At 61.1% G+C, this 115,343-nt stretch carries 88 protein-coding genes, 2 tRNA genes, 2 pseudogenes and 1 riboswitch (2 of these 93 cut by a window edge); of the genes and pseudogenes, 57 read left to right on the forward strand and 35 right to left on the reverse strand.

Going from position 1 to position 115,343, the window contains the following annotated elements; all coding sequences use genetic code 11:
• Nucleotides 1–416, reverse strand: the beginning of a protein-coding gene (locus tag BLLJ_RS00230) for a hypothetical protein (RefSeq protein WP_007058012.1). Its footprint begins 571 nt before the window's first position; 416 of the gene's 987 nt are visible here — the first part of the coding sequence; the start codon lies at nt 414–416; its stop codon lies beyond the left edge, outside the window.
• Nucleotides 417–669: 253 nt separating this feature from the next.
• Between BLLJ_RS00230 and BLLJ_RS00235 the strand changes: the two genes are divergently transcribed.
• The gene (locus tag BLLJ_RS00235; RefSeq protein WP_013582302.1) at nt 670–2,289 is read left to right on the forward strand and encodes an amidohydrolase; all 1,620 of its coding nucleotides are present in this window, start codon (nt 670–672) and stop codon (nt 2,287–2,289) included.
• Between the two features lie 177 nt (nt 2,290–2,466).
• On the opposite strand, the gene trpS is transcribed toward BLLJ_RS00235, so the two are convergent.
• The gene (gene trpS / locus BLLJ_RS00240; protein ID WP_003827911.1) at nt 2,467–3,558 is read right to left on the reverse strand and encodes a tryptophan--tRNA ligase; all 1,092 of its coding nucleotides are present in this window, start codon (nt 3,556–3,558) and stop codon (nt 2,467–2,469) included.
• 133 nt (nt 3,559–3,691) lie between these two features.
• Here trpS and BLLJ_RS00245 point away from each other — a divergent pair, with 133 nt between their 5' ends.
• Nucleotides 3,692–4,081 carry a DUF3073 domain-containing protein gene (locus BLLJ_RS00245; RefSeq protein WP_007054547.1) on the forward strand — a complete coding sequence of 130 codons (390 nt, stop codon included), beginning with the start codon at nt 3,692–3,694 and terminating at the stop codon, nt 4,079–4,081.
• A gap of 105 nt (nt 4,082–4,186) precedes the next feature.
• Here the strand turns inward: BLLJ_RS00245 and BLLJ_RS00250 are convergent, their stop codons facing one another.
• Nucleotides 4,187–4,594 (reverse strand): sterol carrier family protein, encoded by a 408-nt coding sequence (locus tag BLLJ_RS00250; protein WP_022527180.1) that lies wholly within the window; start codon nt 4,592–4,594, stop codon nt 4,187–4,189.
• A 219-nt stretch (nt 4,595–4,813) separates the two neighbouring features.
• On the opposite strand from BLLJ_RS00250, the gene BLLJ_RS00255 reads away from it, so the two are divergent.
• Nucleotides 4,814–7,261: a glycogen/starch/alpha-glucan phosphorylase gene (locus tag BLLJ_RS00255; protein WP_007051721.1), complete on the forward strand. Its 2,448-nt coding sequence runs from the start codon at nt 4,814–4,816 to the stop codon at nt 7,259–7,261.
• A 213-nt stretch (nt 7,262–7,474) separates the two neighbouring features.
• Here the strand turns inward: BLLJ_RS00255 and BLLJ_RS00260 are convergent, their stop codons facing one another.
• Complete coding sequence (locus BLLJ_RS00260) at nt 7,475–7,693, reverse strand: hypothetical protein (protein ID WP_007054546.1); 219 nt, start codon at nt 7,691–7,693, stop codon at nt 7,475–7,477.
• Nucleotides 7,694–7,788: 95 nt separating this feature from the next.
• Between BLLJ_RS00260 and BLLJ_RS00265 the strand changes: the two genes are divergently transcribed.
• Complete coding sequence (locus BLLJ_RS00265; RefSeq protein WP_007058477.1) at nt 7,789–8,643, forward strand: rhomboid family intramembrane serine protease; 855 nt, start codon at nt 7,789–7,791, stop codon at nt 8,641–8,643.
• Between the two features lie 633 nt (nt 8,644–9,276).
• Here BLLJ_RS00265 and crgA read toward each other — a convergent pair.
• Nucleotides 9,277–9,753: a cell division protein CrgA gene (gene crgA / locus BLLJ_RS00270; protein ID WP_007051717.1), complete on the reverse strand. Its 477-nt coding sequence runs from the start codon at nt 9,751–9,753 to the stop codon at nt 9,277–9,279.
• 83 nt (nt 9,754–9,836) lie between these two features.
• On the opposite strand from crgA, the gene BLLJ_RS00275 reads away from it, so the two are divergent.
• The 3 genes from BLLJ_RS00275 to BLLJ_RS00285 are packed head-to-tail and all read left to right on the forward strand — an operon-like array spanning nt 9,837 to nt 12,567.
• Nucleotides 9,837–10,637 carry a DUF881 domain-containing protein gene (locus BLLJ_RS00275; RefSeq protein ID WP_007051716.1) on the forward strand — a complete coding sequence of 267 codons (801 nt, stop codon included), beginning with the start codon at nt 9,837–9,839 and terminating at the stop codon, nt 10,635–10,637.
• Nucleotides 10,634–11,872, forward strand: coding sequence for a class E sortase (locus BLLJ_RS00280; protein ID WP_012472056.1), 1,239 nt, complete (start codon nt 10,634–10,636; stop codon nt 11,870–11,872). Before BLLJ_RS00275 ends, BLLJ_RS00280 begins: the two co-directional genes overlap by 4 nt.
• Before the next feature lie 50 nt (nt 11,873–11,922).
• The gene (locus tag BLLJ_RS00285; RefSeq protein ID WP_007055904.1) at nt 11,923–12,567 is read left to right on the forward strand and encodes an anthranilate synthase component II; all 645 of its coding nucleotides are present in this window, start codon (nt 11,923–11,925) and stop codon (nt 12,565–12,567) included.
• 223 nt (nt 12,568–12,790) lie between these two features.
• On the opposite strand, the gene pknB is transcribed toward BLLJ_RS00285, so the two are convergent.
• The 8 genes from pknB to BLLJ_RS00325 form a co-directional block, all read right to left on the reverse strand.
• Nucleotides 12,791–14,863, reverse strand: a complete 2,073-nt coding sequence (gene pknB, locus BLLJ_RS00290; protein ID WP_008783610.1) for a Stk1 family PASTA domain-containing Ser/Thr kinase — start codon at nt 14,861–14,863, stop codon at nt 12,791–12,793.
• Nucleotides 14,860–15,810 (reverse strand): serine/threonine-protein kinase, encoded by a 951-nt coding sequence (locus BLLJ_RS00295; protein WP_007051712.1) that lies wholly within the window; start codon nt 15,808–15,810, stop codon nt 14,860–14,862. Before BLLJ_RS00295 ends, pknB begins: the two co-directional genes overlap by 4 nt.
• On the reverse strand, nt 15,807–17,273 hold the full coding sequence (locus tag BLLJ_RS00300) for a peptidoglycan D,D-transpeptidase FtsI family protein (RefSeq protein WP_013582303.1): 1,467 nt from the start codon (nt 17,271–17,273) through the stop codon (nt 15,807–15,809). The genes BLLJ_RS00295 and BLLJ_RS00300 overlap by 4 nt, the downstream gene beginning before the upstream one ends.
• Nucleotides 17,270–18,829, reverse strand: a complete 1,560-nt coding sequence (locus tag BLLJ_RS00305; protein ID WP_013582304.1) for an FtsW/RodA/SpoVE family cell cycle protein — start codon at nt 18,827–18,829, stop codon at nt 17,270–17,272. Before BLLJ_RS00305 ends, BLLJ_RS00300 begins: the two co-directional genes overlap by 4 nt.
• Nucleotides 18,826–20,520, reverse strand: a complete 1,695-nt coding sequence (locus tag BLLJ_RS00310; RefSeq protein WP_007051709.1) for a protein phosphatase 2C domain-containing protein — start codon at nt 20,518–20,520, stop codon at nt 18,826–18,828. Before BLLJ_RS00310 ends, BLLJ_RS00305 begins: the two co-directional genes overlap by 4 nt.
• Nucleotides 20,521–20,524: 4 nt before the next feature.
• A complete protein-coding gene (locus tag BLLJ_RS00315) occupies nt 20,525–21,055 on the reverse strand; it encodes an FHA domain-containing protein FhaB/FipA (RefSeq protein WP_007051708.1) in 531 nt (176 codons plus the stop codon).
• A gap of 29 nt (nt 21,056–21,084) precedes the next feature.
• A complete protein-coding gene (locus tag BLLJ_RS00320; protein ID WP_007051707.1) occupies nt 21,085–21,786 on the reverse strand; it encodes an FhaA domain-containing protein in 702 nt (233 codons plus the stop codon).
• A gap of 184 nt (nt 21,787–21,970) precedes the next feature.
• Complete coding sequence (locus BLLJ_RS00325) at nt 21,971–24,415, reverse strand: prolyl oligopeptidase family serine peptidase (protein ID WP_013582305.1); 2,445 nt, start codon at nt 24,413–24,415, stop codon at nt 21,971–21,973.
• Nucleotides 24,416–24,533: 118 nt separating this feature from the next.
• Here BLLJ_RS00325 and BLLJ_RS00330 point away from each other — a divergent pair, with 118 nt between their 5' ends.
• The 3 genes from BLLJ_RS00330 to BLLJ_RS00340 all read left to right on the forward strand — a co-directional run bounded on the left by BLLJ_RS00330 (nt 24,534) and on the right by BLLJ_RS00340 (nt 27,575).
• A complete protein-coding gene (locus BLLJ_RS00330) occupies nt 24,534–25,625 on the forward strand; it encodes an alpha/beta fold hydrolase (protein WP_011068564.1) in 1,092 nt (363 codons plus the stop codon).
• Nucleotides 25,626–25,767: 142 nt separating this feature from the next.
• Complete coding sequence (locus BLLJ_RS00335) at nt 25,768–26,856, forward strand: vWA domain-containing protein (RefSeq protein WP_015713203.1); 1,089 nt, start codon at nt 25,768–25,770, stop codon at nt 26,854–26,856.
• The gene (locus BLLJ_RS00340; protein WP_013582307.1) at nt 26,856–27,575 is read left to right on the forward strand and encodes a hypothetical protein; all 720 of its coding nucleotides are present in this window, start codon (nt 26,856–26,858) and stop codon (nt 27,573–27,575) included. Before BLLJ_RS00335 ends, BLLJ_RS00340 begins: the two co-directional genes overlap by 1 nt.
• Before the next feature lie 11 nt (nt 27,576–27,586).
• Here the strand turns inward: BLLJ_RS00340 and BLLJ_RS11225 are convergent, their stop codons facing one another.
• Nucleotides 27,587–27,772: a hypothetical protein gene (locus tag BLLJ_RS11225; protein ID WP_173361535.1), complete on the reverse strand. Its 186-nt coding sequence runs from the start codon at nt 27,770–27,772 to the stop codon at nt 27,587–27,589.
• Between the two features lie 314 nt (nt 27,773–28,086).
• On the reverse strand, nt 28,087–28,281 hold the full coding sequence (locus BLLJ_RS00350; protein WP_012472055.1) for a hypothetical protein: 195 nt from the start codon (nt 28,279–28,281) through the stop codon (nt 28,087–28,089).
• Nucleotides 28,282–28,481: 200 nt separating this feature from the next.
• Between BLLJ_RS00350 and BLLJ_RS00355 the strand changes: the two genes are divergently transcribed.
• The 3 genes from BLLJ_RS00355 (at nt 28,482) to yddG (ending at nt 31,518) form a co-directional block, all read left to right on the forward strand.
• Complete coding sequence (locus tag BLLJ_RS00355) at nt 28,482–29,351, forward strand: toxic anion resistance protein (RefSeq protein ID WP_230473292.1); 870 nt, start codon at nt 28,482–28,484, stop codon at nt 29,349–29,351.
• 380 nt (nt 29,352–29,731) lie between these two features.
• Nucleotides 29,732–30,235: an Hsp20/alpha crystallin family protein gene (locus BLLJ_RS00360; protein ID WP_007055906.1), complete on the forward strand. Its 504-nt coding sequence runs from the start codon at nt 29,732–29,734 to the stop codon at nt 30,233–30,235.
• 326 nt (nt 30,236–30,561) lie between these two features.
• Nucleotides 30,562–31,518, forward strand: coding sequence for an aromatic amino acid DMT transporter YddG (yddG, locus tag BLLJ_RS00365; protein WP_007055929.1), 957 nt, complete (start codon nt 30,562–30,564; stop codon nt 31,516–31,518).
• A gap of 167 nt (nt 31,519–31,685) precedes the next feature.
• On the opposite strand, the gene BLLJ_RS11355 is transcribed toward yddG, so the two are convergent.
• Complete coding sequence (locus BLLJ_RS11355) at nt 31,686–32,132, reverse strand: hypothetical protein (RefSeq protein WP_223616655.1); 447 nt, start codon at nt 32,130–32,132, stop codon at nt 31,686–31,688.
• 241 nt (nt 32,133–32,373) lie between these two features.
• Between BLLJ_RS11355 and BLLJ_RS11070 the strand changes: the two genes are divergently transcribed.
• The 4 genes and pseudogenes from BLLJ_RS11070 to BLLJ_RS10810 all read left to right on the forward strand — a co-directional run.
• A complete protein-coding gene (locus BLLJ_RS11070) occupies nt 32,374–33,756 on the forward strand; it encodes an alpha/beta hydrolase (RefSeq protein ID WP_032740565.1) in 1,383 nt (460 codons plus the stop codon).
• Complete coding sequence (locus tag BLLJ_RS00380; protein ID WP_013582310.1) at nt 33,753–36,326, forward strand: bifunctional lysylphosphatidylglycerol flippase/synthetase MprF; 2,574 nt, start codon at nt 33,753–33,755, stop codon at nt 36,324–36,326. The genes BLLJ_RS11070 and BLLJ_RS00380 overlap by 4 nt, the downstream gene beginning before the upstream one ends.
• 536 nt (nt 36,327–36,862) lie before the next feature.
• The gene (gene msrB / locus BLLJ_RS00385; protein ID WP_007055903.1) at nt 36,863–37,837 is read left to right on the forward strand and encodes a peptide-methionine (R)-S-oxide reductase MsrB; all 975 of its coding nucleotides are present in this window, start codon (nt 36,863–36,865) and stop codon (nt 37,835–37,837) included.
• Nucleotides 37,834–37,926: pseudogene (locus BLLJ_RS10810) on the forward strand (pyridoxamine 5'-phosphate oxidase family protein); the annotation flags it as partial. The gene msrB and the pseudogene BLLJ_RS10810, both read left to right, overlap by 4 nt.
• A gap of 198 nt (nt 37,927–38,124) precedes the next feature.
• On the opposite strand, the gene BLLJ_RS00390 reads toward BLLJ_RS10810, so the two are convergent.
• Together BLLJ_RS00390 and BLLJ_RS00395 are read right to left on the reverse strand one after the other, a co-directional pair.
• Complete coding sequence (locus tag BLLJ_RS00390; protein ID WP_007055924.1) at nt 38,125–41,331, reverse strand: DEAD/DEAH box helicase; 3,207 nt, start codon at nt 41,329–41,331, stop codon at nt 38,125–38,127.
• Nucleotides 41,332–41,403: 72 nt separating this feature from the next.
• Nucleotides 41,404–41,817 carry a (deoxy)nucleoside triphosphate pyrophosphohydrolase gene (locus BLLJ_RS00395; protein ID WP_007055916.1) on the reverse strand — a complete coding sequence of 138 codons (414 nt, stop codon included), beginning with the start codon at nt 41,815–41,817 and terminating at the stop codon, nt 41,404–41,406.
• Between the two features lie 1,062 nt (nt 41,818–42,879).
• Here BLLJ_RS00395 and BLLJ_RS00400 point away from each other — a divergent pair.
• Both BLLJ_RS00400 and BLLJ_RS00405 read left to right on the forward strand, forming a co-directional pair.
• Nucleotides 42,880–43,212, forward strand: coding sequence for a putative heavy metal-binding protein (locus BLLJ_RS00400; RefSeq protein ID WP_007051681.1), 333 nt, complete (start codon nt 42,880–42,882; stop codon nt 43,210–43,212).
• An 81-nt stretch (nt 43,213–43,293) separates the two neighbouring features.
• Nucleotides 43,294–43,758 (forward strand): GNAT family N-acetyltransferase, encoded by a 465-nt coding sequence (locus BLLJ_RS00405; RefSeq protein ID WP_010081395.1) that lies wholly within the window; start codon nt 43,294–43,296, stop codon nt 43,756–43,758.
• A gap of 80 nt (nt 43,759–43,838) precedes the next feature.
• Here BLLJ_RS00405 and trhA read toward each other — a convergent pair whose 3' ends face one another.
• The 4 genes from trhA to tgt form a co-directional block, all read right to left on the reverse strand.
• A complete protein-coding gene (gene trhA / locus BLLJ_RS00410; RefSeq protein ID WP_012472051.1) occupies nt 43,839–44,696 on the reverse strand; it encodes a PAQR family membrane homeostasis protein TrhA in 858 nt (285 codons plus the stop codon).
• A 103-nt stretch (nt 44,697–44,799) separates the two neighbouring features.
• Entirely contained in the window at nt 44,800–45,036 is a 237-nt protein-coding gene (locus BLLJ_RS00415; RefSeq protein ID WP_013582311.1) for a hypothetical protein, read from the reverse strand.
• 514 nt (nt 45,037–45,550) lie between these two features.
• Nucleotides 45,551–45,636, reverse strand: a tRNA-Leu gene (locus BLLJ_RS00425).
• A gap of 306 nt (nt 45,637–45,942) precedes the next feature.
• Nucleotides 45,943–47,256, reverse strand: a complete 1,314-nt coding sequence (tgt, locus tag BLLJ_RS00430; RefSeq protein WP_013582312.1) for a tRNA guanosine(34) transglycosylase Tgt — start codon at nt 47,254–47,256, stop codon at nt 45,943–45,945.
• A gap of 416 nt (nt 47,257–47,672) precedes the next feature.
• On the opposite strand from tgt, the gene BLLJ_RS00435 reads away from it, so the two are divergent.
• The 3 genes from BLLJ_RS00435 to BLLJ_RS00445 all read left to right on the forward strand — a co-directional run bounded on the left by BLLJ_RS00435 (nt 47,673) and on the right by BLLJ_RS00445 (nt 53,467).
• On the forward strand, nt 47,673–49,709 hold the full coding sequence (locus BLLJ_RS00435; protein WP_013582313.1) for a S1C family serine protease: 2,037 nt from the start codon (nt 47,673–47,675) through the stop codon (nt 49,707–49,709).
• Between the two features lie 411 nt (nt 49,710–50,120).
• Complete coding sequence (locus BLLJ_RS00440; RefSeq protein ID WP_013582314.1) at nt 50,121–52,241, forward strand: heavy metal translocating P-type ATPase; 2,121 nt, start codon at nt 50,121–50,123, stop codon at nt 52,239–52,241.
• A 176-nt stretch (nt 52,242–52,417) separates the two neighbouring features.
• The gene (locus BLLJ_RS00445) at nt 52,418–53,467 is read left to right on the forward strand and encodes a LacI family DNA-binding transcriptional regulator (RefSeq protein WP_007056828.1); all 1,050 of its coding nucleotides are present in this window, start codon (nt 52,418–52,420) and stop codon (nt 53,465–53,467) included.
• A 5-nt stretch (nt 53,468–53,472) separates the two neighbouring features.
• Here BLLJ_RS00445 and BLLJ_RS00450 read toward each other — a convergent pair whose 3' ends face one another.
• Genes BLLJ_RS00450 through BLLJ_RS00460 form a run of 3 tightly spaced genes read right to left on the reverse strand, consistent with a single transcriptional unit; the run spans nt 53,473 to nt 55,104 of the window.
• Nucleotides 53,473–53,733 (reverse strand): Sec-independent protein translocase subunit TatA/TatB, encoded by a 261-nt coding sequence (locus tag BLLJ_RS00450; protein ID WP_007056852.1) that lies wholly within the window; start codon nt 53,731–53,733, stop codon nt 53,473–53,475.
• 1 nt (nt 53,734) lies between these two features.
• A complete protein-coding gene (gene tatC, locus BLLJ_RS00455) occupies nt 53,735–54,817 on the reverse strand; it encodes a twin-arginine translocase subunit TatC (RefSeq protein WP_013582315.1) in 1,083 nt (360 codons plus the stop codon).
• Nucleotides 54,814–55,104 carry a twin-arginine translocase TatA/TatE family subunit gene (locus BLLJ_RS00460; protein ID WP_013410461.1) on the reverse strand — a complete coding sequence of 97 codons (291 nt, stop codon included), beginning with the start codon at nt 55,102–55,104 and terminating at the stop codon, nt 54,814–54,816. Before BLLJ_RS00460 ends, tatC begins: the two co-directional genes overlap by 4 nt.
• Before the next feature lie 679 nt (nt 55,105–55,783).
• Between BLLJ_RS00460 and BLLJ_RS00465 the strand changes: the two genes are divergently transcribed.
• Together BLLJ_RS00465 and BLLJ_RS00470 are read left to right on the forward strand one after the other, a co-directional pair.
• Nucleotides 55,784–58,186, forward strand: coding sequence for a beta-L-arabinofuranosidase (locus BLLJ_RS00465; protein WP_013410459.1), 2,403 nt, complete (start codon nt 55,784–55,786; stop codon nt 58,184–58,186).
• 89 nt (nt 58,187–58,275) lie between these two features.
• Nucleotides 58,276–60,756 carry an Ig-like domain-containing protein gene (locus tag BLLJ_RS00470; RefSeq protein ID WP_013582316.1) on the forward strand — a complete coding sequence of 827 codons (2,481 nt, stop codon included), beginning with the start codon at nt 58,276–58,278 and terminating at the stop codon, nt 60,754–60,756.
• 389 nt (nt 60,757–61,145) lie between these two features.
• On the opposite strand, the gene BLLJ_RS00475 is transcribed toward BLLJ_RS00470, so the two are convergent.
• Complete coding sequence (locus tag BLLJ_RS00475) at nt 61,146–61,946, reverse strand: ATP-binding protein (protein WP_013582317.1); 801 nt, start codon at nt 61,944–61,946, stop codon at nt 61,146–61,148.
• 130 nt (nt 61,947–62,076) lie between these two features.
• On the opposite strand from BLLJ_RS00475, the gene BLLJ_RS00480 reads away from it, so the two are divergent.
• The 3 genes from BLLJ_RS00480 to BLLJ_RS00490 all read left to right on the forward strand — a co-directional run bounded on the left by BLLJ_RS00480 (nt 62,077) and on the right by BLLJ_RS00490 (nt 64,789).
• A complete protein-coding gene (locus BLLJ_RS00480) occupies nt 62,077–63,528 on the forward strand; it encodes an FAD-dependent oxidoreductase (RefSeq protein ID WP_015713215.1) in 1,452 nt (483 codons plus the stop codon).
• Between the two features lie 174 nt (nt 63,529–63,702).
• Nucleotides 63,703–64,641, forward strand: a complete 939-nt coding sequence (gene htpX, locus BLLJ_RS00485; RefSeq protein ID WP_007055925.1) for a zinc metalloprotease HtpX — start codon at nt 63,703–63,705, stop codon at nt 64,639–64,641.
• A gap of 74 nt (nt 64,642–64,715) precedes the next feature.
• Nucleotides 64,716–64,789, forward strand: a tRNA-Gly gene (locus BLLJ_RS00490).
• A gap of 62 nt (nt 64,790–64,851) precedes the next feature.
• On the opposite strand, the gene fbaA is transcribed toward BLLJ_RS00490, so the two are convergent.
• Nucleotides 64,852–65,919 (reverse strand): class II fructose-bisphosphate aldolase, encoded by a 1,068-nt coding sequence (gene fbaA / locus BLLJ_RS00495; RefSeq protein ID WP_013582319.1) that lies wholly within the window; start codon nt 65,917–65,919, stop codon nt 64,852–64,854.
• Nucleotides 65,920–66,134: 215 nt separating this feature from the next.
• Between fbaA and BLLJ_RS00500 the strand changes: the two genes are divergently transcribed.
• The 8 genes and pseudogenes from BLLJ_RS00500 (at nt 66,135) to BLLJ_RS00535 (ending at nt 77,227) form a co-directional block, all read left to right on the forward strand.
• Nucleotides 66,135–67,421 carry an adenylosuccinate synthase gene (locus tag BLLJ_RS00500; protein ID WP_013582320.1) on the forward strand — a complete coding sequence of 429 codons (1,287 nt, stop codon included), beginning with the start codon at nt 66,135–66,137 and terminating at the stop codon, nt 67,419–67,421.
• A gap of 23 nt (nt 67,422–67,444) precedes the next feature.
• Nucleotides 67,445–69,028, forward strand: a complete 1,584-nt coding sequence (locus tag BLLJ_RS00505) for a ClC family H(+)/Cl(-) exchange transporter (protein WP_007051667.1) — start codon at nt 67,445–67,447, stop codon at nt 69,026–69,028.
• A gap of 186 nt (nt 69,029–69,214) precedes the next feature.
• A complete protein-coding gene (locus tag BLLJ_RS10825) occupies nt 69,215–70,309 on the forward strand; it encodes a fluoride efflux transporter FluC (RefSeq protein ID WP_032685028.1) in 1,095 nt (364 codons plus the stop codon).
• A complete protein-coding gene (locus BLLJ_RS11075) occupies nt 70,309–70,704 on the forward strand; it encodes a fluoride efflux transporter FluC (protein WP_007051665.1) in 396 nt (131 codons plus the stop codon). The genes BLLJ_RS10825 and BLLJ_RS11075 overlap by 1 nt, the downstream gene beginning before the upstream one ends.
• A 274-nt stretch (nt 70,705–70,978) precedes the next feature.
• Nucleotides 70,979–72,064 carry a LacI family DNA-binding transcriptional regulator gene (locus tag BLLJ_RS00520; RefSeq protein ID WP_007051663.1) on the forward strand — a complete coding sequence of 362 codons (1,086 nt, stop codon included), beginning with the start codon at nt 70,979–70,981 and terminating at the stop codon, nt 72,062–72,064.
• 232 nt (nt 72,065–72,296) lie between these two features.
• Nucleotides 72,297–74,057 (forward strand): annotated as a pseudogene (locus BLLJ_RS00525) (KUP/HAK/KT family potassium transporter); the annotation flags it as partial.
• Between the two features lie 416 nt (nt 74,058–74,473).
• A complete protein-coding gene (gene arfA / locus BLLJ_RS00530) occupies nt 74,474–76,021 on the forward strand; it encodes an arabinosylfuranosidase ArfA (protein WP_010081386.1) in 1,548 nt (515 codons plus the stop codon).
• Between the two features lie 171 nt (nt 76,022–76,192).
• A complete protein-coding gene (locus BLLJ_RS00535; RefSeq protein WP_007051660.1) occupies nt 76,193–77,227 on the forward strand; it encodes a LacI family DNA-binding transcriptional regulator in 1,035 nt (344 codons plus the stop codon).
• Between the two features lie 85 nt (nt 77,228–77,312).
• On the opposite strand, the gene BLLJ_RS00540 is transcribed toward BLLJ_RS00535, so the two are convergent.
• Together BLLJ_RS00540 and BLLJ_RS00545 are read right to left on the reverse strand one after the other, a co-directional pair.
• Nucleotides 77,313–78,269 (reverse strand): glycoside hydrolase family 31 protein, encoded by a 957-nt coding sequence (locus BLLJ_RS00540; protein WP_322972690.1) that lies wholly within the window; start codon nt 78,267–78,269, stop codon nt 77,313–77,315.
• 88 nt (nt 78,270–78,357) lie between these two features.
• A complete protein-coding gene (locus tag BLLJ_RS00545; RefSeq protein WP_013582323.1) occupies nt 78,358–79,695 on the reverse strand; it encodes an IS3 family transposase in 1,338 nt (445 codons plus the stop codon).
• A gap of 334 nt (nt 79,696–80,029) precedes the next feature.
• On the opposite strand from BLLJ_RS00545, the gene gtfA reads away from it, so the two are divergent.
• The 6 genes from gtfA to ilvC (BLLJ_RS00575) all read left to right on the forward strand — a co-directional run bounded on the left by gtfA (nt 80,030) and on the right by ilvC (BLLJ_RS00575) (nt 89,240).
• Nucleotides 80,030–81,556, forward strand: a complete 1,527-nt coding sequence (gene gtfA / locus BLLJ_RS00550) for a sucrose phosphorylase (RefSeq protein WP_013582324.1) — start codon at nt 80,030–80,032, stop codon at nt 81,554–81,556.
• 217 nt (nt 81,557–81,773) lie between these two features.
• Nucleotides 81,774–83,411: an MFS transporter gene (locus BLLJ_RS00555; protein WP_013582325.1), complete on the forward strand. Its 1,638-nt coding sequence runs from the start codon at nt 81,774–81,776 to the stop codon at nt 83,409–83,411.
• 63 nt (nt 83,412–83,474) lie between these two features.
• Entirely contained in the window at nt 83,475–84,518 is a 1,044-nt protein-coding gene (locus BLLJ_RS00560; RefSeq protein ID WP_013582326.1) for a LacI family DNA-binding transcriptional regulator, read from the forward strand.
• 627 nt (nt 84,519–85,145) lie between these two features.
• Complete coding sequence (locus BLLJ_RS00565) at nt 85,146–86,513, forward strand: MFS transporter (RefSeq protein WP_013582327.1); 1,368 nt, start codon at nt 85,146–85,148, stop codon at nt 86,511–86,513.
• Nucleotides 86,514–86,706: 193 nt separating this feature from the next.
• On the forward strand, nt 86,707–87,759 hold the full coding sequence (ilvC, locus tag BLLJ_RS00570) for a ketol-acid reductoisomerase (RefSeq protein ID WP_012576581.1): 1,053 nt from the start codon (nt 86,707–86,709) through the stop codon (nt 87,757–87,759).
• A 428-nt stretch (nt 87,760–88,187) separates the two neighbouring features.
• Nucleotides 88,188–89,240, forward strand: coding sequence for a ketol-acid reductoisomerase (gene ilvC / locus BLLJ_RS00575; protein WP_007051650.1), 1,053 nt, complete (start codon nt 88,188–88,190; stop codon nt 89,238–89,240).
• Between the two features lie 181 nt (nt 89,241–89,421).
• Here the strand turns inward: ilvC (BLLJ_RS00575) and BLLJ_RS00580 are convergent, their stop codons facing one another.
• The 4 genes from BLLJ_RS00580 to BLLJ_RS00595 form a co-directional block, all read right to left on the reverse strand.
• Entirely contained in the window at nt 89,422–91,236 is a 1,815-nt protein-coding gene (locus BLLJ_RS00580; RefSeq protein WP_013582328.1) for a glycoside hydrolase family 13 protein, read from the reverse strand.
• A 159-nt stretch (nt 91,237–91,395) separates the two neighbouring features.
• On the reverse strand, nt 91,396–92,430 hold the full coding sequence (locus BLLJ_RS00585; protein ID WP_013582329.1) for a LacI family DNA-binding transcriptional regulator: 1,035 nt from the start codon (nt 92,428–92,430) through the stop codon (nt 91,396–91,398).
• A 132-nt stretch (nt 92,431–92,562) separates the two neighbouring features.
• Entirely contained in the window at nt 92,563–94,800 is a 2,238-nt protein-coding gene (gene malQ, locus BLLJ_RS00590) for a 4-alpha-glucanotransferase (protein WP_013582330.1), read from the reverse strand.
• 260 nt (nt 94,801–95,060) lie between these two features.
• Nucleotides 95,061–95,342, reverse strand: coding sequence for a hypothetical protein (locus BLLJ_RS00595; protein WP_007055544.1), 282 nt, complete (start codon nt 95,340–95,342; stop codon nt 95,061–95,063).
• 44 nt (nt 95,343–95,386) lie between these two features.
• Here BLLJ_RS00595 and BLLJ_RS00600 point away from each other — a divergent pair, with 44 nt between their 5' ends.
• A complete protein-coding gene (locus BLLJ_RS00600) occupies nt 95,387–96,043 on the forward strand; it encodes an alpha-amylase family protein (RefSeq protein WP_008783499.1) in 657 nt (218 codons plus the stop codon).
• Nucleotides 96,044–96,054: 11 nt separating this feature from the next.
• On the opposite strand, the gene BLLJ_RS00605 is transcribed toward BLLJ_RS00600, so the two are convergent.
• Complete coding sequence (locus tag BLLJ_RS00605) at nt 96,055–97,065, reverse strand: LacI family DNA-binding transcriptional regulator (protein WP_007051644.1); 1,011 nt, start codon at nt 97,063–97,065, stop codon at nt 96,055–96,057.
• Between the two features lie 269 nt (nt 97,066–97,334).
• Here BLLJ_RS00605 and BLLJ_RS00610 point away from each other — a divergent pair, with 269 nt between their 5' ends.
• Together BLLJ_RS00610 and BLLJ_RS00615 are read left to right on the forward strand one after the other, a co-directional pair.
• Nucleotides 97,335–98,051 (forward strand): carbohydrate ABC transporter permease, encoded by a 717-nt coding sequence (locus tag BLLJ_RS00610; protein ID WP_007051643.1) that lies wholly within the window; start codon nt 97,335–97,337, stop codon nt 98,049–98,051.
• Between the two features lie 111 nt (nt 98,052–98,162).
• Complete coding sequence (locus BLLJ_RS00615) at nt 98,163–100,700, forward strand: glycoside hydrolase family 31 protein (protein WP_013582331.1); 2,538 nt, start codon at nt 98,163–98,165, stop codon at nt 100,698–100,700.
• Between the two features lie 334 nt (nt 100,701–101,034).
• On the opposite strand, the gene BLLJ_RS00620 is transcribed toward BLLJ_RS00615, so the two are convergent.
• Nucleotides 101,035–101,376, reverse strand: coding sequence for an ATP-binding protein (locus tag BLLJ_RS00620; RefSeq protein WP_230317347.1), 342 nt, complete (start codon nt 101,374–101,376; stop codon nt 101,035–101,037).
• A 305-nt stretch (nt 101,377–101,681) separates the two neighbouring features.
• Between BLLJ_RS00620 and dnaK the strand changes: the two genes are divergently transcribed.
• From dnaK to tadB, 13 genes are all read left to right on the forward strand, one after another.
• Nucleotides 101,682–103,562: a molecular chaperone DnaK gene (dnaK, locus tag BLLJ_RS00625; RefSeq protein ID WP_007051640.1), complete on the forward strand. Its 1,881-nt coding sequence runs from the start codon at nt 101,682–101,684 to the stop codon at nt 103,560–103,562.
• On the forward strand, nt 103,562–104,218 hold the full coding sequence (grpE, locus tag BLLJ_RS00630; protein WP_007055523.1) for a nucleotide exchange factor GrpE: 657 nt from the start codon (nt 103,562–103,564) through the stop codon (nt 104,216–104,218). The genes dnaK and grpE overlap by 1 nt, the downstream gene beginning before the upstream one ends.
• A gap of 91 nt (nt 104,219–104,309) precedes the next feature.
• The gene (locus BLLJ_RS00635; protein WP_007051638.1) at nt 104,310–105,329 is read left to right on the forward strand and encodes a DnaJ C-terminal domain-containing protein; all 1,020 of its coding nucleotides are present in this window, start codon (nt 104,310–104,312) and stop codon (nt 105,327–105,329) included.
• A 14-nt stretch (nt 105,330–105,343) separates the two neighbouring features.
• The gene (locus tag BLLJ_RS00640; protein WP_007054672.1) at nt 105,344–105,931 is read left to right on the forward strand and encodes a heat shock protein transcriptional repressor HspR; all 588 of its coding nucleotides are present in this window, start codon (nt 105,344–105,346) and stop codon (nt 105,929–105,931) included.
• Between the two features lie 128 nt (nt 105,932–106,059).
• Nucleotides 106,060–106,156: riboswitch (TPP riboswitch) on the forward strand.
• 47 nt (nt 106,157–106,203) lie between these two features.
• The gene (locus BLLJ_RS00645) at nt 106,204–107,556 is read left to right on the forward strand and encodes a solute carrier family 23 protein (RefSeq protein ID WP_007054673.1); all 1,353 of its coding nucleotides are present in this window, start codon (nt 106,204–106,206) and stop codon (nt 107,554–107,556) included.
• 36 nt (nt 107,557–107,592) lie between these two features.
• Entirely contained in the window at nt 107,593–108,714 is a 1,122-nt protein-coding gene (locus tag BLLJ_RS00650; protein WP_007051635.1) for a LuxE/PaaK family acyltransferase, read from the forward strand.
• Nucleotides 108,701–110,200, forward strand: a complete 1,500-nt coding sequence (locus tag BLLJ_RS00655) for an acyl-CoA reductase (RefSeq protein ID WP_007057589.1) — start codon at nt 108,701–108,703, stop codon at nt 110,198–110,200. The genes BLLJ_RS00650 and BLLJ_RS00655 overlap by 14 nt, the downstream gene beginning before the upstream one ends.
• A gap of 86 nt (nt 110,201–110,286) precedes the next feature.
• Nucleotides 110,287–111,057 (forward strand): SDR family oxidoreductase, encoded by a 771-nt coding sequence (locus BLLJ_RS00660; RefSeq protein ID WP_007051633.1) that lies wholly within the window; start codon nt 110,287–110,289, stop codon nt 111,055–111,057.
• A 112-nt stretch (nt 111,058–111,169) separates the two neighbouring features.
• Nucleotides 111,170–111,841: an HAD family hydrolase gene (locus BLLJ_RS00665; protein WP_007051632.1), complete on the forward strand. Its 672-nt coding sequence runs from the start codon at nt 111,170–111,172 to the stop codon at nt 111,839–111,841.
• Nucleotides 111,842–111,991: 150 nt separating this feature from the next.
• Nucleotides 111,992–112,717 carry a DedA family protein gene (locus BLLJ_RS00670; RefSeq protein WP_007051631.1) on the forward strand — a complete coding sequence of 242 codons (726 nt, stop codon included), beginning with the start codon at nt 111,992–111,994 and terminating at the stop codon, nt 112,715–112,717.
• Between the two features lie 354 nt (nt 112,718–113,071).
• Nucleotides 113,072–113,890, forward strand: coding sequence for a P-loop NTPase (locus tag BLLJ_RS00675; protein WP_256337104.1), 819 nt, complete (start codon nt 113,072–113,074; stop codon nt 113,888–113,890).
• A gap of 6 nt (nt 113,891–113,896) precedes the next feature.
• Nucleotides 113,897–114,964 (forward strand): CpaF family protein, encoded by a 1,068-nt coding sequence (locus tag BLLJ_RS00680; protein WP_007051629.1) that lies wholly within the window; start codon nt 113,897–113,899, stop codon nt 114,962–114,964.
• Nucleotides 114,964–115,343, forward strand: partial view of a Flp pilus assembly protein TadB gene (gene tadB / locus BLLJ_RS00685; RefSeq protein ID WP_007054679.1) — the 5' portion only. The gene runs 277 nt beyond the window's last position; 380 of the gene's 657 nt are visible here — the first part of the coding sequence; the start codon lies at nt 114,964–114,966; its stop codon lies off the right edge, out of view. Before BLLJ_RS00680 ends, tadB begins: the two co-directional genes overlap by 1 nt.

Genomic DNA, 115,343 nt, shown 5'->3' on the forward strand with positions numbered 1-115,343 from the left:
GAAAGGGCGTCGATGGTTGTTCTGCAGAGCCTTCGATCTCGTCGCATCATGGAATCAGCGAGAACGATGAGTTCTTCAAGTTCGAGATACGTGGAGAACATGGCCCATGTGCAAGCTGGTGAAGTGCATGTGAATTGTCCCTCGATTATGACCGTGTCTAGTGGAAAAGGCCATACAACCACTTTGACCCCCACAATGTGCCGTTTGTCATTGGCGTGTGGAACCGCAACAATGGTTGTAGTTGCAAGGCCTCTGTGTTTGCTTGATATGCGGGGTACTTCAATTGACAAAAGCTCCAACGCTGTTGTCAGGGCATAGGGTGGGCGCCATGCGCTTCGTCGTTGAACATCTGCGCACGTCTGCATTCGTTGGTACTTCTGCATTGTCAGCTCGGTCAATGCCGTTGAGCTACCCATGATGATCACCCCTTCGTGATGTTCGCTTTGTCCTCGCAGTGTAGAGTCCGGCTACCGGCCCTGTCTACCGCCCCAATTTTTCGGTGGATAAATGTGGATAAGTCGGTGGATAAACTATGGGTGTTCATCGCAGTTGCAGGCCATCCCGCAATTACATGGAACGTAGGGGTTTGCAGGCAGCCAGCGGGAATCGCCGTCGACGGCGCGATTCAACTTGGACGAATCTCCATGGCGTTCATGCAAAGGTGGCATGATGGCCGGTATGAGTAGCTTGGTGCGTATTGTCAATGCCGGTGTTCCGGGGTCTCAGGACCGCGTGGATGTGGTGCTTCGCGATGGGGTTGTTGCGTCTGTCGGCCCTGCTGGAACGGTCTCGGCTTCGGACAGCACGATGCAGACTAAGGCGCATACGACATCGTTGGAATACGCGACGAATGCCATTGCTTCTGGCAGCGTCTCAATCCCAACGTCGGCCGCCGCACCCGCCGACGAAACCACCATCGACGCCGACGGCCTGTGGGTTATTCCCGGCCTGTGGGACTGCCACACGCACTTCACGCAATGGGCTAAGACGCTGGGCCGACTGGACCTCATCAATGCCCGTTCCGCCGCCGAAGCGATGGACATGTTGCGCCGTCATCTGGATGAGCGCCGCGCCGCCGACACGCTTGACCCAGATGCCTTCGTGGTGGGCATGCGATTCCGTCACTCGCTGTGGGCCGACGACGAGCAGCCCACACTGGCCGCAATTGACGCCGTGACCGGCGAACAGCCGGTGGCCCTCTCCAGCGCGGACATGCACTGCGGATGGGTGAATTCCGCCGCGGCCCGCAGGCTTGGCGTACATGTGGACGAATCCGGTCTGGTCGGTGAACTCGAATGGTTCAACGCCTACACCGCCTTCGACAAGGCGCCGGGCGCTGCTGAAGAGACTGACCGTCTGCTGCGCGAGGCCGAACAGGACGCCGCAAGCAAGGGCGTGGTGGGCATCCGCGATTATGAAATGGCCGAAAACATCGATACATGGATCAATCGTTTCGCGGCCGGCATTAACGGTTTGCGCGTGGACGCCGGTGTATACCCCGAGCGGTTGCGAGCCGCCATTGACGCGGGTTGGCATACCGGCAAGGAATTGCCGGGCAGCGCCGGGCTTGGCCATGTGGGCGCCATGAAGCTCATCTCGGACGGATCGCTCAACACCCGCTCCGCCTACTGCTCCACGCCGTATTCGGGCATCGAGCCGCTGACGTATGGCACGCTGAGCTACACGCCGCAGCAAATCGAAGACTATATGCGCCTAGCCACCGAGCATGGCTTCGACATTGCCTGCCACGCCATTGGCGACGAAGCGAACACCATTGCGCTCAACGCAGTCGCCGCCACGCACGTACATGGATCGATCGAGCATGCGCAGATGCTCAAACCCGTCGATATCCCGCGTTTCGCCGAGCTGGGGCTCACGGCCAGCATCCAGCCGCAGCACGCCATGGATGACCGCGACGTCATCACCCGTTTCTGGGCCAACCCGGCCGGCATCCCTTATCCGTTCAGGGCCCTCCACGACGCCGGTACCACGCTGCGCATGGGCTCGGATGCGCCCGTGGCCCCGCTGGACCCGTGGCTGGCCATTTCCGCCGCCGTGCTCGGCACCGAAAGCTCTGACCGCGAGCCGTTCCAGCCCGAGCAGTGCCTCGATGTGCATACCTCGCTGGCAGCCTCGACCGCCACTGGCCGTGACCGCCTTGCATCCGGCGACCCGGCCGATGTGGTGTTGCTGGACGCCGACCCATACGCCGCCGATACTCCGGAAGCCATGCGCGCTATGCCGCAACACGTCGTAATGACATTGCTGTGCGGGGAGCGTACGTATTGATGCAAGCCATCGGCATGAAGTGAACAGAGGTCCGTCTTGATAGCCGCGTTGCACGGAAAAACAAGAAATCCGCCCCTCGAAGTGAAGATAGGACACAGCAGACGCCGCAATACAAAAACGCCGTGTCAGTTGCCCAGTTGGGGCTGACACGGCGTCTTGCTACGAGCGGCGGGAAAATCAGTACTTCATGCCCATGGCCTCGCGCACCTGGTCGAGGGTCTCCTCGGCGATGGCGTTGGCGCGCTTGTTGCCGTCGTGCAGGATGTCACGAATGGAATCCATGTCCTTGGCCAGCTCGGCGCGGCGCTCGCGGTGCGGGGCCAGGAACTCGTTGACTGATTCGATGACGTATGCCTTGAGCGCGCCGGCGCCGGAATCACCGATCTCCTCGGCGATGTCCTTCGGGTCGCGGCCGGTCACCAGGCCGGCGGTGGTCAGCAGGGCGGAGACCTGCGGGCGGGCAACCGGGTCGAAGGTGATGCGGCGCTCGGAATCGGTCGGGCTCTTCTTGATGAGCTTGGCGGTTTCCTCGGCGGTGGCGCCCAGCATGATGGAGTTGCCGTACGACTTGCTCATCTTGCGGCCGTCGAGACCCGGAATCTCCGGTGCCTCAGACAGAATGGCGGCCGGCTCCGGGAACACCGGGTTCTTCTTGGCGTAACGCTCGTTGAAACGGCGGGCGATGGTGCGCGTGATTTCCACGTGCGGCAGGTTGTCCTTGCCGATCGGCACGACATTGGCCTTGCAGAAGAGGATGTCGCACGCCTGATGCACCGGGTAGGTGAGCAGCAGACCGGTCAGCGCGTGGCCGGACGCCTCCATCTCGGACTTCACGGTCGGGTTGCGGTGCAGCTCGGCCTCGGTGACCAAGGACAGGAACGGCAGCAGTAGCTGGTTCTCGGCCGGCACGGCGGAGTGGGTGAACATCATGGTCTTGTTCGGATCGATGCCGGCGGCCATGTAGTCGAGCACCAGGTTCAGCACGTTGTCTTGGATGTGCTCGGTGGTGTCGCGGTCGGTGATCACCTGGTAGTCGGCGATGATGATGTTCGTGTTGACGCCGCGCTCCTGCATGGCGACACGCTCACGGATCGAGCCGAAGTAGTGGCCGAGGTGCAGCCGGCCGGTCGGGCGGTCGCCGGTCAACATGGTGAAGGACGACGGCTTGGCCTCCAGCTTGGCGAGCGTTTCGTCCGAACGCTTTTTGGCCGCGAGGAAGCTCGCGCTCATCTCATTGCCTGCCGCTGTCAGTTGCTGCTCGTCGGTCATGCGAAAATCCTTTGAATATGCCCTAAATAAACGCTTTTTATGGTAAAAGTGTGAGCCGACAACGAACAAGCCACTATTAGTGGTACTCTCTATTGTTGATGAATCGAACAGCACAGTAATCGCAGGGGGTCAGATGGGCCGCGGACGTCAAAAAGCAAAACAGCAGAAAATTGCCCGAAAGCTCAAGTACCTGACCACCGATACCGACTACGATGAGCTGGCAAAAGAGCTGAGCGAGCAGGAGCCGGGAATGGGCTCTCCTGACCCGTTCGCCGACATCGATGACCAGTATGCGGACAAGGATGTGGATTCCGCTGCTGATGACCACGCTTCCGGTGCCGCCGAGGCAGCTCCCGCTACGCAGGAGGATGACCTCGACGAGTACGCCAAGTGGGCTGCCGAAGCCGCCGCAAAGGCGACCAGCGGCGAGTTCCCGGCCTCCGCGCCTGCCGCACCGAAGCCGGCCCCGCGCAAGCCGATTCCGATGCCCATGCCTTCCGCGCTCAAGCCCAAGAAGAGCTGAACGCCGGTCTTCTCGTAATAATCCCCTTGTGCTTGGTTGAGCACAAGGGGATTTGTGGTTATGGCTGATGGTGCCGCCGCTGGTGGCTTACTTACGCTTCGCGCCTCACAGCGGCAGCAGGTCGCTCAGGTCGTCGCGCTCGCCGACCGCGCTGATGTGGCCGGCGTCCTTTTCCTCTGCCCATGTGGTGATGCCGCAGGCCAGCCGCAGCCAGACTTCCGGGTCCAGCTCGATGACGTCCGGCGGGGTCAGGTTATGCGGGTCCGATTCCGGGCCGTCCAAGATTTTGACCGCCCCCCACGGCGCGACACGCACCTCCACGCCAGGGCCGGGTGCGCGCCGCTCCAGCAGAAACAGCGAGTAGCGCACGGCCATCGCCCACACCGGGCGTGGCAAGACAGGGGAGACGGTCAGACGATGTGGTGTGTTGTCCGCCAGCTCCCGGGCCGCGGCACGCCATTGCACCAGCGCGTCATGCCCGCGTTTCAGGTCTTTTTCAAGAATTACTGCCATGTATCCCATCATGGCACCGGAGCCGGAAGATCTTCCATAATGCAAACGATGGCATACGGTGTGATGCGGAATATCGGGGCATGTGCTACGCTCTAAATGAGAACGTATGCAAGAACGCTCCGCCATCGTCGTTACGGAGAGTTCATGCTTACGTTTGTGCGACGATACCTATCGCGCGGCATAATAAACACGGGCACTTATCCCGGAAGGAAAGTCAGAATGACCGAAATCACCGCACCGAAGTCTCCTGTCACGGCGGAACAATTCGCCGACGAGATTCGTGAACAACTGAAATACACTCAGAACGTCACCACCGAGCAGGCTACCCCTGCTGACGTGTATGTCGCCGCATCCAAGGCCGTGCGCAACCACCTTGCCGACTCCTGGTTCAAGACCCAGGCCGACACCGTGAACGGCAACACCAAGGCCGTCGGCTACCTGTCCGCAGAATTCCTGATGGGTAAGCAGCTGCGCAACGCGCTGCTCAACGCCGGTCTGACCGAGCAGTTCGACAAGGCCGTGGAAGCCCTCGGCTTCAAGGTCCAGGACGTCGTCGACGCCGAATACGAGCCGGGCCTCGGCAACGGCGGCCTCGGCCGTCTGGCCGCCTGCTTCATCGACTCCCTCGCCTCGCTGGGCGTGCCGGCCTTCGGCTACGGCATCCAGTACAAGTACGGCATCTTCAAGCAGGAGTTCGACAAGGACGGCAAGCAGGTCGAAACCCCGGACTACTGGCTGGCCAACGAAGAGCCGTGGGGCCACATCGACTACAACCGCGACCAGAAGGTTTCCTTCGGCGGCAAGGTCGTCGAGAACGCCGACGGCACCAAGACCTGGCAGCCCGCATGGTCCGTGCGCGCCGTGCCGGTGGACTACCTGGTCCCCGGCTACAAGTCCGGCCGCGTGAACACCCTGCGCCTGTGGAGCGCCAAGAGCTACGACGAGTTCGATCTGCTCGCCTTCAACCGCTCCGAGTACATGGAAGCCGTGACCCCGCAGGTCAAGGCCGAGAACATCTCCAAGATTCTCTACCCGGAAGACTCCACCAAGGTCGGCAAGGAACTGCGCCTTGAGCAGCAGTACTTCTTCGTCTCCGCCTCCCTGCACGACGCCATCCGCGTCTTCTACCCGGGCCAGGACAAGCCGGATCTGACGACTTTCCCGAACAAGATCGTCTTCCAGCTCAACGACACCCACCCGGTGATCGGCATCCCCGAGCTCATGCGCATCCTCATCGATGAGTACGGCTACGACTGGGATACCGCGTGGTCCATCACCACCAAGACCTTCAACTACACCTGCCACACCCTGCTGCCGGAGGCCCTTGAGGTCTGGCCGGCCAGCCTGATCGGCGAGCTGCTGCCGCGTCACCTTGAGATCATCGAGAAGATCAACGCGCAGTTCGAGGACGAGCTCAAGTCCAAGGGCGTCGACAAGAACACCATCAAGGACATGGCCATCTACACTGGCGACGCCGTGCGCATGGCCTACTTGGCCACCTACGGCGGCTCCCACGTCAACGGCGTGGCCGAGCTGCACTCCCAGCTCCTGAAGGACGTCACTCTCAAGAACTTCTCCGACGTCTACCCGGACAAGTTCACCAACGTGACCAACGGCGTGACTCCGCGTCGCTTCGTCAAGCTCGCCAACCCGCGCCTGTCCGACCTCATCACCGAGGGCCTCGGCACCGACAAGTGGCTCTCCGACCTGGAGATGCTCAAGGGCCTCGAGCCGCTGGCCAAGGACGATGAATTCGTCAAGAAGTTCGCCGCCGTCAAGAAGGCCAACAAGGTCGACTTCGCCGCCTACGCCAAGCGCGAGTACGGCTTCGAGCTCGACCCGAACACCATGTTCAACACCATGGTTAAGCGCCTGCACGAGTACAAGCGCCAGTCCCTGAAGATCCTGTCCGTCATCTCCACCTACGCCGACATCAAGTCCGGCAAGGTCAAGGCCGAGGACGTCACCCCGCGCACCGTGTTCTTCGGTGCCAAGGCCGCCCCGGGCTACTACCTGGCCAAGATGACCATCCAGCTCATCAACAACGTCTCCCGCGTGGTCAACAACGATCCGGACGTCAAGGGCAAGCTGGCCGTGTACTTCCCGTGGAACTACAATGTGCGCCTCGCCCAGCACCTGATTCCCGCCACCGACCTCGACGAGCAGATCTCGCAGGCCGGCAAGGAGGCCTCGGGTACCGGCAACATGAAGTTCGCCCTCAACGGCGCGATGACCGTCGGTACGCTCGATGGCGCGAACGTCGAGATCCGTGAGCGCGTCGGCGCCGAGAACTTCTTCCTGTTCGGCATGACCGTCGACGAGGTCGAGAAGAAGTACGCCGAGGGCTACAATCCCGCCTCCTACTACGAGGCCGACCCGCGCCTGAAGCACGCCATCGATATGGTGGCCGACGGCACCTTCTCCAACGGCGACCGCAACGCCTACTCCCCGCTCGTGGCCGACTGGCTGACCAAGGACTGGTTCATGACCTTGGCCGACTTCTCCGCCTACATGGACATCCAGTCCGAGATCGAGGCCCTCTACGCTGATGAGCTCGAATGGAACCGCAAGGCCCTGCTCAACGTGGCCAACTCCGGCTACTTCAGCTCCGACCGCTCCATGGAAGACTATTTGGAACGTATCTGGCACACTGCTCCTCTGGCCTGACGGCCGCCGGAGCGGCGCGCCAGCTACGTGCTGGTTTCTACCTCGCGGCTGTCGCCGCTCGGCGTCGCCTACGGGAAGCCCACCGGGCTTCCCGCTTAACGGCTCCGCGTATCTGGCACACTGCTCCTCTGGCCTGACGGCCGCCGGAGCATAAGAAGCCCCGCAACCGACATCCATCGGTTGCGGGGCTTCTTGCGTTGAAAGACCGCCCTATCAGGCTTCGGCCGGGGCGGCTTTCGCCTCGTCATCGGCCTCATCCTCGGCCTTATTCAGACCTAGGTCGACCGGCGAGGAGCTGTTCTCCCACGGCTCCTCCCACGGATCGTAATCCGGGTTCTGCTGCTTGTAGATGTACAGGCCAACAAGCGCGGCGAGCAATCCGCCGAACAGCAGCGCGAAGAACTTCCAACCGTTAGAAGACTTGTTCTCCATGACGGCTCCTTTCCCTAGGGATCGTCTGGTCGGTATGCCCATTCAGACCGACTCTGCTCCCTATTCTAGGCCGCTGTTTGTGACGATTGGGTGGAATGACATTCGTGGGCGATTCATCCGCGCCCGTCTGCCCTTGGCCGGCTCGGCATCTTCGCGGCGCGTGGAACGCATCCGAGACCTTCGATACAGTGGGCTGCATGCATATTCCTACACAACGGGAGATTCGATACCAGTGGGAGCGCGGTGGTCCGGTGATGACCTGGGCGCTGATTGTTGCGTGCGTGGCAGTGTGGCTACTGGAGGTATTGTTGGGATTTATTGCCCCGGGCCTGAGGGCTTGGTTGATGTACCTCGGCATGGCGGCTCCGGTCAGACTGGTGGCTGAGCCGTGGACGCTCATCACCTCGATGTTCCTGCATGCGCCGAACTCGCTATTGCATATCCTGTTCAACATGATTGCTCTGTATTCCGTGGGCCCAGTGCTGGAACGAATGATCGGCCACTGGCGGTTCTTGGGACTGTATGTGATTTCCGGCCTTGGCGGCTCCCTGGGACTTATGGTGTGGGCTGCGGTGGCTCCGGGAGGCATCGGCTGGCAGATGGCAGCCTATGGGGCTTCTGGAGCCTTATTTGGCCTGTTTGCATCATTGCTGGTGGTATATCGCCGTATCGGCGCCGATATCCGCTCCATGTTGATCTGGATGGCGGTGAACTTCGCCTTGCCGTTCGTGGTCGGTGGCGTGGCGTGGCAGGCGCATGTCGGCGGCTTTGTAGTGGGTGGAATACTCACATGGCTGCTGGTGGGTGGTGTGCCGGCGTGGCGCGGTAAAAGCCTGAAATGGCGCATGCAGGTGTACGGCTGGGCCATGGTGGTGCTGGTCATTGCGTTGATTCTGTTGTGCAATATGGCCAATCCTTACGGGTGGATGAGTTTCGGCTCCCTGCACTGATATGGCTTGATATGGCTGTAAAAAAAAACGATTGATGCCGGGTATTGCGGAACATGCAGTGCCCGGCATCAGTGTATGTGCGGAAAGCGGCGATGTGGATATCGTCGTTCGGCGAGTGGGTGTGTGCCGTATGAAGATATCCACAGTAATGAGATGCGCGCAATGACGAGTTATCCACGATAATGAGTTATCCACAATGGTGACTTGTGCACAAGTGTGTAGAAAAGTGCATAAGACTGTGGATAACTTATGTGGATAAGTTAGGAATGCCGCGGTATTATTGGGTTTGTTGCAGTGGATAACTCGGGTGTATAACTGTTCCCTCGCTGTGGCGATGTATGCCAAGCCAAAGTTATGCACGAGATATACACCGAGAAACGCCGCTTATCCACCACTTATCCACATGGTTTTCCACATTCGGTGGAAAACTACATGGGTGTAATTCATCCACAGGCTGTGGATAACGTAGTGGATAAGTCGTGGATAAGTGGTGGATAGCTGTGGATGAACAGGCTAAGGCACGAAAAAGGCCGACCTCCGCATACGGGAGGTCGGCCTTTCTCATAAGAATTAAGGACAACCTAACGATAGAAAAAAACAATCTACCGATAGATAAGCGCAACGAGCCGGAACTCAGCGCCATCCCATCGTCATCAGGAATCCGATCATGATCAGGGCGAAGCCGATGCCGAGGTTCCACGCACCGATGTTCGGAATCGGCCAGGAACCGGACGGGGAGAGGTAGTACACCACGCACCAAATCAGGCCGATGATCATAAACGCGCAGAACAGCGGCACGAACCAACGCGGGTTCGACTTGGTGCCCTTAATGGTTTCTTCAACGCGCTTGGTGTTCTCCGCCTGGCGGTTCATCATACGCTGCATCTGCGGGGTCAGCGTGGCCTTATCGGCAGTGGCGTTGAGCACGGCCTGCACCTGCTCCATATTCACGCCGTAAGCCGCGCCTTCCTCGGCAGAAGCGTTCTCTGCGTTCTGCTCGGTGTCTTTGCTGGCGGTCTCGTCAGCAACGGTGCTGGATGAGGTCTCGCTCTGCCAGTCCTTCTGGTTGTTCGAGTCGGTTTCGTGCAGCTCTTCGTCAGCCATCAGCATAGTCTCCATTCAATAGGCTAAAAGTCATAATAGTGGCTACACTCGAAAGCGGCGACCAGAGTCGGCAAGAAGACAGGAAATTCATGGCCAGACATGTAGGTAAGCACGGTGCACGGCACTCCCTATGGGGTGGTGTCGCGGTATTCGTCGTCATTGCCTTGACCGGTTTTCTGCTGAGCACCAACGTGAGGGTCAATCGTACGGTTGCCGCCACCAACGATACGGCCGATCTGGTGGAGCAAGGCGTGGACGAGGCCAACCAGCTGCAGCAGGACGTCAGCGATCTGACCAAACAGGTCGCCAATCTTACGGACGCGCTCAAGGCCGATGGCACCGATGGCACCGACAGCACACAGAACCAAGGCAAGGACTCCAGCAATGTGGATTCCAGCCTGATGCTGCCCGCGCTCAGCGGCAGCGGCGTAACGGTAACGCTGGATGATTCTCCGTTGTGGGAGAACGCAGTCAACAACAACGGCACGACCGCCAATATCAACGATTACGTGATCCACCAGCAGGACGTCGAATCGGTGGTGAATGCCTTGTGGGCCGGCGGTGCCGATGCGCTGATGATTATGGATCAGCGGGTGCTGTTCAATTCGGCGGTCATCTGTTCCGGCAACGTGCTGTCGTTGCACGGTAAGAAATACTCGCCGCCGTTCACCATTTCCGCGATTGGTGACCCTCAAAGACTTCGCGCAGCGTTGAACGACTCCGAAGCCATTACCATTCTTAAGCAATATGTGACCGCGTTTGGCATTGGCTACAAGGTGGAGAATGCCGAGGACCTTCAGTTCCCCGCTACCGCCGCCTTGCTGCAGCAGTTGAAATATGCCACGGTCGATACGTCAAAGACCACAGATGAGGAGCAGACTCAGCAATGAGACACGGCAGGCACAACAGCGGCGTACCGGCGCCCATTGATCTCGCGTCCGTGTCGGACGTACAGCCCTTCCCCGAGGACGATGCCGCACGAATGGCGGCAGACCCGGCCAACGCCAGTAGGGCAAGGTCCCGTCGTGCCGCAGTACGCGGCGCGTCTTCGCCCCAGCGGAGCCCGGTCTGGCAGGCACTCGGCATCTGCGCCGAACTGCTGATTACCGCTGCCGTGATTTGCGCCCTGTACATCGTCTGGCAGATGTGGTGGACCGGTGTCGAGGCGGAGCGAGCCCAGAACGAAACCACCCAGTCCGTCGACTGGAGCGACCCCAGCAACAACGGGGGAACGGTCACCATCGCCAAAGCCCAGGAGGGCGATGCGCCGGTACAGCCGAAAGACGCGAAATATGGCGACTTGATTGCGCAGATCTACATTCCGCGCTTCGGCTCCCAATGGCACCGCAACATCGTGGAAGGCACCACGCTCGAGCAGCTCAATCGCCACGGTCTGGGCCATTACGACACCACCCAGATGCCGGGGCAGGTCGGCAACTTCGCCGTCGCCGGCCACCGCAACGGCTACGGGCAGCCGTTGGGCGATGTGGACAAGTTGCAGGAAGGCGATCCCATCATCGTTCGTACCAAGGATTACTGGTACGTCTACCACTACACCCGGTACGAGATTGTGCTGCCCACGGACGTGCATGTGATCGCCCCCAATCCGGAAGACTCCACTGCCAATCCCACCAAACGCATGATCACACTGACCACCTGTGAGCCGAAATACTCCACCCCCACCCATCGATGGATCAGCTATGGTGAGTTGGCGTACTGGGCCAAAGTGTCCGACGGTGTGCCCAAAGAGCTGGCTACTACTGATTCGTCCGGTGCAGTGATGTTCTCCACCACCGAAACCCCCTCGATCGCTTCCCGCATTGGCTCGCTGGACAAGGTGGTATTCGGCGCGCTGGTAGTGTGGCTGGTTCTGTTCATTGCCGCTGCGGTGGCATGGCGCTGGCCGGTGCTGCGCGAGATTCGCGCGGGTGAGCGTCGCCGTCCGGATGCCAGCATCTATGGCGGACTGTTGCGTCTGCAGCCCGGCGTGGCACCGATTCGATGGTTGCTGCTGGCTCTGCTGCTGTTCGCAGCCGCCGCGGCGCTGTTCCAGTGGGGATTCCCTTGGGCCGCCGCCAATATCCCATTCCTACAGCAGATGTCGAACTTCGTGGCAGCGAGCTGACGGCATCCTAGTACTATGGCTTGCAGTACACGTCCCTCAAGGAGAGCCCTATGACCGATTCCGCGCATATTTTGGTGGTGGATAACTACGATTCCTTCGTCTACACGATCGTAGGCTATCTGCAAACCCTTGGCGCCACTGTTGATGTGGTGCGTAACGACGCTATCGACCCAGCCGCGCCGGGTGTACTGGACGGTTACGATGGCGTGCTGATTTCTCCCGGCCCTGGTGCTCCGGCCGAATCCGGTGCCAGTGAGGATATGATTCGCCTGTGCGCGGCCAGCGGCGTGCCGATGTTTGGTGTGTGCCTGGGCTTGCAGGCGCTCGCTGAGGTGTACGGCTGCACTGTGGACCATGCGCCCACCATCATGCATGGCAAGACCAGCTTGGTGGAACATATCGATGACGAGATTTTCGAGGGCGTGGCCAACCCCATGACCGCCACCCGCTACCATTCGTTGGCCGTCGAGCCCGATTCGGTGCCGGATACGCTGGTGGTTACCGCGTGGACGCAAGGCGACCACATTATTCAGGGCGTGCGTGTCAAGGGCAAGCCGATGTACGCCGTGCAATTCCATCCCGAATCCGTGATGACCCAGGACGGCTACCGTCTGCTGGCCAACTGGCTCAAGGTCTGCGGCCAAGACAACGCCGTGGCCAAGTCCGCCGGCCTCCAGCCCAAAGTTACGAAGTAGCTTTTCCGCGCGGCGATACTCTCCCCGGAATGTGTCGCTAGAACGAGGCTTGCGTACTGGTTTTGCGACGCTTCCCGGGATTGTTGCGCTGGGATAGCTCTTTATACAGCAAAGGGGAGGGGCGCAGAAGCCCTTCCCCTTTGTGTTGCGTGTATGTGTTGCGCTATTTGCGTTGCATATGCGCAACACATACACGCCCGGCGCTTACTTGCTACTCACCGGTTCACTCACCGGTTCCGCCCCCGTTGCCAGTACCGTTGCCACCGTCTCCGGTACCGGTACCGCCGCCAGTGCTGCCGGCCTTCGTGGTAATGGTGACGGTCGATCCCGCATCTACCTGGCTGCCAGCGCCAGGATTGATGCTGACTACCACAGCGGTGCTGCCGGTTGGACCATTGGCCTGAGCCTTGAGGCCCACGGCCTTGAGCATGAGTTCGGCGGTGACGTAGTCAGTGCCAGCGGTGATATTCGGCACAGCGACCTTCTCCTTGCCCGTGGACACCCAAATGGTGATGAACCCGCCCTGTGCGATGGAAGAGCCCGAATCAGGGCTTACACGGGTAATCAGACCGGCCTCCACCGTATCGGAGCTCTCCTGCTCCACAGTGAAGCTGAACTTGCCCTCATACTGCTGTAGCACGCTGTCCTTCGACTGACCGACCAAATTGCTCGGTACGGTGGTCATGCCGGAAGAAACATATATGGTGATGGTGGTGCCCTTGGGAACCGACTGACCGGCGGCAGGATCGGTTTTCGTCACCATATCCTTGGCGATGTCGGCGCTGTCTTCGGTTTTGACGGCGGCGTTCACCTTGAACCCGGCGCTTTCCAGAATGCTGCGCGCCTCTTCCTGGCTGCGTTCCTTGACATCCGGAACCTGAGTGGACTGCGGGCCTGCGGAGAACCACACCTTCACGGCAGATCCCTTGGCCACCTTGGAGCCGGCGTCCGGGCTCATCTTGGTGCAGGTGCCTTCCGGCTCGGTGGAGTCGGTGTCTTGCTTTTCGGTCATCTTCAAACCCGATGCCTTGAGTTTGAGCTCGATGCTGTCCTTGGATGTGGAAGCGTTGCACACCTCAGGGATGGTGACGGTGTCTTCCGAGGACTTGTTGCCGGAGCCGTTCATGGCGAACACGATGCCCACAATGACAAGCACTGCAACAATCGCTGCGATCACCGAACCGATGATGATCTTCTTGCGCTTCTTGGCCTTGGCCGCCGCCGCACGCTGCTGCGCACGGGACTGCAACGCCGCTGAGTTGGCACCATTGGCCGGTGGAATCTGCTCGAACTGACCGGTCACCGGGTTGAATGCTTGGGTGGGTTGCTGATGCGGTTCCACCGGCGTGGTGGGCAAATCACGTTCGGCTTCCTTGCGGGCCTTCATATTCGACAGGTCCGTCAACGGGTTGAACGCGGCCGCCACCGGCACGCCGCCGTTCATGTAGGTCAGGATGTCGGTCTTGAATTCGGAGGCCGTGGCATAGCGATTCTGGCGGTCCTTGGCCATGGCCTTGGCGCAGATCGAATCCCACATCTTCGGCAGCCCCGGCACCACGGCGGATGGCGGCGTGGCGACTTCGGAAACATGCTGGTAGGCGATGGCCACGGCGGAATCGCCGGTAAACGGCGGGCGGCCGGTGAGCATCTCGTAGAGCACGCAGCCGGCGGAATACAGGTCGGAACGCATGTCGACGGTCTCGCCGCGCGCCTGCTCGGGAGAAAGGTACTGTGCGGTGCCCACCACGCCCTGCGACTGGGTCATGGTGGCTGCGGAATCGTCCAGAGCGCGGGCGATGCCGAAGTCCATGACCTTGACCACGCCCTGCTCGGAAATCATGATGTTGCCGGGCTTGATATCGCGGTGGATAATGCCCATGCGATGCGAATAGTCGAGCGCGTTAAGCACGCCCAACATCACCTGTTCGCAGTCGCGCTGGCTGAGTGCGCCGTTGACCTTGATGATGTCGCGCAGGGTCTGGCCCTTGACGTATTCCATGACGATGTATGGCAGACGCTCGGCATCGCCGCTTTCGGAAGAAACCAGTTCTTCTCCCGAATCGTAGATGTTCACGATGTTCGGGTTGTTCATCTGGGCCACGGCGTGTGCTTCGCGGCGGAAACGGGCCAGGAAGATGTCGTCGTTGGCCAGATCGGCGCGCATGATTTTCACGGCCACGGTACGGCCCAGACGGGTGTCAAGAGCCACGTGGACCTCGGCCATGCCGCCACGACCGATGAGCTGGCCAAGCTGGTAGCGTCCGCCGGCCAATGCGGTGGGCATACTGGTGCTCATTGCTTATTCCCTCCCAATCTTGAGGCCGGGGCCTCCAAAACAATGCGTGGCGTGCTGGTCACTCGGCGCGGCAGTCGATTGCCGGACGTGGCCATGGCGGTGTCGGCCATTTCGGTCTGCTGATCCAGCAGACGGCGTTCGATGCGTGCCAGCGTACGGGACACCACCAGCGCGTCTTTCGGGCGATCCAACGGGTCCTTGGCCAGCATTGACATGACAAATTCGCGTAACTGGACGTCCACCGAGTCCGGCAGCGGAGGCACGGGATTGTTCACGTGCGCTGCGGCGATATCGACCGGAGTGGTGCCGGTGAACGGACGATGCCCGGCAAGGCCCTCGTACGCCACTACGCCCAGTGAATAGATGTCCGATTGCGGCGTGGCCTGCTGGCCCTGCGCCTGCTCGGGGGAGATGTATTGTGCGGTGCCCACCACCATGCCGTCCTGGGTGATCTGGCCTTGGCCGGTGGAGTAGCTCACGCCGAAATCGGTGATCTTCACTTCGCCGGTGTCGGAAACCATGATGTTGGCCGGCTTGACGTCACGATGAATCACGCCGTGCGAGTGGGCCACGAACAGGCCTCGCGCGGTCTGAATCAGGATGGGCAGCAGTTCGATGGGATCCATCGCGCCCTTGCTATGGAACAGATCCGCCAACGATTTCGAGGGGACGTATTCCATAATCAGAAAGCCGATGCCGTCATGCTCGTAGTATTCGAACAACGCAGCGATGTTCGGGTGCGCCAGATTGGCGGAATTATGGGCTTCGGCACGCAGGCGGCGCAACTTGGCCTCGGCGTTGGTCACGTCCGAGCGCAGCGCCTTGATGGCCACTTCACGGCCGAGCTGAATATCGTAGCCTTTCCAGACCTCGCCCATACCGCCTTGCGCAAGACGCGAATCAAGACGATATCGGCGGTGAATAAGCTGTCCTTCGATAAGTTTCACTGCTGCAAAGCCTCCTGCATCATCGCGCGCATGATCGGGCCAGCGGCGAGCGAACCGTATACATCTGTGTTATGCACCAACACCGCGACGGCGATTTGCGGATCGTCCGCCGGCGCGAAACCGATCACCCAGCCGTCGATGGCAGAGTTGTCGGTACCGATTTGTGCGGTACCGGTTTTGGCCGCCACCTTGATGCCGTCGATGGCCAGCTGCGGATTGGCCTCGGACACCACGCTTTCCATCATCGTGGTGAGCTTGTCTGCGGAATCCTTGCTGAACGCATTGGCCATGGTCTGCGGCTTGGTCTGCGAAAGCACGGTGAGATCGGCGGCGCGCACACGATCGACCAGCGTGGGCTGCATCAGTTTGCCGTTGTTGGCGATTGCCTGCGCGACCATCGCCATCTGCAACGGCGTGGCCGTGGTGTCGCCTTGGCCGATGGACGCCAGCGCAAGCTTGTCGTCGGTCGGATCAGAGGGGAATGTGGACGCGGTGGCCGTCATCGGGGTGCCCGTGGATTCGGTGCCGTCAATGGTGATGGTGCTGCCGAAACCAAGCTTGGTGGCCATGTCCGAAACCTTGCTCGCGCCGAGTTTCACGCCAAGCTGGGCGAACGCGGTATTGGACGACCATGCGACGGCCTCTTGCAGGGAGATCTGCCCGTTGACGCCATCGGCCTGTGCCTCGGCGTTCGGCAACTGTGTGGCGGTTCCCGGCAAGGTATAGCTGGCGCCCGCAGGAATCTTCGTGTCCGTCTGATAATCGCCGGTTTCCAGCGCAGCCGAGGCGACGATGGTCTTGAACGTGGACCCTGGTGGGTACAGCTGCGAGGTGGCGCGGTTGATTAGAGGGCTATTTTGGCCCGCAGAAAGTTCGTTGTAGGCCTGAGACGCGGCTTTGGTGTCATGGGTCGCCAGTTTGTTCGGATCATAACTGGGCGTGCTCACCATGGCGAGGATACGACCGGTGCTGACTTCGATGGCCACCGCCGCACCATCGCGCGTACCGAGCTGATCGTAGGCAACCTGCTGCAGCTTGGGGTCGATGGAGGTTTCGATGGACGCGCCCTGATCCGTAGCGCCGGTGAGCATGGCCTTGGCCCGCTGCCAGATCAATGAATCGGCCTCACCGTTGAGCAGCATGCTGCGGGAGGCTTCCAGGCCGCGATCGGCGGTCTGGTTGATGGAGAAGAAGCCGGTGACCGGAGCATACAGCGGACCGTTGGAATAGGTGCGCAGGTATTTGAACGCGTCGTTGACCGGCTCGGATTTGGCCATGACCGTGCCGTCCGAGGCCAGAATGGCACCGCGGTAGGCGCCGAGCTGGTGGTACAGCGAACGGGCGTTGCGCGGATCGTTGTTCAGCGCGTTGGCCCGTACCGCCATGATGATGGTGGACGACAGGCCGAGAATCACGAACAGCGCGACCACGGCGGTGAAAAGCTGACGAAGATATTTGTTCATACGCGAGTGCCTCCGTTAACGGGAGGAAGCGGGGGAATCGTGCCGGTAGGCGTGTACGGTTCATCGGCTTCGGCATACGACGGAGTGGTGGTATCCACGATGGGGTCGTCAAACGATTTCGACTCGGACTGCGACGCCGTAGCCGACGCGCTGCGAGGCTGAACGATCGGCTCAGTGGCGCGGGCCCGGGCCTCAAGTTCCTTGTTGCGCAGCACGGCCAAAGCCTCGTACTGGAACGTATCCGAGGTCAGCTCCGGCTCGGGCGCATTGGCCGAATTCGAGATGATGATGAGCAGGGTCGCGAGAATATAGTTGGCGATCAGACTGGAGCCACCGGCCGCCATATAGGGCAGGGTCAGACCGGTCAGAGGAATCACCAGCGTGATGCCGCCGACCACGGTGAACACCTGGAAGGCCATGGTGAACACCAGTCCGGAAGCGAGCAGCTTGCCGAAGCCATCCTTGATTTTCATGGCGGTGATAAAGCCGGAGGCAATGATGAGCAGGTAGAGCATCAAAATGGCCAGGACGCCCATCAGACCGAGTTCCTCGCCCAGAGAGGCGTAGATGAAATCGGAGTTCGCAAACGTAACGAGCGAAGGATGGCCTTGGCCGAGACCGGTGCCGAGCATGCCGCCTGATGCCAGGCCGAAAATGCCGGTGACCAGCTGCCAGGAGCCGCCGGGGGTCTTGTTGTATTGCTCGTTGCTAAACGGGTGCAGCCAGGCATCGACTCGCTGACCCACGTGGCTGAACATGCCTGCGGCCAGCACGGCACCCGCGGCGAACGCGATCAGACCGATGATGATCCAGCTTTTACGGCCGGTGGCCGTGTACAGCATGGCCACGAACATGGCGAAGAACATAAGCGAGGTGCCCAGATCATGCTGCATGATGAGCACGCCCATCGAGGCGATCCACACCACGATGATCGGGCCGAGATCCTTGATACGCGGCAGCTGCAGACCGAGCATCTTCTTACCGCCCACGGCCAGCTGGTCGCGATGATCGAACAGGTAGGCGGCGAAGAAGAACGCAAGGAACAGCTTGGCGAACTCGCCCGGCTGGAACTGGCCCAGTCCCGGAATCCTGATCCAAATGCGCGCGCCGTTCACTTCCTGACCGACAAACGGCAGCATCGGGGCGAGCAGCAGCACCAAGCCCACCACCATCGACACGTAGGAGAAGCGCCGCAGCACGCGGTAGTCCTTCAGGAAGATGATGAGCAGCGCGGAAAGCACGATGGCGATGCACAGCCAGATCAGCTGACGTTGGGCAACCGCCCAACCTTCGCTCTGGTCGATGCGGGCGATCATGGTCACGCCAGTGGCGGTCAGCAGTAGCACGCAAGGCAGAATCGACTGGCTGGCGTACGGCTGGAAGCGCACAATCAGCCCCCACAGCACCAGAAACAGCACTACGACCAATGCCAGCATGCCGGCGTATTGCATAGGGAATTCGCCGGCGGTGCGCTGGAACATCTGGATGAACGCCAACGCACTGATTGCCATGGCAATCAGCAACAAAGAAATCTGACGTAGACGGGTAGCGATCATTGAGAATCTCCCGTGGCCGCGTTGTCGGCCGCTCCGATACCGGATTTATCCGAGGAATCGGATGAGCTTGACGAACCGGACTTGTCTGACGAGGAGCCGGACTGGCTGGACGAATCCTTGGTGCCGTCCTTGGAATCGCTCTGGGAACTGTCTTTGGAACTGTCCGGGGAATTGGACGCCTCGGCCTTCTTGGCGGCGTCGGCTTCCTGCTGCTTGGCCAGTTTGCGCATTTCGGTGCGGATAATACCCACATGCGACTGCGCTTCGTCCAACGAACCGACTGTGATGCCTTGGCTCAGCTGGTCACGCCATGTCTGAGGCAGGTCCGCGGTGGCGATATTGGTGGTCTGCACTTCGTGCGAAAGCTCAAGTCCAAAGAGATTGGTCGGCACGCCACGATAAATGGCTACGGTGCCGTTGCTATCTCCCACGTAGTAGTGCGTCTGGCTCCACGTGTACGCGCCCCAGCCGGCGCCGGCCAATGCCAGCACGGCAAGAATGCAGGTAATAATCACCGCAAGCTTATTGCGGCGCTTCTTGGTGCGCGTGGCCTTCTTCTGCTCGACCTGCTCATCGCGGATGGCTTTGGCCACATCCGGGTCGTTGGGGTCGGCGGACAGGCGCCCATCCGGCTTTTGCACCACCGGAATCTCACCGGTATCGGGATTGGCTCGTTCACCGGTCTCCTCGCGGACGGTGGACGGCTGCACCACGCGTGTGGACGACGGTTTGGCCGTGGTTTGCGTGGTCTCCGCCTCGTGCGCGCTGGCGGGCTGAATCAATGCTGCGGCGCGCTGGGCGGGGGAATCATCCTCACGCAGTGCGGGCGCGGTAGCCACCGGCTCGTTGACGATGTCGGCAATCGGCTCAAGATTACGGCTGGCGGCACCGCCGACCAACGGCGTTTGGTGCGGCAGGTCGAACGCATCGGCATCCAACGCCAACGTGGCATCCGCAATAACGGCCGTGACATTATCGGTGCTGCCCGCCCGCAGTGCCATCTGCACCAGACGCTGCGCGCATTCGCCCTGATCGGACAGCGTGGTCATCGTCTCTTCGATGGTGGAATCTTCCAGCACACCGCACAGGCCGTCCGAGCACAGTAGCCAACGGTCGGCGGGGTGGGCTCGGCGAACCGAAATATCCGGGCGCGGGTCAATGTCAAAGTCGCCAAGCACGCGCATCACGACGTTGCGCTGCGGGTGGTTCTTGGCTTCGGACGGGGTGATACGACCGGTGTTGATGAGGTGCTGCACGTAGCTGTGGTCGCACGTGATGCGGCTCAGGCGTCCGTCGCGCAGCAGGTAGGCGCGCGAATCGCCGATATGGGCGATGACCCAGTAGCCGGCCACCAATGCCACTGCGGTAACGGTGGTGCCCATGCCGGCAAGCTTGCGTTCGCGCTTGGCCTTGCCGACGATGGCGTCATGCGCGGCCATAACGGAGGTTTCCATCATGCGGGAGATCGTCTCGACGTTGCCACCGGTGTCATCCTGCTCGATGTGGGCCAGCGACCGGATGGCGATGGAGGATGCCGTATCGCCGCCGGCGTGACCGCCCATGCCGTCGCACATGGCGATGAGATGCTCGCCGGCGAAGGAGGAATCCTGATTGTTCGCGCGCACGGTGCCCACATCGGACACCGTGGTGGAATACAGGAACAGCGGTTGTGAAGCGGCGGATTTTGGCATGCGGCTACCTCAGTTCGAAGGTGGTGGCGCCGATGCGCACAGGAATACGAGCGGGCAGAATGGTGGGGCGGTTGATGCGCTGCTGGTTGACCACGGTGCCATTGGTGGAGTTCAGGTCTTCAATGGCCCACTGCCCGGAGCGCGTGTCACGGTAGACACGGGCATGGTGGGAAGACACGAATTCGTCATCGAGCACCACGGTGTTCGAGGCGGCGCGGCCAAGCGTGATGTCGGCTTCGGCCAGCGGCACGGAGCTGCCGGCAAGCGGACCATCGATGATGACCAACAGGGTAGGCTGCGCCGAGGCGGCGGACGACGCGGAAGCGCTGGGCTGGCGATGCGGGCGCGGCGCAGCTGCCTGCGGCGTTTCGGCCTTGGCCTTATGCACTTCACGCTCACGGCGACGACGCGCGCGCGAAGGTCGCGGACTGAACGTCTCGATGTCCTTGCGCAGCGAACGTACGGCCAGCCAGATGAATATCCACAGCAGGATCAGGAATCCATACTTGAGCAGGGCGAATGTCAGTTCGGTCATAAGTGGACGACTTTCGGGCGTGTGCTCGACTACTCCTGGGCTTGGGCGGAGGCCCAGTACAGGATGCGGGTACGGCCGATGGTGATGGTGTTGCCGTCGAGCAGCGTGGCGGCGGGCACTTGGTGGCCCTCCACGTACGTGCCGTTGGTCGAACCCAGGTCGCGGGCGATCACGCCGTTATCCGTGATGTCGATTTCCAGGTGCTTGCGGGAGATGCCCGGATCGTCGATGACGATATCGCAACCGGAACCGCGGCCGATTACCGTCTTGTCTTTGGTGAGCAGGTACTGGTTGCCGTTCACCTCGAGCACCGGGCTATCCTCGGTCTGCGCATCGGTGGTGACCGGCACGGCATTGCCCTGCACGGATTCGGAGGTGAGGTTGAAGTTGCCCTTGGACAGGTCAAGGTCTTCCTCGAAGATCACGATCACCGGTCCCACGAAGGCGTAATGCTGGCTCTTCGCGTACTCGGTGAGGTTATCGGCCAGTTCGTTGGCCAGGGTCTCGCTACCCCATGCCTCGATACGGTCGAAGTCAGGAGTACTGAGCTTGAAACGGTATTCATTCGGGGCCACCGTGCGGTCACGGCCCACGGGCATGGCCTCGGCGTCAATCTCGCGCTCCAAGGCGCTGGAAAGATCGACAGGCTGCAGGTCTTTGGAGCCAAACTTGGCGAATACTCCGTTGACTGCACCCTCCACGCTTTTTTCAAAACGGTCGAGAACGCTCATAGTCCTCCCTTTCTAATCTTCACCCATCCTACGCGGTGATGGGAATATGAGACAAAAAACCGGTCTTTCACGTGACGATGAGTGCAAAATATCCAAAAATTCAGGGCGGAAATGGGTGCGGCGCACCACCCGAGGTGCTTTACCGGTGGAGCACCTCGGGTGGGATGCGCGTGTTATCGATCTGTCAGGCCAGCGCGTCGCGCAGGAAATCGCGCTGGAGAGTGAGCAGGTTTTCGGCCACGGTCTCGTCATTGGTCATATGGGTGATGCCCGTCAACGGCAGGAAGGTGTGCGGGCGACCCGCCGCCATCAGGGCTTGCGAGAGGCGCAGGCTGTGGGCGATGGTGACGTTGTCGTCGGCGAAACCGTGGATCAGCATAAGCGGGCGCTCGAGTTTCGGTGCGTCCTGCACGATGCCGTTGCGGTAGTAGACATCCGGGTCGAGGCCCAGATAGCGCTCGGTGTAGTGCGTGTCGTACAGCGTCCAATCGGTGGGCGGGGCGCCGGCGCATGCGGCCTTGAACACGTTCGGCGCGTCCAGCACGGCCAGTGCGGACAGGAAGCCGCCGTACGACCAGCCGATCATGCACACCTTGTCGAGGTCCGGCATGGGAATCGCCTCCCGCTGGCGGGAGGTGGCGCGAAGCGCCGGTGGGTGGTTCTCGGCGTCTGCCTGATCGCCCGCAGCCGGCTGTGCCGCACGTGATTCCACATCGGCGTTGAGCCGGGCGACGGCCTCGGGCAGGGCGTTGACGGCCTCGACCTGATCGGCCAGCGTTACGTCCTTCATATCCTCGAAGATCTCGCGGTCCCATGCCGGGCCGCGGCCGGTGGTGCCACGGCCGTCTGCCGTGACCACCAGGAAGCCTTGGTCGGCCCACCACTGGCCCTCCCAGTAGAAGGACTGCGAGGCGATGACCTGCTGGAAGCCGGGCCCGCCGTACGGCTTCATCAGCACCGGCAGCTTCTCGGCGTGCGCGTACGGGCTTTCCGGGCTCGGCGCGATGATCGCCGTGTACAGCTGGTGCTCGCCCAGTCGCGTAAACGTGACGTTCGGTGTAAAGCCGGGTTTGGCCGCCGTGGACGCGATAGTGGCGCTCTGTTCTCCCAGAATATGCCGCATCTGGGCGCGGGCGGAACGCATATCGCGGCCGGAGACCACGATGCCGCGCTCGCCGCGCGAGGCGGTCCACTGGCCGGGATCGGTCGTGACCGGCGTGATCGTGCCGTTGTAATCGATACTCACCACGTCGAAACTGCGGGCGTCGTGGTCGCCGAATACGGACTCGGTGGCGGCCGCATCGGCCCAAGCGTCCGGCACCTCAGGCGCGATTTCGGGCGCGCGCTGCACCACGGCCAGCACATCCTCGTCGGTCACGGCGAGCACCGTGCGCACGTTCCAGCCAGCCGGCGTGAACGGGCGGCCGTCCATTGTCAGACGGTTGGTGTCCGTGGCCATATCGTTGAGCGAGCACACCAGACGACCATCCGGCGTGTAGGCGGGCGTGCCGTGAACCAGGTCGATCCACTGCTCGTTCGCGTGCTCCTCAAGCACACGCGTGGCACCCAGCGCGGCCCCATCCGCCGCGACTGCCACCTCAAGCACCTGATCGCGGGTCTGACGGCGGTTCTGCACCAGCACCAGCGGATCGTGGCCGCGACGCCAGTTCACGGCGGCCACATACTCGTACGCCTCGCGATCCCAATCCACATCGGCGTTGCCGGTGATGCCCGCGTACCGGTCGTTCTCATCGAACGCCAGCGTGATCACGGTCAGGTACACGTCGGCGTTGCGGGTCAGCGCGCGCGGGTAGCGGCGGCCGGCGTCCGGCTTCTCGGGGTCGGCCGGATCGCTGATGTACCAGGTCGGCTCGTCGGCGGTGTCGAAAGACTCGAACAGCACATGCTGCGAATCCGGGGCCCACCAGAAACCGTCGTACCGGTCCATTTCTTCGCCGGCCACGAACTCGGCCAGACCGATTTTCCACGTGTTTTCGGCCGGATTGCCGTCCTCATCCTCCACGCTCACGCCGTAGACCGCGGTGATGCGGTCACCTAGCTCGCCGCCGATATCGACCAGCATCAGGTAGCTGCCCGTGGTGTACAGCACATGTTCGCCATCCGGGGCGATGCGCGGGTTCAGCACCGGCGTGTACATCGCCGGGTCCTCATCGAGCCATTCGCCGGCCAGTTCACGGGTGTGCGGCTCGGGTGCGCCGGTCTCGTCATTCCAATCGATGTCGGTCAGGAACAGGCGGCCGTTGATGGTGAACACGATGCGATTGCCGTCGTCATCTGCGGAGTATCCGACGATGCCGGTGCCGCCTTCGCGCGCACGCTCGCGGCGGGCCTTCTCCTCGGCCGGCACGTCCTCGCTGTCGGCGGTTGCGCCCAGCAGTTCGCGCGGGTCGGCCAGCTTGGTCTCATGGTGTTCGCCGGACTCGTCGAACCAGCTCAGCCACATTGCGGTCACCAGATCCTCGGGGCCGTCGGAGCGCAGGAACAGGGCCCGCGAGCCGTCGCCCACGGTCTGTGCGGAGCGCGGTGCGCCGCAGCCGAAGCGCAGCGTGCGCGCCCGGAGGCGTGGGAAATGCTTGATTGCGTCATTGACATCATTGGTTTCGCTCATACCTCACAACCTACGCGCCTGTGCGGTCAGTGGCGCGCAGGCTTGCGACGCATTCCCGGGAATGTGTCGTGGTGTGGGTGCGAGGTGTGGGCGTGAGGCTTGTCCTAAGATGGGAGCCATGCAGGTGACGATGATCGACGAAAACAAGTACGCCGAAACGATGACCGACGTGGTGCTGCCCGCGCTCGAACAATGCTGCGAGGAGGGCTGGTTCGATCCGTCCGCCGCCGAACGTTCGGCCGGGATCGAGCCGCTGTCCGGCATTATGGACACCGGCGGCCGCTCGGGCCAGCTGCACTACCTGTGCTACGACTCCGCCAAATTCGACGCGATTCGCGAGCAAGGCGCCACCGCCACCTTCCGCGGGGCCATCGTCATCAGCCACGGCTTCACCGAGTTCGCCGAAAAGTACGACGAGCTCGTCTGGTACTTCCTGCTTGCCGGCTACTCGGTGTGTGTACTCGAGCATCGCGGCCACGGCAAGTCCGCGCGCGACGTGGACAACCGCTGCATGGTGTGGATTGATGACTGGCAGCGCTACGTGGCCGATCTGGCCGGCTTCGCCGAAACCATCGGCCAGCAGTACGCGGCCGGCATGCCGCTGAACCTGTTCTGCCATTCGATGGGCGGCGGCATCGGCGCGGCCGTGTTGGAGCGATACCCCACCCTGTTCGACAAAGCGGTGCTCTCTGCCCCGATGATCGCCCCCGCCACCGGCATGCCGCTGGGCGTGGCCCGTGTGCTGGTCGGCGCGCTGTGCGGACTCGGCTTCGGCAAGAAGCGCGTGTTCGGGCAGTCGGGCTTCACGCCGGAATTCTCGATGGAAGGCAACGAGGGCGCTTCCGAAGCGCGTGAACGCTGGTACTTCAAGCTGCGTTGCGAGAATAGCGAATACCAGACCTACTGCGCGGCGTTCGAATGGGTGCGCCAAGCGTTGAAGCTCAACCGGGCCATACTGAATCCGTCCGCCTGCGCCGAAGTGGAGACGCCGGTGCTGCTCTTCCAGTCCGGACGCGACATCTGGGTACTCAATAAGCCGCAGAATCACTTCGTCCAACTGGTCAAGGACGGCGGCGGCGAGGCGAACATCGTGCGCTTCCCCGAATCGCGCCACGAAATCTTCTCCATGCCCAACAGCACTTACAAGCCCTACCTCGAAAAGATCCTCGGCTTCTACGACGACCCCATGATTGCCTGCGCCGCGTACTGATGTAGCTCTTCACCCATTGTTCACCGTGCGGTCACCTTGTGGCCCGGCCCGCTTTAGATGGCGGGAGAGCCATGGAATTATGGGCATAATGTCTTCTCTCCGCCGCCGCGCCGCCGCGGTTGCGGCCGCGGCATGTGCCGGCGTGCTCGCGTTGACCGGTTGCACGGCGTTCAATAATTCCGATGACGGCACAGCGGACGGCAACGGCACGTCCGCCACCACGCAGACCTTCCAGCCGTCCGGCGGCAAACCGACTGCCACCCTGAGCATTGCCTCCGGCTCCGAAAACAAGGAAGTCGCCGTCGCCATCCAGAAAGCGGCCGACCAATCCAACGTAGCCGTGACGATGCACTACATGGGTTCGCTGGAGATTATGAACGCGCTCAAGGCCGGCGGCCAGGATCACGACGCCGTCTGGCCTGCCTCCTCGATGTGGATTTCGATGGGAGACACCAAGCACATCGTCAAAGACGCGGCCAGCACCTCCACCACGCCGATCGTGTTCGGCATCGCCAAATCCAAGGCCGTCAAACTCGGCTGGGCTGACGACACCGGTGCCGCCAAGCCCGTCTCCACCGCGGACATCCTCGCCGCGGTCAGCGACGGCAAACTCACGTTCTCCATGACCTCCGCCACGGTGATCGACAGCGCGCTCAACGTCTACCAGACCGCGCTCAGGAAGCCCAGCTGGACCATTTGGGTGGTCGATTACTCCGGTTCGATGTCTGGAGAGGGCAAGAACGGCGTGGTCAAAGGCCTGAACGCGGCGCTCGACCCGGACCAGGCCAAGAAGTCGTACATCGAGCCCGCCAGCGGCGACGTGAACATTCTCATCCCGTTTGAAACCGAGGCCCACCGCCCGGTCAAGGCCACTGGCACAAGCACCAGCGACCTGCTGCATGAGGCCGATGCCACCGATGCCAGCGGCGGCACCGATATCTATGAAGGCCTGCTGAGCGCGCTCGACGAGCTGCCCAGCGAGTCGGAAGCCTCGCAATACACCACCGCCATCGTGCTCATGACCGACGGCCGCTCCAACTCCGATCATCAGGATGAATTCGAAAGCGCCTATAAGTCGCGCGGCCGTGATCTGCCGATCTTCTCCATCATGTTCGGCGATGCCGATCCCAGCCAGCTGAAGTCTCTCGCCACCCTGAGCAACGCCAAGGTATTCGACGGCCGCTCCGGCGACCTCGCCGCCGTCTTCCGCCAAGTCAAGGGCTTCAACTGATGCTCCAGGTAATCTGTGGATTCGTTGTCGGACTGCTGCTCGCCGGGCTCGGTTTCGGACTGGTCGGCGGCGGAGTGCCCGGCCTGATCGTGGCCGTGGTACTGGCCGCACTTGGGTATATCGCCGCCTCCACGCTCACCGAGCCGGAGCGACGCATCGGCAAAATGCTGGTTTCCGCCTTGCCCAACGGTCAGAAGACCGCCGATACGATCGACGCGGCGAACGCTCAACTCAACTCGATCGCCATGCTCACCAAGCAAGTACGTGACCCAGCCGTCAAAGCCGAAGCCAACGACTTCATCGCCGCTACCAAAGATTTAGTGCAATACGTGACCCGAGACACCTCCGCCTACCCGACGTTGCGCCACTACATCACCGTGTACGGCGAGCAGACCGAGAAACTGTTGCGCTCCTACGTGGACGTGGAAAGTTCCGGCGCACGCGATCAGATAGCCACGGCACGAATCGAAACCATCGAGGCGCTGCAAGTGCTCGAACAGACCGCCGCCGGCGAACTCAGCCGGGCGGTAAGCGCCAAGACGTTGGGCATTACGGCCGACTCCGACGCCATCCAACGGTTGGCCCGCATGGATGGATACGACGACGTCGCACCTTCGCCTGTGCCTTCCTCGGCTGCTGATGAAGGACGGCATGCACCCAGTCAGACTCCATCTGGCGGCCCGGCTCACCAGTCGGACCAGAAAACGGACGCACAATGAAACTCTCCAAATCAAAAATCATCGGACTGATCGCCCTGCTTGCGGTAGTGGGCGTGGTCTGCGGCACGCTGGTGTGGCGGCAATCGCAACCAGCACCGGCCGAACCGACCGAACAGGTGAGCATCACCGGCTACCTGGGCGGCGAGAAAATCGGCCTGTTCGATGACGCCAAGTTCAAGGCGCTCGCCGCCAAGCAAGGCATTGCCATCGACTATCGCAAGGCCGGATCGCCGGCCATGATGGATACGGACCGGAAAGGCATGGGTTACCTGTTCCCCTCCTCGCGCGCGGCCGTCGAATACGGCAATGCGAAAGGCGTCAAGGCCCCCCAAAGCGACATCGTCTTCAACTCACCGATTGTGCTATACACGCACAAGGCCGTGGCGGACGGGCTCGTGAACGGCGGACTTGTGACCAAGGACGATTCTGGCGCGTACCACATGGATATGGCCAAAGCCGTGGACGCGATGGTCGCCAACACAACCTGGGCCGACGTCGGATACACGGCAGGCTACGGGCAGTTCCGCATCGACTCGACCGATCCGGTGAAGTCGAACTCAGGCAACGAATACGCGGCGCTTCTTGCCACGGTGCTCAACGGCGGGCAGCCGGCCATGGTCGATTCGGTGGCGCGCGACGGCAAGACCATCGCCTCCATCTTCGCCAAATCCGGCTGGATGGAGACCTCTTCCGAGGATTCGTTCAACCAGTTCCTGACCTTGGGCGTGGGCTCCAAGCCGATGATGGTGGGCTACGAATCGCAGCTGCTTGATTTGGCCGTGAACCAGCCGGATGCGTTCAAGCAGATCAAGGACGACGTGGTCATCGTCTACCCGACGCCGACCGTGTGGAGCACCCACACGCTGATGGCCTTGGACGAGAAAAGGCGGCACACTGCTGAACCTGTTGAAAACACCGGCGGTGCAGAAGCTGGCGTGGGAGCGCCATGGCTTCCGCGCGGCCAACTTCGCCGGCACCGATTCGATCAGCCGATTCGGCGTGGCCGGCACGCTCGACCAGATCCCGGCCGTATCCGAACTGCCCAACAACGATGCCATGCAACACCTCATCACCACCCTCCAATCCGCGCAAGCCAAACTCGTGGCCGACATCTCCATGTACGACACGATGTACACGCAGAACGCCCAGCAATACCGCGAGCTGAAAATGACCGTACTGGCCGGCAAGAAGGCGCTCGCCGACTTCAACGCCAACCAGCTGCCAGCGCTGGAGGCCGAGGCCGCCGCCAGTGGCGACGCCATGCAGGCGCAAGTGCTGAAGAACTTCAAGTCCAAGCTCGACCGTTTTGCCAAGCGACTCGACGACCTCGACCGCATCAGCGTGGTTACCTTGCAGACCGCGCCGCAGATCAAAATCATCCAGAACGCGGACCAGACCATCGTGGACAAGATCGACACCACCATCTCCACCACGATTCCGGTGTGGAAGAGTCAGATGGTGATCGCGCTGGGCCTGTCCAACCAGCGCAAGGTTCTCGACCTGCAGAACAAGGCCGACGATGTGACCAACAAGCTGCTGGCGCGTAACGCGGCCGCCCTGTACAAGGGTGCAGTGGACGCGGAAAAGGCCAACCAGTGTTCCGTGGTGGAAATCGACACGCTGGAGAAGATCAACGCCGAACTCATCGCCACCCTGAAGGAGACCGTGCAGATCCAGAAGGAAGGCGAGGCCAACCGCGAGGCCGCCCAGGTCAAGATGCGCCAAATCGAGTCCGACCTCAAAAACGCCTTGCTCGAAAACGCCCAGCAGATGTGAGCCGTTCGCGCGCCAGCATGCTCCCGTTGGCGGAGTTTGCGGGAACGTGCAACCATGCTCCCGTTGGCAGAGGTATATGAGTACGCCTACTGGTGTGCGTATATATGCTCCCGCTGGCGGGAGCTGGCAGCCGTAAGACTGGCTGAGGGTGGTCACGGCGCTCGGCTCGGCCGGCTTTACCGGCAGCCATTCCCGCCGCAATTTCTCTGTGGGCATAATCCCGGAATGATTGCCGCGCTCGGGAATTGGATGAAGTGAAGGTTAAAGGTTGAGAGCCCGGGAGGGTTCCGGAACCGGCCACGATAACCGCTGCTAGCCCCGCGATACGGGTTGGCGGCCGGCAGCCAAGCCGATTCTCTCCTAATCAAGGAGTACCGATTATGGCAATGTTTCCGGCTTTGATGAATGACACGATGTTCTCGGATCTGTTCGATGATCCGTTCTTTGAGGGTTGGCGCAACACGGACAACACGATGAGTGCCGTAATGCCCGCCAACATGATGACTACCGATGTGCGCGAGACCGACAAGGGTTACGACGTCGACATCGATATGCCTGGCTTTAAGAAGGAAGATATCAACCTTGAGCTCAACAACGGCTATCTGACCGTGTCCGCCTCGCGTTGCAGCGAGCATGAGGACAAGGCTCCGGCCGCTGAGGACGAGGCTTCCGACAGCAAGTGTGCTTGCGCGTCCGATTCGGGCAAGTGGCTGCGTCGCGAACGCTACATGGGCTCCTGCTCGCGTAGCTTCTACGTTGGCGAGGACGTGAAGGAGTCCGACATCCACGCCAGCTACCGGAACGGCACGCTGTGCATCCAGGTTCCGAAGATGCAGGCCCAGCCGCAAGTCGAGTCCAAGCACCAAATCGCGATTGAGGGCTGACGATACTTGATTCGTCCCGAAGTCCCGCTTCGAGTAGCTTTGCCCCCTCTGACGAGGGGGCTCCCGCGAAGCGGGTGGGGGAGAGATAAATCGTAACCAAACCATGCTTCCCACGCCGTCTGCCCTACGCTTTCAACGCCGACTAACCTGACAGACGGCGGGAAACATAGCCAATGCAAATGCCGGGTAGGGATTTACCCTACCCGGCATTTTGCTGTTTCAATCACCGAACCCCACCCTGTTCGCGCGCCGGTCGCGTGCCGTTCTGCCGCTGTACACATCCGATGGGTAGAGTGACTTCGAAACGATGCGAGAGAGGCGGACATATGGCGAACGGCGCACAGAACGCAAGCGGCACACCGGCACCGGCGGCAAGCCATTCCGGCGGCCACGTCGTATCCGCGCGCGCCACGACCATCGGCCTGATGGCAATCCTGCTGTGGAGCTTCATGGCCGGCACCGTGCGCATCGTCTCCGAAAACTTCGGCGCCACGCTTGGCTCGGCCCTGATCTACACGGTCGGCGGCATCCTGCTGCTGATGTTCCGGCGCCCGGCCCCGATTCGCGAGTTCCCCAAGAAATACCTGATTATCGGCGGCCTGTTGTTCGTATTTTACGAATCGTCGATATCCCTCTCGCTGGGTCTGGCCTCTACCGACGCATCCTCGGTGGAAGTGAGCCTGGTCAACTATCTGTGGCCCACGATGATGGTGCTGCTGTCGGCGGGCGTATCCCATCGCAAGCACGCGGTCGTCAAGGTGCTGCCGGGCGCGATCGTGGCCACTGCCGGCGTGGTGTTGGCGGTCGGCGGTAATTCCGGGCTCGACTGGCATGCGGCCGTGCAGCATATCGCCGCCAACCCTTTGCCCTATGCGCTGGCGTTCGTGGGCGCGCTCGCTTGGTCGGTGTACGCGGTGTTCACGCCAGCCATGAGTCATGGGGTGGACGGCACTTCATTGTTCTTCCCCTGCGTGGCCGTGGCGTTGTGGATTATCCACTTCGCGTCCGGGCAGGGGTGGCCGGCCGAGCCGCCGAGTCTGGTCGCATGGCTGTTTGTGTTGATTGCCGCGGCGGCGATTGGCGGTGGTTATGCCTGCTGGGGCTATGGCATTCTGCACGGGTCTATGGAGCGGCTGGCTATTGCGTCCTATGCCACGCCGGTGCTGTCCACCGGGGCCAGTGCGGTGTTGCTGGGTTTAGCGCTGTCGCTGCCGTTTTGGTGTGGCGCGCTGCTGGTGGCCGTCGGATCGGTGCTTAATTACTTGGTCAGTGCGCGCAAATAGCGGGGTGGCTTTGCTCATGGGGCGGTAATAATCCCATGGGGCGGTAAAACCCTCATGGGGCGGTATCCCAAAATGGCTTTATTCTGCCGTTTCACAATTTCTTCAAACCGCCCCATGGGCCTTTTACCGCCCCATGGATAAATTACCGCCCGATGGGCAGCAGCAACTTACTCGCCGCGACGCTCGGACGGGCGGCGAATCGGGTCAAGCAGCGTATTCGGATCGGAGATGCCGAACATGCTGCGCCCGCCGGTGGATTCAGGGTGCTTGGCGAGAACGGCCAGCGAAATCGCCCCCGGAATCATAATGATCACCAAAAGGGCCGCCAATCCCCAGTTCACGAAGAATCCGAGCCCCAGTACGATGGCCACCACAACCACCACCGTGACGATAATCGTCAACAGTGCTCGACGTGGGTTGGTTTCCCTGGCCCAAGAGGTGCTGGCTGCGGGCTTTGCTGTTGAACTGGCCGCGGCGTTTGTGGCTGTTGTGCCATCAGCCGTGACGGTCGTGGGCCTTGCCGCCGCGCTCGTCGCGGGGCCAGTAGGGGCGTCAGACACGTTATCGGCGGCATTGCCGGTCGCTGCTGGACGTTGTTCGTTTGCGTGAGTCATATCCACCAGCATATTCCCTGCTTCCGGCTGAAGCTGGGACAAGCCTGCGCGCCGCTAATCCAGCGCCGACACTGGCCTTGAACTGCGGGCGCCAGACCGGATGTGAACAGGCGCTGAACGGAGTCTGGGGAAACCATGAGAACTCGCGACAATTTTTGTGAAATTGGGTGACGCTCTATGAATCGCGCGCTAGTGTTGCGTGAGCTTACAAGGCGAGGAGCCTGGAGCGCGGGGGTGAAGGATGAAGAACTCCGTTTGGAAAACGTTCATGGAATTGTCTCTGGTCCGCGGAATCGTGCCGCGGACCGTGTTCGGACTGACCGCGATCGCGGCAATCATACTGATTATTGGGCTGGCATTGAGCAAGAGCAAGAAGCGCGGCCGCCTGCACCCGCTGATTGTCTCGCTGATTGCCGCCGTGCTCGCCGGCGCGGCTGGACTGCTGGTTGCATGGCTGGTGTCCGACGTGTTTATGGTGTTCGGCGTATCGCTGGGCTGGCCGGTGATCTTCACCATCGCGGGCGGCATCGCCGGCGTCGGCTTCGTGATCGCCGCAGCCGTGACCCTGCGCGGGGTCCGCCGTGCGCTGGCCGTCGTGCTGGTGCCGCTGGTGCTGCTGTCCACCGCGCTCGGCGTGGACTCGATTTACGGCGAATACCAGACCATCGGCACCCTCGTCGGCTACACGCCGTACGCCTCGCTCGGCTCAATCGAGGTACACAAGGCCGCGATGAGTGTCAGCGACTGGCATAGCAAGGCGCGGAAGGGCAGCCTGCCGTCCATGCCCAGCCAAGGCAAGGTGCTCACCGTCGACATTCCGAACGCCAAATCCAACTTCACGGCCCGCAAGGCGATGATCTACCTGCCGCCCGCCGCGCTGTCCGACCGTCCGCCGGCCTTGCCGGTGATGGAGCTGTTGGCCGGGCAGCCCGGTAGCCCCAGTCGCCTCATCGACGCCGGCAACATCGCCGCCACGATGAATGCGTACGCCGCCAAACATGACGGGCTCGCGCCGATCGTGCTCGTGCCCGACCAGAACGGCGAGGCCACGCACAACAGCCTGTGCGCCGACACCACGCAAGGCAACGCCGAAACCTACCTCACCACAGACGTGGTGAACTGGGCCAAGAAGATGCTGCCCGTGGCCAAGTCGGCCCGCATGTGGGCGATGGGTGGGTTCTCGCAAGGCGGCACCTGCACCACGCAGCTCGTCCCGCGTCATCCCGAAATCTACGGCGCGATGTTGCCGGTGGACGGCGAACTCAAGCCGACCAACGGCAGCGTCGGCAAGATGGTCCAAGAGTATTTCGCCGGCGACCGCAAGGCATACGACGAACAGGTGCCGGTCAACGCCATCGCCTCCAGCGGCACATCTGAGCAGGCGCTGTTCACCGGTGCTGGCGAACGGGACAAGGAATCGATTAGCAACATGCGCACGATTGCCGCCGCCGCGCGCAAAGCCGGCATGGAGGTCACCGAGCTGATCGTGCCCGGCGCCGGCCACGACTGGCACGCGGTGCAGGCGGTCTGGCGGCCCGGTCTCGACTGGTTTGGCGAACGGACCGGCTTGGGCGAGATGGCGAAATCGTTGAAGGAGTACCCACAAGTGGAGGTGTTGCAATGAGCGAAGAATCGCGTAAGCACAACAGTCATGCGGCGGAAAGCTGGCGCGAACTGGCCGGCGACGTGCGACAGTGGGCGGACGGTCATCGACTGGCCATCACTGCCACGGTGGCGCTGGTGGTGCTGAACTTGGTGGTGTGGCTGGTGGTCGCGATGGCCGGATTCGCGTTCCCGCTGCGGCTCGACACCAGCATGGCCGAATTCGATTTCGGCAAACTCTTCTGCACGCTGTTCTTGGCGCGCGGCGTCATCCAGCTCATTCTTGATGCCGTGCTGTGGCTCGTCATGCTGTCAATCGCCGAGCCGTGGCTTGGCCGCGCACGTACCGTCGGCACCGCGCTCGCCTGCGCGCTCGGCGGCGTGATCGTGGGCCTGATCTTGTGTGCGGCGGCCGGATGGCTGTTCCAGGACTCCCAATTCGTCTCCCGCATGCAGTTCGCCCTGAGCCCGCTGGTGTTGCCGGTCGGCGCGCTTATGGCGGCCAGCGCGTTCTGCAGCCATCTGTTGCGGCGGCGTATTCGGCTGATCGGCTACGTGGCGATTCTGGTCGCGCTGCTTTACAGCGGCAATCCTGGCGATTACTGCATTCTCGCCGCCGCGCTGATCGGACACGCGGTCGGCCGCGTGATGGCCGGGTCGCCCGCGCACGCCGAAACCGGATGGCACTGGCTGCGCAGCACCTCCTTCGAGGCGCGGCGCATGTTCGCGGCCATCGCCGTGGTGCTGGCGCTGGGGCCGGTCATCGCCATCACCTCGCATAATCACGCGGGGCCGCTCAGCACAGTCGGCCTGCTCATGAGTCCGGTCTCCGTCGACGACGGCACGCTCGCGCGCTGCCTGGCCGGCGCCACGCACAGCGGCTGCTTCCTGCAATTCGACCTGATGCGCGCCTCGATGCCCGGCGCGGTACTGCGCTCGCTGCTGCCCACCGCCGTGACTCTGGTGCTGGCGTGGGGCCTGTATCGCGGACGTCGGTTCGCGGCCACCTGCGCCGTGGCCATCAACCTGTTCACGGCGGGCGTTGCCATCGCCTATTACCTGGTCGTGCCGCTGAGCTTTGCGCCGGATGGCATGACCTCCCTGCTGCAGCACGGCGCGATCACCGCCTGCGTGACGAACACCTTGCCGCCGCTGATCTTCGCCATCGCCTTGGCTGCGGCAATGAAGCACTTCCCGATTCGCGTCGGCTGGCGCCGGCTGATCGGCGGCGTCGGTGCCATCGTGCTGGTTCTGCTGGCGTGCGCCGCCGTGTACCTGATGTACGGCATTGCCCAGCCGGACGCCTTCTCGCCGCGCGCCACGGCCTCGTCGCTGTTGGCCGAACTGCCGGGGCGCTTCCTGCCCATCGGCTTCCTGAGCCATATGAAGTTGTCGTTCGTGCCGCGTACCCCGATGGCCTCGATCGTGTATCAGGGCGTCGGCCTGGTGTTCTGGATCGTGGTGCTGGTCGTGGTGATCCGCTGGATGAGCGACGTGAGCGAATCGAACGAGCGGGCGCAGGCACGCGCCGAGCGGCTGGTCGAAACCGGCGGCGAATCGATGAGCTTCATGACTACGTGGGAAGGCAACAGCTACTGGCTCTCGCCCACGGGCAAATCGGCCGTGGCATATCGCGTGCTCAACGGCATCGCCTTGACCTGCACCGGGCCGTTCGGCGAGCCCTCCGAGTGGATGGACGACCTGACCGGCTTCACCCAGTATTGCGTGGAGCGGTCGCTTTCGCCGGTGTTCTACAGCGTGCATCGCGAACAGCGCGACGCGTTGCTGGAGGTCGGCTGGAGCTCCATCGAGGTCGGCAGCGAAATGGTCGTGGACCCGCGCGGCTGGAAGACGACCGGCAAGAAATGGCAGGATGTGCGCACCGCCATCAACAAGGCCAAGCGCGACGGCGTGACCGATGTGCAGTCCACGTTCCTGGAAGCGTCGCTCGATGTGCGCGAGCAGATCGAGGACATCTCCGAGGAGTGGGCGCAGCTCAAGGCGCTGCCGGAAATGAAGTTCACGCTCGGCGGTGTCGAGGAACTGCGCGACCCGCGCGTGCGGCTGCTTTACGCCATCGACGCGGACGGGCGCGTGCTGGGCGTCACCAGCTGGCTGCCCACCTGGCGCGACGGGCGCATCGTCGGCTGGACGCTGGACTTCATGCGCCATCGCACCGACAGTCCCAACGGCATTATGGAGTTCCTGATCGCGCGCATGGCCGAGCGCCTGCGCGACGAGGGGCTTGCGGATCCTGAGCATGCCGTGGAGTTCATGAGCCTGTCCGCGGCACCCTTGGCCGGCATGAACCCCGAGCGAGACAATGCCCGGGAAGGTGGGGTGGCGGCCGGCGAAGGCACGCAGGTGCTCCAACACGCGCTGCAGATCGTGGCCGACTGGATGGAACCCGCCTACGGCTTCCACTCGCTGTTCAACTTCAAGCGCAAGTTCCAGCCCGCCGAAGCGCCGGTCTACGTGTGCTACCCGGACCCGGCGGCGTTGCCGCAGATCGGGCTCGCGGTGGTGCGCGCCTACGTGCCCAGCGTGACGCCCGCCGAAGTGGCCGGCATGCTCAGTACGCTGCGGTCGTGAAGGTGTGCACACGGGTACGCAGGCTAGCCGATTCGAGCCTGAGACGGGGTATCTGCTTTCAGGAGGTACATTTGGCCTCTTGCGGACAGCTAACTGCCTTCAAAGAGATACCTAAACTCTGAAATCCCGAGTATGAGCGTTGCAATGACGGCGTTTGTACTCGGGGTTTCCCGTATTCAGTACCTCTTTGAACGGAGAAAGCATTCTGCAGAAGCCCGAATGTACCTCTTTGAGCGGCGAAAGCCCAGCGAGAAGGGCGCAGAAGGCGCTATCTCCGTTTCGAGGGGTTGATTTGGCCTCTCCGGGAGGTCTACTCCTGCTTCGAGGGGCTGATGGCCGAGTATTCACGCTCCAAAATCGGCGGAATGGCGTTGACGCGGATGGGCTTTTACATGCGGTCTAGCTGCCGACCAGCCCCCTTGAAACGGGAGTAGACCTCCTGCGAAGGCCGAATCAGCCCCTCGAAAGCGGTTTTGCCGGTGCAGAGGTGTCGTTGACTGCATCGCGAGCCGCCTCGACGTAGTAACGTGGGGCGCATGAGCGAACGTAACGAACACAATGACGGAAATACGCAAACCGCATACTTCGCCGGCGGCTGCTTCTGGGGACTGGAGCGCTACTTCCAGAACGTCGACGGCGTCACGGACACCACGGTCGGCTACGCGCAATCCACCGTCGAATCGCCGACCTACGAGCAGGTATGCGCGGGCGGCACGGATGCGGCCGAAACCGTGAAAGTCGAGTTTAACCCGGCACAGGTCAGCCTGCGGACGCTGACATTACTGTTCCTGGAGGTCATTGACCCGTTCTCCGTGGACCAGCAGGGCGAAGACCGCGGCCGGCAGTACCGCACTGGCATGTTCTACACGGACGAGACGCAGCGCGCCGTGTATGTGGCGGCCTTGGAGCAGCTGGTCGACCGCCAGCCGCAGCGCCCGGCCGTACTGGTCGAACCGCTGCGCAACTTCTACCCGGCCGAGGCACATCATCAGGACTATCTGGTGAACAATCCCGGCGGCTACTGCCATGTGCCGATCGCCGCAATCGCGAACGTAAAACGCCGTCAGAAGTACGTGGAACGCATCTGGGATCTGACGCTTGAGCAGTTCGCGGTCACACAGAACGCCGCTACCGAGCGCCCGTTCGTCAACGAGTATGACGAGGAGTTTGAGCCCGGCATTTACGTGGACATCGTCAGCGGCGAGCCGCTGTTCTCGTCGCGAGACAAGTTCGATTCCGGCTGCGGCTGGCCCGCGTTCTCTCGCCCGATTGCCGGTGACTTGCTGACCGAGCATGAGGACCACCGCATTCCGGGCCGCGACCGCATCGAAGTGCGCACGTCGGACACACAGATTCACTTGGGCCACGTGTTCACCGACGGCCCGGCCGACCGCGGCGGCCTGCGCTACTGCATGAATTCCGCCGCCCTGCGCTTCGTGCCGCGCTCGCGCATGGCCGAGGAAGGATACGGCGACTGGATTTCGGTTGTGGATGGGGATGAGCAGGCATGAGCATGGAGAATATTGCGGGCGCTCGCAAGCCCGCCAAGCGTGAGGATGAGCACACGGTCGCCGGCGAGCATCGCATGATGCGCCGCGCGTAACCGTGGCATCGCCGCCACGTTCGTGTCGCATAATTGCTGCCCGGCCACGTCATAATTCGCCGTGCCGCGTGGGAGCGCTGTGGCGGCTACGACGAGTCGATGCGCGGCGACGCCACCGCCAGTCAAGCCTTCATGGCCCACCCCACCTACGGCGACGGCGGAATGGCCGCCGCCGTACGGTTGAGGAGCTGATGGTCAGCCGGCTAAATGCCGATAGAGCTCTGGATCGATTGGCCGGGCCAAACGCAGGACCGACAGGGTGACCTTCACACTGCCCTGTCCGGTTGCGTCAGGCTTGGTGGTGAGCTGAGGATTCTCAAACGCAGCGACGTGGCCAACGTAGTAGTACTTGCCATCGGCCTCTTCCGCCTTGCGCATGACGAATAGCGGGACGAAATGTGTGTGGTCCCAATTCGGGCCAATGCCGCTAAGCGCCCATCGGAATTCCGGAGACTGCGGAGTGCGTCCGTTCTTGCTGAAGTATTTCATTTCCTGTGTGCTCAGGAATTCATCCTCGTATTGGCTGGCCGCGTATTTCACGAAGATGGGCATGGTGTTGGTTTCCTTGTCGAGCAGGTAACCACCCACGTTTTGCGGAGTGTTTTCCTTCTTCCATCCGCACAGGCGCATGACGTCAGCCATGGAATATTTGCGCTCGTACAAGAACATGTGGTCGAAGACCTGTTGCCTGGCGGCGGCCTCGCGGAACATATCTCGGCAATTGGCCATACCGGTGCGCAAAGTGTCCGCGAAGAAGATGCGGAACGTTCGGTTCGTGGCAAGTATGTCGGCGAATCTGCTGCTCAACCGATATGCGGTGTCGCTTCCTGTGCCGGTGCTGTTCAAGGTTTCGACCAATGGCTGGTTGCCAAAACGATTGCAGTTCGGGCCGGTGAAATATGAATAATCGAGCACGCTGATCGCAGAGTCGAATTGCGCGTCTGAACCATCGGCCAGCGGGAATTCAGTACGAATCGCATCGAGCAGTTCGCTGCGGCCGATTGACGAGCCCGCACTCCAATGCTGAGGTACGTCGTCGTCGAGCCGTTCGCTGACGAAATGGCATAGCTGAGCAAGAATGACCAATTCGTGCGGTCGCAATCCGGGCAGCAGCAGCTCCGCTGCCATCTTGAGTATCGCGTCTTCAACGTCGGTCACCGGCTCCAACTGATCCTCAAATGTCGCTTCATGATGTTTGCCTTTGCCCAGGCTTTTTTCACGGGAACGCACGAAATCAAGATAGTTGCTGCGCTTCGATGCGATGGTATACGGCAGTGAGGGGTCGTAGTTATAGATGTCCGTAAGCATGGGGATGCGGCCCAGCTCGTAACGGACTTGGCGATACTGTTCGGACAGCTTTTTCATGTCGGACCAGTCGGCGGTGTCCAAAGACTTAAGGATGCGCTCCTTGGCGATCGGGTCGAAACTGATGGACGACAGGCCGATTGACTTTCGCTGCAGGTTCTTGCGAGCCCTGTCGCGGTCGCCAGTGTTGCCGTATAACGCCACCGGAATCAGATAGTTGTTGTTGTAATTGCCGATGAAATCGATAACCACAACGCTTTCTTTGTGAGGGAATTTGCGCAGTCCGCGCCCGAGCTGCTGCGTGAAGATAATGCTGGATTCGGTGCTGCGCAACATGACGATTTGGTTGACGGCGGGAATATCGACTCCCTCATTGAACATATCGACAGTGAAGAGATAGTCGAGTTCGCCTTCAGTGAGCTTGCGGACGTATTCGTCTCGCTGCGCTTGGGACACGGGCCTGCCGTCATCGTCCGTGCTGGTAACGGCAGCGGTGCGATAGGGGCGTTCATCTTGTTGATTCCACTGCTGGTTAAACAGCTGGGACAGCTTATGGGCTTCCTCCTGTCGGCTGCAGAACACGAGTCCGGTGACCGGAATGTTGAACTGCCCATATTCCTGCAACTTGTCAATGATGTAGCGGACTCGCTTTTCGGTGGCAAGCTGCTCGATCTCGTACTTGAGCTGTTTCGAGTCCTTCGCATCAAGACCCTTGGAGACATCGAGACGATGGGCGATTCCATTCGGATCGTCGTCGGAGCCAAGGTATTCCGCAACGCCGTAGTAGTGGAATGGACAGAGCATGTTCTCGTCCAACGCCTTTTGCAAGCGAATTTCGTACGCGATGTTATGCCCGAATAGCTCGAAGATGTTGATGCCGTCGGTGCGCTCTGGCGTGGCGGTCATGCCGAGCATGAAGTCGGCATCTTTGAAATGATTGATGACGCGCTGATATCCTTCGGCTCCAGCGTGATGAACTTCGTCAACCAGAACGTAGTCGAATTCATCGGATTTGAATTGCGCCAAAACCTCCGGCTGCCGCATCGTCTGTACCGTGGCGAATACGTAGCGGCGGTCCTGTTGCTTGCTGGTGCCTGAATACAATCCCAATTCGGATTCATCACAGCCGAGCACCTTTTGGTAAGAGTTCATTGCGGTTTGAAGAATCATCTGCTGTTGGGCGATGTACAGCATGCGCTTCGGCTGGCATTCGCGTACGTCGAATGCGGAAAGGTACGTCTTTCCGGTGCCGGTGGCCGACACGATAATTGCGCGGTGCTCGCCTTGTTCACGAAGTTTCTTGAGATTCGCCAACGCCTCCTGTTGCATGGCGTTTGGCTGAATGTCATGCCCCTCAAACGACTGCAGAATCTCATGACGCGGTGGGGCGTATTTCTTGAAATCTTCCTCATACTGTTTGATCCACTCTTCGGTCAGCGGAACGGAATCGGCCACCTGTGAGTCGATTTCATCCTGGAACTGCCCGACCAGCTCTCCATCCGCCAGCGATGAGACTTTGAGATTCCATTCGCGTTGCGTGGTCAATGCGGCTCCAGTGAGATTGGAACTGCCAACGTACAGGTCGTAATAGGGCGTACCGTCTTTCATGCGGCGAGAAAAGATATATCCCTTTGGATGGAATGGCTGTCCTTGAGCCATTGCGGCCACTGAGGCATTGCGGGAGCCTTCCCACACGCGAACGTCAACACCAGTGGTGTTCTGAAGATGCAGCAGCTCCCAGAATGCCCTGGGATCGTTGAAATGATTTTTCGTTGAGGTAATCAGTGTGCCCGCTCGGGTCGCTGTTTCATGGTGACTTCTGAAGTCTTCAAATAAGCTGAGCACGGCCTCAGCCGAGACGAATGCGACAGAAATGTCGAAGGAATCGCTAGTAGCCAAGGAATTGCCGATTTCCTCGCGCATGGTCAATCCACCGGGGCGATTTGCGATGAGGGTCGGCTTATATTCGCCGGGAGCATCTGAGCGCGGCTCGATCAGACCTGAGATGACATCTTCGAGGATTGAGGGTGTCGGGCCAGGATCACTATGTTGCGTGTTGGCCGGAGAGCTTGAGGTGCTGGCCAGATTGATAGACATGTTGTCTTGTTCCCTTGCGATTCGAATTGTTTGTTGATGACTGCATGACTGCATGGCTGCGCTATGGCGCATTCATCGGAGCGTCAGCTGTTTGCTGGCGATAATCGCGACTGCTTCGCGATCTACCGGAGCCCAGTTCAATGTCGGCATATCGGCAGGATTCAGCCATCGGATATCAGTATGCTCGGTGAGATGCGGTGTGCCGGCGATGAGGTGACAGACGAATGTAGTGAGCCGTACGGTCCCAAAGTCGTAGGCGTATTCGCTGGTGCACACTTCTTCCGCGACTTCAACTTCGCATAACAGCTCTTCTTCGATTTCGCGGTGTAAAGCCTGCCGCGCTGTTTCATGAGGTTCGATTTTGCCGCCGGGGAATTCCCAGTATCCGGCCAACGACTTCCCCGGACCGCGTTGTGCACATAGTACGGTGCCGTTGGTGACGATTGCGGCTCCCACGACGTTAATGATTTTGCGTTCCGGATCCATGAACAACCAGGATACAACGCTTCAAGATCCACAAGCGATCCACGATCCTCGACAGTTTCGCAAGAACGATCCTGATTCAATCGGAACTACTGGAATCGCAGTGTTCTAGGGCATTTGTGGAACGAAAAGAAAGGCTGATCAATGGTGAATGAACGGCAGACCGATACGTGTGCGGACGTGATGTACAGGCGTGAACGGCAGAGAGGCTGTGGCGAAGCAGGGCTGGACTTCGCCCCTTTCATTCCCTCACAGGATGAAGTTGATCAGCAGATGAGCGCATTGGATGACAAGCTTGTGTCCAAGGCTCAGGAACAATACGCGAACCGAGAAATCTATCCTTTGGACGAGTGCTATCAGTTGGACGGGTCGACGTTTATCTCAGCCGAGGCGTTTGAAGAGATTCTTGGCGACGAGCAAACGCATTATATGGCTTGGAAAAACGGCTGTATTGATAAGCTGTCCATTGATTATTGGGAGATGCCGGATGTGATGGCCTATCTTGTGGAGCGCAGCATTGCGGAAGGTGACGGCGGTGAATGCTGTTATACGGATGCTCAGCCGATTGATTATGCGGAAGATTGTGCGTACTCGCCCAGCGAGATGTTGGAGTGCTTAGGCGCCAATTGGCAAGAGCAGGGTGTTGCCGATGATGGTTTGAGTTACGCGTTGTACGGGCACCCGAATATCAATGTCGAGAACGTGTCCGGTTCGATGATGGTCGTATCGACGGAGCAGCCTGGGCTTTCGGTGATGGTTGATTATCGCAGCGGAATTTGGGTGGTCCAGCCGTTTGCCCATGACGAGTCATTTGGGTCTGCGATTCAGTTTGGTGAGCGGCTTGCGCCCGTTGAGGCTGGCCTTTTGCGGCCCAATGTCTATCAGCATTTTTTGGAGGCGAAACATGCGTTTGATTACGCAATCGCGTGGATTGAAGATGTTGGGGAAGGCGCTCTCGACTATTGTGGTAGCCAAGAGAAGCGATCCGTTTCCGAGGTGAGATTCGGGAGCGATCCGACTCTCGGCAGTGATTCATCTACGCAGACAAGCCAAAGGAGCCTCGCCATGATTCTCGTCACCACCACCCCGTCCGTCGACGGATACACCATCACCAACTACCAGGGCATCGTCTTCGGCGAAGTGGTATCCGGTGTGAACATGTTCAAGGATCTTGGCGCGGGCCTGCGCAACATGTTCGGCGGCCGCAGCCAGGGCTATGAGGAGGAGCTGATGCGCGCCCGCAACGAGGCCATCGCCGAGATGCAGCAGCGCGCGGAGGCGATGGGGGCGCACGCCGTGGTCGGCGTGGACATCGACTACGAGGTGCTCGGCGCCGACAACGGCATGCTGATGGTCACCGCGTCCGGCACCGCCGTGCAGATCGCGCGTACGGCCTGAGTCCATCGAGCACAGCCTGGGCCCGGACTCGTCCATCGAGCCGGGCTTTGTCGGTTATCGTGACGCATTGCACTGACGCTCATGACCATACGAATCGAAGCATACGACCGGCTGCCCGACGCGGCCCGCGCCATACGCGAGCAGGTGTTCATCCGCGAACGCGACTGGCGGCCGGAATTCGATGAATGGGATGCCGCGTCCGCGCATCTGCTGGCGTTCGATTCGGTCGATTCGCCCGATCGCCCCGGCCCGTCCGCGCAATCGGCCTCGCCTATTCAGTCCGGCCAGCCCGACCAACCCGGGCGATACATCATCGCGCGACTGGCGGTGCTGCCCGAGGCGCAAGGCAGGCACATCGGCTCGCGGCTGCTGGCCGACGCCGAACGCCGCATCGCGCAAGCCGGCGGAGCCATGGCCGCCGTGCACTCGGAAAACGACCACTACAAGTTCTACGAACAGCGCGGCTACCGGCTCACTGACGAGGTCTATGAAGGCGGTCGTCACGGCTGGCTGGTCAAGGACTTGATTCTTGGCTCCGAGAATTAAGGGCCGCTGTCTGTCCCGCGCCGTGTTCAAATCGCTGCAATACAGCGAGTTCGAAGCATCCTGTATGAATTGCTGGACGACTACAGCGCGCAGACAATCAGATAAATCGCCACGACGTGGCAGGCGTACCCGATGACCGTGCCCAAGTGAAACACCTCGTGGAACTCGAACCAGCCGAGAACGGGGTTCGGCTTGCGCAGCGCGAAGCATACAGCGCCGGCGATATACGCGGCGCCTCCGCATGCGATGAGTATGGTCGCAGCCGGACCCACTGCGGGAGCCGTCCATAGCTGCGGAATAAGCGTCACCGGCGCCAATCCCAGCACAACATACACAGTGGTGAACACCCAGTTCGGGGTGCGCAGCCAGACGATATGCAGTATCGTGCCGATCGCCGCGGTCACCCAAATCACCGTGAGATATGGCCGGCGAATCGCCGGGCTGAGCGCGAACAGCACGGGTGTGTTGGTGCCGGCGATGATGAGGAAGATGTTCGAATAATCGATGCCGCACAGTACGCGAGTCACCTTCGCGCTGCGCCACGGCACGACGTGCAGCAGCGCGCTGTTGCCGAACAGCAGCATGGCCGAGGCACCGTACACTGCGCAGGCCGCTTTGACCGAGCCGGCCGGCGCGATGCAGATGAGTACGATGGACGCCGCGATGCACAGCGGCAGGGTGGCGAGGTGAAGCCATCCGCGCAGTCGCGGCTTGCGATTGCCGAATGCATCCACGGGGACGATCTGGCGCTTGATCGCCTTCAGTGCGGCCTTGGCTTGGCGGTAGCGCGATTGCGCGGCCCTGTATCGGGCCGATGCACGGTCCAGTGCGGTGGGGTTGGCGCTTGCGCTGGATTTTTGACTCGCGGTTGCGGAAGGCGCAACTGTTGCGGCGGAAGCCATGGTTCGTCCAGATGGCGTGCTGATGGAAACGCTCATACTGATCACCTCGCTATGGCCGGCGACGCTCTCCCGACCACTAACCTACGCTACCGTAACCTAGTATAGGCCCGCGCAATAATCAAGGTTGATTTCGTAATGCTTACAGTTCTTCCGTGGTGTGGTATTCGGTGGTGCGGTTGCGGAATACATCGCCGAGTCTGTGAACTCGTATTATGCGTGTCTGCTGGGTCCGACTTGTGTCGGTTCCTGATTTCGGATTGCTGCGAATGATGCGCCCGACGCCGCCCCGCCAGTTGCCGGATTCGTACGGCTCGGCCGTTCGGCCGAGCTGGTCGTCGGTGACTCCAGATACTTCGTTGGTTTCGTCTCGGTTCATGATGTTATGTAATGCTAGTTTATGGCGGATGGAAAGTTGAGGAAAGTTAAATCTGCTTCATGGGCTTCTCTCTGATCTGTATTTGTCCCGGTTCATATGTCAATCGTTTGACCTGTCGACCGGGGCAGAATCCGCTGTCCCGGTCGGCGATTTCGGCTTGTTTTCGTGAACCGGGACACTCCGGTTTCCTCAACTCATATCGTCTGGCAGACGGAATCGGCGGAATAAGGCCGATTCTGGAATTGGCACGTTGTCCCGGTTTTCGCATAAATCGATTGACATTTATACCGGGGCAACAAAAATTGTCCCGGTTTGCAAAGATCGCCCGAAATCGCGAACCGGGACAGCGGATTCTGGCCTGGCTTGAACGTCAAACGATTGATGCAGGTACCGGGACATTTTCCGCCACGAAAGTTGGGCCATAAGTCTCAAGTCCTAAGCCCCCCCTGAAAAACGGCGCTTGCCCGAACAAAGCAAAAGGGCTGGAACCTTCCGATTCCAGCCCTTTAGTTGCTGGTGCGAGTGGGGGGAGTTGAACCCCCACGAGCATACACTCACTGCCACCTGAAGACAGCGCGTCTACCATTCCGCCACACTCGCAGACAATCGACTAACTTACACCCGGCTGGGTAATCATGCAATCTTCGGCGTGTCGCATGGGAGGCAGGGATATATCGCTTGTGGGTCTCCTGCGGGCGCCGTGATCTTTGAGGGTGGCGGCACTCCCCTCAGTCACTTCGTGACAGCTCGTCCGCAATTAAGGACGGGCCTTGCCTGCAACCTGCTGGTTCGACTATCGTCTCACCTTCGACTACAAACAGCCCACTGGGCTGTTTGTTTAACGTCTCAGCCTCAGCGAGGGGAGCAGAGAGAAGTTCGGCACAAGCCGCAACGAAGGAGAAAAACTCACAACCCTGGCCGGCGCTCGCCGTTGCCGTAGAAGTGGGCCAACGCTTCGTCGCGGAACTCATCAAAGTATCCGCCGTCGATCGAGGCGCGGATGTCGTCCAGCAGCTTCACGAAGAAATGCTCGTTGTGAATCGTGGCCAACGTGAAGCCGTTGAATTCGCGTGCGCGAAGCAGGTGGTCGACGTATGCGCGCGAGTAGTGACGGCACGTGTAGCAGTCGCACCCTTCCTCCAGCGGCCCGAAATCGAACTTGTGCTGGGCGCGCTTGATGTTGTACCGGCCGGCGCGCGTGTAGATCGCGCCGTTGCGGGCGCAGCGCGCGGGGGCCACGCAGTCGAAGGTGTCGCCGCCGTTCTCCACGCACGCGAAGATATCGTCCACGGAGGCGATGCCCAGCACATGGCGCGGCCGGCTCTCCGGCATCGCGTCGCAGATCCAGGCGCAAGTGTCGCCGATGACGCGTTTCTCGATCGCGCCGCCGATTCCCACGCCGTCGAAGTCCAGAGAGGCGATTTGCGAGGCCGCACGTCGGCGCAGATCCTCGTAATTCGCGCCCTGCACCACGCCATACAAGGCCTGATAGGGCTTGCCCAGCCGCTCAGCCGTCAGCCGCTGGTGCTCGTCCACGCATCGGCGGGCCCAGCGGAAGGTGCGCTCCACCGAGTCCTCCTGGTAGGAGCGGGTGTTCATCAGCGTGGTGAGTTCGTCGAACGCGAACATGATGTCTGCGCCGATTTTGTGCTGGATGCCCATCGAAATCTCAGCGGAGAAACGATGTGCGTCACCATTCAAAGGCGACTTGAACGTCACGCCGTCCTCATCCACCCAGGCCATGCGCTCCTTGCCCTTGGCGATGATGTCGTCCGACTTCATGCCGGTCACGTCCATTGCCAGCGTCTTCTTGAAGCCGACGCCCAGCGACATCACTTGGAAACCGCCAGAATCGGTGAACGTGGGCCCATCCCAGTTCATGAAACGCGCCAAGCCGCCGGCCGCGTCCAGCACGTCCTCGCCCGGGCGCTCGAACAGGTGGAAGGCGTTGGCCAGCAGGCACTGTGCGCCTAGATCCTTCATCTGCTCGGGCAACACGGCCTTCATCGCGGCTTGCGTGCCCACCGGCACGAAGGCAGGCGTGCGAATATCGCCGTGGGGCGTGTGAATGATGCCGGTGCGGCCGTATCGGGCACCGTCTCGCCCAAGCCCGCTGGCCGTGGATGGCAGGCGGGTGATCGTTTCGAAATGGAAGGCGCTGCGGTCGCCGGGCTGTCCGGGCTGTGCGCCCAACGGATGTTCAAGAAGGCTGATCGTCATATGTTCACTTTAGGCAGAAGGGCCAGAAAAGGGCCGGAAATTGTGAAGAACTCGGTTTCGAGGGGCGGATTTCGCCGCTCCCGAACGTCTACTTCCGCTTCAAGGGGTTCCCGGTCAAGTAGGCCGGCTGCAAAAATGGCGGAATGGCGTTAAATGAGGGCCCTTGATACTCGGAATTGACCGCGCGAACAGCCCCTTGAAGTGCAAGTAGATGTTCCCGAAACAGGAAATCAGCCCCTCGAAGCCGAGATGCCCATAAGACTCTGCGATGATTACGCATAGACTTTCAATCAACGTTCAGAAAACCTCCAGATTGACTGCCTTTACTACTGAGGTAGCACACGAGAAGTGGCAATGGGCAAGTGCCCGAATAGCCGCCGAACAGACGTGATAGGAATTTAGGAAAAGGAGCAGCAATGGCTGACGAATTTAACCCGCAGGGCGTCGACCAGACCCCGCGGAATAACGAAAACCCCAATAGTACTGCCGATACCGGCAACGCCGAGCCGAAGAACCCGTTTGTGGGTGGCGACTCGGTTGATGCCGGCAACGCCAGCGATTCCAGCGAGCAGCAAGCCCCGGTTTCCTCGGCCGCCCTCGCTGCCGATCAGCAGCCTACGCAAGCCGCTACCGACACTGCCGCCACCGAGCCCATCCCGGACTACGCCTCCGCCAAGGGCGAGAGCACGGTGGTCTCCTCCTCGCCGGCTTCTCCGGCAGCGCCGGCCGCAGACCAGACCTCGGCCACAACTCCGCTGTACCGCCCGGCCCCGGAATACGGCGCTTATGGGCCGACCCCGACTCAGGCACAGGGCCAGCAGGGCGGCCAGGCCGGCAACAATGCCCAGCCCACGCAGCAATTCCCGTTCGGCCAGCCTGCACAGCAAACCCCACAGGGCCAGCAGGGCAACCGCAACCCCTACTACACCAATAACCCGCAGCCGCAGGGTAACGGCAATCCGTTCAATCCGCCCACGCAGCCGCAGCAGAACAACGGCAACCCGTTTGCCAGCCAGTCCGGTCAGAATGGCCAGAATGGCCAGCAGCCCCAGCAGGGCGGTCTGTTCGGTTTCGGCGTTCCCGGTACCGGTACGCCGAACGGTCAAGGTCCGACCCAGCCGGGACAGCCCGGTCAGCCCGGTCAGCCCGGCCCCGCCAAGCAGGGCATGTCCAAGACGGCGAGCAACATCCTCATCGCCGTGGTCGCCGCCGTTCTGGCTGCGGCCCTCTGCCTGGGCCTCGGCTACGGTGCCCTCACCAGCGGCCTGATCACCTTGCCGACCAGCAACTCGCTTACCAACGTCAGCTCGAATAAGTCCGGCTCCGGGTCCGCCACCGCCAAGAGCGGCGAAGCCCCCGACTGGCAGACTGTCGCCAGCGATGTCTCCGGCTCCGTGGTCTCCATCCAGACCGCGTTGAGCAACGGCACCGCCAAGGGCTCCGGTGCCATCATCGACACCGAAGGCCACATCATCACCAACAACCACGTGATCTCCGGTGCCCAGCAGATTCAGGTGACGCTTGCCAACGGCAACATGTATTCCGCCACGCTCGTCGGCACTGACGCCACCACCGATCTTGCGGTCATCAAGCTCGACAACCCGCCGAGCGACCTCAAGGCCGTGGAATTCGCCGATTCCGACAAGCTCGCCGTCGGCGAGAACGTGATGGCCATCGGCAACCCGCTCGGCTACGACGACACCGCCACCACCGGTATCGTCTCCGCCCTGAACCGCCCGGTGACCGTGACCGACGACAACAACAACGAGATCGTCACCAACGCCGTCCAGATCGACGCGGCCATCAACCCCGGCAACTCCGGCGGCCCGACCTTCAACGCGGCCGGCCAGGTGATCGGCATCAACTCCTCGATCGCCTCCACCGCCACCTCCTCCGACTCCGCCGGCTCCATCGGCATCGGCTTCGCCATCCCGTCCAACCTCGTCAAGCGTGTGGCCGACGAAATCATCAAGGACGGCAAGGTCAAGCACGTTGCCCTCGGCGTGGTCATCAAGTCCGACACGGTTGAAGCCGACGGCGTGACCCGCGGCGGCGCGACCATCACCAAGTCCAGCGCCACCGGCAGCGCGGTCGTCTCCGGCGGCCCGGCCGACAAGGCCGGCCTTAAGGAGGGCGACACCATCGTGGCCTTCAACGGCAACGCCGTGAACAACAACTACTCGCTGCTTGGTTACGTTCGTGCCGCGGCTTTGGGAGACAAGGTGACGCTGACCATCGTGCGCGACGGCAAGACCATGAATGTGGACGTGACGCTCGATCAGGAGGAGTCGTCGGTGAACGGTTCGTCCGGCTCCGATTCCAACGGCAACAGCCAGAATAACCAGAACAACCAGAACGGCAATGGCCAGAACGGTTACGGTAATGGCAATGGCAACAGCGATGGCGGCACCGGTGACGGCGGCGGCTTCTCCGACCCGTTCGGCCTGTGGTAAAGCCGACTCGACAACGTCACACGGTGTTGAGCGGTAACCGCTGAACACCGTGTCGGACAAGCAAAGGCCCGTGACAGTGAGCAAACTCCTGCCACGGGCCTTTCGTATGCGCGATTGTGCCCCGCGCCCATGCCGCCAACGCAGTTTCGATATCCGGCATGTCGCGCAACGCTCGTTGATAGGGTAGGCCAAGCACTGAGTTCGGGCGACGTCCTGAACACAGCGCATAATTCAATACAAAACTGAATACATTTCTTTACGCCGTGTATCGGAAGGTTGCGCGGGAGCCGAGCAAAGCGAAGCCCCAGGCAAAGCCGCCGGTGGGTTAACAAGGCGTGACCGTAGCGCCGATTGCGCGGGCCACGCTTGCCGTACCGCAATCGACTCCGTATACGAGCGTAAGGAGCAATGATGAGCAGACTCATCAGATTCTTCACCAAAATTCTCGACATCTGCAAGCTTGTGCCGATGCTTCCGGTCGTCGTCATCGCCGCAATTCCGTTGGCTTTACTGGGCGATTGGCGTCCGTGGGGCAATGCGATGGCGATTCCGGTACTCGGCAATCCGGGTTTCGGCCAGTGGCTGGTTATCGCACTGGTGCTGGTTATTGTGATTGACACTGTGCGCGGCATGATTGACGATTTGCGTCATGGGCAGGTTGGAGTCGATGTGCTGGCCGTGGTCGCGATCCTCTCCACCGTGGCCGTCGCCGAATACTGGGCAAGTTGGGCGGTGACGCTGATGATCACGTCCGGCGAGGCCATTGAGGAATACGCCCAAGCCAAGGCCGAGCGCAGTCTGACCGCGCTTATGGAAGCCGCGCCGCAAACCGCGCACGTCGTCAACCTGCCTGGCGTGGGGCGTGGGTTTGCTGCCGATAAGGGCGATTCGTCCGATGGCTTCCGGCGCGTGGGCTCGGCATCGGCTGCCGCCGCCGCGCACCGCTTCGACACGGTGCCGGTCGAGCAGGTGCAGCTGGGCGACGTACTCATGGTGTTGCCGGGCGAAACTGTGCCGGTTGACGGCGAACTGCTGTCCGGCACGGCCACGCTCGACCTGAGCAATATCAACGGTGAGCCGGTGCCGCGTGAAGTGTTCGCCGGCGCCCGCGTGATGTCCGGCGCGGTGAACGGCTCGACTGCATTGACCATGCGCGCCACCCAGGTGGCCGCCGATTCGCAGTACCAGCGCATCCTCGAGCTCGTGGCCTCCGCGCAGGAGTCGCGCCCGGCCGTGGTAAAAACCGCCGACCGCTTGGCTGTGCCCTTTACCGTGCTCTCGCTGGTGATTGCCGGCGTCGCATGGGCGGTGTCCGGGGTGCCGACGCGATTCGCCCAGGTGCTGGTGCTGGCCACGCCCTGCCCGCTGCTCATCGCCGCACCGGTGGCATACATCGCCGGAACCGGACGCCTCGCCGCAGCCGGCGTGCTTATCAAAGCGCAGGACGTGCTGGAAAATCTCGGCCGCGTCACGCAGGTGTTCTTCGACAAAACCGGTACGCTCACCGTCAAGCAGCCGCAGGTGGTGCGCGTCGAGATGTTGCCCGGCGCTGCAACCCGTCTCAACGAAGACCATGTGCTGATGATGGCCGGCGCGGTGGAAAGCTACTCGGTGCACATCCTGTCCAAAGGTATCGCCAAGGCCGGCGCGGAGGCGCTGGCCGGACTGCGCCAGCGGTTCGAGGATGGTCAGCGCCTATGCCCCGAGCCGGAGGCCAGCTGGCCCGGCCATGGACGGGAGTATCCGGTCGTCAAGAACATCAATGAAGACGCCGGCAAAGGCGTTTCCGGCGAGGTGAACGGCCACGCGGTGCGCGTTGGCCGGCTGTCTTTCGCGGCCGCCGGGGAGGATGGATTCTTGGCGGTCGGCGAGGCTGTTCCCAGTCGGTCTGAGGATGACCTGCGCACACGATTTGGGCTGCTTCAGCCGGACGAAATGGCGTCGTATGTGTCTGTTGATGGTCAGCTGATCGCGCGCATTGTGCTGCGCGACGTACCGCGTGCCAACGCCAAGGCAGTGCTCGCCAAACTGCATGAGTTGGGCGTCACCGAGCTCGCCATGCTTACCGGTGACAAGCGGGCTTCCGCCAATATCATTGCCAGCGAAGTCGGCATTGACGAGGTTCACGCCGAACTGTTCCCGGAGGATAAGGTAGCCGCAGTCAAGGCCGCTACAGGAGCCGGCAAAACCGTCACGATGATGGTTGGTGACGGTGTGAATGATGCCCCGGTGCTCGCTGTTGCCGATATCGGCGTGGCCATGACCGATGGCACGTCCACCGCCGCTTCCGAAAGCGCTCAGGTGGTCATTATGAATGACAATATCGCCGCCGTGCCGCGCGCCATCGCCATTGCACGCCGCACCAAGCGCGTGATGCTTCAAGCCGTAATCGCGGGCCTTGTGCTTGCCGCCATCGGTATGATCGCCGCCGCGTTCAACCTCATTCCAGTGGTCGTCGGAGCCTTCCTCCAGGAAGCCATCGACGTGGTGAGCATCCTCTGGGCTCTCACTGCTCTGATTGATCGGGATTGATTAAGATAAACCGGAATTGATTGGAGCCGCATCCGGATTATGTGCAATATAACAAGTTGATATCAATATTTTGTGTGTGCTTACCGGATGCGGGCGCCGTAGGTGGCAGTCTATTAGACTAAAGGCTGTTTGCAGCATCATTTAGGGGCATTGAGGCCCTTGCCAGAGGAGTCGATATGTCAGAGGGTGAGGAAGAGCTCAATGTGGGCGCAGTCCGTTTGGAGGAAGTGGCATCGGCGGCTAATGTATCGCTGTCCACTGCGTCCAAGGCCTTGCGTGGAAAGCCTCACGTCAGCGAGAAAACCCGTATTCGAGTGATTGATGCTGCGCAGAGGTTGGGCTATAGCGCTGCAGAAGCTATGGCATCGATGGCAAGGTTAAGCGTCAGGGATTCTCACGGCGTGCAGGATTTTCGCGTTGGCATCATTGGCGTTGATATGAAAGGCGTCTTTTCCCCGACCATTCTTATTGGAGCGGAGAATGCGTTTCAAGCGCGCTCAGCCGCAGCGCTGCTGTTCAATGCGTCAGGCAATGAGGCATTGTTCCACAGTGGTATTGAACGAATGTTGGTGCAAGGAGTGTCGGGACTGTTGATTATCAGCAGGCGTACGGATCCGGTGCCATACTACGTGGATTCTCCGGTACCTGTGGTCTACGCCTATGGCCCGTCCCGTGATCCCGATGATTGTTCCGTGGCACAAGACAATGTGGAATCAGGGTGTTTGGCCGTTCGCCACCTTCTTTCCTGCGGGCGCACTCGTATTGCGATTATTGCTGGCGACTCCGAGTACTCGGTTGCACATGAACGGATGCGGGGTGCGCTCAAGGCCTTGCATGATGCTGGATTACAGTTGGTTGGCGAAGCGCGGTTCGGTTCATGGGAAGCGGAATGGGGGCGCGCCGCTGCCCGTCTGCTGCTCAATGACGGTGCTGCATTCGACGCAGTGATATGCCAAAACGATGTGTTGGCTCGTGGCTGCATCGAGGAATTGGAACGTAGCGGATGTCGCGTGCCGCAAGACGTAGCGGTTATCGGGCACGACAACAGTCCGGATTATGTGTCGTACGCGCATCCGTTGCTTACTTCTATTGATGACAACAACGAAATGCTGGGGCGTCAAGCTGCCCTATGTCTACTGGATGCGATTGCGGGGCATCCTCACCATGGTGTGGAGCGTGTGCCGGTGAAGCTAATCCAACGCGAGTCAACGTTGCCGTTGGATTGATAACGTCACCGGATAGGCGGCAGCAGCCGGTTTACATCTTGCGTGGCATCATCCAGACCTTTGCGAATATCATTGATGCCGGAATCCCGTACAAGGCCGTGAACGTCGATGTTGCTTTGTTCGCTCAACGCTTGGCCGCGTACGCGCATGCTATGGATAAATCGTCCGGCCTTGCGTGCGTAGTCGGGCAGCTTGTCGGGGCCTACCAGCACTAAAGTGATGACAAGAATCACCATGAGTTCCGTGCCCGAAATGCCGAACAACATATTATTCTCCTTCTGCAGTTATTGTTGCAGGGGCTTCCTGTTTGCCGGTGCGCTTGGCTTTGCGCGCCGCGCGAAATGGTAACGCGGCGCGCATTTTATGTAAAAGTTTGAGAAGTTTGGGTTCTTCGCCCGCCGCGCGCATGACTTTCCATAGCTGGATGTGCTCGTATACTGCGCATACGGCTATGGCTGCGAAATAGATTGCGATGATGGGCAAGGCGAGTGCACATAATGTGCCTGGGTCGCCGGTTGGCGTGGCCACGGCCGCGAAGATAAACGCTATGACCGTTGCGAGACGCCACTGCTTCAACCATGTTCGTGTTTCGACCGCATTCATCATCGTCAATGCCACCATGACTGCGGGTAGCAGGAATGAGAGGCCGAAAGCGACTGTCATGCGCAGAATGAAATCAAAATAGACGTCGGCGCTGAGCAATGTGGCGGTGTTTGCGGGGGCAAAGCCGGTAAGGATCGCCACCGCTTGGGGCAGCAGATACCATGCCAGTCCGGCTCCGGTGAGGAACAGCGGCACTGAGGCTCCGATGAATGCAACCGCGGTCCGGCGCTCTTTGCGCTTCAACCCTGGATTAATGAATGCCCACACTTGGTATGACCACCACGGGCAGGAGGCCGTCAGACCAAGGAAGAACGCAATCTCCAGCTTTACGTTGAATGCGGAGACCACGCCATTGAATGTGATGCTCATCAGTCCCTGTTGCTGCCCGGCCGCCGTCAGGAACGGCTGTTGCAGGATACGAAACACCTGATCGCTGAACATCCATCCCACCATCGACATGATGATGATGCCGGCAATGGCCCGAACAAAGCGTTTGCGAAATTCGACAAGATGATCGGCCAGAGGCATCACCGCATCGGGGTTGCGAGGCTTGCGCGTTTTGGACTTGCGCCCTACACCCCGCTTCCACCGGCGTGTAGGGCGTTGCGCACCCGCGCTGGCCTGCTGCGTGGCCTCGTGTGAGTGATCGATGAGATCGTCGAGGTCAAGATGTGTATCCCGATCGCCGGGATGCATCGCCGGTGCAAGGGGTGCCGGAAGCGCAGGGTTTCCGGGAACCGTGCTCATCGCTGTTCGGCTCCGGTTGCTGTAGTCGGGGCGGCGGTGGCGTTCATCGTGACGGCTTGGGGTACGGCGGGAGCGGGAGCCGGTGCTGCCGCCGGAGCTGGGGCAGGGGCGTCGCTGACTGTATTGACGGTTTGTTGTGTTGCCGGGTCATCGGTCTTGGTCTCGGCACGGAAAATCTTCATCGATTGGCCAATGCTTTTGGCTAGCTCAGGGAGCTTCTTCGCGCCAAACAGCAGCACGATGATAAGTAGAATGATAATGAGCTCGGTGGGGCGAAGATTAGGCATGATAGTATGTCCTTCCAATTTCTGTGTTGTGACAGGGGAAGGGTATACCTCATTAACGCACCAATTTATCAGTATAGCGAGGAATGGTGTGTTGTTCAAGTTGAAGTGCGGTGTTGCGTTTGAGCTGCTTGTGAGAGTTGCTCGGGAACATGTTAATTTGAATGCATTTACTGTGTTATTGGTGAGCATATGTGTTTGGGTTCGTTGGTTTTCGCAAGAGGAAAACAAAAGGAAAATTACGAAAATAGCATGGCTGGAAATGCTGATAAAGACTGATTTTCATTGGTATTGTGCGCTACGAAAACCAGAGAAAAAATGAGTGAGTCGCTTTCTTTGACGCATGGTGAGAATCGTCTGTTTGAGTTATTGTGAACGCGCACAACGAAGACAAGCGGCATGGAGGGCGCGCAAAAACTCGAATAATCGCATATGGTAACTGTTTGCTTTACCGTCATCTCTCCCATACATACATGACGACGGGGACGCACCACAATGATGTGATGGTAAAACGGGCAGTACCAGACGATTCCGAGTATGTGTGTGCCATCCACTGACGCATCTTACCTGCGTCGTCGGGCCATTGAATGGATTAAGTGCATTGAATGGTTGCGAATGCGGCAGAGTGTCTTCGTCCGTCATGCCTCGCAATGAACGCGCGGCAGTCCAACGAAGGAGCAAGATGAGTTCAACGGAAGCAACAAACGGCATCTCTCGCCGTGCTGTGCTCGCAGGCGCGGCCGCCATCGGCGGCACCATCGCCGTGGCGAGTGCATTGGGTACAGGAGTGACAACGGTGCAGGCAGCGCCATCCGTCGCTGGCACGGCAGGTGCAACGGGCGCGAACGGCGCGGGCGGCGTGGCCGTTCCCGCAGCGCAGCGCACCACGAAAAGCGCGAAGACCATTACCGACGCGCCCGCTCTGCCGGGCTGGAAGGTAGCTCCGTTCCCTCTGCGGAACGTCGCCATCACCTCGAACAGCGTGTTCGATCGTGCCAAGGAAGGGATGCTCGACTATGCACGCAACTATCCGGTAGACCGCTGGCTGGTTTGCTTCCGTGCGCAGGCGAACCTGCTGCCTAAGGACAACACGACGCAGCCTTCCGGTGGCTGGGAGAACTTCCCCAGCGGCTCGCTAGACAAGGCTGTTGAACAGCAATGGGGCGATGCCGAATACACGCGTGGCCAGAACAAGAACGGTGCTGATGGTCTGTTGCGCGGCCACTTTGCCGGACATGCATTGCACATGCTCTCCCAAGCGTATGCCGAAACGGGGGAGGAAGCGATTCTCAACAAGATCAACGAGTTCGTCTCCGGCCTGAAGGAATGCCGAGATTCCCTGCGCGAGATGAAGTATAACGGCAAAGCCCGCTACAGCCACCCCGGCTTCCTTGCCGCCTATGGCGAGTGGCAGTTCAAGGCATTGGAGGAATATGCTCCCTATGGCGAGATTTGGGCACCGTGGTACACGGAGCACAAGATTCTTGCCGGTCTGATTGCCGCTTACGAGTTTGCCGGTAATGCCGACGCGCTCGACCTGGCTGAAGGCATCGGACATTGGACCTATGCGCGTCTGAGCAAATGCACCAAAACCCAGCTGCAGAAGATGTGGGACATCTACATCGGTGGTGAATACGGCGGCATGAATGATTCGCTGGTGGATTTGTACAACGTCTCCAAGGACAAGGACCGTAGCGAATTTCTTAAGGCCTCCGCATTTTTCGACACTGACAAGCTCATTGACAACTGTGGTGCTGGTGTCGATATCCTCAACAACTTGCACGCCAACCAGCACATTCCACAGTTCGTCGGTTACGCCAAAGACGCGGCCATGGGCGACGCGGATATCGATGCTGATGCTCGTGCGCGTTATCTCAAGGCCGTTGAGGGGTACTGGGGCATGATTGTGCCCGGCCGTATGTATGCTCACGGTGGTACTGGCGAAGGCGAGATGTGGGGGCCGGCACATACTGTGGCCGGCGATATCGGCAAGCGCAACGCGGAATCCTGCGCGGCATACAACATGCTCAAGGTGGCTCGCTATCTGTTCTTTATCGAACAAAAACCTGCCTACATGGACTATTATGAGCGCACGATTCTCAACCATATTCTCGGAGGTAAGTCCCGTGACCTCGATTCCGGCACGGCCCTCACGCCGGGCAACTGCTACATGTACCCAGTGAATCCGGCTACGCAGAAGGAATATGGTGATGGCAACATCGGCACTTGCTGTGGCGGCACCGCTCTGGAAAGCCACTCGAAGTACCAGGATTCCATCTACTTCCACTCGACGGACAACAAGGAACTGTACGTCAATCTGTTCACAGCTTCCACACTCGACTGGACCGACACCGGCCTGAAGCTCGCACAGGAAACCAACTATCCGGAGGAGGAGACCTCGACGATTTCCATTACGGCCGCGCCGAAGAGCGCCGTCACCTTCCGCATCCGCATCCCCGCGTGGAGCAAAGGTGCGAAGATCGAGGTGAACGGCAAGGCTATAGATGGCGTCACCGCTGGCGAATACGCCACCGTGGCCGGCAGCTGGAAGGTCGGGGACAAGATCGTCGTCACCATCCCGCTGCAGCTGCGCACCGAGTCGACTGATGACCGCAAGGACATCCAGACGCTGTTCTACGGTCCCACGGTGCTCAACGCGCTCAACCCATCCACCAAGTTCATCCAACGCGGCTTCTACGAGCGCAACGGCTTGGATGGCACCATCAAACTGGGCGTACAGAAGAAGGAAGGCACGAAGAACTACTTCATCATTGACGGCGACGAGTTCGAGCCCGCCTACAACGGCGACAACACCCCGTACCACATGTACTTCCAGCGCAAGGACGAGTATGTGGGCTTCGCAGGCAAGCTCACCGATGTGCTGAACCCGAAGCGCCCGGCTGCACAGGACCGTAGCGAGAGCACGCTGATGGATGACATCTGGGCGGGCGCGCCGTTCAAGGACCGTGCCGCCTTCATCAAGAAGGTGCAGGAGGTCACGAAGACCTATCAAGACGAGGGGCTGCTTTCCAGTCGTGATCGTCAGGTGGTTCTGCTTGCCTCCGCTCGCGCCAAGATGAGCTGACGTTTTCCTGCGACCAAACCGTCTCCCGTAGTGCACGACACGGCGGGAGATGAGTGATACAAACCATAACGCCTAACAGAAAGAATATTATGACCATCGAAAGCACTACTTCGGCCGTGAAGGGCGGTGTGGCGAAACGATTCGCCGCACTGTTCGTAGCTGCGGCCACGCTGCTGGCTGGCGGTGTCTTCTCCGTATCGGCCGCGCCGAGTGCACTGGCGGACGACGCTGAAACGAATGTTGCGCTCAATGCAGAAAAAGGCAACGACAATGCACCAGACGTTCAGGTCAGCTATGTCACTGGCTGGAACAGCACTGCTGCCATCAATGACGATAGCTTGGACGGCAACGCCAGCTATGGCGGTTGGGGCACTTGGGGCAACACCAGTGCCAGCGAAACTGCCACTTACACATGGAATCGCGCCGTGACCACGTCCAAGTCTGTGGGCTACTACTGGACGAACGTCAAGACCGGTGATGGTGGCGTGCCGCTGCCCAAGGATGTCTCGATTGAGTATCTCAATGCTGATTCCGGCCAGTACGAGACCGTGCCGAACCTGAAGGTGGACAAGACATTCCCCGCCGACGACGAGCTCGACGCCACCAACCCGGTGTATGGTCCGTATACCTACACCTTCGACCAGGTCACCACCAAGTCCATGAAGCTTGTGGTGAACAAGAAGGCCAATGACAACAAGGGTATTACCGTCACTGAGTGGCAGGTGTTTGGTACCAGCGCTGCACTACCAGTGGATCCGGGCGACCCAGGTGCTTTCTTAGACGTGCAGCAAGTTGCCGTGCGCACCACGCCGGGCGTGGACCCGACCTCGAAGTTGCCTGCAGAAGTGTGGGCGACACCTCAAGATGGTCCCAGCATTAAGGTTCCAGTGACTTGGGAAACCGTTCCGGCCGACGCTTATGCTACAGCTGGTACTACCGCCGAAGTCAAGGGCACTACTGCTGCCGGTACCTATGACAACATCAAAGTTGCGGCCGGTCAGGCGACGGCCACTATTGGTGTCTACGACCAGCTCAACACCGAGGTGACCGACGCGGAGTACGTCTCCACCATCACCGCTCCCGGTGTCAAGCCGGTATTGCAGGATACCGTGGCGCTGACCTACGCTGACGGCTCGGTCGAGTCGGGTCACAAAGTGACTTGGGACAGTATCCCGGCCGCCGAGTATGCTGAAGCCGAACAGGTCGGCTTCGTGGAAGGCTCTATCGAGGGTGTCGGCAATATCAAGGCGGAAGGCACGTTCTTCGTCGTCGCGCCTTCCGACCCGAAAGCCCAGCCGATTGTTGCTATCGATTTCGACTCCGCGGCCCCCGGCTCCGGCTGGTACACCACTGCCCCGAAGTTCACCATCACCGCGCAGCGCGGCGTCTCCACCGTGCCGATAAAGACGATCGAGTACAAGATCGGCAAGGGCGAGTGGACCAGTGGCAAGGGCCCGATCAGCGTGACCGCGCAGGGTTCCGTGACCATTTCCGCCCGTGCCACCGATGAAAACGACAACAGCCGCGAGGTCTCCCAGACCATCAAGGTCGACACCAACGTGCCGGTGGTCACCGCTAAGCAGGAGAGCAAGAACGGCAACGATGTGGTCGTCTCTCTCACCGCTGATGACGGTGCCGCAGGCTCCGGCGTGACCCGTGTGCTGTACTCCACCGGCCCGTCCAGCAACCCGAAGTCCAACGAGAACACGATGTGGGGCACCTACACCGACGAGGACAAGGTGAAGGTGCAGCTCTCCGCTGACCACGACACTTACGTGCACTTCTATGCGCAGGATGCCGCCGGAAATGAGTCCGACTACGCCAACATCAATCTCGGCAAGGGCGAAGCCGTGACCCCGACCCCGACTCCGTCTGTGGATTCCGTTGCCGTCTCCGGTGATGGTGTCAAGGATGGCAAGCTGGCGCTGGTCGCTGGTGATACTGCCCAGTTGTCGGCCGAGGTGAAGGTGACCGGTGATGCGGCCAAGACCGTGGCCTGGAAGTCCTCCGACGCGAAGGTCGCTACTGTGGACAAGGATGGCAAGGTGACCGCCGTTGCCGAAGGTACGGCGACCATCACCGCCACCTCCACGGTTGACGAGAACAAGTCCGCGTCCGTCGAAGTCACGGTAACTAAGCCCGAGGCTCCGGTTCCGCCTGCCACCGATGAGGAGCGCAAGCCTCTTACCGACAAGATCGCCGCTGTTGAGAGTGAGAAGCTCAACCAGAACGACTACACGGCTGATTCGTGGAAGGCATATGCGGATGCACTTGCTGCCGCAAAGCAGGTAGTCAAGGATCCGGCCGCAACCGCACCGCAGGTGACCGCTGCGCTCAACAAACTCACTGCCGCACACGATGGTCTCGCCAAGAAGGATAGCGGCGAAAAGCCTGAACCGCAGAAGCCCGGTCAGCAGAAGCCTGGGCAAAACCAGAAGCCTGACCAGCAGCAGAAGAACGCTACTACCACTGCCCCCACGGGTAGTGCGGTGGCTGCCGTTGCTGCGGCCGTAGTTGTGCTCGGCGCGGCTGGCGCCGGTCTGGTTATCTGGCGCAAGCGCCGTGCCTGACGTGAGGCTATTGCCCCTAGGCTAATAACAACCCAATAATTGAATACAGGTCTTATACCTGAAGTTGATCTGCGTCGCACTGGCTTGAACCCGAATCGATGTTCGGGCTAAGCCTGTGCGGCGCATTTCGTTGCGGCTGTGTTGCTCATAATCCGGTATCGGAGTTATTCATTAGGTCGGTTTGACGTTTATTAGGTCGGTCCTTGGTCGGAGCGGCCCTTGAAACCCCGCCGTTCCAAGGGATGGCTTCAGCACCCTCCGACCTAATGAACGAAGAAATGGCCTAATGAATGCAATCGAGGTCGTAAAGAGCCGTTGGAGGTGACGTCTTCAGTGTCATCAAGGGATTCGCCGGTTGTGCAGTATTGTTATTGTTCTGCGGCGGCTCTTTACCGTCGGCCTTCTAGCCAATCGAGGGCGGAAGTGACGCGGATTCCTTGTGAGACATAACTATGTTCAACCCGACTGGTTACGTACTGTCGCTCACACGGTATACCGAGAACATTGCCAATTAAAGTGAGGTGCCGAGCGAATCGGTCATGATAGGTTTGTCCGGATTTGATTTCTATGAGCATACGGTTGTTAGGATCGGTGAAATCCAACAAATCCACCTCGACCTTGCTGGCATCGCGGTAGAAGAATAATTGTGGCTCCTGATTGGCGTTCAAATGCTGTTTCATGGTTTCCGCAATGATGAGGTTTTCAAATATATCGCCGAACTTGGGGTGCGCAACCAGTGCTTCGACCGTCCGAATGCCCAAGAGATGGCACAGCAAGCCAGTGTCATAAAAATAGAGTTTCGGCGTTTTGACCACCTGTTTGCGTGCGTTCGTGTAGAACGGTATGAGATGGAATGCGATGTAACTTGATTCCAGAATCGACATCCATGCCTTTACGGTTCGCGGACTTACACCAAGTTCATTGGCGATGTTGGTGTAGTTTATGAGTGCTCCGGAACTGAGTGCGCAAAGAGTCAAGAATCGGCGGAAGTCAGCCAAATTGCGTACATCAAGATATTCGGAAACATCACGTTCGATATAAGTGTCGATGTAGTTCGAGAAGAACAGATTGAGCGGCATTCTCGTGTCGTAAATGCGTGGATAACCGCCTTGCAGCATAAACGTATCCGGAGTAAGGGCCTGATCCGCCTTGCATGCTTCTTGGAATGAGAACGGCAATAACTTGACCAATAGGAAAACCCATAATCTGACATTAGCAGTGCTCGTAGGTTTCCCAAACGCACAAACTATGGCCTAATACACAGAATTCCCACCACCCTCCCTCTGTTGCAACGGAAGGCTTTGCGTTAGGCTAGAGCGCGTGACTGAATCTGTGAATACTGAACTCCGCATTGCTGTAATCGGCGCTGGCCCGGCCGGCGTCTACTCATCCGATATCTTCCTGCGCCAGCTCAAGAAGCTGGGCGAAGAACTTGGCCTCGGCACCGAAGCGCGCATCGACCTGTTCGAGAAGCTGCCGGTGCCGTTCGGCCTGGTGCGTTACGGTGTGGCCCCGGACCACCCGTCCATCAAGTTCATCGCCTCCGCGCTTGAGAAGACGCTCGACAACCCGAACATCCACCTCTACTGCGACGTGGAATTCGGCAAGGACGTGACTCTTGACGACCTGTTGGCCCGTTACGACGCCGTGCTGTTCGCCACCGGCGCGGTCAAGGACAAGCCGCTGAACCTGCCCGGTGCCGACCTTGAAGGCGTGTACGGCGCCGCCAAGTTCGTCGAATGGTATGACGGCTACCCCACCGGTGCCCGCGAATGGCCGCTTACGGCCGAGAACGTCGCCGTAATCGGCGGCGGCAACGTGGCCATGGACGTGGCCCGCGAACTCATGCGCAACGCCGACGACCTCAAGGTCAAGACCGACATTCCGGACAACGTGTACGAGGGCATCGGCCAGAACAAGGCCAAGGTGCTCCACCTGTTCATCCGCCGTGGCGTGGCCCAGGCCAAGTTCAGCGTGCAGGAACTGCGCGAGATGGAGAAGCTGCCCGGCGTGCAGCTCATCATCAACGAGGACGACTTCGATCTGGACGACGAGACCATCGAGGTGGCCGGCAAGGACAAGCTCACCCGCCAGATGGTCGAGGAGCTGTTCGCCATCCGCGAGATGGCCGAAGACATGGAAGACGACGGCGACGTCGACTTCGAAGGCAACCCGGCCGACCGAAAGTACTACGTGCACTTCAACTCCGCCCCCACCGAGATTCTCGGCGAGGACGGCAAGGTCAAGGCCATCCGCGTGGAGCGCACCGAAACCGGTGCCGACGGCAAGATGCACCGCACCGGCGAGTTCACCGACTACCCGGTTGAGGCCGTCTACCACGCCATCGGTTACAAGCCCGCCGAAGCCCCCGGCATTGCCTACGACGAGCACGGCGCCCACCTGGCCAACGCCAACGGCGACGGCCGCATCACCACCGAGGCCGACGGCGGCGAAGTGCGCGACCGCCTGTACGCCACCGGTTGGGCCAAGCGCGGCCCGGTGGGCCTGATCGGCTCCACCAAGTCCGATGCGCTCGCCATCGTGACCAACATGCTCGAGGATCTGGCCAAGGCCGCTGAAGGTGGCCGTGTGGCAGCCGACCGCGACCCCGAATCCATCGACCGACTGCTGGCCGAGCGCGGCATTCGCCCGATCGACTTCGCCGGCTGGAAGAAGGTCGACGCTTTCGAGCGCGCCGAGGGTGCCAAGGAAGGCCGCGAGCACAAGAAGGTCATCGAGCCCGACCAGATGCGCGAGCTCGCCCACGCCTGACGGCCCGCCCACGCCCGTCCGGCATTCGTCCGGCATTCGTCCGGCATTCGTCCACCCGGCCGCGCCCCGTGCGGACGCGGCCGGGCTCGGGGCCGGACGGGCCGGGCGAATATGGGACATTTCTCGCGGCGCATATCCAGCAATCATTCAGCCTGCGATTTTAGTGTGTGCATTATGGATGCCAAAGTACGGGTGCACGGCCATTTCAACGGCCTGAAGACAACGCTGCTGTTTGCCCTGATGTGGGCCATCATCATGCTGATTTGGTGGGCCACGGGCGGCAGTCGGCAAACCCTGAGCATCTATATTGTCATCGGCCTGATTACCACGTTCGGCACCTACTGGTTCTCCGACAAACTCGCCATCGCCTCCATGGGTGCGCGGGAAGTCAGCGAACAGGAAGCCCCGGAAATCTACCAGATCGTGCGTGAACTGAGCGCCAAGGCCGGCAAGCCGATGCCGCGCATCTACATCGCCCCCACCATGAGCCCGAACGCCTTCGCCACCGGACGCAACGAACGGCACGCGGCTGTCTGCTGCACCCAAGGCATCCTGCAGATTCTCAACGCCCGTGAACTGCGTGGTGTGCTGGGCCACGAACTTATGCACGTGTACAACCACGACATCCTGACTTCCGCCATCGCCTCTGCCATGGCCACTGTCATCTCCTATCTGGGCTATTCGCTGATGTATTTCGGTGGCGGCTCGCGAGACGACCGCGATAGTTCCGGTGGCCTCGGCCTGATCGGCGCATTGCTGAGCGTGATTCTCGCGCCGATTGCCGCGTCTTTGATCCAGATGGCCATCTCCCGCACCCGCGAATACGACGCCGATGAAGACGGCAGCTTGCTCACCGGCGATCCCGAGGCCCTGGCTTCCGCGCTGAACAAGATTTCCTACGGCGCACAGACCGCGCCGATGCGCAAAACCGCCGGCACCCAGTCCGTCTCCGCAATGATGATCGCCAACCCGTTCTCCGCGGTCGGTTTCTCGCGCTTGTTCTCCACGCACCCGCCGACCGATGAGCGCATAGCGCGTCTCATGCAGATGGCCAACGAAATGAACGGCACGCCGATCGCTCCGCCCACCTACTCCACGCGCGTCGGCAGGTGACGTGCTAGGATAACTATTCGTGCCTCGTTTGGCTGAGCATGCTCGTCACGTGAGGTGCAGCAGCCGTAAGGCATGCGGACATAGTTCATCGGTAGAATGAAAGCTTCCCAAGCTTTAGAGGCGGGTTCGACTCCCGTTGTCCGCTCCATTGATTTTCAATGATTTTCATTATTTCCGGGAAAGTGTCGCGCACGATCGCAAAACTACGCGCTATTTGAGCGCTTTGCCCGCGGAACCCAGCTGCCGGCAAGCCTCGACCACGCGGGCGGACATGGAATCCTCAGCCTTACGGCCCCAAGAACGCGGATCGTAGAACTTCTTCTCGCCCACTTCGCCGTCGATCTTCAGCACCTTGTCGTAGTTCTCGAACACGTGGTCGGCGATTGGACGGGTGAAGGCGTACTGGGTATCGGTGTCGATGTTCATCTTGATCACGCCGTAGCTTACAGCTTCGGCGATTTCTTCCGGGCGTGAACCGGAGCCGCCGTGGAACACCAGCTCAAACGGCTTGCCGTTGGGGAAATCGACTATGCCGGCCGCGCTAGGCAACTCGCCTTCGGCCACCGCGCGCGCCACACGCGCCTGAATGTCGCCGAGTAGCGACGGACGCAGCTTGACCACGCCGGGCTTGTAGGCGCCATGCACATTGCCGAATGTGAAAGCGGCCATGTACCGGCCACGTTCGCCCAAACCCAGTCGGCGGGCGACTTCGAGGCCATCTTCCGGAGTGGAATACAGCTTTTCATTGATTTCGGCGGAGTGACCGTCTTCCTCACCGCCGACCGCGCCGATTTCGATTTCGAGCACGGTGTGCGCCTTCTGCGACTTGTCGAGCAGTTCCTCGGCGATGTCCAGATTTTCCTTGAGCGGCACGGTGGAGCCATCCCACATATGCGACTGGAATGTAGGCTCCTGGCCTCGTGCCACCTGATCGGCCTCATGCGCGAGCAGAGGACGCGCCCACTCATCCAGATACTGCTTGGCGCAGTGATCGGTGTGCAGAGCGATGGTGATGTTCGGGTATTTCGCAGCCACTTCATGTGTGAAAGCCGCCAGCGCCAGCGAGCCGGTAACGCGATCATTGACCCCCCTGCCGGAGACGTAGGCCGCGCCTCCCACGGAAATCTGGATGATGCCGTCGGACTCGGCGTCTGCGAAGCCCTTCAACGCAGCATTCAGTGTCTGTGAGCTGGTTACGTTGATGGCTGGATAGGCGTAACCGCCTCGGCGGGCGGCCTCGAGCATTTCGGCATAGCGTTCCGGTGTTGCGATCGTCATGGCTTCATTATCGCGCGAGGCATGCCCTCTAGGCCCCGTTCTTCAACCTGTGCGCTGTGCGATTGGTCACAGCATCGCCTCGTACGAGTAGAAATTCGTCACCCATTCCGGGTTGTCGCGCCTCCAGCCTCGCCCTGCGTGAGACGAAACTTCGCAGGGTAGAGGGTGTAAGGTAGTCTGTTTCCGGCGGAATCGTGCGAATGCGGAGGTGCATCATGCCTGGAATTGTTCTTATCGGTGCTCAGTGGGGCGACGAGGGTAAAGGCAAGGCTACCGATCTGATCGGCACCAAGGTCGATTACGTCGCGCGCTTCAACGGCGGCAACAACGCGGGCCATAGCGTGGTGGTCGGCGATGAGTCGTACGCCCTGCATCTGCTGCCCTCCGGCATCATCAACCCGAACCTGACCCCGGTGATCGGCAACGGCGTGGTCGTGGACCCGGAAGTGCTCTTCGAGGAGATCGACGGCTTGGAATCCCGCGGCATCGATTGCTCCCACCTCAAGGTGAGCGAGGCCGCACACATCATCGCGCCCTACCACCGCACACTCGACAAGGTGACTGAACGCTTCCTTGGCAAGCACAAGATCGGCACCACCGGCCGTGGCATCGGCCCGGCCTACGCGGACAAGATCAACCGTGTCGGCATCCGCGTGCATGACCTGTTCAACGCCGACCATCTGCACGACAAGGTGGAGGCCAGCCTGCACCAGAAGAACCAGATGCTGGTCAAGCTCTACAACCGTCGTCCGATCGACGTGGACCGGACCACCGAGGAGCTGCTGAAGCTCGGCGAACGCCTCAAGCCGTACGTGGCCAACACCGGCCTGATTCTCAACAAGGCGCTTGACGAAGGCAAGACCGTACTGTTTGAAGGCGCTCAGGCCACCATGCTTGACGTGGACCACGGCACCTACCCGTTCGTCACCTCTTCCAACCCGACCGCCGGCGGCGCCTGCACCGGCACCGGCGTGGGCCCCACCAAGATCACCCGCGTAATCGGCGTCTCCAAGGCCTACGTCACCCGCGTGGGCGAAGGCCCATTCCCCACCGAACTGCTGGACGAGTCCGGCGAATGGCTGCGTCAGCAGGGCCACGAGTTCGGCGTGACCACCGGCCGCCCGCGTCGCTGTGGTTGGTTCGATGCGGTCGTCAACCGTTACGCCTCCCAGGTCAACGGCCTGACCGACATCGTGCTCACCAAGCTCGACGTGCTCACCGGCCTGAAGGAGATTCCGATCTGCGTGGCTTACGACGTGGACGGCGAACGTCACGACGATATGCCGACCGATCAGGCCGCTTTCGCCGCCGCCAAGCCGATTTACGAGACCATGCCCGGCTGGGACGAAGACATCTCCGACTGCCACTCCTTCGACGAGCTGCCCGCCACCTGCCAGGCCTACGTCAAGCGTTTGGAAGAGCTGAGCGGCTGCCGTATCTCCGCGATCGGCACCGGTCCGCAGCGCGATCATGTCATCCAGATCAATTCGCTGGTCGACTGACCGTCTGCAACGAATTTCCCGGCTTGACTGGTAACGACGCGGCACATGATATCCGCCGGCTGATTCCGCGATTCGACCACTTGAAGTGGAAGATGGCGGCGGCCGGCATAGTCATTGGTCTGGTTTCAGGATTGCTGGTTGTCGTATACCGTCTCGGCATCGAATACGGCACGGATGCGTCCCGTTGGATATATGCGCGGATTCGCGAGACCCCGTGGCTGATTGCGCCGTGGGCGGTTGCCGCGGTGGCGGCCGCGCTGGCGATCGCGTGGATGGTCGGCAAGGAGCCGATGGCTGGTGGCAGCGGCATCCCGCAGACCAACGGCGTGGTGATATGCGGCTTGAAGATGCGTTGGCAGACGATTCTGCCAGTCCGTTTCGTCGGTGGACTGTTGGGCGCGTTGTTTGGTCTGTCGCTCGGCCGTGAGGGGCCGTCCATTCAGATTGGTGCGTCGGGCGCGCAGTGTGTGTCCCACCGTTTGCGCGGCCGCCGCCGTGAGGACATGCAGGAGCATTATCTGGTCACCGCCGGTGCCGCGGCCGGCTTGTCCGCCGCGTTCAGCGCGCCGCTGTCCGGCATGATGTTCGCTTTGGAAGGGGTGCATCGGAGTTTTTCCCCTGCGATTCTGATGGGCGCCACCGCCGCATCGCTGACCGCCGATTTCGTCTCAAAATACTGTTTCGGTCTGCGTCCGGTTTTGGATTTCGGTGATATCGGTCAGCTGTCGTTGGAAGAGTATGTGTGGCTGATTCCGTTGGGATTGGTGGCCGGTTTGGTTGGTTCGCTGATGAACCGCTCGTTGCTTGGCTTCCAGACGCTGTACGGCAAACTGCCGGCATGGAGCCGCCCGATGATTGCGATTGCGATCGCGTTGCCTGTCGGCATCTGGTTGCCCGATGTGCTCGGCGGCGGCTCGAATCTGATTGATACCGCCGAACATGCGCGCGTCGGCTTGGGAATGCTGTGTCTGCTGTTCGTGGCGAAGATGCTGTTCACATCCACGAGTTTCGGCTCAGGCGCGCCTGGCGGTATTTTCATGCCGATTCTTGCGGTCGGTTCGTTGGCCGGCGGCATCTGCGGTGAAGTGTTGCATCGATTCGGTGATCTGCCATCCGACGCAGTGGCGGTGTTTGCGGTGTGCGTGATGACGGGCACGCTCGCCGCGTCCGTGAAAACGCCGATCACGTCGATTCTGTTGGCTGTGGAGATGTCTGGAACGTTGACGCACATGCTGCCGGTCGCGGCCGTCGCTTTCGTCGCGCTGTTGGTGTCCGATTTGCTGCGCACCAAACCGATTTATGGGGAGTTGCTGGAGCGGTACGTGCGCGCGCAAGGCATGCAGATGGCGATCGCAAGCCATGTGGGCAGCGGCATTATGGAACTGCCATTGGAAATGGGAGCGATTGCGGACGGCAAGCGGGTGCGTGACGTGCGTTGGCCGTCTGGGTGCCTGATCATCGGCCTGCGTCGCGGCGAAAGCGAGATCGTGCCGCGCGGCGATACACGGCTGCGTGCCGGCGACTATCTGGTGGTGCTGTTCAGTGGCGAGGAGGAGCGCGAGGTGCGACCTGCGATGCGGCGGCTGTGTGATGCCCGGCTTGACTGAGCCTGGCTGAATTCGGCTGGACTCTGGATGTACGAATCTGCGGAATCGGACATCCAGGGTGCATACGTTGGCGCTCCGTGTAAACTCATATGCGTTAGGAAGGCGGCAACCGCGGCCCAGCTCGTTGTTGCACGGCCTATGGGCGGAACAACGCTGTCCGCGGAAGGCCAGTACAGGGGGAGCGCAATGGAATCGCAAGAACAATCGCCGGGAGACGTGGTGACTGCGGGTGAGGACTCACATCCCATCACGCAGGCAATCGACACTGTTGAGGTGATGCATGCTGGTGCAACCGCGCCCGCCGCTAACACCATGGATCCGCCTACGATTCCCCTGGCGCCGATGAAACGTATGCAGGCGCGGTTCAATCCGCTCGCCGACGGACTGATGTATGTTGTGGTGTTCGTCGGTGGATTTGTTGGAGTCGGCTGTCGGCATGCGTTGGATATGCTCCTGCCGTCGGTCAGCGGGACGCCATTCGTTGTGGGCACGTTTGTGTCGAATATGGTCGCCTGCTTCCTGTTCGCGATGCTGAACGAATTCATGGCGACCGCTTCGTGGCTGCGTCGCCGGGTGCGGCAGGTTGTCAGCCGTGGCGTTGGGCTCGGCTTGCTCGGCGGGCTTTCGACGATGTCCGGCGTGATGCTGGAAACGATGGAAGGTCTGCACGAGCGGCATATCGCCAGTGCGCTTGGCTATCTTGCGGGAAATTTTGCAGGCGGTTTGCTCACTGCCGCCGCCGGCGTGGTTCTGATGCAGGCACTGCTGTCACGGAGTACTCGAAAGCGGGTTCGGGGTGCGTTTTCAGCTGTTTCCGTGTCCGATTCCGCCGAATCGGACACGCAGGGCGTACGCCATGTGAAAGTGGCCGACGTGGCGCGTTCTGCCGCGCAGGCCGCAATGGAAGCCGCGCAGGCGGCGCAGCAGGCCGCGCAGACGGCCCAGCAGATTGCACAGACGGGACAGGTTCCGCGAGTCGAAACGCCAACCGTGCCGCCGACTGCCATCCAGCCTATGCAGACAGGCCACGTTCCGCAGATTCCTCCGCTGGTCGTTCCTCAGCTGACACAGTCATCGCAGCCGTTGTTGCGCGAGCCGGATACTTCAGACTTGGGGCAGCTGCCCGAGCCGATTCAGCAGTCGCAACCAATCCAGCAGCCCCAGCAGCAGTCGCAGCCAATCCAGCAGCCGGCCAACCCGCTTCCACCCAGCTTCGAGCCCAAACCGATCACTGCGGAGATTTCGCTTGTCGCCGACCCGACTACCGGGGAGGTGCGCTGATGATGTGGATGATCTGTCTGTTCGGCGGTCTGGGAGCCATGGCCCGTTACGTGCTCGACGTGTCAATTCAACGAGGCTGGAACCGCGAGAATCGAAGAACGAACCGCAACTTCCCGCTATCCACGCTCGTCATCAACGGCGTCGCCTCGCTATGCGCGGGCATCGCCATGATGTCCTACTATTCGCAATCGGTGGATATGGACACGGTCATGATGTTCGTTGTCGGATTTCTCGGTGGTTTCTCAACATTCTCCACGGCGCTCAACGAAGTGGTTTCATTGATTCGCCAGCGTCGTTTTACGCTGGCTCTGGGCTATGGAATAGCAACCGTCGCGGTGCCTCTCATTTGCGTGGCCGCCGGTTTCGGCATTGCGCTGCTTGCCAATCCGGCGTAATTTTCACGTTACACGGACGGTCGCTGAGTAACGTGAAAGAAATCTGAGCGCCACCGCCATCAAGGCCGCCAGTCCGGATGCAACGCTGGTGATTGCATTCGACCAGACCAAGCCGCTGCTGAAGGCCTTCGCCTCCGCAGGAGTCGACACTAAGAAGCTGTATTTCGTTGCCGGACTGTCGAACAGGTTCGAGAGAATGTAAATGAATGTAATATTTCGTGGTAAGCACGTGAGCATACAACGATAGAACAGTGATAACGGGGAAGGTGCGATCATGGTCGGCATGCGCGATGTGGCGAAGAAGGCCGGGGTGTCTCTGAGCACCGTCTCGCTGGTGGTGAACGGCAACGGGTACGTGTCTGATGACATGCGCGAACGTGTGCGCAAAGCCATGCAAGCCCTCAATTATGTGCCGAACGAGCTTGCCCGCAATCTGTATCATGATTGCACGAATCTGGTCGGCGTCATCGTGCCTACCATCCGCCACCCGTTCTTTGCGACGTTTACCGCACATCTGCAGCATGCACTCGCCGCGCAAGGATTACGCACTATGCTGTGCTCTACCGCAGATGAGGCGGATGGCGAAATCCAGTATGTCGACATGTTGCGTCGGCACATGATGGACGGCATCGTCATGTGTGCGCACACTTCGCATCCCGGCGATTATTGGACGTCGATTCATCGCCCGATCGTCGCGTTCGACCGTGTGCTTGGAGACGGTATTTCGTCAATCGGATCCGACCACGAGCAGGGTGGGCGATTGATTGCGCAGATGCTGATCCGCAATGGTGCCAAACATGTGGTGATGATTGGCGGTCCGCGAGATCAATTCTTCGATTTGGCTGCGCGCGGAGAAGTCGAGGAAGGACCGTTCGATTTGGGAAAGACCACGTTCCCGACGGTGCGCTACTACCTCACGTTGGAACAGGAATTGACCTCCGCAGGCGTGAAATACGAGTATGTTGAAGCTGGCGAAGTGATGGATTTTGCCGGCTATCATCGTGCGGTCAGCAATGCGCTCGACAAGGTGACGACCGACGGCGTCGATGCCGTGGTCAGTTCCGATATTGGTGCATCGTTCTGCGTGCGCGAAGCGTTGGGCCGTGGAATTTCCATTCCTGACGAGCTGCAGATCGTTGCCTACGATGGTACGTATTTGACTGATTTGGCCGGCATGAAGCTGACCGCGGTCGCGCAGGATTTCTCGGCGATCGCACAGTCGGCGGCCGACCATATCGTGCAGGCGATTGCCAATGAGGAAGTGGCCGCGGCTAACGCTTCACGCAAGAACATCCCCAAGCCGTTCGAGCCGAACGTGCTTATTCCCATGACACTGGTGCCAGGCGATACCACGCGTTGATACTGTGCGTCTTCATGCGTGTGCCCGGTGTGGATCGCATCGATTTCAGCGGCGTCCACAACCGGCGAACGCCCGTCGATAGTCGTGCTCATCATCCGACTTGTGCACATGTGTCCGATTCTGCCGAATCGGACGTCTGAGTTCCGAAAAATGTGTTCTGTGTGTCCGATTCTGGAGAATCGGTCATGTGTGATGTGAATTGGGATGTTTGGATGTCCGTTTCTGCAGAATCATCTTTGCTCTGTACTCGTTGATTCGCAAATACGGCGCATGGCTCGTCATACCGGCCATGCTCGGCGGCGCGGCCTTCCTGGCGGACTCGGTGCTGACGCCGGCCGTGTCGATCTCGTCCGCCGTCGAAGGCCTGAAGACGCTGCCGGCGTTGGAGCATCTGTTCACCGAGAACAAGGATCTGACGATGATGATCACCGCGGTGATCATCGTGATCCTGTTCGCCGTGCAGTCGCGCGGCACCGAATCGATCGGCAAGGTCTTCGGCTCGGTGGTGATGGTCTGGTTCGCGTTCCTGGCGATCGTCGGCGTGGTAGCCATCGGCAACGACTGGTCCGTGCTCGCCGCACTCAACCCGTACTACGGCATCAAGTTCCTGTTCAGTCCGAATAACGCCACCGGTCTGGCGCTGATGGGCACCGTGTTCCTTTCGACCACCGGCGCCGAGGCGCTGTACTCGGATATGGGCCACGTGGGCCGCGGCAACATCTACTTCACCTGGCCGTTCATCAAGGTGGCGCTGGTGCTCAACTACTTCGGCCAGGGCGCGTGGATGCTGCGCAACCAGAACAACCCCGAACTGGCCGACGCCGAGGGGATCACCCCGTTCTTCCAGATGATGGATCCGAACGTGCGCTATGTGGCCGTCGTGCTGTCGGCCACCGCCGGCATCATCGCCTCCCAGGCGCTGATTACGGGCGCGTTCACCATGGTCTCCGAGGCCACCGGCCTCAACTGGATGCCGCATCTGCAGGTCTGTTACCCTGCCCGTACCCGCGGCCAGCTGTACATTCCGGTCGTCAACGTGGTGCTGTGCGTGGCCACGCTGGCCGTGCTGCTGCTGTTCCGCGATTCGGAACATATCTCGGCGGCCTACGGCTTGGCACTGACCATCACGATGATCACCACCACGATCCTGCTGGGCATCTACCTGTGGCACCGCAGCAACAAGTTCGGCGCCGTTGTGTTCACCATCGTGTTCCTGGCGATCCAGGTCCTGTTCTTCGCCGCCTCGATGGCCAAGTTCCTGCACGGCGGCTGGTTCACGCTGCTGCTCACGCTGGCGATCCTCATGATCATGTACACGTGGAACGAGGGCACCAAGCTGGAGCGCTCGCAGCGTCGGCACATGATGCCGAAGGACTTCCTCCCCGCGCTGGACAAGCTGCACGGCGATAGCCGCATCCACCGGTTCGCGGACAACATCGTCTACCTGACCAGCGATCCGGACCTGAAGCGTCTCGATACGGACATCTTCTTCTCGATCTTCGCCGACCACCCCAAGCGCGCCCGCGCATGGTGGGCGGTGGCCGTCGAGACCACCGACGAGCCGTTCACCCGTGAGTATTCGGTCGAGAGCTTCGGTACCGACTACCTGTTCCGTGTGCGCATCCGCCTCGGCTTCAAGGTCTCGCAGTCCATCCCGGCCTACCTGCATCAGATCATGCACGATCTGGAGAAGACCGGCGAGCTGCCGAACCAGCAGTCGATCTACCCGAAGCTTGACGCCGATCCCGGCATCGGCACCATCCGCTACGTGGTGATCCACAAGGCGCTGATGCCCGAGTCGAAGGTCTCCGGCCGTGGCGCCCTCTCGCTGCAGATCAAGTACGCGATCCGCCGCGTGGCCGGTTCCCCGGTCAAGTGGTTCGGCCTGGCGCCGTACAACCCGCTGGTCGAGGTGCAGCCGCTGTTCGTGTCCACGCGCCGCCCGCCGCGCCTGACCCGCGTGGCCAGCCAGGCGCCCAAGCGCGAGGGCTGAGCCGGCAGGCCGAACAGCCGGTGCGAGCCGGGTGGCCTAATGGCATGTCAGGGGGCCGCGAACCGTCATCGTACGGTTCGCGGCCTTTGCATATGCGAATGATGCAGAGTGGGCGGTACTGCTTGTGAATGTAGCGGGTGGACGGGTGACGTGGTTGATGCCTTTTGCCGTATGTTCACGGTGGCTATGCGTCGGATGGGACTGTAATTCGACTTCTTGGGATCTTTTTTGCTGCAGTGGTGCGCCAAAAGGTCTCAGCCGTCTCTGCGCCACGCCTTCCGGCAGTCAGTACAAGGTTGTACTACACTGGTGGCTGCCACACGGATGTCCCCGGTCGCCCGCGCCTCCGCGGTACATCGTTGTATGGATACGTGTCACGTATGCAGAGTGCATGCAGATATGTAGAAAGGAATCCCATGCCCCAGCAGGACCATCTGACCGCACGTCTCGTCGTCGATGACGATTTTGAGGTCGCTCCGGTCAACAATCGTCTGTTCGGTTCGTTCGTCGAGCACCTTGGCCGTTGCGTGTACACCGGCATCTACGAGCCCGACCACCCGACCGCCGACGAGCACGGCTTCCGCAAGGACGTCATCGACCTGGTCAAGGAACTCGGCGCCACCACCATCCGCTACCCGGGCGGCAACTTCGTGTCCGGCTACCGCTGGGAGGACGGCATCGGCCCCAAGCAGGAACGTCCCCGTCGACTCGATCTGGCCTGGCATTCCAGCGAAACCAACGAATTCGGCCTGCACGAGATGGCCGAATGGCTTGAGGCCACCGGCGGCAACGAGCTGATGGAGGCCGTCAACCTGGGCACGCGCGGCCTGCAGGAGGCCCTGGACCTGCTGGAGTACGCGAACGTGCCCGGCGGCACCGAGCTGTCGGAACGTCGCCGCGCCAACGGCGCCGACAAGCCGTTCGATATCCGCATGTGGTGCCTGGGCAACGAGATGGACGGCCCGTGGCAGCTCGGCCACAAGTCCGCCGAGGACTACGGCATGCTCGCCGCCTCCGTGGCCGCCGGCATGCGCCAGATCGATCCGGATGTGGAACTGGTGGTGTGCGGCTCCTCCGCCCATGGCATGCCGACCTTCGGCAAGTGGGAGCAGACCGTTCTTGAGAAGACCTACGAGAACGTGAACTTCGTCTCCTGCCACGCCTACTACCAGCCGTTCTTCAAGGAGGACGGCACGCGCGACATGGCCAGCTTCCTGGCCTCCGGCGTGGATATGGACGGCTTCATCAAGGACGTGGCCGCCACCATCGACGCCACCAAGGCCCATCTGAAGAGCGCGCACGACGTGTACATCTCGTTCGATGAATGGAATGTCTGGTACCAGGGTGAGGAGCCGAGCAAGACCCCCGAGGGCATCGGCAACTGGCCGGTGGCCCCGCGTCTGCTGGAGGACATCTACACCGCCGCCGACGCCGTGGTGTTCGGCGATCTGATGATCACGCTGCTCAAGAACGCCGACCGCGTGCGCGCCGCCAGCCTGGCGCAGCTGGTCAATGTCATCGCCCCGATCATGACGGAGCCGGGCGGCCCGGCCTGGCGCCAGACCACGTTCCACCCGTTCTCCGTGACCGCGCGCCTGGCCAAGGGCGGCACCGTGCTGGAGCCGAAGCTGTCCGCCGGCACCGTGGATACGCCGCGCTATGGCGAGGTCGACGGCGTGAACGCCGTGGCCGTGCGCTGCGCCGACGGCTCGCTCGCCGTGTTTGCGGTGAACCGTTCGCTCGAGGCGACCGCCGAGTTCGAGATCAGGCTGCAGGACGGCGCGCAGCCGGCATCCGTCGAGGCGCAGACGCTGCACGACGACGATCTGTTCGCTGCGAATACGCTCTACGACCAGAACCGTGTGACCCCGCACGCCAACGGGTCGGCCATGTACGATGCCGAGTCCGGCGTGGTCCGCGTCTCCCTGCCGCCGGTGAGTTGGACCGCCCTGCACATCAAGTGACGCGATGGGCCGCGCGGTCCGTTCCGGAGAAGGACGGATCGCACGGCCCTTGCTTCCCGGGCCGGGCGGAAGGGACCGGACCGGCCGGGGAAAACGCGTTATGCTGGAATCAGACGGGCGTTCCGCCTGAACCGTGCGGAACATGCCCGATGGTGCGACGAGAGGGGTGCTGTGGCGAAACGGGTGACCATCACCGACGTGGCGCGCGAGACGGGCGTCTCCATCAAAACGGTGTCGAATGTGCTGAACAACACCGGCAGTATGCGCCCGGAGACGCGCCAGCGTGTCCAGGATGCCATCGAACGCCTCGGATACCGCGTTAACGTGTCCGCCCGCGCCATGAAAACCGGCGGCACGAAGCTCATCGGACTGGCCATCACCGATTTCTGCCAGCCGTTCATGCCCTATCTCGCCGACAGCATCGTGGCGGCGGCACGTTCCCGCGGGTACGCGGTGATCACCGATACCTACAACAGCGCCGGCGGCTTGGCGCAGGCGATCCCGGAGACGAAGAAGCTGGCCGCGGACGGCTGGATTTTCTTCATGGGCTCGCCGATCACGGATCGCACGATACTGCACCAGCCGTATCCGTTGGTGATTGTGGGCGATTACGATACGCAGGGACTGGCCGATTGGGTCACGATGCCGAACGTGGAGGCCGTACGCACCGCGGTGGGGGCGCTGCTGGATTCGGGATGCCGTAGGATCGCGTTGATCGGCGGCACCGCGGAGAACGCATGCCCGGATGCCGACCGCGAGTCGCGGCCCGAAACCACCAGCACGATGCGTACCCGCGGCTATGTGTTGGCCCATGAGGAGCGTGGCCTGCAGGTCGATTGGCGGCTGGTCCGTAACGCGGATTGGGTGCAGTCCGGCGGCCGCGATGCGGTGGCGGGGCTGTTGGACGATCCGGATGCGCCGCGTCCGGATGCGGTCATGTGCCTGAACGACGCGCTCGCCATCGGGGTGATTCATGAGCTGCAGCGGCGCGGCGTGCGCGTGCCGCAGGATATGCAGGTCATTGGGTTCGACAACGTGCCGGATGCCGAGTACTGCATGCCCGGATTGACGACGATCGACCCGCATGTGGATGATTACGCGCGACATGCCGTGGATATGCTGATCGCGCGCATCGAGGGGTCGGCGGATCCGTTCCGCACGTATGTGACCTCCTACGATCTGGTGCGTCGTGCCTCGACGTGTTGACGGCCCGGCGTTCGCCTGGACATGGGTCTGTGACGGGCTGCTGTCGCCTCTCCCGTGGCGTATTCCGGGAGAGGCGACATGCGGGCTAGGATCGGAGCAGCACCTCCGTCAGCGCTTGACGGACGGCGCTCGGCATATGCGAATCGGAGCAATCTTCCATGTCCGGCCCGCTGACGTGCTCGAGTGAATCCATCGTGGCCAATGCGTCGATGCCGTTCTCCGCTATGGCGGCATAAGCCTGTTCCTTGGTCAGATATCGCATTTCGGCATGCCGAAGGATGTCGAAGACGTCTTCCATGCGGGGATCGGGGGCCATCGTCGTGTCGCCGATGGTGACACGTATCTCGCTGCGGGTGGATACGTCGGCGACCGTTACCTGCAATGTGAGGGTTTCGGCATCATACCGGCGATCCGAATCGACGGATGCGCCGTCGGCCTGTACGGATATGTCGCTGTCGGTAATGCCTCGGAACAGGAAATCCCATGTTCTCCGGGCCGGCAGAGCGTGAACGTCTCCCTGGGCTGGCGATACCGTGAGTGCGGATGTGGCGCCGTCCTTGCGCCATCGATAGGTGATCGCGGTGGTCGCCGGGGTGATCTGCCGAGAGTAATGTCCCGAATCCTCCATCAGCGTGAAGTCGCCGTCCGCTCCGGGGAAGACGATGATCTCCAGATGCTGCGGGTTGTCGACGGAGTTGATGGAATCCCCCTCGGACAGGGGCTGCATCGGCACGATGCCGCCGGCCTTCGCGAACACGGGAATTCCGTCGAGCGGACGCCAGACGGTCATGCGCCGTCCGTTGGGCGAAGACGCGCTATACCGGCGCCCGGTGAAGAAGTCGAACCAGTCGCCCTGCGGCAGCCATACGTCGGCCTTGCCCCGTCGGGAGGATTTATCCATCGGTTCCGTGATGGGCGCGGCCAGCAGTTCGGTGCCGAACATGTATTCGTTGGGAACGTGGTATGCGGCGTCGATGTCGGGCGATCCCCAATACATGGGCTCCACCAGGGGAAGGCCTGTCCGGGATGCGCGCCAGTTCATGGTGTGGAGGTACGGAATCATGCGATGGCGCAGGCGGAGCGCATCGTCCATGATCGCACGGAGGGGGTGCGGATGTTTTTTTGGACGGTCAGGCGGCCAGTCCAAGACTTCTGCGGTATTGCACGGGGCTCATCCAGTCCAGTGACTTCTTGATCCTGGTTTCATTGTAGTGGGTCAGGTAGGCGGCCAGGCGTTCGCGGAACTCCTCGTAGCCCACGCCCCTCCAGTCCCGCCCGTAGAATAACTCGTTCTTGAGCCTGCCGAAGAACCCCTCGGCGGCCGCGTTGTCCGGGCTGCATCCCTTGGCGCTCATCGACCGGATCAGCCCGTGCTCCTCGCAGATGCGGATCCATTCGTCCCACCGGTAGTGGCAGCCGCGGTCCGAGTGGATGATTGGATGTTCCCCGTCCCTGAGCGTGGCGACCGCGTCAAGGAGCATCCGGTTCGCCATGTCGGCGTTCGGGGAGCGCGACAAGGTCCAGGAGACCACCATCCCGTCGAAGCAGTCGACCACCGGGGAAAGCCAGCACTTGTACCCGTCCATGGTGAACTGGGTGACGTCCGTGACCCACAGCATGTTCGGCGCGTCGGCGTGGAAGTCCCGCTCCACGAGGTTCGCCGGGGCCTCGCCGATCTCGCCGGCGTAGGAGCTCCACCGCTTCGGCCGCTTCAGGTACACGGGCCGCATGGCCCCCTCGCGCATGATCCGCCTGACGACCTTCTCCGAGACGACGATCGGGTCGGACTCGTCAAGGCGCAGCATGCGGTGGATGGTCCGGTATCCCCATGCGCGCCCACCCTGCTCGAACAGGCCGGCGACGCGGGCCCGCAGCACGGCGTACCTGTCGCCCGCGGCGATCGCGCCGCGCTCGTAATAGTAGGTGCTGCGTTTCAGCCCCACGGCCTTCAGACAGGCCGCCAGGCCGAATTCACCCCTGATCGCGTCGACGACCCGCGTCCTCTCCCTGTTCGTCAGCATGGACGGGTCGAGGCGCGGGTCGTCGGCTTTTAAAACATCGATCGTCTCCCGCATCACCGCGTTCTCCAGCCGCAGGACCTCCACCTGCCGGCGCAGCTCCTCCACGTCATCGCCGGCCGCGGGCATCGGTTCGGCCGGCATCGGCGCGTTTCTCCTGTCCATCAGTCCCAGTATCCCCTCGCTCCGGTAGCGGCGCATCCACTGGTACACGCTCGTCGGCGTGCAACCCGCGTCGCGCGCCACGCGGGCGAGGGGCTCGCCCTCGAGCGCGCGTCTGGCCGCATTCGTCTTGCATTCCAGCGTATACGAACGCCTGCACGCGCCCGTGATCTCGTCGGCCTCCGCGTCCAGCATCGCGTTCAACAGCTGTTCGACCTTCTCCGACACCAACCGGTCCAGCTTCGTCTCGAGCATGTTCTCGTCGACCTGTAGAATCTGATTCGGCATGGTTCCGTCGCCTTCCTAAATAGGTTGATTTGGTTTGGCGACTGAAATCGTACCCGGACGACGGACCATGTCTCTCAACTCAAGCCTCAACCAAAATGCGCAACAAACCGGGCGTTATCAATCGGACACATTGGAGTCGGACAGGCTAAGCTGCATAGAACACCGCATCTAATCGGTTCGACACGCGCATTTCACTGCGCGACTGGACATTGACGTCCCTTTCGAGGTAATATCGAACCGGTTCGATACATACGTGAGTATGCAAATACGTAAACAACAAACAGGCAGATGCGCACGCAAATTGCACCCGCGCCCATGAGCCAAGGGAGGTCCCATGAAAAACAAAGTGCAACTCATCACATACGCCGATCGTCTCGGCGATGGCACTCTTAGCTCGATGACCGACATCCTGCGCACCCGCTTCGACGGCGTGTATGACGGCGTGCATATCCTGCCGTTCTTCACTCCGTTCGATGGTGCGGATGCAGGCTTCGACCCGATCGACCATACCAAAGTCGACGAACGTCTCGGCAGCTGGGACGACGTCGCCGAACTCTCCAAGACCCACAACATCATGGTCGACGCCATCGTCAACCACATGAGTTGGGAATCCAAGCAGTTCCAAGACGTGCTTGAAAAAGGTGAGGAATCCGAGTATTACCCGATGTTCCTGACCATGAGCTCCGTCTTCCCGAACGGCGCCACCGAAGAAGACCTGGCCGGCATCTACCGCCCGCGCCCGGGCCTGCCGTTCACCCACTACAAGTTCGCCGGCAAGACGCGCTTGGTCTGGGTGAGCTTCACCCCGCAGCAGGTGGACATCGACACTGATTCCGCCAAGGGTTGGGAATACCTGATGTCGATCTTCGATCAGATGGCCGCCAGCCACGTGCGCTACATCCGTCTCGACGCCGTGGGCTACGGCGCCAAGGAAGCCGGCACCAGCTGCTTCATGACCCCCAAGACCTTTAAGCTCATCTCCCGTCTGCGCGAGGAGGGCGTCAAGCGCGGCCTTGAAATCCTCATCGAGGTTCACAGCTACTACAAGAAGCAGGTGGAAATCGCCTCCAAGGTGGACCGCGTCTACGATTTCGCCCTGCCGCCGCTGCTTCTGCACTCGCTGTTCACCGGTCACGTCGAACCCGTGGCCCACTGGACCGAGATCCGCCCGAACAACGCCGTCACCGTGCTCGATACGCACGATGGCATCGGCGTGATCGACATCGGCTCCGACCAGCTCGACCGCTCCCTCAAGGGCCTCGTGCCCGACGAGGACGTCGACAACCTGGTCAACACCATCCATGCCAACACCCACGGCGAATCCCAGGCCGCCACCGGTGCCGCCGCGTCCAACCTCGACCTCTACCAGGTCAACTCCACGTACTACTCGGCCCTCGGCTGCAACGACCAGCACTACTTGGCCGCCCGCGCCGTGCAGTTCTTCCTGCCGGGCGTGCCGCAGGTCTACTACGTGGGCGCGCTCGCCGGCCGCAACGACATGGAACTGCTGCGCCGCACCAACAACGGCCGCGACATCAACCGCCACTACTACTCCACCGCCGAAATCGATGAAAACCTCGAACGCCCGGTGGTCAAGGCCCTGAACGCCCTGGCCAAGTTCCGCAACGAACTGCCTGCATTCGATGGCGAGTTCAGCTACGAGGTCGATGGCGACACGTCCATCACCTTCCGCTGGACCGCCGCCGACGGCACGTCCACGGCCGCCCTCACCTTCGAGCCCGGACGCGGCCTCGGCACAGACAACGCCACCCCGGTTGCCAGCCTTGCCTGGAGCGATGCCGCCGGCGACCACGAAACCCGCGATCTGCTCGCCAACCCGCCGATTGCCGATATCGACTAACCGTTGGCCCATAAACGCCACTCCGCTGTGCGCGCTCCAAGTAGTGCGCCCGGCGTAAGCTGGGTTCATGGAGAGCAAACCGCCCGCAGTGCACTGAAGCCAGTGCGCCCGGGCGGTTTTGCGTATGCGGGGTTGAAGGTCATGCTCCTGCGGGCGCGGCCCAAGCATCCCGCCGGAATCGACGAGACGAGCAGCAGAACAGAGAAAGAGCAGCATCATGTTGGAACCGTATGTGCGTCCGGGTATTGATGATCGCCCGGATTTGGACAAGGTCCTAAGTCCCGAAGACAAAGCCGCCGTGGCCAGACTGGCCATCAAGAATCGCCGCCGCCCGCCCGAAGCCTCTGCGGACCAGCCTGAGGCCCAGGCTGTGCGATTGGCTTCCGCCGGTTCTTCGGCAGCCGCTGCTGCAGCCGCCAGTGTGGACACTCCCGCGCCGGATATGTCGTCCGCCTACCTCGACATGCGCGATCCCATGGTCGCCGTCAATGGCCAACGCCCTACCGCAGGTCAGGTCTCCCGACTCAACTGGGGTTTCTTCGCTGCTTCAATTCTGGTCGGCGCACCTTGGGTGGCGTTGAACACCATTGCCATGCCCAACGCGATTGCGCGTACGTTCGGCTATGACACTGCTGTTGCCGGTCATATCGCCATCAATCCGGCCACTGGCCGCCCGTTGCCCGTCGCCACCGAATTGGCGATGCCCCTGGCCGTGTTGGTGATTGTCGGCGTAGTGGCCTCCATGTTTGCGATGCCGCTGATTTCAGTGTTGTCCGACCGCACACGCACGCCATTGGGCCGTCGTACCCCGTGGATGGTTGGCGGAGGTCTGCTGTGCGCGCTGATCACGCTGATTCTGGGGCAGAATATCGGCATCATTGTGCTTTGTATTTTCTGGGTGTTCCTACAGTTCGCCTATGCGATGCTTTCCGTGCCGTTGACCAGCGCCATCAGCGAACGGGTGCCCGACAAGTTCCGCCCTCGCATCGAACGCTGGCATGGCATCGGTGTGATGCTCGGCCAAGCGCTTGGCGTGTGCATGGGTGCGCTTGGTGTGATGTTCAATTCGTTTGCGCCGTTTAGTTACACCGCCGTGCTATTTGCAGTGTCCGGTATTGCCACCGTATTGATTCTGCCCAAGGAGCCTTCTAGCGCTGAGCAGCCGAACCAGCTTTTTGACCGCAGTCAGGTACTTGACCAATTGCGCCCGCCGGCCCACGCTCCCGAGTTCTCCCGGGTGTTCGCCGCCCGTACGTGCATGATGGCCGGTGTTGGGCTGACCGGTGTGTTTCTGTGGTATCTCGTACGTTTCTGGGTTTATGGCAAGGCCGTGGTACTTACGTCCGCGCCGCTGACCATTCCGGCCGGATTCCTCATTGCCGGTATGGCTGTGGCCACATTGATCGGTGCCGCGCTCGCCTCCTGGGCCGCCGGGCCGATTTCCGAGCGAATCGAGGAAAAGAACATTCCCGTGGCCCGTGTGGTGGCCGGTGCCTGCCTGCTGTATGCGATTGGTCTGGGGCTCGCATGGGGCCTTGGCGTCTGGTCCACCGGCACTGCCCGTGAAAACGGCATGCTGCTGTTTGCGTTGATCTCCGGATTCGCCTTCGGCATTTACGATTCGCTCGGACTTGAACTGGTGATGGACTCTTTGCCCGACCCGCGCCGAGCCGGCCACGACCTCGGCATTTATGCGCTCGCCAACTCGGCCGGTCTGGCGCTCGCCGCCATCATCGGCGCGCTACTGGTGAACGCCTTCGAGCATAGCTTCGGCTATTACCTGCTCTTCCCGTCCGCCATCGTCATGGTGCTGCTGGCCGGAATCGTCACCCTCACCACCAAATCTGCCGAATAATAAACCGGTTCGAGTACACTGGTCAGCAGTGATCCAGTCCAGTACTCGCAGGGGAGCAAAACCATGGTCGGCATGCGCGACGTAGCCAAAGCGGCAGGGGTGTCCTTAAGCACCGTTTCGTTGGTGGTCAACAACACCGGCTACGTCTCGGCCGATATGCGTGCCAAAGTCGAGTCCGCGATGCGCCAGCTCAACTACATTCCCAACGAGCTGGCCCGCAACCTCTACCGAAACCGCACCAACACCATCGGCGTGATCATGCCGACCATCGCCCACCCGTTCTTCTCCACACTCACCGCGCATCTGCAGCGCGAGTTCGCCGCGCGCGACCTCAAAACCCTGCTCTGCTCCACCGCCGATACAGACAAGGGCGAGAGCGAGTACATCGACATGCTCCAGCGGCACATGATGGACGGCATCATCATGGCGGCCCACACCGAGCATCCGGCCGACTACTGGACCTCCATCCATCGGCCAATTGTCGCTTTCGACCGCACGCTCGGTGAGGGTGTGCCGGTCGTCCGGTCTGATCATGAACAGGGAGGCCGTCTGATTGCGCGCCAGCTCATCGATTCCGGCGCGCGCCACGTGGTGCTCGTTGGTGGCCCGCGTTCCCAGTTCGCGGAAGGCACCACTTTCCCCACGATTCGCTACCATCTCACCGTCGAGCGTCTGCTGGCTGAGGCCGGCATTGCCTGCGATTATGTCGAAGCCGGCACCGTGGCCGACATCGCCGCCCACGAAGCCACCGCATGCGCCATTTTCGAACAGTATCCTGATGTCGACGCCATCGTCGGCTCCGATGTGGTGGCATCCGTGGCATTGCAGGAAGCCTCACGACGGGGTATCGAGGTGCCTGCTGATCTGCAAGTCATCGCCTATGACGGCACTCTCATGGCCGAAACCGCCGGCAAACGCCTGACCGCGATTCGACAGGACTTCCCGGCCATCGCCGCCGCGCTCGCCGTCCGCATGGACTCACAGATCGCCGCCGACGGTGGCCCCGCCTCTCCGTCCAAGAACGATAGCGCTTCGAACGTTGACACCCAACCCACTCCCGAAGAAGTCATCCCCGTAGCCCTCATCCCCGGCGAAACCACCCGGTGACTCCTATCTTGGCTCCCCTCTCTGAGGCTGAGCTGTGAAGCAAACAGTCCAGTGGACTGTTTGTAGGCGAAGGCGAGCCGGGAGGCGAGCAGGCAGACTGCGGGCGGTAGCCCGTCTGTAATTGCGGCCGAGCTGGCGGCGTAGGCGACTGAGGGGAGCCGAGTCACGGCCGCCCACAGTCACCCATCTCACATGACTCCTACGTCACAATGTCCACAATGTGAACCCTTGCTGGATTGGCAAGACATACAAACCTATGTTTACATTCCAGTTCAGGTCGAACGGCCTGAGGAAATACCGAAAGGAGGCCACGCGATGACTGGATTCAATGCTTCTGCGTTTGTATCCGCACGAATTATTAGCCCGTCTTCGCTGGCGGACTAATTCGGCACTGATGCTTGAAGCCCCGTCAACGAAGGCAGGGCCAATCAAGCTGACACAATCGGCACGGCCCTGCATGATGCGGGGCTTTTTTTGTTGCGCTCACAAGGCTTACGGCAGAATCCCGCAGACGGAAACGGTAGCGGACAGTACACGGCAACAACACAGCGACAGAACAACAACCTCCCTGTGGGGCGAAATAATCGCCCGCCGATGAGAGTGAACGAGAGCAAAACAGGAGTAACAATGACTGCAGCAGTCGAAGAGACTGGCTTAGGGCAGGCGGCAGGTAAAGCCGCTACCTTGGTACGCGATTCGGTCAAGACCGTGATCGCCGCGTCGATGGTCGGTACCGCCATCGAATTCTATGACTTCTACGCCTACGGCACCGCCGCGGCAAACTACTTCCCGCACATCTTCTTCTCCGCGAAGGACAACCCCACCGTCGCACTGCTGATGAGCTTGCTGACCTTCGCCGTCGCCTTCATCGCCCGCCCGCTGGGCTCGCTGATCTTCGGCCACTTCGGCGATCGCATGGGCCGCAAGACCACGCTGGTCGTCAGCCTGATGACCATGGGTGTCGGCACCTTCCTGATTGGCTGCCTGCCCACCTACGATCAGGTCGGCGTTGGTGCAGTCGCCATCCTCTGCCTGCTGCGTTTCATCCAGGGCATCGGCCTGGGCGGCGAATGGTCCGGCGCGGCACTGGTCGCCACCGAGAACGCGCCTGAAGACAAGCGCGCACTGTACGGCTCCTTCCCGGAGCTCGGCGCCCCGATCGGCTTCTTCCTGTCCAACGGCACCTACTTCGTGCTCGAATCCTTCAACAATCAGGACGCGATGCTGGCTTGGGGCTGGCGTGTGCCGTTCCTGCTGTCCGCCATCCTGGTGATCGTCGGTCTCGTGGTCCGCGTTCACATGGAGGAGACCCCGATCTTCCGTATGGCTCAGGAGCAGAAGAAGGTTGTCAAGTCCCCGCTGACCGAGGTCTTCCGCAAGTCTTGGCGTCAGGTGCTGCAGGCCACCTTCCTCGTGGCTGTGACCTACACGCTGTTCTACACGCTCGCCACTTGGTCCCTCGCTTGGGGCACCAAGGAGCAGGGCGAAGGCGGCGGCAACCTTGGCTTCACCAACCAGGAATACCTGCTCATGCTCATGATCTCCATCTGCGTGTTCGCCCTGTTCATCGTGCTGTCCTGCCTGTACGCGGACAAGATCGGCCGCCGTCGCGTGCTGACCTTCTCCTCCTGCGCGCTCGTCGTGTTCGCCGTGCTCTTCCCGTTCCTGCTGGACGGTGGTCTGGTCGGCCAGAAGAACTTCTTCGCCAACATGGTGTTCCTGTGCGTCGGCTTTGCCCTGATGGGCATCGCCTTCGGCCCGATCGGCGCCTTCCTGCCTGAGCTGTTCGACGCCAACGTGCGTTACTCCGGCTCCGGCATCGGCTACAACCTGGCCGCCATCGTCGGCGCGGCTTTCGTGCCGACCATCGCCACTTGGCTGAGCTCCCACTGGGGCGTCCACTCCGTGGGCCTCTACCTCGCCGTGATGGCCGTGTGCTGCCTCGTCTCCGTGCTCACTTGCAAGGAGACTAAGGACGTTGACTTTACCAAGTGACGATGTTCACAACGTGAAAAATCTCAATTCCACGAAGTGAACCCCTGCGAGGCTTTTCCGGTGCAACAGGACTAAACCTGCATATCGGAAAAGCCCACAAGGAAAGCCACAACAGAATATCGCTCAGCGAAACCCCGCAGAGCACAAGAAAATTTCAACCCCCATAAACAAATAAATAAAAGGAGCGCCAAAAATGGCAGCAACTATCTGGTACGAGAAGGACGCCGATCTGTCCGTGTTCGATGGCAAGAAGGTCGCCATCTTGGGCTACGGCTCTCAGGGTCACGCTCACGCACTGAACCTGCGTGACTCCGGTGTCGACGTGGTCGTCGGCCTGCGTCCGACCTCCAAGTCTGTCGAGTTCGCCAAGGAGCAGGGTCTTGAGGTCAAGCCGGTTGGCGAGGCCGTCGCCGAGGCTGACGTTGTGATGATCCTTCTGCCTGACCAGTACCAGGCCAAGGTCTACAAGGAAGAAGTTGAGCCGAACCTGAAGCCGGGCGCTGCCCTGGCGTTCGCCCACGGCTTCAACATCCACTACGGCTACATCAAGCCGTCCGAGGATCACCCGGTCTTCATGGTCGCCCCGAAGGGCCCGGGCCACATCGTTCGTCGTGAGTACGCCGCTGGCCGTGGCGTCCCGGTCGTCGTTGCCGTCGAGCAGGACCCGGACGGCAAGACCTGGCCGCTGTGCCTGGCTTACGCCAAGGCTCTGGGCGCTCTGCGTGCAGGCGCCATCAAGACCACCTTCACTGAGGAGACCGAGACCGATCTGTTCGGTGAGCAGGACGTCCTCATGGGTGGCATCAACCACCTGTGCGACCTCGGTTTCGACGTGCTGACCGAGGCTGGCTACCAGCCGGAGATCGCCTACTTCGAGGTCTTCCACGAGCTGAAGATGCTCGTCGACCTGGCTAACGAGGGTGGCCTGAACAAGGCTCGCTGGTCCTGCTCCGACACCGCTCAGTACGGCGACTACACCTCCACCGTCATCACCGACGAGACCAAGAAGCGCATGCAGTACCAGCTCAAGCGCATTCAGGACGGCTCCTTCGCCAAGGAGTTCATGGACGACCAGGCCGCTGGCGCCCCGAAGTTCAAGAAGCTGCAGGAAGAGTACTCTCACCCGCACCTCGAGACCGTCGGCCCGAAGCTGCGCGCCATGTTCTCCTGGAACAACGCCGAGGCCAAGGACAAGGACGAGGCCGAGTCCTTCAACGGCAAGATCGCTCGTACCCAGGTTCAGTGATTGCCGCCCCTGAAGGGGATTTAAGCTAGCAAACCGCCGTTCCCGCCCATACGGGAGCGGCGGTTTTGTGTTGTTGCGCGCAGCGAATCATTCTCAATAACAACTATGCGCTGATTTCTTGCAGGCAAACGAACACCGAATATGCAAGATCGTTGATATCTCAGCCTTTCCCCATATGTGGGATTGTGCGATTCTGTTCAAAAGGGTGCAGAGTTGTTATCGAGAATCGTTCTCTGCACACGGCTGTCCATACTCCAATAGTGACCTAGCTCACGTTGTGGACTCCAGCGGGGCTGCGACGGCGTTCTCGGTAGGATTGAACTCGGTTTGAAGGACACAATCCTCGCAAAACAGGACTTATCTGCACACCGTAGATACCCCCGGCGCCCAGCGGCGCCACAACCCACTACTGAAAAGGAGTGCCAATAATGGCAGCACAAATCTGGTATGAGAACGACGGCGATCTTTCCGTCCTCGAAGGCAAGAAGGTCGCAATCATCGGCTACGGTTCCCAGGGCCACGCCCACGCGCTGAACCTTCGCGATTCCGGTGTCGACGTGGTCGTCGGCCTGCGTCCGACCTCCAAGTCGGTCGACTTCGCCAAGGAGCAGGGCCTCGAGGTCAAGTCCGTGGCCGAGGCTTCCGCCGAGGCCGACGTGATCATGATTCTGGCCCCCGACCAGTACCAGCGCACCATCTGGGCCAACGACATCGAGCCCAACATCAAGCCGGGTGCCGCTGTTGCGTTCGCTCATGGCTTCAACATTCACTACGGCTACATCAAGCCGTCTGAGGATCACCCGGTGTTCATGGTTGCCCCGAAGGGCCCGGGCCACATCGTTCGTCGTGAGTACGCCGCTGGCCGTGGCGTGCCGGTCGTCGTGGCCGTCGAGCAGGATCCGCGTGGCGACGGCTGGGCTCTGACCCTGGCCTACGCCAAGGCCCTCGGTGCCCTGCGCGCCGGTGCCATCAAGACCACCTTCAAGGAAGAGACCGAGACCGATCTCTTCGGCGAGCAGAACGTGCTCATGGGTGGCGTGAACAAGCTCGTCGAGATGGGCTTCGAAGTCCTGACCGACGCCGGCTACCAGCCGGAAATCGCCTACTTCGAGGTCTGCCACGAGCTCAAGATGCTCGTCGACCTGATGAACGAGGGCGGTCTGAACAAGGCTCGTTGGTCCTGCTCCGACACCGCCCAGTACGGCGACTACGTCAACACCGTCATCAACGAGGACTGCCGCAAGCGCATGGAATACCACCTGCAGCGCATCCAGGACGGCTCCTTCGCCAAGGAGTTCATCGACGACCAGGATGCCGGCGCCCCGCACTTCAAGGAACTGCAGGAGAAGTACTCCAACGAGCGCATCGAGACCGTCGGCCCGAAGCTGCGCGCCATGTTCTCCTGGAACAAGGATGGCGTCAAGGATGCCGACGAGGCCAACTCCTTCACCGGCAAGATCGCCCGCGCCCAGGTTCAGTGATTCTTCCTTGGCTCCCCTCGGGTGAGGTGCGCACGAACAGCGAGCCGGCAATCGCAGCCTTCAGGCTGTCCGTGTTGCAGTACGCTGGCGCGTAAGCGCCTGAGGGTGGTCCCCAGTGCATACCAAAAGGCCGCCGCTCCGATTCATTCGGAACGGCGGCCTTTCGCTTATTCCAAGGGATCTACTTGATAACCCACGCAGAAGTGTCGGTGGGGAGCTGGCCTTCGGGGGTCAGCGGGCCGGACGCCAGCACCACGGAGCCATCGGGCAGCGCGACCGGGGCATTGCCGAAGTTGGTGATTGAGGTGAACACCCGCCCGCCAACCGCCGCGCGGGTGTACGCCACCACATCGTCGCCCATGTCCACCTGCTCGGCCGTGGTGTCGCGCGTGGCGGTCAGCGACTCCTGGCGAATCGCCAGTGCGGCGCGATACAGCGCGAGCATCGAGTCCGGGTCGGCTTGCTCCACGTCCACCGCGTAATCCTTGAACCACAGCGGTTGCGGCAGGTGCGGGTCGGCGGCCGGCGTCACGCCCTCAGCGCGCGTAGCCGGCGAGAAGCCGAAGGAAGCGCCCGTGCCGAACTGGCCGGCTGCGCACAGCGGCACATGGTTTTCGCCGGTACCGTCATCGGCCGGAGCCGGACGGCTGAAATCGGCCAAGGCCGGCTCATCGGCGGCGGTCCACGGCAGCGGCACGCGGCAGCCGTCGCGGCCCTTGTCCATCGTGTTGCGGGTGGTGTGGAAGGCGGTCGGATCCTCCAAGTGATCCCACGGAATATCGGCCACCTCAAACAGGCCCAGTTCCTCGCCCTGATAGATGTATGCGGCACCGGGCAGGCCGAGCTCCATCAGCGCGGCGGCACGGGCACGGCGGGTGCCGAGCTCGCGGTCTTCGGGATATGTGGTGCCGTTGCGCAGCAGCCAGTCGTGCGGCAGCTGGTGGTAGGGCGCGCCCTTGACCTGCGGCAGACCGTAGCGGGAGGGGCTGCGCGGCACGTCGTGATTGTTCATGACCCACGTGGTGGTGGAGCCGCCGGTTTCGGCCGCCGCCTTAAGACCCGCGGCGATGGCCTTGCGGAACTCGTCGGCATACCAGTTGGCTTGCGCGAAGTCGAAGTTGAAGGACTGGCCCAGCTCGTCCATCGAAGCGTACAGGTGCTGGTGCTCGGGCACCACCCACGCCTCGGCCACGGCAAAGCGCGGCGGGTCGTACTCGTTGAACACCTTGCGCCATTCGCGGTAGATATCGTGCACCTCGCGACGGTCGAACAGCGGGTGGCTGAAGTCATGATTCAGCACGCCGACCACGCTGTATTCGCGGCCGAGCTCTTCCAACGGCTTGGATTCGAGGTCCTTGGCCAGGCCGTTCGCCACGTCGATGCGGAAGCCGTCGGTGCCGTGGTCGGACCAGAAACGCAGGGTCTTCTTGAACTCCTCGTGGATGTCCGGATTCTTCCAGTTGACGTCCGGCTGCGCCTTATCGAACAGGTGCAGATACCACTGGCCGTCGGCCACGCGCGCCCAGGCCGGGCCGCCGAAGAAGGATTGCCAGTCGTTCGGGGGCAGTTCGCCATGCTCGCCGCGGCCGTCGCGGAAGATGTAGCGGTCGCGCGCCGGGGAGCCGGGCTCGGCGGCGAGGGCCTCCTGGAAGAACACGTGCTTGTCGGCGGTGTGATTGGGCACGATGTCCACGATTACCTTGATGCCGGCCTCATGCGCGGCCTTGGCCATGGCGTCGAAGTCGTCCATGGTGCCCAGTCGCGGGTCGACGTTGCGGTAGTCGATCACGTCGTAGCCGCCGTCCGCCAGATCGGAGGGGTAGAACGGGGAGAGCCAGATGGCGTCCACGCCGAGGCTCTTCAGGTAGTCCATTTTCTCGGTGACGCCGGCGATGTCGCCGATGCCGTCGCCGTTAACGTCCTTGAAGCTGCGCGGGTAGATCTGGTAGACGACGGCCTGCTTCCACCAGTCGTCATTGAGGTTATTTGCGGTCATGCCGATTCCCTCCTGTTCCGGGTGCGTTGTGGTTGGGTTGTTCCGGTCGCGCCCGAACTGCTGTGTGAAGGCCCAACCGTTGTATTAATGATGATAACGATATCATGTGAATCACGCATGCAAAAATCGATTTATCGGCGTTTTGCGGTGGTAACGTGGTCACGCCTGCGCGGGCGCTGCTGTCGCGGCAGGCGGCGCGGTGGTTTCGCGCAGTATTAGCGGAGTGTTCGGCCGTACGAATGCCGGTTCGATTGACTTGCCGGCAATGGCATCCAATACCATGTGCCCGGCAGTCGCGCCCATTGCGAACGGGTCCTGATGCAGCGTGGTCAGTCCCACGGCGGCGGACAGGGTGGAATCGTCGAAGCCGATGATGGAAATGTCCTGAGGTACCCGCCGCCCGTATTGACGCAGGCGATACAGCACGGGCGCGGCCATTTCATCATCCTCAAAACAGAAGGCGGTGATGCTGGGGAAGGCGTTCAGTACGGCGTTCAATGCCGCGTTGCTTTCGCCAAGACCGCGTTGAATGCTCAGGGGCGTTAGCTCGATCCCCGGATGGGCGGCAGCGGCATCAATGACGCCCTGCAAACGAGCCTCGGCACTGTAGCGCATATTGGTTTCGGTCGGTGCGCTGCCGACGAACGCGATATGCCGGTGGCCGAGTGCAATCAGGTGCTCGATAGCCGAACGTGTGGCGGCGTAATCATCAATGCTCACGCCTGCGTCGAACCCATCGGTGGAGGGGATGTTGATGCCGACAATCGGCACGTGCATATGCTTCAGTCGCTCCACTTCAGCCGGTTCGATGTCGAAGGAGCTGACAATCACCGCATCCGCATTGCGCCGCACGGGCAAATCCGCAAAGAAGTCGTGGCGCTCGGCGGCGTTGCGCATGGGGTAGGGCACAGTGTCGTAGCCGGAGGGGCGCAGCGCCGAGTCAAGACCGGCGAAGATGTTCGAATTGAACCAACTGGCGATGGTCTCGCTGGCAAGCAATGCGATACGGAACGATTGGCCGGATTTCAGGGCGGCGGCCGAGCGAGAGACTGAGTAGTCGAGCTTTTCGGCCGCGGCCATCACTCGGTCTCGAGTCTCGGGAAGCACCAGATCCGGCTTGGCGAAGGTTCGGGACACCGTGGATACGGAAACGCCGGCCTCGCGGGCCACTGCCTGAATGCTTGCCTTGGTCATATGCCGTCGCTCCTTCGCCGTCGCGAACAATCATTGTCATGACAACGATAACATGCCCATAACAAGTCGTCGTCTTCGGCTATCTCGATTACGAGGGGCTGATTTAGACCAATTTCCCATTGCCGGAATCGATCACCGCTTCTCTCGGCGCATCACGGCGGCTAGGGACTGCACGCGTGGCAGGTCGAAGACCTCGTCGGTATGTACCACGTGGCCTGAGCTGTCCGCCAGCGGCACGCGCCAGTTCGAATACTCTCTGGAAGTGCCCGGCTGATTCTGGGAACGGCATTCGCCCACGCCGTCCACCAACGCTGCCTGCAGCAGCAGCGACGGCGTATCGGTGAGCATGGCGTGCATCGCTTCCACGATTTCCTGCACATGGCCTTCCACATCATCCGCCACGGTCTGCGAGATATAGCCGTTCTCCACCAGACGGTTCATCATGGCCGTGCGTTCGGCCATCGCCGAGGCGGCGAACGCCTCCACCGGCTCGCTCAGGAGATGCAGCTCCTCGCGTAGCTTGACGTGTTCGAAGTTCAGGTAGCCGGCGGTGGGTGGCAGATCGTGCGTGGTCACCGAGGCCAATGCCTGCTTGCGGTAGTCCTCGGGTGCGCGGTACGGGTCGCCGGCGTTCGGCGAATCGTCCACGCGGTTGAACCATTCCACGTCAGTGCCGAGTACGCCGTGATCTGCCAGAATGCGGCGCACGTAATCCGGCACGGTGCCCAGATCCTCGCCAACCACCATGCCTCCGGCGCGCGTGGCTTCGATGGCCAGTACTCCCAGCATCGCTTCGTGGTTGTACGTTACGTATGCGCCGTTGAGGGCGCCGAGCCCCTGCGGAATCCACCACAGGCGGAACAGGCCCAGCACATGGTCGATGCGCACCGCGCCCGCGTGCTCGTACATCGAATGCACCATCTCGCGGTACACCTGGTAGCCGGTGGCCTCCAGATAGCGTGGGCTGAACGGCGGCTGGCCCCAATCCTGGCCCTGCTGGTTATAGAAGTCCGGCGGGCAGCCGACCGTGACGCCGCCGGAGGCGAAGCGTTCCGGATTGGCCCAGGCATCCGCGCCGAGCCCGTGCACGCCCACGGCCATGTCTTGCATCAGACCCAGTGTCATGCCGTGGTCCAGCGCCTCCTGCTGCGCGGCGTTCACCTGCTCGGCGGCAATCCACTGCAGCCAGCGGTTGAACTCGAACAGGTCGTGGTGCTCCTCGACGAGCTGGCGCACGGCCGGGTCGTCGATGGTCTTCTCGAAGAACCAACGGTTCTCGCCCCACGGCGCGCCCCATACCTCGAAGCACAGGCACCAGGTGGCGAAGGAATCGAGGTCTGGGCCGGCGGTGGTCTTGAAATGCTCGAATTCGAGCTCGCGCTTGTTGTTGCGGCCCGCGTCGAAGATCAGGCGCAGCGCCGGGCGTTTGGCCGCCCACGCCGCGTTGATGTCCATCGGGTTCGATTCGTCGTTGCGTGCGGCCACTGAATCATGCAGCGCATCCACCTGCGCTCGGATATCGGCCGGCAGCGTGCCGTATTCGGGGATGTCCTGCGGGCGGATGTACGTCACGTTGAGGAATCGGCGCGATTCCGGTAGATACGGCGATGGCTCAAGCGGCGGAATCGGCGCGCCGGCGTGAATCGGGTTGATGAGCATGAAGTCGGCTTTGGACTTGTCGGCCGCGTCCGCCAGCAGCAGCTTCAGATCGCCGTAATCGCCGATGCCCCACGATTCGCGGGACCGCACGGAATACATCTGCGTCATCCAGCCCCACCGCTGGTGCTCGGCGACCGCCTCCGGCACGGGAATGCGCGCGGGGGCGGCGATGATGGCCGCCTTGCCCTCGCGCCCGTCCACCGTGACGGTCAGTGTGTGGTAGCCCATCGGCAGATCGGGGGCGATGGTCAAGTCCGGCTTGCCGGAATTGAGGTTCGGCAGCAGGGCAAAGTGGCCAAACGCGGTGCCGTCCTCCAGCTCGATGGAGGCGGTGATGTCCGCGTCCGACGGGCAATTCAGGGTCAGGCTTGTCGGCTTGCCGGTGGTGGCCACGATGGTGGGTGGTAGCAAACGTTTGCTGTTTTCGGCCTCAAGTTCGGTCATGGAACGTTTTATGGCCTCGTCGCTGGAGGCGTCCACATCGAGGGCCTTGAGCACGGCGACCAAGGCCTCGTCGCTGATTTCGGTGTAGGTGCCGAGCTGGTCGATGAACGAGGTGGAAAGCCCGCATGCTTTGGCCAGCTTGACCAGCGGACGGGCGAGTCGTTCCGTGCTTTCCGCGCGCTGCGGGGCACCGGAAGCGGCGTCGTTGGTGGTGTCTGCGATGGTGCCGGTGCTGGTCGCTGCGTCGTTGCTGTACGCGTCGGTCATGATGACTCCTTGCTTGCAAATTGGGTACTGCTAGTCGTTTGCATTGCTGTTCGAGGGCCGCTCTGCGTTGAGGTTCCGGCAACCTGACAGACCAATGTTCGAGCTGTTCTGCCTCTACCGTAACTCATATTGACAACGATTGCAATACATTCGGTGAGTTGGACGAGGCTAGAGGTGTTGGTGTTTGTCGTGATGGCCCGTTGACTATCCCCAGTCGACTTTGCCGACAGCCTCGCCGGCGGAGGTGAGGTCGAACGGGTTTAACCAAACACGACGAACGATTGCGGGGAGAGCGTCAGCTGCCCGCCGCTCACGGCCGGTTCACCAAGACTGAGCAGCACGTCGGCGTCGGAAGAGAGCTCGTCCGGCAGGTATTCCGTGAGGAATGAGGCGATTGAGGCACCTGAATCGGCGTTGAAATAACTGGAATCGCCTTCGTGCTCCATAGGCGTGTCGGTATTGCGCAGCAACAGGTTGTAGCCGTTCGGGTGGCCGTCCCGGCGCCAGTCGAGGTAGAGGTCCATGTCGAAGCCGGCCTGCATCGATTCGTTCGGATGGCCTGGACGCCATCGGCGGACCGACCTGGGTGGATTCCGATAAGGCGGCCGTATGGGTGACCAACTGGGACACCGAGCGCAACGGCTCCTCGCTCACCACCCGTGACGGCACCAGCTACCTGCTCGCCAACGCCTTCATGCTCGCCTACGATTACGGCCAGCCGCACATCTTCTCCGGCTACTACTACGCCGGCGTCGACGACGGCGCTCCCGGCGCCACCCGCACCTCCGTGCCGGACATGACCTGTCCGACCGACGGCATCGAAACCGCCGGCACCTGGCACTGCGCGCAACGCTGGACCGCCATCCGCGGCATGATCGGCTTCCGCAACGCCGTGGCCGGCACCTTCACCGCCACCGTGGCCAAGGGCTCGGCCGTCGCCCTATACGCCGGCGCGACGCCCGCAAACTGGGCCGGCACCCGGAAATACGATCCGTCCGATCCCGCCTGGTTCACCGGCGAAACACCGCATAAGGGCGATGACACCGCCGCCAAGTCCGCCGATTCCGCAGCGTCCGCCAAGTCAGGCGACGCCAAGTCCGGAAAGGCAACGTCCGATGCCATCCGCCGCGCCGCAACGCTCGCCGCCATCCTCCTGCCCGTCATCGTCGGCGTCACGTTCATGGCGATAGCTCGCAGGAACGGCAAAGCCCAGTCCGACAACAGCGGCCCGAATAACGACTGATTCGGCCCCGCTCAGCCGCGCACCCGCGGCGCGGCGGTGGAGTCGCGTACCAGCAGTTGCACGGGGAAGATCTCGTGCGGCTGGTCCAGGGTGCGCCCCTCGATAAGGTCCAGGGCCTTGCGCGCGGCGGCGACGGCCATGTCGTACGGCTTCTGGCGCACGGTGGTCAGCCCCACCTCGCCCGAGAACGTGCTGTTGTCGAATCCGGTGACGGACAGGTCGGTCGGAATCGCCATGCCGCATTGGCGCAGGCGGAAGAACAGCGGAATCGCCAGCGAATCCTGATGGAAGCACAGGGCAGTCGGGGCGTCGTCGCGCGCGAGCAGCGCGGTGAGGGCGGCGTCGACCGGATCGTCGCCGGCCTGCATGTCCATCGTCTGGCCGGTCACGCCGTCCAGTTCGCTGCACGCCTCCAGGAATCCGGTGACGCGGTTGTGCGAGCTGAAGCCCATCGTGGCATCGAACGTCTCGTACAAATACAACAGGTTGCGGTGGCCGAGCGTGGTCAGATGGCGCACGATCAGCCGGATGCCGGCCTTGTCGTCGATGCCCACGGAGGCGGTGAACCCCTGCGAGGCCGTGTTGATGCCGATGAGCGGGATCCGCGTGGTGTTGAGTCGCCTGATTTCGGCCGGGGTGATGGCGAACGACGAGACGATGACCGCGTCCGCGTTGCCGCGCACCGGCAGTTCGTCGAAGAACTCCTCGCGCGCGCCCGCGTCGCCGATCGGTTGGATGACCAGATCGTAGCCGGCCGATCGCAGCACTTCGTTGAGGCCTTCGATGATGCGCGAGGTGAACCAGTCGAGCTTGCTGCTGCCCACCAGCAGCGCCACGCGGTGGGAGCGGCCCGATTTGAGGATGCCGGCCATGCGGGATACCGAGAAGTCGAGTTGTTGGGCGGCCTCCATCACCTTGGCGCGCGTTTTGGCGGAGACCATGTCAGGGCGGGAGAACGCGCGGGAGACCGTGGCGGTGGAGACGCCTGCTTGCCTGGCGACGTCCTCGATGCTGGCTTTCATGGCCCCTCCCGGTTTTTCAAAGTTGACGGTGTGACAAACTTCTCTTCATTGTAAATCATTGCAGTACGTTTTACGACAGTCATAGTGCAATGGGTTGCGATATTGCGACACGCCGAAAATATAGACCAATATGGTCTCAATAGCTTTGGAATGTAACAGGTTGCAAATGTAACGGTTTGCATGGCTGAGAAAGCCGGGTTGCCGAACTAGTTCGACACCCGTATGCTGAACCGTGTTCACTTAGAGCTTGCGAGGAAGTAAGGGAGATAATGAAGATCAAGAAATCTCTCGCCGCGCTGACTGCAACCGTGAGCATTATGGCACTTGCAACCGGTTGCAGTTCGAGCGGTTCGTCAGGCGTCGTCGACACCCAGGCCGACAAGGGCCTGGCCGTCATGGGCGACACCATCACCTACGACCCCAACCACTTGGTCAACGACGGCCAGCCCATCGAACTGGGCTACTGGTCCTGGGGCGACGAAAGCACTGACCCGGTGATCTCCATGCTCCACGAGTACGAGAAGATCCACCCGAACGTCACCTTCAAGATCTCGCAGGTGGCTTGGAGCGACTACTGGGTCAAGACCCCGCTCTCGCTCAAGGGCAACAAGAACGCCCCCGTGCTGTTCAACGTCCACAACTCCGAGGATGCCCTGCTCCGCCCGCACGCCGTCCGCCTCGACGGCGCCAGCGACTGGCGCATCTTCCACCAGGTGGTGCTGCCGATGAGCCGCAATTCCATCGCCGCGCTCGCCATCTTCACCTTCCTGTGGAACTGGGAGGACTACCTCTGGCCGTTCCTCATGATCACCGATGACGACAAGCAGCTGTTGTCGGTGGGCCTCAAGATGTTCTCCGGCCAGTACGGCACCGATTACGGCGGACTGTTCGCCGCCACCTCCGTGACCATCATCCCGGTGGTCATCGTCTACCTGGTGTTCCAGAAGCAGTTCATCGCCGGCATCGCCACCGGCTCTGGCAAGTAAACCCGGCCGGTTTCGGCCGAATCCGAACCGCGCCGCAGTCTCCCACCAGTCCCGGGGAGCCGCGGCCGCATCACTCGTATCATCGTGAATAACCGTACAGAAGGGGTAACCATGGCACAGTCACCACAACTCAAGCAGTCGTCTCCGACCTCGCCCGATCCGCAGGACTTCCGCCTCGACGCCACGCCGGCCATGCGCGCCGACAATGTGGTGTCCGGCGAGCACTGGCGCATCGGACTCATCACCGATTCGCTCGTGCGATTCGAATGGTCCGATTCCGGCGTATTCGAGAACCGCCCGACCCAGACCGTCCTGAACCGCGATTTCGGTAGCCCAGTCGAACGCCGCGTCACCGAGCGTGACGGCCGCGTCATCATCGACACCGCGGCCCTGACCATCGTCTACGACCAGCAGCCGTTCAGCAAGGAAGGCCTGAGCGTGGTCGTCAAAGGCGTGGCCGACACCCAGTTCAACACCTGGCATTACGGCGACGCCCAGCGCGGCAACCTCAAAGGCACCGCCCGCACGCTGGACGAGGCGGACGGCGCCATCGAGCTTGACAACGGCGTGATCTCGCGCGACGGCTGGGCCGTCATCGACGATTCCGCCGCCAACATCATCATCGAAACCGACACGGTGAACGGCAAGGCGAACCCGTTCGGCACCTGGGTATCCCCGCGCGCCACCGCCGAAACGGACTTGTACTTCTTCGGCTATGGCCACCGCTACATCGAGGCCGTACGCGACTTCTATCGCCTGACCGGCCCCACGCCGCTCCTGCCGCGCTTCGCCATGGGCAACTGGTGGAGCCGCTACTACCGGTACACGCAGGACGGCTATCTGGCCCTGATGGACCGCTTCAAGCGCGAGGGCATCCCGTTCACCACCTCCGTGATCGACATGGACTGGCATCGCGTGGACGACGTGGACCCGAAGTACGGTTCCGGCTGGACCGGCTACTCGTGGAACCGCGAACTGTTCCCCGACCCGCCGGCCTTCCTCGCCGACCTGCACCGGCGCGGCCTGCGCACCACACTGAACGTCCACCCGCGCGACGGCGTGCGCGCGTTCGAGGACGCCTACCCCGAAGTCGCCAAGCGCGTCGGCATCGACCCGGCCACCGAGGAGAACGTGGAATTCGACCTCACCAACCCGGACTTCGTGGACGCCTATTTCGACATGCACCACCGCATGGAGGCCGAAGGCGTCGACTTCTGGTGGCTGGACTGGCAGCAGGGCGGCGTGACCCGCGAGAAAGGTCTCGACCCGCTGTGGATGCTCAACCACATGCACTACCTCGACTCAGGGCGCGGCGGCAACTGGCCGCTCACCTTCTCCCGGTACGCCGGCCCCGGCTCCCACCGCTACCCGGTCGGCTTCTCCGGAGACACGATCGTGACCTGGGAATCGCTCGCCTTCCAGCCGCAGTTCACCGCCACCGCTTCCAACATCGGGTATGGCTGGTGGAGCCACGACATCGGCGGCCACATGTTCGGCTACCGCAACGAAGAGCTGGAGGCCCGCTGGTACCAGCTCGGCGCGTTCAGCCCGATCAACCGACTGCATTCGTCCAACTCGCCGTTCTCCGGCAAGGAGCCGTGGAACTTCAACCGTGACGTGAGCGCCGCGATGGTGGACGCGCTGCGTCTGCGCCACGCGATGATGCCGTACTTGTACACCATGAACTACCGTGCCGCCGAAGCCGGCCGTCCGCTGGTCGAGCCGATGTACTGGCAGAACCCGGATACGCCGGACGCCTACGAGGTGCCGGACGAGTTCCGCTTCGGCACCGAGCTCGTGGTCGCGCCGATCGTCTCCCCGGACGATGCCGCCGCCTGCCGCGGCCGCGCCGACGCCTGGCTGCCGCAGGGGGAGTGGTTCGACTTCTTCGACGGCCGCCGATACGTCTCATCCGACGCCGCCGGCCGCCGACTGGAGGTCTGGCGCTCGCTCGACCGCACGCCGGTGTTCGCCAAGGCCGGCGCGATCGTGCCGTTGCAGGACGTCGCGGAATCCGGCGAAGCGGTCAACTCTATCGCCAACCCGCAGGCCCTGCGCGTGCTGGTGTTCCCTGGTGCCGACGGCTCGTTCGTCATGCGCGAGGATCGCGGCACGTGGGGCGCCACCAGCGCCGACACCGCGATAGCGTTCACGTGGGGCGGGGCCGATGCGTCGCCCAGCGCCTTCACCGTCGCGCCGGTTACCGGCGATACGTCCGCCGTACCCGAGTCGCGCGACTGGACGGTCGTGTTCCGCGGCGTCGCGCCGGTCGATGCGGCCAGCGGCGTGCGTGCATGGTCCGGCGAGGCTCCGGTCGAGGCAACGGTGGCGTACGACGAGGCGACCATGAGCCTGACCGTGTCCGTCACCGGCATCAGCTCGGCTGCCAGTCTGCGCATCGAGATTCCCGGCGGTCTGCGCATCGCCGACAATCCGGTCGAATCGGACGCGATGGACCTACTGCTGCACGCCCAGATGCTCTACCGCACCAAGGAGCTCGCGCTGCAGGCGGTCCACAAGCTCGGCATCGGCGCGATCGGCGCCCTGCGCACCATGAACCGTGGTCCGCGCTACGCCAACGATTTCTGGATCACCGACATGCCCGATGCGGTGGCCGGCGCGCTCGAAGAAATTCTGCTGCGCAGCTGAGCCCGGTTGCAGTTTTCTGCAACATCCGGGTGCGCCCCGGTATGCGGCGATAAGTTCGGCATGGTTGCCGAAGGGCGTGGCATACCGGGTGCAGTGCGTGGGATGGCCTTCGCGATTGCACTCATCGTGCGGTCAGTGGAAAGGAACTTTTCATGCACAAGGTGAAACAGCACAAGGGCGTCGCGGTGGCCGCCGCAGTCTGCGCGGTCGCGATGGCGGCCTCGCTCGCGACCCACGCCGGCGCGGCCGGGGACCGGCGTTATTGACTGGCTGGCGTTATCGAGTGATTGGCGGTATCAATTAGCCGGCGTTATTGATGAGCCGGTGTTGTCGATTAGCCAGCGTTATCGACCGGCACTGAAGCATGCAGTACCCACTGCCCGCGTTTCTCCCGCACATCCCAATCCCCGTGCGCATGCAGCACACGCTCCCGATAGTACGCAAGCCCGGAATGCCGCCCCTCAAGCGTCGTGCCACCTTGACGTGGGCGGTCCGTCACATCAATGGTGACGTGGTCCTGAGCGGCGGAAACCAGCACCACGTAACGCTGCGTCGGATCGGCATACCTGGCGATATTGCCGAACAATTCCCGCAGAAAATCGGCGACAAACACTGTGTCTGAGTTATTCAGCGCATCGATGCCCCCAGCGACAATAACGTCGCCGACACACCCCATGCGCCGCAATCGCGCGCCGCCGCTGGCAAGTCTGATGGCAAGGCTGATGGCGCGCCCCAGTCACCCCTTGCAGTTTTCTGTATAAGTGGATTTTGGCTCCAAACGCACCACTCCGTCATCGCCGTCAGTCACTCCCACAAAAAACTTGAGCCAAACATACTCAACTTTTTGTGTTGAAATTGGGAATAGAACTTGCCAAATGGAAGTTGAGTGATGTAGGCTCAAGTTTGGAAGGTCCAAGAGACGACCAATCGGAACTTGGGCAAAGAACGTAAGAACAAACGAGTAATTAAGGAGCACACATTATGGCACGTGCAGTTGGTATCGATCTGGGAACCACGAATTCCTGCATCGCAACTCTTGAAGGTGGCGAGCCCACCGTTATCGTCAACGCTGAAGGCGCGCGCACCACGCCGTCTGTGGTGGCCTTCTCCAAGTCCGGCGAGATCCTCGTCGGCGAAGTGGCCAAGCGTCAGGCCGTGACCAACGTTGACCGCACTATTTCTTCCGTCAAGCGCCACATGGGCTCCGACTGGACCGTCGACATCGACGGCAAGAAGTGGACCCCGCAGGAGATTTCCGCGCAGATCCTGATGAAGCTGAAGAGGGATGCTGAGGCCTACCTCGGCGAGCCCGTCACCGACGCCGTCATCACCTGCCCGGCATACTTCAACGATGCCCAGCGTCAGGCCACCAAGGACGCCGGCAAGATCGCCGGCCTGAACGTCCTGCGTATCATCAACGAGCCGACCGCAGCCGCTCTGGCCTACGGCCTTGAGAAGGGCAAGGAAGACGAGCGCATCCTGGTCTTCGACCTCGGCGGCGGCACCTTCGATGTCTCCCTGCTGGAGATTGGCAAGGATGACGACGGCTTCTCCACCATTCAGGTTCAGGCCACCAACGGCGACAACCACCTCGGTGGTGACGACTGGGATCAGAAGATCATCGATTGGCTGGTTTCCGAAGTCAAGAACAAGTACGGCGTCGACCTGTCCAAGGACAAGATCGCGCTGCAGCGTCTGAAGGAAGCCGCTGAGCAGGCGAAGAAGGAGCTCTCCTCCTCCACCTCCACCAGCATCTCCATGCAGTACCTGGCCATGACCCCTGACGGCACCCCGGTGCACCTGGATGAGACTCTGACCCGTGCGCACTTCGAGGAAATGACCTCCGACCTGCTGGGTCGCTGCCGCACGCCGTTCAACAACGTGCTGCACGACGCCGGCATCTCCGTGAGCGACATCGACCACGTGGTGCTCGTCGGTGGTTCCACTCGTATGCCCGCCGTCAAGGAACTCGTCAAGGAGCTCACCGGTGGTAAGGAAGCGAACCAGTCCGTGAACCCGGATGAGGTTGTGGCTGTCGGTGCCGCCGTGCAGTCCGGCGTCATCAAGGGCGACCGTAAGGACGTCCTGCTTATCGACGTGACCCCGCTGTCCCTCGGTATCGAGACCAAGGGTGGCATCATGACCAAGCTCATCGATCGCAACACCGCCATCCCGACCAAGCGCTCCGAGGTCTTCTCCACCGCTGAAGACAACCAGCCGTCCGTGCTGATTCAGGTCTACCAGGGTGAGCGTGAGTTCGCTCGCGACAACAAGCCGCTGGGCACCTTCGAGCTGACCGGCATCGCTCCGGCTCCGCGTGGCGTCCCGCAGATCGAGGTCACCTTCGACATCGACGCCAACGGCATCGTGCACGTGTCCGCTAAGGACAAGGGCACCGGCAAGGAGCAGTCCATGACCATCACCGGTGGTTCCGGCCTGCCGAAGGACGAGATCGACCGCATGGTCAAGGAAGCCGAAGCTCATGAGGCTGAGGACAAGAAGCGCAAGGAAGACGCCGAGACCCGCAACCAGGCCGAGGCCTTCGCCTACTCCACCGAGAAGCTCGTCAACGACAACAAGGACAAGCTCTCCGACGACATCGTCAAGGAAGTCACCGACAAGGTCAACGCTCTGAAGGAAGCCCTGAAGGGTGACGACACCGAGAAGGTCAAGACCGCTCAGACCGAGCTGATGACCGCCGCCCAGAAGATCGGCCAGGTCCTCTACGCCCAGCAGGGTGCCGAGGGTGCTGCCGCTGGTGCTGACGGTGCCGGCGCTTCCGCTGGCTCCGCCTCCGGTTCCGACGACGACACCGTCGAGGCCGAGGTCGTGGACGACGATGACGACAAGGACAACAAGTGATGTCCGAGTTCAACAAGGACGACTACCTGAACGACCTGCCGGATCCCTCAGATGCTGAGGCTGCCGCTCAGGCCTCTTCAGGGGCTGACGCCTCCGCCGAGTCCGGCTCTGCGCAGGATTCGGCTGCCCAGGCTCCTTCCAATGAAGGAGCCGACGCGGCTCCTGCCGCAGCTGAGGGAGAGAAGACTGGCGAAGGCCAGTCCGATTCCGCAGACACCCTCACCCCGCTCGGCAAGGCCAAGAAGGAAGCCGCAGACTACCTCGAAGCCCTGCAACGCGAACGTGCGGAGTTCATCAACTACCGCAATCGCACGCAGAAGGAGCAGGAGCGCTTCCGCCAGCACGGCATCATCGACGTGCTGACCGCGCTGCTGCCCGCCCTCGACGATATCGACCGCATTCGCGAACACAGCGAGATGGACGACTCGTTCAAGGCCGTCGCCACCAAGATTGACAAGGCCTTCGAGAAGTTCGGTGTCGAGAAGTTCGGCGAAAAGGGCGAGGACTTCGACCCCACCAAGCATGACGCGATCCTGCACAAGCCGGACGCGGATGCCGAAAAGGAAACGGTTGACACCGTGGTCGAGGCCGGCTACCGCATCGGCGATCGCGTAATCCGCGCCGCCCGAGTAGTAGTAGCCTCCCCGCAAAACTGACATCCAGCTCGCTGCAATGAGTTGATATTTACCTTGGCTCCCCTCTCTGAGGGGAGCCAATCATAAAGACTTTTCTAGAAAGGAGACATGAATGGCTGAAAACGAATGGCTCAGCAAAGACTTCTACAAAGTCCTTGGTGTCTCCAAGGACGCTTCGGACGACGACATCAAGAAGGCGTACCGCAAGCTCGCCCGCAAATACCATCCTGACGTCAACAAGACCAAGGAAGCCGAGGAGAAGTTCAAGGACATCTCCGAAGCCTATGACGTGCTGAGCAAGAAGGAAGATCGCCAGAAGTACGACGCGATTCGTCAGTTCGGCATGGGCGGTGCCCGCTTCGCCGGCGGTTCCGGCGGCTTCGATGCTTCCGGTTTCTCCGACATCTTTGGTTCCATGTTCGGCCAGGGTGCCGGCGGCAATGGCTCGCGCATCCGCTTCTCCACTTCGGGCGGCGGCCCCAACAACATCAACGACATCTTCTCGATGTTCGGCGGTGCTGCAGGTCAGGGCGGCCAGCCGTATGGCGGCTACGGCCAATCGCCGTACGGCAATGCCGGCGGCTATGGCTATGAGGAGGCCCCGCGCCCCGAAAACGGCGAGGACCGCAACTCCAAGATCAGCCTGACCCTGCGTCAGGCGGTCAAGGGCGCTACCGTGTCCCTGTCCGTGGACGGCAAGAAGTTCAAGGCCCACGTGCCTGCGGGCGTCAAGGACGGACAGAAAATCAAGCTGGCCGGCAAGGGCAAGCTAGGCATCAACGGCGGCAAGGCCGGTGACCTGTACCTGCACGTCACCGTCAAGCCCGATGCCACATTCTCGATGCGCGGCCATGATATCGTCATGGACCTGCCCGTCACCGTGGGCCAGGCCGTGGCCGGTGGCAAGGTCGAGGCCAAGGATATCGACGGCAATCCCGTTACCTTCAAGGTGCCGGCAGGCTCCAGCTCCGGCGCGGAAGTCAAGCTCACGGGACTTGGCGTCCAGCGCAGCAACCAGCCGGGCGATCTGATCGGCCGTGTGCAGATCATGGTCCCCGCCAAGCCGGGTCTGGCCGTCAAGCACGCCGCCAAAGAATTCGACGAAAAAGCCGGCGACTATCTCAGCCTGTAATCAGGAGGTGAACAATGGCGCGGTTAGCCAACCAGATGAAGCAGTTATACGCGATGTGCGCAACCGCGCTCGTGATGGGCAGGGCCGATCTCGACGGAGCCGATGACGTCGGCTTCGACATCGAACTGCCCATCTTCACCGTCGGCCAGACCGCCGAGTTGGCCAACATTCACCCCCAGACTCTCCGTCAGTACGACCGCCTCGGTTTGGTTCGTCCGCAGCGCACCGATGGCGGCGCACGCCGCTACTGCCTGCGCGACATTGCCCGCCTGACCCGAGCTCAGCGCCTGAGCCAGGATGAGGGCATCAACCTTTCCGGTATCGCGCGCATTTTGGTCCTCGAAGAAGAGAATCGCCAACTGCGCCGCGAAGTCAAACGCATGCAAACCGGCGACCAGGAGAGCGTTTTCGCCGCAGGCCGTGACGGCAATATCGTGGAGATACAACGCTCCAACCGCGCCCGCCTCTGGCGCAACGCCATCCGCCGCGAAACCCGCGAACTGCCCGGCCGCGATACTGCCGCCGATATCGCTGCCGGCGCCACCGGCGACTCCAACTACACTCCCGCCGACTCCAAGTCCATGGTCCTGTGGGGTTGGTGAGTCTGGCCGCATTGCTTCGATTCCTTCTCCATTCGTAAAACTGTTTGTTATCTCACATCGGGCAGCTGCCGAAAAGCACGAATCTTCTTGACGGAGATGTCAAGGTTTGTTACGGTGACGTGCGAAAACCGATTCGTAAGGGGTGCTTTAGGCTGAGACGGTATGTGCCGAACCCTTCGAACCTGTGAGCTAACACTCGCGTAGGGAATGCGACGGTTGAACTCCTCTGTTCGGCTCGGCATCCCATATGCGCGTTGAGAGAGAGGAAGCGTATGTCAATACGCAAGGAGCTGACCGCCCAGAACGTACTGCTGGGTTTCCAGCATGTGCTTGTTTCCAACGTCTGGCTTGATCCGGTGTTTGTGGCCGGAGCAATCGGCTTACCTATTGCCCTGTCGTCGAACATGATTAACGCCATCTTCATCGTCTCTGGTCTGGTTACTTTGGTTCAGGCCACTCGGCTGGTTCGCCTGCCGGTGGTGCAGGGGCCGTCAGCCGCGTTTGACGCGTTGATGATCGCGGCAGGTACGGCCGGCATGCTGGGGGCGGCGAGTTCGTCCATTCTCATCGCTTCGCTTGTGTTCCTGTTGCTGTGCCTGACCGGTGTGATAGAGCGGATGCGGTTCCTGTTCTCTCCGATGATTTCGGGCGTGGTCATCTTTATGGTCGGTGTCTCGCTGTCTGGATTCACGCTGAGCGAGTTTCTAGGCGGGGCTCCCGGCGACAAGACGTTCGCCGATCCGCACATCCTGACCGTGTCGATTCTGACCACGGCGATTGTGCTTGTCCTGTCGTTGCTCGGCAAGGGCCTGCTCAAGTCGTTCTCATTCCTCATCGCGCTCGTCGTCGGCACCGTGGTCGCCGCAGCGTTTGGCATGGTGGACTTCTCTCCTGTGGCATCCAAGGGATGGTTGGGCCTGCCGACCTTCCTGCCCTACGGTCCGTTCACATTTGACTGGAAGATCTTCATCCCGTTCTTCATTGCCTACATGGTTGCCGTCATGGAAGCTCTCGGCGTCTATCAGGCGGCTTCTGAGATTCAGGGCACGTCCCTCGAACGCAAGCAGGTGCGCTACGGTCTTGCCGGCGAGGCGGCCGGTTCAGCCATTTCCTCGCTGATTGGTGGATTCACCACCACCGCCTACCCGCAAAATGTCGGCCTGCTCAACCTGACCGGCGAAGGCAAGTTGCGCACGCGCACGCCTGTGATCATCGCCGCTGTGCTGTTGCTGATTCTGGGCTTCGTGCCAAAGGCGGGCGCGTTGCTGTCCGTCATTCCCTCGGCAGTCGTCGGAGGCATTTTCCTGCCGGCTGCGGCCAGCCTAATCGTGACCGGCCTGCGCGCCCTGCGCAAGGTCGCTGATGACGAGCGCCGTCAAACGGTCATCGGCATGTCTCTGTTGCTCGGCATCGCCCTGCCCAAGGCGCTCTCCGGCCTGACCGGCGGCGCAAGCGTGTTCTTTGGCAACAACATCATGGTCGGTGTATTCAGCGCCATCATTCTCAATGCGCTTTTCGTCGCTCTTCCGGATTTGGTGGCGAAGCATCGTGCGCCGGCGTCCGTGGATGTTCCAGCAGCCGATCCGGCGGATGGGACTGGCGCTGCGGCGTACGATGAACGATAATGCTGGTTGATATTGGATATTGACAGGAGCGATGCAATGACTGATGTGATGGATGACGCGCGTCGTATCAAGCGCGGGATTCTGGATTTTATCCATACCTATGGCTGTGAGCAGGCCCCGGAAGAGGCGTTTGGTGCGTTGGCGCGCGACGTGTTCATCTATCAGTACACGTATGATCTGCCGTACCGTCGTTACTGCGCGGCTAAACGCGTCACCCCCGCAACGCTCAAGGATTGGCGGGAGATTCCGCCGATGCCGGTGGACGGGTTCAAGCACCTTGACCTTTCGACCATACCGACCGAGCAGTGCGAAGCCGTATTCATGACGAGCGGAACCACGCATGGCGGCAAGATGCGTGGGCGCAACTTCCATCCCGATCTTGAGGTGTGGGATGAATCAATGATTGTGCCGTTCCGTCATTTCATCATGCCGGATCGAGAGCGTATCCGCATCGCCGTGATTTCGCCGGCATGGGACATGAACCAGAACTCCTCCCTGTCGCGCTACCTTACCAAGGCCGTGGAGTGCTGCGGCAGCGAAGGCAGCGGTGTGTTCTTCGACGAGCATGGACTCAAGTTCGATGAAATCATCGCCTTCCTTAACCGTGCGGTGTCTGACGGTGAACCGGTGATGCTGATGGGTGTCTCGTCGTCCTATCTGTATCTGTTCGATTACCTGCATGAGCATGATCTGACGTTCGCGCTGGCCCCCGATAGCCGGTTGTTCGACACTGGCGGCTTCAAGAGCACTAAGCGCGACATCACCGAAGACCAGATGCTTGATGAGCTGGAACAGACACTGGGGGTGCCGCGCCACCACTGCGTCAACATGTATGGCATGACCGAGTTGAGCTCGCAGATCTATGACCAAAATATTCTGTCGTGGTATACGGATGGCACCAGCAACTATCTCAAGGCGAACCCCGCCTGGGTGCGCACGGTCTTCCTCGATCCGGAAACGCTGACTCCCGTCAAGGATGGTGAGACCGGTGTGATAGCCCATTACGACCTTGCCAATTGGAATTCATGCATCGGTATTCTGACCGAGGACCTCGGCCATCGGACCCCGGACGGATTCCTGCTGCAGGGCAGGGCGAAGGGAGCCGAGGCTCGTGGGTGCTCAATCGCGGTAGACGAGGTCATCAGTGCCAACCGTTGATGAATCCGTGAGTCAGGCCATTGATGTCTTCCACCTGCCCTCGGGAGTGGATGTTTCGGATTACGAAATCTATGAGGTCGCCACATCGGATGGGGTGAAGCGTTTGCGCTATCCGCGACTGGATGGCTCAAAGGTGACTTCCCTTGCCAAGCAGCTTGTCGATGTTCGCAACCGCACGCTTGCCGCGATGAGTGTCAACGATATTCTCGACATCGTGGCCGACGCGGCCCAACTATGGGCCGATCCGGATTTTGAGCTGCGGCGTCAGGCTGAACTGCTGATTCCCGCAATCACCGGATATGAGCCTGACATGGTGCGGATTGAGCTCAAACGGTATATGCGCCAGTTCAGGCGTCGTGAACTGCTCCGGTTCCTTGACTCCGAAATCGGTCAGCCGTCTATGCTCGACGAATTCCGGCCGAACAAGGCGGGGGGATACTCTAAATATGTGGGCCCAGCGCTCACCTATCAGGTGTTCTCCAGCAATGTGCCGGGGATTCCCGTGTGGAGCATGGCGATGACCCTGCTGGTCAAAGGCGCGATTCTTGGCAAATCTTCATTTTCCGAGCCGGTGATGCCTGCGTTCTTTGCTCGCAGCATTGCGATGGTCAATTCCGACCTCGCTGATGCCATTGCGGTGGTTCCATGGAAGGGCGGCTCGCAGCAGCTCGAGGATTCAGCCATCGATGCGGCCGATGCCGTGATTGTTTACGGTTCTTCGCAGACTACCAAATTGATTGCGGGCAAAGTCGCCGGGTCCAAGCCCTGTCTAGGTTACGGAGCAAAAGTCGGGTTGGCGTTCATTGGCCGAGAGGCTTTGCGTCCTGATACCTATGCCGATACCGTGCATCGTGTGGCTGTTGACATCGCCACATATGACCAGCAAAGCTGCCTGGCTCCGCAGACCGTGTTCGTGGAGACTGATGGAGCCCTCACCCCTCGTGAAGTGGCTCAGCTGCTCGGTGGCGAGCTTGAGAATCAGCAGCGCAAATATCCGCGCTCCGTATTGAGTGACGCCGAGAACGTGGCCATTCAGCGGGCGCGCACCGACGCTGAGATGAGAGCCTTGATGGGCGGGAAGGCCGCGGTGTTCGCCAGTGGCCATAGCACGGCATGGTCGGTGCTGTATCGAGAACTTGACGGTAGCGGTGCCGACGAGGATGTTGCTTCGCTGATGTCGCCGTTGAACCGCACCGTCAACGTGGTGGCGGTGCCAGATTTGTTGGACGCTGCCAGAAGACTGACTTCCTGCCGTGGCTGGCTGCAGAGCTGCGGTGTCGCTGTGGATTCAACCAGACTGTTTGGTCTTGCAGATACATTGGCCGAGGTCGGTGTGAATCGCATCTGTCCGCTCGGTGAGATGGATCGGGCGAAATCCGGCTGGCATCATGATGGGGGCTTCAACCTCATCGATCTGTTGCGCGCGGTGGATGTCGAACGCGGCAGCGACGCGTACAGCGATTCGTTCGATATGGATATGGAATAGGCCTGTGCTGTTGCGGGCAGCAGAGGCTGGTAGCAGGGCGAAAGGCAAGGGTAATGACAGAGCAAAGCGATATGGCACGGCGTCCAATGGTGAATCTGGATGGCAGAACAGCGATCATCACCGGTTCCGGCAAGGGCATAGGAGCGGCTGTGGCGAAATGCCTGGCATCGCACGGAGCCGCTGTCGTCATCAATTACGTACATGACGCCGCCAGCGCGCAGCGCACCGTTGAAGACATCCACTCGCTGGGAGGCTTGGCTATAGCTGTACAGGCGGATGTTTGCGATGAATCGCAATCTTCCAAGCTAGTGGGTACCGCTGTCGACTCATTCGGCGGCGTGGACATCTTAGTGAATAATGCTTTCGGACGCTTCTCCTTTGACCCGCGTCGCCGTTCCACTTTTGCTGGAGGCGATTGGGATGAGTTTAGCGCACAGATCGAGGGATGCCTGCATGGTGCATATCTGATGTGCTCACATGTGGTGCCGCTGATGCGAGCCCAGACCTCCGGGCGTATCATCAACATCTCCAGCAATCTGGTCGATTCGCCCATCGTGCCCTACCATTCGTATATCACTGCCAAAGGCGGCTTGGTCGGCATGACCCGCTCTCTGGCCCAGGAGCTGGGCGGCTTCGGCATTACCGTTAATGCCATTGCCGCAGGTTTGACGGCCGGAACCGCATCCAGCGCAGCCACCACCGAGGATGTTCGTGAACGAATCATTGCCATGACGCCTCTTGGCCGCCTTGCCCGTCCCGATGACATCGCCGGAGGGGTCGCGTTGTTGGCGTCCGACATGGCCGGCTTCATTACCGGACAATGTCTGCACGTCGATGGTGGGCTGACCATGCGCTGAGGCGCAGGGGCGGTGTGCTGACGCGCTATGGTTGTCGCATCCGATTGGTGCAATGGAATGCAGCAAGAGTAAAGGCGCCAATTGGCGTGCGGGCATGTGGACGGAGGTAACTATGCTGCTCAAAGCCGTGTTCTGGGATTTGGACGGTACTCTCATCGATTCTGAGCCGCTCTGGCATGACGGTGAGATTGAGATCGCGCACAACAATGGCGGCGAGTGGAACGAGGACCTCGGTTGGGAGTGCTCCGGCACTCCGGTACCACACGTGGCAGAGGTCATGATTGCGCATGGCTGCACATTGAGCGTTCCCGAAATCGACAAGCAGCTCAAGGATTATGTGTTCAAGGCGGAGGTCGAACGTCTGCCGTGGATTCCTGGTGTGCAAGACGTGCTGCATTCGCTCAAGGAAGCCGACATCCCATCCATGCTGGTCACTACTTCGCCTCGCCGCATGGCCGAGAACATCATGAAGCAGGCTGATGGATTGCTTGCCGGCTACGTCTGCGGCGATGATCCGTACGAGCACAAGCCGAGCCCTGCCCCATATCTGGCCGCGGCTGAGAGACTCGGCATCGCGCCTGAAGACATGGTCAAGTGCGTGGTAATGGAAGATTCCTCATCCGGTCTGCGCTCCGGCGCCGCCTCGGGGGCCACACTGATTGCGCAGACTGGCTGGATTCGCACCGACACTTCCGGCCTTGGCCAGTTTGCCTCCATCGACTCGTATGAGGGCATCGATGCGGCCGCGCTGGACGCCTTTGTGCGGCAGCGTTTGGGGGAGTAGAAATTTCGTTTGTATTGCGGAGTTTGTGTGGGAAACCCCAGTCGACCTGATGTTATAGGCCGGCTGGTAGGGTATTTGACGGTTTGCATATAACTGTCTGGTTCATTGGGCTGGCAGCTCAATACAAGATTTAGGACTCATAGGAAACACATGGGCTTCGTTAATTTCATCATCGAACTGCTGAAGGATCCGCGTGCCGCGATTGCCGGTTGGATTGCCATGGGCGTGGCGCCGACCCTCGGATTCATCTTCCTCATCGTATTCATCGAAACGGGCGTGGTGTTCTTCCCGTTCCTGCCCGGTGATTCGCTGTTGTTCGCGGCCGGCGTGTTCGCAGCCCCGGATGCTGCGACCGGCAAGGCCGCGCTGCCGCTGTTCTGGTTGCTGCCGGTGGTTTGGTGCGCGCCGATTATCGGCGACCAGTGCAACTACTTCATCGGTCATTTCTTTGGCCGCCGTATTATCCAATCCGGCAAGGTGAAGGCGCTGACTCCTGAGCGACTGGCCAAAACCGAGGGCATGATTGAAAAGTGGGGCCCGCTGGCTGTGTTCCTGGGCCGCTTCTTCCCGTTCATTCGTACGTTCATGCCGTTCATTTCCGGTATTTCCGGTATGCGTTGGAGCCGTTTCACGCCGTTCTCAGTGCTCGGCGGCCTGTGCTGGTCCACGTTGTTCACGCTGCTGGGCTACTTCTTCGGCAACATTCCGGCCGTGCAGGATCACTTCGAACTGGTGATCGTGCTGATTCTGCTGGTTTCGCTCGCCCCGACCATCATCGGTCTGCTCAAGGCCAAGTTCGGCAAGAAGAAGCCGGCCAAGGTGACCGATGCTCAGTTGGACGTCATGGAAGACGGCATCAAGAACCTCGATAAGTAAGCAAGGAATGTAGATTACCACATAAGGAATCGTCGTGAAAATGAAGGCCCTGACTGTGCATATGAGGTCAGGGCCTTTTCTGCATGAGATGGGCGTGAAACAACAGCGTGGTTATCCACATTTGTCGTGGACGACATGCCGGGGTGTGGATAACTCAGCAAGCTAGAACCACAATGGTCGATTCGTGTTGAGCATTGAACTCGGACACGTTTCAATCGGCTTATGAATAGCAACACCACACCCCGCGTGGCGCGTAGGATCACCTCGCCAGCGGTAGCACCTCCGGGCATTCCGCTGCCCACGGACGATGCGCCGATTCCAGCGCATCGCTACTACACTCCGCCGCCCAGGCCGTTGGCCTCATGCGAACGGCAGAGATCGGGCGAGGCTCCGGCACTCGCCCTAACTACAGACACCAGCTTCCATAACATTGTGACGATGACGTCAGGTCATGGAGGCGTGGGGTTGAGTGTCATGGCTTCCATGCTTGCATGGACATTGGCGAGACGTGAACACAGCTGCGCTCTCATAGACGCTGATTTCGTGGCCGGATGCCTTGACCTGCTGCTGGGTGTAGAACGAGAGCCGGGTTTACGATTCAGCCAAGTCGACGCACCCCTCGGCCGCATCGAGGGCGATGCGATGAACCATGAGCTGATGATGTGGGAGGGTGTGCGAGTACTTCCCTATGACCCTTGGAGCGCGCGCCAGCCTGACTGGTGGGAAGTTCAAGCGGCCATTCGAGCCTTGGCGGAAACGAACGACGTTGTCATCGTAGATGCCGGTCAGGGTGGACTCATTGAGACCGTACCCGATCTGCGCAGTGGCATGCAGGTGATTGCCGCGGAATTGTCGGTGATGGGGCTGGCCAGAGCCAAGTCGCACCGGTCCAGACTGGATTCATGGGGCTGTGAAGCGCCACATATCGTCGGCGTGGAACCACGTGGCGCTCCACGTGGGAGAGGCCACGTGGGTATTGGTGAGGCGCAGGACTATTTGACTGCCACGGTATTGGGGCCTGTCAAACCAAGTGTCAATCTGTGTGGAGACGTACTGGAAGGCCTCGGCATCAGATCGGTGACCAAAGGCAGCCGCAAAGCCGTGAGCTTGCTTGCCGATCTTGTCGAGCAGGCCATTCGCCCGGTTTCGGGAGCTTCTTGCAAGGACCGGTGATGCGGTATGGCTGCCGTAATCACTCGGGCTGATGAGCCCGGCGCAGTGCCCAGAACTGTGTTCTTCGGTCTATTGAATGATGTGGCATCCGACCCGCAGGTTACCGATCTGGCGGTGACCTGTGATGGCCGCGTTTGGGCGGACCGCGGCAACGGCATGCGAGAAACAGTATTGCGTGTGCCGTTTCGCTCGCCGCAAGTAGTTCGAGAATACGCCGTCCAACTGTGCGCGCAGCTTGGGCGCAGACTGGATGATGCCTGCCCGATAGCGGACGCCGCCAGTCCAGACGGCATCCGCGTGCATGCGGTGATTGCCCCATTGGTGCCACAAGGTGCCGCAATCTCCATACGGTTCCCTGACAGGACCATGGCATCGTTGCGACATCTGAGCCAATTAGGTGTATTCCCGGCTGCTTGGCTGCCGATGTTCGTGGGACTGGTGCGCAGACATGCCACAGTGCTGATTACCGGCGGAACAGGCGTGGGCAAGACCACCTTGCTCAAGGCGCTGCTGGCGCAATGCGATGTGAACGAGCGCATCGTCACCGTAGAGGAAGTTCGTGAACTGGGGGAACTGGGGCGTGGCGATCATGTGTCGTTGGTAACGCGCGAGGCGAATGTGGAGGGCGTCGGAGCCATAAGTCTGACGGACTTGGTCAAAGCGACGTTGCGAATGCGCCCCGACCGCGTGGTGCTGGGCGAATGCCGTGGCGCGGAAATCGTCGACCTATTGCGCGCGTTCAATTCTGGTCATCACGGTGGCATGACCACTGTGCATGCGGACGGCGTGAACCGAGTACCGTCCAGGCTGATTTCGCTTGGATTACTCGCCGGAGTCAGTCCACAGGCGTTGGCCATGCTGGCGGCAGGCGCTTTCGACGCGGTGGTGCATTTGGAGCGAGTGAACGGACAGCGGCGTATCACGCAGATCGGCGAACTGCGTGTAGCACATGGTGAACTGGCAGGAACACCGCTGGCGGTATGGAATGGCTGCCATCCTCCTCGGTATGCCGCCGAATGGGGGCACTTCATTGAACGATGGGGCATCGTTCCCGGGCCGAGTGGTGGTGGGTGATGATGTGGTGTGCTGTTCTGGTGGCGCTCGCCGTGCTGATATGGCCGGGGAACAAGTCCGGGAGGCTGTATCGGCTGGCTTACCGCGGGCGTGCGGTCGATTCCGCAGCCATAAACGAACCTCGATATGCCGGCTCACCTCGCGTGGGCGTTGCGCAGGTGATTACGTCCGCCATCGCGCGATTGCGAGGTGGCGGCACATTGGTTGAAGCATTCGAGGAACAATCCAGCAGACGCTTCGCCACTCAGCGCATTACTGTGGAACGGCTCATAACGGTGTTCGAACAGCGGCGTCTGCCCGACGAATCACCAGCGCAGGTACTTGAAGCTGCACGCGGGGTCACCGCCGCAGCGGTTTTGAGCGATGAGCTCGGTTGCCA

It is taken from the genome of Bifidobacterium longum subsp. longum JCM 1217 (assembly GCF_000196555.1).
In the GTDB taxonomy this organism is placed as follows: Bacteria; Actinomycetota; Actinomycetes; order Actinomycetales; family Bifidobacteriaceae; genus Bifidobacterium; species Bifidobacterium longum.

Coding starts and splice junctions, on each gene's coding strand:
- BLLJ_RS00235 (WP_013582302.1), top strand. CDS start 670: ATGGCCGGTATGAGTAGCTTGGTGCGTATTGTCAATGCCGGTGTTCCG.
- trpS (WP_003827911.1), bottom strand. CDS start 3,558: ATGACCGACGAGCAGCAACTGACAGCGGCAGGCAATGAGATGAGCGCG.
- BLLJ_RS00245 (WP_007054547.1), top strand. CDS start 3,692: ATGGGCCGCGGACGTCAAAAAGCAAAACAGCAGAAAATTGCCCGAAAG.
- BLLJ_RS00250 (WP_022527180.1), bottom strand. CDS start 4,594: ATGGCAGTAATTCTTGAAAAAGACCTGAAACGCGGGCATGACGCGCTG.
- BLLJ_RS00255 (WP_007051721.1), top strand. CDS start 4,814: ATGACCGAAATCACCGCACCGAAGTCTCCTGTCACGGCGGAACAATTC.
- BLLJ_RS00260 (WP_007054546.1), bottom strand. CDS start 7,693: ATGGAGAACAAGTCTTCTAACGGTTGGAAGTTCTTCGCGCTGCTGTTC.
- BLLJ_RS00265 (WP_007058477.1), top strand. CDS start 7,789: ATGACATTCGTGGGCGATTCATCCGCGCCCGTCTGCCCTTGGCCGGCT.
- crgA (WP_007051717.1), bottom strand. CDS start 9,753: ATGCTGATGGCTGACGAAGAGCTGCACGAAACCGACTCGAACAACCAG.
- BLLJ_RS00275 (WP_007051716.1), top strand. CDS start 9,837: ATGGCCAGACATGTAGGTAAGCACGGTGCACGGCACTCCCTATGGGGT.
- BLLJ_RS00280 (WP_012472056.1), top strand. CDS start 10,634: ATGAGACACGGCAGGCACAACAGCGGCGTACCGGCGCCCATTGATCTC.
- BLLJ_RS00285 (WP_007055904.1), top strand. CDS start 11,923: ATGACCGATTCCGCGCATATTTTGGTGGTGGATAACTACGATTCCTTC.
- pknB (WP_008783610.1), bottom strand. CDS start 14,863: ATGAGCACCAGTATGCCCACCGCATTGGCCGGCGGACGCTACCAGCTT.
- BLLJ_RS00300 (WP_013582303.1), bottom strand. CDS start 17,273: ATGAACAAATATCTTCGTCAGCTTTTCACCGCCGTGGTCGCGCTGTTC.
- BLLJ_RS00305 (WP_013582304.1), bottom strand. CDS start 18,829: ATGATCGCTACCCGTCTACGTCAGATTTCTTTGTTGCTGATTGCCATG.
- BLLJ_RS00310 (WP_007051709.1), bottom strand. CDS start 20,520: ATGCCAAAATCCGCCGCTTCACAACCGCTGTTCCTGTATTCCACCACG.
- BLLJ_RS00315 (WP_007051708.1), bottom strand. CDS start 21,055: ATGACCGAACTGACATTCGCCCTGCTCAAGTATGGATTCCTGATCCTG.
- BLLJ_RS00320 (WP_007051707.1), bottom strand. CDS start 21,786: ATGAGCGTTCTCGACCGTTTTGAAAAAAGCGTGGAGGGTGCAGTCAAC.
- BLLJ_RS00325 (WP_013582305.1), bottom strand. CDS start 24,415: ATGAGCGAAACCAATGATGTCAATGACGCAATCAAGCATTTCCCACGC.
- BLLJ_RS00330 (WP_011068564.1), top strand. CDS start 24,534: ATGCAGGTGACGATGATCGACGAAAACAAGTACGCCGAAACGATGACC.
- BLLJ_RS00340 (WP_013582307.1), top strand. CDS start 26,856: ATGCTCCAGGTAATCTGTGGATTCGTTGTCGGACTGCTGCTCGCCGGG.
- BLLJ_RS00360 (WP_007055906.1), top strand. CDS start 29,732: ATGGCAATGTTTCCGGCTTTGATGAATGACACGATGTTCTCGGATCTG.
- yddG (WP_007055929.1), top strand. CDS start 30,562: ATGGCGAACGGCGCACAGAACGCAAGCGGCACACCGGCACCGGCGGCA.
- BLLJ_RS11355 (WP_223616655.1), bottom strand. CDS start 32,132: ATGACTCACGCAAACGAACAACGTCCAGCAGCGACCGGCAATGCCGCC.
- BLLJ_RS11070 (WP_032740565.1), top strand. CDS start 32,374: ATGAAGAACTCCGTTTGGAAAACGTTCATGGAATTGTCTCTGGTCCGC.
- BLLJ_RS00380 (WP_013582310.1), top strand. CDS start 33,753: ATGAGCGAAGAATCGCGTAAGCACAACAGTCATGCGGCGGAAAGCTGG.
- msrB (WP_007055903.1), top strand. CDS start 36,863: ATGAGCGAACGTAACGAACACAATGACGGAAATACGCAAACCGCATAC.
- BLLJ_RS00390 (WP_007055924.1), bottom strand. CDS start 41,331: ATGTCTATCAATCTGGCCAGCACCTCAAGCTCTCCGGCCAACACGCAA.
- BLLJ_RS00395 (WP_007055916.1), bottom strand. CDS start 41,817: ATGGATCCGGAACGCAAAATCATTAACGTCGTGGGAGCCGCAATCGTC.
- BLLJ_RS00400 (WP_007051681.1), top strand. CDS start 42,880: ATGATTCTCGTCACCACCACCCCGTCCGTCGACGGATACACCATCACC.
- BLLJ_RS00405 (WP_010081395.1), top strand. CDS start 43,294: ATGACCATACGAATCGAAGCATACGACCGGCTGCCCGACGCGGCCCGC.
- trhA (WP_012472051.1), bottom strand. CDS start 44,696: ATGAGCGTTTCCATCAGCACGCCATCTGGACGAACCATGGCTTCCGCC.
- BLLJ_RS00415 (WP_013582311.1), bottom strand. CDS start 45,036: ATGAACCGAGACGAAACCAACGAAGTATCTGGAGTCACCGACGACCAG.
- tgt (WP_013582312.1), bottom strand. CDS start 47,256: ATGACGATCAGCCTTCTTGAACATCCGTTGGGCGCACAGCCCGGACAG.
- BLLJ_RS00435 (WP_013582313.1), top strand. CDS start 47,673: ATGGCTGACGAATTTAACCCGCAGGGCGTCGACCAGACCCCGCGGAAT.
- BLLJ_RS00440 (WP_013582314.1), top strand. CDS start 50,121: ATGAGCAGACTCATCAGATTCTTCACCAAAATTCTCGACATCTGCAAG.
- BLLJ_RS00445 (WP_007056828.1), top strand. CDS start 52,418: ATGTCAGAGGGTGAGGAAGAGCTCAATGTGGGCGCAGTCCGTTTGGAG.
- BLLJ_RS00450 (WP_007056852.1), bottom strand. CDS start 53,733: ATGTTGTTCGGCATTTCGGGCACGGAACTCATGGTGATTCTTGTCATC.
- tatC (WP_013582315.1), bottom strand. CDS start 54,817: ATGAGCACGGTTCCCGGAAACCCTGCGCTTCCGGCACCCCTTGCACCG.
- BLLJ_RS00460 (WP_013410461.1), bottom strand. CDS start 55,104: ATGCCTAATCTTCGCCCCACCGAGCTCATTATCATTCTACTTATCATC.
- BLLJ_RS00465 (WP_013410459.1), top strand. CDS start 55,784: ATGAGTTCAACGGAAGCAACAAACGGCATCTCTCGCCGTGCTGTGCTC.
- BLLJ_RS00470 (WP_013582316.1), top strand. CDS start 58,276: ATGACCATCGAAAGCACTACTTCGGCCGTGAAGGGCGGTGTGGCGAAA.
- htpX (WP_007055925.1), top strand. CDS start 63,703: ATGGATGCCAAAGTACGGGTGCACGGCCATTTCAACGGCCTGAAGACA.
- fbaA (WP_013582319.1), bottom strand. CDS start 65,919: ATGACGATCGCAACACCGGAACGCTATGCCGAAATGCTCGAGGCCGCC.
- BLLJ_RS00500 (WP_013582320.1), top strand. CDS start 66,135: ATGCCTGGAATTGTTCTTATCGGTGCTCAGTGGGGCGACGAGGGTAAA.
- BLLJ_RS10825 (WP_032685028.1), top strand. CDS start 69,215: ATGGAATCGCAAGAACAATCGCCGGGAGACGTGGTGACTGCGGGTGAG.
- BLLJ_RS11075 (WP_007051665.1), top strand. CDS start 70,309: ATGATGTGGATGATCTGTCTGTTCGGCGGTCTGGGAGCCATGGCCCGT.
- BLLJ_RS00520 (WP_007051663.1), top strand. CDS start 70,979: ATGGTCGGCATGCGCGATGTGGCGAAGAAGGCCGGGGTGTCTCTGAGC.
- arfA (WP_010081386.1), top strand. CDS start 74,474: ATGCCCCAGCAGGACCATCTGACCGCACGTCTCGTCGTCGATGACGAT.
- BLLJ_RS00540 (WP_322972690.1), bottom strand. CDS start 78,269: ATGAACTGGCGCGCATCCCGGACAGGCCTTCCCCTGGTGGAGCCCATG.
- BLLJ_RS00545 (WP_013582323.1), bottom strand. CDS start 79,695: ATGCCGAATCAGATTCTACAGGTCGACGAGAACATGCTCGAGACGAAG.
- gtfA (WP_013582324.1), top strand. CDS start 80,030: ATGAAAAACAAAGTGCAACTCATCACATACGCCGATCGTCTCGGCGAT.
- BLLJ_RS00555 (WP_013582325.1), top strand. CDS start 81,774: ATGTTGGAACCGTATGTGCGTCCGGGTATTGATGATCGCCCGGATTTG.
- BLLJ_RS00560 (WP_013582326.1), top strand. CDS start 83,475: ATGGTCGGCATGCGCGACGTAGCCAAAGCGGCAGGGGTGTCCTTAAGC.
- BLLJ_RS00565 (WP_013582327.1), top strand. CDS start 85,146: ATGACTGCAGCAGTCGAAGAGACTGGCTTAGGGCAGGCGGCAGGTAAA.
- ilvC (WP_012576581.1), top strand. CDS start 86,707: ATGGCAGCAACTATCTGGTACGAGAAGGACGCCGATCTGTCCGTGTTC.
- ilvC (WP_007051650.1), top strand. CDS start 88,188: ATGGCAGCACAAATCTGGTATGAGAACGACGGCGATCTTTCCGTCCTC.
- BLLJ_RS00580 (WP_013582328.1), bottom strand. CDS start 91,236: ATGACCGCAAATAACCTCAATGACGACTGGTGGAAGCAGGCCGTCGTC.
- BLLJ_RS00585 (WP_013582329.1), bottom strand. CDS start 92,430: ATGACCAAGGCAAGCATTCAGGCAGTGGCCCGCGAGGCCGGCGTTTCC.
- malQ (WP_013582330.1), bottom strand. CDS start 94,800: ATGACCGACGCGTACAGCAACGACGCAGCGACCAGCACCGGCACCATC.
- BLLJ_RS00595 (WP_007055544.1), bottom strand. CDS start 95,342: ATGCAGGCCGGCTTCGACATGGACCTCTACCTCGACTGGCGCCGGGAC.
- BLLJ_RS00605 (WP_007051644.1), bottom strand. CDS start 97,065: ATGAAAGCCAGCATCGAGGACGTCGCCAGGCAAGCAGGCGTCTCCACC.
- BLLJ_RS00610 (WP_007051643.1), top strand. CDS start 97,335: ATGAAGATCAAGAAATCTCTCGCCGCGCTGACTGCAACCGTGAGCATT.
- BLLJ_RS00615 (WP_013582331.1), top strand. CDS start 98,163: ATGGCACAGTCACCACAACTCAAGCAGTCGTCTCCGACCTCGCCCGAT.
- BLLJ_RS00620 (WP_230317347.1), bottom strand. CDS start 101,376: ATGGGGTGTGTCGGCGACGTTATTGTCGCTGGGGGCATCGATGCGCTG.
- dnaK (WP_007051640.1), top strand. CDS start 101,682: ATGGCACGTGCAGTTGGTATCGATCTGGGAACCACGAATTCCTGCATC.
- grpE (WP_007055523.1), top strand. CDS start 103,562: ATGTCCGAGTTCAACAAGGACGACTACCTGAACGACCTGCCGGATCCC.
- BLLJ_RS00635 (WP_007051638.1), top strand. CDS start 104,310: ATGGCTGAAAACGAATGGCTCAGCAAAGACTTCTACAAAGTCCTTGGT.
- BLLJ_RS00640 (WP_007054672.1), top strand. CDS start 105,344: ATGGCGCGGTTAGCCAACCAGATGAAGCAGTTATACGCGATGTGCGCA.
- BLLJ_RS00645 (WP_007054673.1), top strand. CDS start 106,204: ATGTCAATACGCAAGGAGCTGACCGCCCAGAACGTACTGCTGGGTTTC.
- BLLJ_RS00650 (WP_007051635.1), top strand. CDS start 107,593: ATGACTGATGTGATGGATGACGCGCGTCGTATCAAGCGCGGGATTCTG.
- BLLJ_RS00660 (WP_007051633.1), top strand. CDS start 110,287: ATGGTGAATCTGGATGGCAGAACAGCGATCATCACCGGTTCCGGCAAG.
- BLLJ_RS00665 (WP_007051632.1), top strand. CDS start 111,170: ATGCTGCTCAAAGCCGTGTTCTGGGATTTGGACGGTACTCTCATCGAT.
- BLLJ_RS00670 (WP_007051631.1), top strand. CDS start 111,992: ATGGGCTTCGTTAATTTCATCATCGAACTGCTGAAGGATCCGCGTGCC.
- BLLJ_RS00680 (WP_007051629.1), top strand. CDS start 113,897: ATGGCTGCCGTAATCACTCGGGCTGATGAGCCCGGCGCAGTGCCCAGA.